This window comes from Rhizobium sp. Root1204, from assembly GCF_001424965.1.
In the GTDB taxonomy this organism is placed as follows: domain Bacteria; phylum Pseudomonadota; class Alphaproteobacteria; order Rhizobiales; family Rhizobiaceae; genus Pararhizobium.
Genome location: NZ_LMCZ01000041.1, coordinates 1 through 115343, shown reverse-complemented (window position 1 = coordinate 115343; position 115343 = coordinate 1). Strand labels below are relative to the sequence as shown.

Sequence of the window (115343 nt, the reverse complement as noted above, 5' to 3'; positions counted from 1 at the left end):
TGCTTCACCCGTTGTGGAAGGCAATCGGTTATAGCCGCGTCGAAGCACCGATCACGTTCATCGAACGCAACGTCAAGGGTCTCCTGTTTGACTGTCGCATGTGCGGCCAGTGCGCTCTGTCATCGACCGGCATGTCCTGCCCGATGAACTGCCCCAAGCAGCTGCGCAACGGCCCTTGCGGCGGCGTTCGCGCCAATGGCAATTGTGAAGTGGAGCCGGATATGCCTTGCGTCTGGGTCAAGGCCTGGGAAGGCTCCCGCAACATGGTGAAGGGCGATGCGATCCTGAACGTGCAGAAACCCGTCAACCAATCCCTGCGCGAAACCTCGTCCTGGCTGCGCGTCACCGCGCAGGCCGCCGAAGCTCGCGAAGCCGCTGCCGCCGCAAAGGACGCCTGAGCATGGCCCATTTCGACGAAAACCCGCTCGGCCGCCACCTTCCGCTCGATCCCGTGCCCGGTCATTCCTCACGTGGTCGCCTGGAACGGGTGCTGCGCCGCGGCGAATTTGCCGTTACCGCCGAACTTAACCCACCCGACAGCGCCAATCCGGAAGATGTCTACGAACGCGCCGCGATCTTCGAAGGCTGGGTCGATGGCATCAACGCCGTCGATGCGTCCGGCGCCAATTGCCATATGTCGTCGGTCGGCATCTGCGCGCTTCTGACCCGCATGGGCTACGCGCCGATCATGCAGATCGCCTGCCGCGACAAGAACCGTATCGCCATTCAGGGCGACGTGCTTGGTGCCGCCGCCATGGGCGTTGCCAACATCATGTGCCTGACCGGCGACGGCGTTCAGGCGGGCGACCAACCCGGCGCCAAGCCGGTGTTCGACCTCGACTGCATGTCGCTGCTGGAAACGGTGCGCGTCATGCGCGACAATTCGAAATTCCTCTCCGGCCGCAAGCTGACGACGCCGCCGCAAGTTTTCCTCGGCGCGGCAATCAACCCGTTCGCGCCGCCCTATGATTTCCGCCCTTACCGGCTTGGCAAGAAGATTGAGGCCGGCGCTCAGTTCGTCCAGAGCCAGTACTGTTTCGACGTGCCGATGTTCCGCGACTACATGAGCAAGGTCCGCGATCTCGGGTTTGACGAAAAATGCTTCATTCTCGTCGGCGTCGGACCGCTCGCCTCGGCCAAAACAGCCAACTGGATCCGCAACAACGTGCCGGGCATTCATATCCCTGATGCGATCATCAAGCGGCTGGAAGGCGCGCAGGACCAGAAGAAGGAAGGCAAGCAGCTCTGCATCGACATCATCAACGAGGTGAAAGAGATCAAGGGCGTGTCGGGCGTTCACGTCATGGCCTATCGGCAGGAAGAATATGTCGCCGAGATCGTCCACGAATCCGGCGTCCTCAAGGGCCGCACACCGTGGACACGCGAAGCCAATCCCGGTGACAGCCGCGTTGCCGAACGGCTTGATGCGATCCGTGACGGCAAGCAGGAAAATCAGCAGGAAATGGCCGACGTCGCAGCGCACCGCCAGCATTGAACACCAGACAATTGTGGCCCAGCCGGCAGGCCATGCCTTTGACAAACATCCCGGCGCCGATCAGATAGCGCTCACCGACCTTAAGGATCAGACATGACCCGCACCATCGTTGCTTCCGCCACCCGCGAAATCATCATCGGCTTCGACCAGCCCTTCTGTGTCATCGGTGAACGCATCAATCCGACCGGCCGCAAGAAGCTTGCCGCCGAGATGGTTGTCGGCAATTTCGAAACCGTGATAAAGGACGCGCTGGAACAGGTGGCTGCAGGCGCCACGATGCTCGACGTCAATGCCGGCGTTACCTCGGTCAATCCGAACGAAACCGAGCCGGCCCTGCTCGTCCAGACGCTCGAAATCGTCCAGGGCCTTGTCGATGTGCCGCTGTCGATCGACAGCTCGGTCTCGGCAGCCATTGAAGCCGCATTGAAGGTTGCCAAAGGCCGGCCGCTGGTAAACTCCGTGACCGGCGAGGAAGAGAAACTCGAGGCGATCCTGCCGCTCTGCAAGAAGTATGACGTTCCGGTCGTCGCCATTTCCAACGACGAGACCGGGATTTCGATGGACCCGGACGTTCGTTTCGCAGTTGCGAAGAAAATTGTCGAACGCGCCATGGATTATGGTATCAAGCCGCACGACATCGTGGTCGATCCGCTGGTCATGCCGATTGGCGCTCTCGGCGACGCGGGCCGTCAGGTCTTCGCACTCCTTCACCGTCTGCGCAACGAATTGAAAGTCAACACCACCTGCGGTCTGTCGAACATCTCGTTCGGCCTGCCGCATCGCCACGGCATCAATGCCGGCTTCATCCCCATGGTTATCGGTGCGGGCATGACGTCGGCGATCATGAACCCCTGCCGTCCGCAGGAAATGGAAGCGGTTCGCGCGGCAAACGTCTTGAACGGGACCGATCAGAATTGCGGCTCCTGGATCATGACCTATCGCGATCACAATCCGGCAGGCGGCCATGCGGCCCCCGCCGCAGCAGCTCCAGGCGCCTCCAGTGGCCGCCGCGGTGGCCGTGCTGGACGCGCTGGCCCCCGGACAGAAGAACCGGCCGAAGCAAAGGCGGAATAACCGCCAGAAAAGAGACGTGATGTTTTTCAGTGCCGATCTGCTCGACGAGTTCGCCAGCCTCTGGTTCCAGGCTCCGATGGTCATATCCTCGCGCCTGCAGGACTTTGCCCTCTCGAGCGGATCCCCCAGCGGCGCGGCGGAAGTCAGCCGGATGATCACGGAAAAACTCTCGGCCGCCACCGAAAGCATCGTGGCCGTCAACGTCGCGATGGTGAAGGAAGGCATGATTGCTGCAGCTGCACTCGCGACCGGAACCTGCGCTGGCCTTGCCGGCGCTTCCGACCGTGTTGCAGTCGCAGCACTGAAACCATATGGCAGCCGTGTCCGCGCCAATGCGCGGCGGCTCAATGAATAGGCCGAAGCGAAAAGCCCAAACTGCATAGGAATAAACTGACCGTGTCCGCCCAGGAAAACAAAAGTGATCCCCTCGTCCTCTTCATGCCATCCGGCAAGCGTGGCCGTTTCCCCGTCGGCACGCCGGTACTGGATGCGGCCCGCTCGCTCGGTGTCTACGTGGAGAGCGTCTGCGGCGGCCGGGCAACCTGCGGCCGCTGTCAGGTCTCGGTGCAGGAAGGCAATTTTGCCAAGCACAAGATCATCTCCTCGCTCGACCACATCTCGGTCAAGGGACCGAAGGAAGAGCGCTACGAGAGTATTCGCGGCCTGCCTGAGGGGCGCCGCCTGTCCTGCTCGTCGCAAATCCTCGGCGACCTCGTCGTCGATGTGCCGCAAGATACCGTCATCAACGCGCAGGTGGTGCGCAAGGCCGCGACCGACCGCGTGATCGAGCGCAATGCCGCTGTCCAGCTCTGCTATGTCGAGGTCGACGAGCCCGACATGCACAAGCCGCTCGGCGACCTCGACCGGCTGAAGGTGATGCTGGAAAAGGACTGGGGCTGGAAGGATCTTTTGATCGCGCCGCATCTGATCCCGCAAATCCAGGGCATCCTGCGCAAGGGCAACTGGGGTGTCACCGCCGCCATCCACCGCGACATGGACAGTTCCCGCCCGTTCATCGTCGGATTGTGGCCGGGCCTCAAGAACGAAGCTTATGGTGTCGCCTGCGACATCGGCTCGACGACCATTGCCATGCATCTGGTTTCACTGCTGTCTGGACGCATCGTCGCCTCTTCCGGCACATCCAACCCGCAGATCCGCTTTGGCGAAGACCTGATGAGCCGCGTCTCCTATGTGATGATGAACCCGGACGGCCGGGAAGCCATGACCAAGGCTGTTCGCGAAGCCATCAATGTCCTGATCGGCAAAGTGTGTGCCGAGGGAGAGGTTGATCGCCACGACATTCTCGACATGGTCTTTGTCGCCAATCCGATCATGCACCACCTGTTCCTTGGCATAGACCCGACCGAACTGGGCCAGGCGCCATTCGCCCTGGCAGTCTCCGGCGCGCTGCAATACTGGGCGCATGACATCGACATTGACGTCAACCGTGGCGCCCGTGTCTACATGCTGCCGTGTATCGCTGGCCATGTCGGCGCCGACGCTGCCGGCGCAACACTGGCGGAAGGCCCCTACCGTCAGGACCGCATGATGCTTCTGGTCGATGTCGGCACCAACGCCGAAATCGTGCTCGGCAACAAGGACCGTGTCGTCGCCGCCTCCTCGCCGACCGGCCCTGCCTTTGAAGGTGCCGAAATTTCCTCAGGCCAACGCGCCGCTCCCGGCGCCATCGAGCGGGTGCGGATCGATCCGGAAACGCTGGAGCCGAAATTCCGCGTCATCGGCGTTGATAAATGGTCGGATGAAGAGGGCTTTGCGGAGGCGGCTACTGCTGTCGGCGTCACCGGCATTTGCGGCTCGGCAATCATCGAGGTAGTGGCGGAGATGTATCTCAGCGGCATCATTTCCGAAGACGGCGTCGTCGATGGTGGCATGGCGGCAAAGAGCCCGCGCATCCTGCAGAACGGCCGCACCTTCTCGTATCTGCTGCATGATGGCGACCAGCGCATCACGGTAACCCAAAATGACGTGCGTGCCATCCAGCTTGCCAAGGCGGCCCTTTATGCCGGCATCAAGCTTCTGATGGAAAAGCTCGAGATCGAGCATGTCGATACGATCCGCTTTGCCGGTGCGTTCGGCTCCTTCATCGATCCGAAATACGCCATGGTTCTCGGCCTCATTCCTGACTGTGATCTCTCCGAGGTCAAGGCCGTAGGCAACGCTGCCGGGACCGGCGCGCTGATGGCGCTGCTCAACCGCGACCACCGTCGCGAAATTGAGAAAACCATCAGCAAAATCGAGAAGATAGAGACGGCACTTGAATCAAAGTTTCAGGAGCACTTCGTCTATGCGATGGCGCTTCCCAACAAGGTCGACACCTTCCCGAAACTCTCGGCGGTGGTAAAACTGCCCGAGCGGAAAGTGCTGACCGACGATGGCGCAGATGGCGGCGGCCGGCGCAGGCGCCGCAGCCGCGAATAGCCACCCCGAATCTGCTCACCGCCGCTGGAACCAAATGACCACGGTGGCGTTTTTGCGTCACTGTGGATCAGACACAATCTCGCACCCGAAAAAACGATGACGCGGAGGCGGCAATGCCGCCGGAGCTCGTCTACCTGTCCAATCTGGATGGCGGCATTACCCGCAAGCCGGGCAAACGCGCCTTTCGCTATTATGATTCCCACGGCAGGCGGATCGACGACCGGAGTGAACTGGATCGGATCGCAGCACTTGCCATTCCGCCCGCCTATACCGATGTGCTGATCTCGACCGATCCGCATTCGCATCTGCAGGCGACCGGGCGGGATGCGCGCGGGCGAAAACAATATCGCTATCATCCGGAATGGTCGGCCGAACGCGGCAAGACCAAGTTCGCCCAATTGCCGGATTTTGCCGCGCGGCTACCAAAGATACGCGAGAAGGTCGATAACGATCTACGTCTGCGCAAGCCGGGCATGGACAAGGCGCTGGCGACAATCGTCTGGCTGCTCGACAATCTCTATATCCGCGTCGGCAATGCCACCTATGCCGAGGAGAACGGCTCCTATGGCCTGACGACGCTGCGCAATCGCCATGTGAAGATTGAAGGGGCCAGCGTCCACTTCAACTTCAAGGGTAAATCCGGCAAGGAATGGCGGCTCAGCCACAACGATCGCCGCATCACAAAATCGATCCGCATGTTGCAGGAACTGCCCGGTCAGCAATTGTTTCAGTATCTTGATGAGGATGGCGAACGGCATGCGATCCGCTCACAGGACGTCAATGCCTATATCCGCGACGCCTCCGGCGCCGACTTTTCTTCACGGCAATTCCGCACCTGGGGTGCTACCCGTATGGCAGCGACTGCTCTCTCAATGATCGAACCAGGCCCGAGCCAGAGGCAAATCAAGCGCCAGATCAATGACGTGGTGGATACGGTCGCGACCCGGCTCGTCAACACCCGCGCGGTCTGCCGCTCGTCCTATATCCATCCGAAAGTTTTCGAAGATTTTGAGAATGGCTCGCTGGCGGAACTTGCAAAAATGCGCGCAAGCCGCAGCGAAACGTTGACACGATGGATGGATGAAGATGAAATCCGCGTTCAGCGCTGGCTGAAGAAGGACGGCGCATAGGCACCGCCCTTGCCTATCGTTTATTGCAATCCGACGAACGCGGTGCGCACATGCTCGGCGACGGCCAGAACCGGTGGCGAAGCATTGTCGACCACCTGCAGACCGATATTGTAGTGACCAAGCTCCGGCAGGCCTTCGGCTTCGCCAAGCGCCACGAGATCACCCTGGACAAGGTAGCGCGGCAGTGGCGCAATCGCCAGATCCGCCTGGATGGCAGCGCGCTGTCCAGTCGTATGGGCGCTTAAAAATGCCACGCGAAACTTGCGGCCGGACTGTGTCAGCTTCTCCACGGCGTCGGCACGCCAGACGCAACCATCTTCCCACATCGAGATCGGCAGCGGGTCGCGTGCATGAGCCGTTCCGCATTTCGTCCCGGCCCAGACAAGCCTTTCAGAAACGAGGATTTCGCCGCCGCCGGTGTTCTCGCCGGCCATGCTGTTGAAGATGGCGATGTCCATCCGGTGTTCATCGACACGCTTGCGCATGACGGTGCTGGTCCCGATGGTGACGTCGACCGTGACGTTCGGATAGGATTCGGAAAACCGCTTTAACACTTCAGGCAGGATGCGCTCGCCGATATCTTCCGGTGCGCCGACACGGACAACGCCGTTCATGTCAGGCAAGAGGAAACGCGACACCGCCTCGTTGTTGAGCGCCAGCATGCGCCGCGCAAACCCGAGCAGCACCTCGCCTTTCGGCGTCAGCGATACCGAACGCGCATCCCGCAGGAAGAGAACGCAGCCCAGCATTTCCTCAAGTTTCTTAATCTGCATCGAGACCGCCGATGGGGTCCGGTAGACCGTTTCGGCGGCCGTCGTAAAGTTTCCGGTCTCGGCGATGGCGACGAACGTTTTCAGGATGTCCAGTTCGAGAAGCGGAAGGACATGCCGTAGCATCATATTCATGGGAGCCTCACGGATCAGATTTTCTGAATAAGAACATCACTTCATTTCGTTTGATTGAACCTCAAAGGAGGCCGATAGTCAAGTTGCAAACATCGAAGACACGACGAAAGGAGCTTCCCATGTCCCTGCATCACGACACAACACCGGTTGACACGACCTCCGTTCGGCTTTGCTCCGGTGGCTTCACATTCTCGATGCGCCAAATGTTTGCGCCGCTGGTGGAGCAGTTGAGCCATGGCCACCAAGCCCGCAAAATCGCGGAAACGCGCAAGGCAACGCGACGCGAAATCGCCCATCTGCCCGCCAGTCTACAACAGGATCTGGCTTTTTCCGATGGTACAGTCATTGCGTTGGAACAGCGCTAAGCGCCGGCAGTCCGATAACAAGCCTTGGAAACTCCGACGTGGGCCTCTAAACTCGTAGCCGGTGGCGCATAGCCACTGGCCGGAAACGAGGGAGGAGCCTTTATTCCGTGAAAGTTCGCTTGTTCGCTGCCTTATGCCTTGCGCCGTTTGTGCTGTTTGCCGTGATCTTTCAGGGCGGAGCATGGGCAACGCGCAGCTATATGGACGAGGCGTCGCTGCAGGCAAGCTCAGCTCTGCGCCTTGCAGTCTCGGCGCTGAGCGGCCACCTCAGCCGCTATGAACCCTTACCGGCCCTGATCGCCGATCATGACGATATCAAGGAACTGATCACACACCCGGATGACAAGACGTTGCGCGATGCGGCGAATGTCTACCTCAAGGAGATCAACGGCCTGCTGGAATCCTCCGATATCTACGTCATAACCCTCGACGGAGACACCATTGCGGCCAGCAACTACGATCTGAAAACAAGCTTTGTCGGCCAGAACTTCAGCTACCGCCCCTATTTCCAGGATGCTGCCAAGGGCAAACAATCCCGCTTTTACGCGCTGGGCACCACTTCGTTTGTGCGCGGCTACTTTTTCGCCTCGCCAATCCTCGTGACCGGCAGCATTAGAGGCGTGATCGTCTTCAAGGTCGATATCAGCTCCATCGAGGCTTCGTGGCGCGGCGGCGAGTACAAGATTTTCGTCTCCGACCCCGAGGGTATCGTTTTCATGACCGGCAGCCCGGAATGGCTCTATTCCAGCACCTTGCCGCTGAACAGCGAGCGTCTGAAACGGACCGGGGCATCGCGGCGCTACGCCGAGGCGGACATCACGCCATTACCGATCACCCGCTCGACACTCGACGGCCACGAACTGATGACCATGACCACCGCGCAACACCGGGAATATCTGGTCCTGTCGCAATATATGCCGGAGGCGGACTGGACCGTGAACGTGCTGATGGACACCGCATCCGTTCGCACCCAGGCACGAACCACCATCATTGCGGTCGTGCTCTTCCTTGGCCTCGCCGGACTTGGGCTGGCCATCATCATGCAACGCCGTGCTCGCCTTGCCGAGCGCATGCGCATGCAGGCCGAGGCGCGCAACGAATTGGAACACCGGGTCGAGGAGCGCACGGCCGATCTGGCCCTCGTCAATCAGCGCATCGAGGAAGAAATCGCCGAGCGGCGGCTGACCGAACTGGAGTTGCGAAAGACGCAGGCGGACCTGATCCAGGCAGGTAAGCTCGCAGGTCTCGGCCAGATGTCGGCCGCCCTCTCCCATGAACTCAACCAGCCGCTGGCCGCTGCCAAGACCTATGCCGATAGCGCGGCGATGCTGATTGATCTGGAACGCGTACCCGAGGCCCGCGACAATATCAGGCGTATTTCCGGACTGATCGACCGCATGGCCTCGATCAGCCGCCACCTGCGCAACTTTGCCCGCAAACCGAACGAAAAGCTCGGATCCGTGGCGCTCGGTGCCGTCATCGCCGATACGCTGGAGATCGTCTCCGCCCGCCTGAAGACCGCCGATGCCGATCTGCAAGTCGAACTTGGCGAAGACACCGTCATGGTCCATGCCGGCTTCGTCCGGCTGCAACAGGTCCTCGTCAACATCATCACCAATGCAGCGGATGCGGTCGAAGGTCTAGACGACCGGCGCATCCATGTCCTGGCGGAACGTCAGGACGGGAAGATTATCCTGACGATCAGGGATCACGGACCGGGTGTACCGGGTGCGATCGTGGAGCGCATCTTCGACCCGTTTTATTCCACCAAAGGCGTCGGCAAGGGGCTGGGTCTCGGTCTCTCGATCTCCTACAATATCGTCAAGGACTTCGGCGGCAGTCTCTCCGTCACCAATCATCCGGAGGGAGGCGCCATGTTTCGCATAGAGCTTGAGGCCGCAACCGCCGCCCGGGAGGCCGCCGAGTGAGTGATGCACGCGTTCTGCTGGTTGACGACGAAGAAGATATGCGCCGCTCCACCGCGCAGGCGCTCGGCCTGTTCGGACTGGAGGTCGATACGCTTTCCAGCGCCGAGGATGTGCTGGAACTGATCGGCTACAGCTTTTCCGGCGTCGTCATCAGCGATATCCGCATGCCCGGCATGGACGGCATGACGCTGTTACAGCGCATCCGCGAGGTCGACGCAGAAATCCCGGTCATCCTGGTGACCGGCCACGGCGACGTACAGCTCGCCGTCAAGGCGATGCGCGCAGGTGTCTACGATTTCCTGGAAAAGCCATTTACGGCCCAGCATCTGGCAGCAATTGCCCGCCGCGCGCTCGACCGGCGCAGCCTCGTCCTCGAAAACCGCCGCCTTCGAGCCGTCGCCGGCAAAAGGGACGATATCGAGGCACGGCTGCCCGGCCGCACACAGGCGATGGTCGACCTGCGTTACCGGCTGCGCGCCATCGGCGCTACTGACGCAGATACGCTGATCATCGGCGAAACCGGCGCCGGCAAGGAAGTTGTTGCCCGGGCGCTTCACGATATCAGCGCCCGCGCCGACCGCCCGTTGATCGCCATCAACTGCGCGGCCCTGCCGGAAAACCTGATTGAAAGCGAGTTGTTCGGCCATGAAGCCGGGGCCTTTCCGGGGGCGATCAGGCCACGCTACGGCAAATTCGAACATGCGCGCGGCGGCACCATCCTGCTTGACGAGATCGGCTCCCTGCCCTTCGACCTGCAGGCCAAGTTTCTCAGGGTGCTGCAGGAACGGGTGATTACCCGCCTCGGCTCCAACGAGATCGTACCGCTCGACGTGCGCTTCGTCGCCACTAGCAAGGTCAATCTCGAGGCGGAAGTGGCAGCCGGGCGTTTTCGCGCCGATCTCCTATACCGGCTGAATGTCGCGACACTGCACGTTCCCTCGCTGGCGCAGCGCAAGGCCGATATCCCGCTCCTGTTCCTGCAGCTGGTCAGAGAGGCCGCCGCCCGCTATGTGCGCAGCGATATCGATGTGCCGCCGAGCCTGATCACCGAGATTGCCGAACGCACGTGGCCGGGCAATGTCCGCGAACTGCGCAACGCGGCCGACCGGCTGGTCCTCGGGCTCGACCTGAGGCCGGATGAAGGACAGGTACAGCCCGAAAAACAACGCCTCGCCGACAAGGTCGCCGATTATGAACGCGGCATCATCGCCAGCGCGCTTGCCGCCCATGGCGGCGCGTTGCGGCCCGTTTATGAGCTTCTGGGCATATCGCGAAAGACGCTTTACGAGAAAATGCAGAAATACGGTTTGGATAAAAAGCTGTCCATCGAGGACGACGACTACGCCCTTTGACGGCGCAATGGGTGGAAATCCACCCATACTTTCCGGCGTATGTCCCCAAACTTACCCATGCTGCGCCGCACTGTTTGCAAAAACCGGCTGAAGCCGGCGTGGAACAGTTGCCGCATGAGGGCTCACCTTCACAAATAAAGCATCCAGAATCGGCGCGGGAGGAGCTGCGCCGGCTGGCAACATATTTCATCCGGGAGGACTTCGATGAAAACCCTGACAGCCATCTTTGGCATGACGGCCCTTGCTGCCGTTTCCCTCATTTCCATCTCCGCACACGCACAGTCCTATCCGGACCGCACGATCACCATGGTCGTTCCCTTCTCGGCCGGTGGACCAACCGATACGGTTGCGCGCCTCGTTGCCGAATCCATGTCGAAGGATCTCGGCCAGCAGATCGTCGTTGAAAACGTCGGCGGCGCCGGCGGTTCGCTGGGTGCTGGCCGCGTCGCACAGGCCGATCCGGATGGTTACACGGTTCTGCTGCACCATATCGGCATGGCCACCAGCGCCACGCTCTACCGCAAGCTTGCTTATGACACGCTGAACGCCTTCGAATATGTTGGTCTCGTCACCGACGTGCCGATGACCATTGTCGCCCGCAAGGATTTCGAGCCGAAGGACCTCAAGGGCCTGATCGACTACGTCAAAGCCAACAAAGACACGGTCACCGTTGCCAATGCCGGCATCGGCGCTGCCTCGCATCTCTGCGGCATGATGTTCATGAGCGCCATCGAAACGCCGCTCGTCACCGTCCCCTACAAGGGAACCGGCCCGGCGATGACCGACTTGCTCGGCGGCCAGGTCGATATCATGTGCGACCAAACCACCAACACCACAAAGCAGATCGTCGGCGGCACCATCAAGGCCTATGCCGTCACCTCGCCTGCGCGTCTGCCGGTCCTGCCGGACGTCCCGACAGCTGTCGAAGGCGGTCTTGCTGACTTCCAGGTCGGCATCTGGCACGGCGTCTACGCGCCGAAGGGCACACCGGCAGAAGCCACCGAACGCCTTTCAAAGGCGCTTCAAGTCGCCCTCAAGGACCCGAACGTCGTCGCACGCTTCGCCGAACTCGGCACGGTTCCATCTTCGGAAGCCGAAGCGACACCGGCCGCCCTGAAGACCAAACTCGAGACCGAAATCGCCCGCTGGAAGCCGGTGATCGAAGCCGCCGGCCAATACGCCGACTGATCACGCCCACGATAGTCCTATGCCCTCCCGCCTCCCTCTTTCTTGAAAGGGGGAGGCATCCGCCCAATGTCATTTTGACGGCCACGCGATACGCTGGTGGGGACTGGAGGCCGGGCTGAAACACAGGAGGCATCATGAAATCCTTATCCTTCGACACCACCAATGCGCTCTGCGGTGCGCTCTTCATCGGACTTGGCGGCTTTTTCATCTATCAAAGCCTCGGGCTTGAACTCGGTACGGCGTTCAAGATGGGCCCCGGTTATTTCCCATTGTTTCTTGCAGCCATCCTGACGCTTCTCGGCATCGTCATCATTGTTCAATCAACCCGTGTGGAGGGCGAGCCGCTCGGGCCGATTGCCTGGCGCGGCATGCTGTTCATCCTGCCGGCGCCGATCTTTTTCGGATTGACTGTGCGCGGCCTCGGCTTCGTGCCGTCGCTGTTCTTCACCGCACTGATCGCCTGCTTTGCTTCGCAGCGCATGAAACCGCTGACGGCGCTTGCGCTGTCGGCAGCGTTGACGCTCTTTTCGGTCGCTGTGTTCAGCTATGCGCTCGGCCTGCCCTTCCAGCGCTTCGGCCCCTGGGTCAGATTGTAGGACATCACGATGGAACTTTTCAGCAATCTCGCCCTCGGCTTCACCACCGCCGGCTCACCCGAAAACCTCCTCTTCTGCCTGATCGGCGTGCTGCTCGGTACTTTGATCGGCGTTCTGCCCGGCATCGGCGCCACTGCTACCATCGCCATGCTTCTGCCGATCACCTTCCAGCTGGAGCCTGTCTCCTCGCTGATCATGCTCGCCGGCATCTACTACGGAGCGCAGTACGGTGGCTCGACCACCGCCATCCTGATCAACATGCCCGGCGAATCCTCATCCGCTGTCACCGCTATCGATGGCTACCAGATGGCGCGTAAAGGCCGGGCCGGTGCCGCTCTCTCGATCGCAGCGCTCGGATCGTTCTTCGCCGGAACGGTCTCGACCTTCCTGGTGGCGATCTTCGCCCTGCCATTGACGGCAATTGCCCTTCAGTTCGGCGCGGCGGAATATTTCTCGCTGATGATCGTCGGCCTCGTTTCTTCGATTGCGCTGGCGCACGGCTCGATCGTCAAGGCGCTGGCGATGGTTGCGCTCGGGCTGTTGCTCGGGCTGGTCGGGACGGACATCTACACCGGCACGCCACGCTTCACGCTTGGCATCCGTGAATATGCCGATGGGCTGAACTTCGTTGCCGTCGCCGTCGGCGTCTTCGGCGTTGCCGAGATCCTGCGCAATCTTGAGGGTGAGAAAACCCGCACCGTGCTGATGGCCAAGGTCAGCGGCCTTTTGCCGACCCGGGACGATTTCAAGCGGATGTTTGCGCCGGTCGTGCGCGGTACGGTCATCGGTTCGGCGCTCGGCATCCTGCCCGGCGGTGGCGCCATTCTTGCTGCCTTCGCCTCCTACACGGTCGAAAAACGCATATCGAAGACACCGGAGGAGTTCGGCCACGGCGCGATCGCTGGTGTCGCCGGCCCGGAATCGGCCAACAATGCCGGCGCCCAGACATCGTTCATCCCGCTTCTGACGCTTGGCATTCCGGCAAACCCGGTAATGGCGCTGATGGTTGGCGCGATGATCATCCAGGGCATCGTCCCCGGCCCGAACGTCGCGGTCGAGCAACCCGCCTTGTTCTGGGGCATCATCGCCTCGATGTGGATCGGCAACCTGATGCTGGTCGTGCTGAACCTGCCGCTCATCGGCCTGTGGGTAAAGCTGCTGACGATCCCCTACTACGTGCTTTTCCCGATCATCATGGCTTTCTGCTCGATCGGGGTCTACAGCGTCAACTCCAACGTCTACGACCTTTATGCCGTCGCGTTCTTCGGTCTGGCCGGCTATGCGCTGGTCAAGCTGCGCTGCGAACCGGCACCTCTGTTGCTCGGCTTCGTTCTTGGACCGCTGCTGGAGGAAAACCTGCGCCGCGCCATGATCCTGTCGCGCGGCGACGCAACGACCTTCGTTACACGGCCGATCAGCGCCATCCTGCTGTTGATCGCCCTTGCCGTGCTGGTCGTCGTCTTCCTGCCCGCCGTCAAGGCCAAGCGTGAGGCGGTGTTCCAGGAAGAGGATTGATCCAGCTACGCAGCACGGCGTGCTGACGTGCTGCAACCATCGCCGGCAGGCAGCAACTGCCGGCGATCCTGCGGCAAAACTGCTGCAAACGAACAAAGGCCAGTCTCGCGACCAGCCCTTCAAAAGTCCCGATGGTATCAGCCATCGGCTATTGGTGTTTAATGGCCACCTGATTGTTGTCGGTATTGAGCAGCTTCAGGCTGCGTCAACGCCAGTCTTTCCGTCTTCGTTCTTCCTGATGCCAGCGCCAGTCGAAGCTTCGATCATCGCCATATTGATGATGTAGCTCAACAGGGTGTTGGACTGGTTATCCGCCATCAATTTAGCAGCATTGAGAAGATCAACGATATGAGACTGTGGTTTCATTATACGGCTCCAGCCTTGTCACAATTGACACTTTAACGTTGTCTATTTTAGTGCTTATTTTCAACTACGGATAATCATCAATGAAAAATACCAGTTGAAGCAACAAAACGCCCGTAGAATCTCACAGCAAAAGCACATGGTTTGACAGTGTAAAAAACATGAGCATGATTCTCTTCTATTCGATTCAGAGACCCACAAATGACATCCGGTCCAATTTTCAGCGATACACAGTTAAAACTCTGGCTGCGGCGCGTTAAGACCGAAATGTCGAAGGGAACACCGCCGGAGGCGGCTCTCGATCTGGTCAAGACGGCCATGGCTGCACAGACTGCCGGTCAAAGTAGGTTATTACCGGCTGACGATCCCCCGCAAAAAACGATGAAAAATCCTAGAAAAATCACCGCAAGCGGGCGTTTCTTCCAGGATTCTCAACCAGGCCGCACGGGCATTCCAGCAATCTCCATACATCATGATATTTGATGTAAGAGATCAATTATATTCGATTGAATGATGAGTGGCTATCCGGCATTACTCTCTCATGGTCGCGACCTTTTGATACCTCCCAGTCAAAAGGAACCAGAACAATGGCATTCTTCAGTTTAGAACACAGCGCAAAGGCAAGACATTCGTCCTTCGCCTCGCCTCTCTTCAGCCTGCGTGCGCGCGCCGTCGCCTCGTGGAAGCGTTATCGCACCGAGCGGGCCCTGGCAGGCCTCTCTTACGATACGCTGAAGGACATCGGCTTCCCCTCCGCCGACAGGACCAATGGTACTGCATCGAAGACATGATGCCGGCAAAAACAGCCTGTGGCGGTCAGCCAGGTCGAACAACCGTCAATCCTATGTAGCAAGGGGCATTTCGGCCAGAACGGCGGAATGCCCTTTTTGCCTGTTGCGAACAACGCAAATCGCATGGCCTATTTCCGACACCTCTCACAGCCGCCGATGCGGGTCGCAAACGGTCTACTCCACATCCGCAAATGCGCCAAACACCAGAGGTACAACTCCGAGAGGCAAGACCAGAATGCGACATTTCCGTCATGGATAACGAAGCTTTTGGTAGTTTTCTGACCATTTCGCCGCTTTCTGCGGCACATGACGTGAAAGACGCGGTATTTATTTCTTCCCAGTCGCTGGCGTCCATGCCAATGTCGCATTCAGGAAAGCTCGCTCAGGCTTTTCCACGTGACAAATGCGACATCTGCGGCGCATGGGACCTTCGATGAACAAGCCACTGACCAAAAAGCGATCTCTCGTCTTCTTTCTCGTGCCCAACTTCTCGATGCTGCCATTTTCTGCGGCGATCGAGACGCTACGCATCGCCAACCGTATGCTCGGCTACGAGGCTTATACGTGGCGCCTTTCCTCGACGGACGGCACCCAGGTGCTGTCATCGAGCGGCATTGGCCTGGAGGTCAATACCTCGCTTGCCGACGAACGGAAATTTCTCGGCGGTGAAAACCGCCCATCAATGGTACTGGTCTGTTCCGGCATCTATGTCGAGGACTTCAACAACAAGTCCGTCAATGCCTGGCTACGCGAAGTCTACAATCGCGGCGTCTCGGTCGGAAGCCTCTGTACGGGCGCTCATGTGCTGGCCTCGGCGGGCCTCTTGACGGGCAAGCGCTGCGCCATTCACTGGGAAAACCTGCCCGGCTTTGCAGAAACTTTCCCGCAGGTCGATGTGTATGCCGATCTTTATGAAATCGACAGCAACATCTACACCTGCGCCGGTGGTACCGCCTCGCTGGACATGATGCTGAACCTGATCGACCAGGATTTCGGCGAGAACCTCGTCAACCGCGTCTGCGAACAGGCTCTGACGGACCGCGTGCGCGGACCGCATGACCGCCAGCGGCTTCCGCTTCGCGCCCGCCTCGGCGTCCAGAACGCCAAGGTCCTGTCGATCATCGAACTGATGGAGGGCAACCTCTCTGAACCGTTGTCGCTTCTGGAGATCGCCGACGGCGCGGGCCTGTCGCGCCGTCAGATCGAGCGCCTGTTCCGCCAGGAAATGGGCCGTTCCCCTGCCCGCTACTATCTGGAGATCCGCCTCGATCGCGCCCGCCACCTGCTGGTGCAATCTGCCATGCCGGTGGTCGAAGTGGCGGTCGCCTGCGGCTTCGTTTCGGCCTCGCACTTTTCCAAGTGTTATCGCGAACTCTACAACCGCTCGCCGCAGCAAGAGCGCGCCGAGCGCAAGCTGACCCTACAGGCCGCGCGGTAGCCAATCGCAATTTCAGGACAGGGAACGGTGCCGGTATCTTGCCGGTGCCGTTTCAGCTTATGACGCCATGGATTTGAGCAGGGTCAGCTCGGAGACAATCCGGTTCCGTCCATCATATTTCGCCATGTAAAGAAACTGGTCGGCGGCGTTCAGGTAGTTGTCGAAGGTTTCAAGCCCTTCGATCGTCGCAAGGCCAATCGACACGGTAACGGACAGTTCCTCGTCGTCGGCAATCACCTTTGCCTGCGCCAGATCGAGCCGCAACATCTCGCAGAAATCGCTGGCAGCCGCGACATCAAGCCCGTTGAACAGAACTCCGAACTCCTCGCCGCCAAGACGGGCCAGCAGATGATCCTCTCCGACTAGGCCACGCAGCCGTTTGGCGACAGCCTTCAGCACCAGGTCACCAACTTCGTGGCCATAGGTATCGTTCAGGCGCTTGAAATGATCGATGTCAAGAACTGCAATCGAGGTCGTCTCGCCGCGGCGCAAACACTGCTCGACCAGCCGCGGCCCATGCTGGAAAAAATAGCGCCTGTTGTAGATATCGGTGAGATAGTCGCGCGCAGCGATGCCATGCAGAGCCTGGATACGCTTTTGAATGCTGGCAACCTGAAATACCCGGCTATTGAACTCATCGGTCAGGAACGGCTTCTGGATGAATTCGGTACCGCCTCGTTGAAGGAACCGTGCCGCATGCTGACGGTCATCCGCGCCAGCAAGTGCTATAACGCTGAGCGTATCCTCGCCATATCGCTGACGGACTTCGCCAAGCAGCGTATAGGCGGACATGTCCGACAGAGAAAAATCGGTGACGACCAGATCGAAACAATCGCTGGTATCAAGCAGATGCAACGCTTCGGTTCCGCCGCTCGCCGGCGTCACGCAAAACTGCTGTTGCCGCAGCTGCCCCAAAAGCTCCGCACGCGACGCGGGATCGGAATCGACCAGCAGCACGTTCGTTTTGACATTGGTCAGAGCCCGATCGACGACTGCGATCACATGGCTGATCGAATCCGGCTGGCTCTTGATGACGCAGTCGACAACCCTGCGGCAGAGGATATCCTCGCGCGTGCTGCTGTTGAACGACCCGGTAAAAACGATCGCGGCGATGTTCTGGGAAATTACATATTCGAGCGCTTCGCAGTTGGGCGCATCCGGCAGATTAAGATCTAGAACGGCGACCGAATAGTCACAGTCGCCCGCTTCAACAGCTTGGCGAAGCGCTTCCAGGGAGGCGCAATGCGTGACCTCGACGCCGTGCGCGGCTTCCAGGCCGTGTTTGAGAACCGTCGCGAACATACGAGAATCCTCGACCAGAAGCATTCGTTTACCCGAATGCTTCTGGATATGGTTCCCCCGCGCCGGCGCCTTGCGAAAGCTCACGTTTCGTCAATCCCATAGTGAGCCGCAGGCGTTCCTGTCACCAAACGCTGGCTCTCATAATATTATCGTTATGCGGATAGTCGCCCTGTTCGAAGCAGAGCGAGACCCCTTGTCCCTCCACTCCATTCAACTGGCATGCACTTGCGATTTGGTTAAATCATCAGGTCGAATGATTACGTTTTGCTGCCGGAAACACAAAAATGTCACATTTCCGGCAGTCTAAAATTCTAATTTAGCAATAAGATAGTATGCTCAGGCTTTCTTTGCGATCTTTGCACCCAAAGTCTGGATTTTGGTCAGCGTATCAAGGTTCTGGTTCACGCGGCAGTAAAACTCTTCATTGACGAACGGACGCAGCATGAAATCGTTACCGCCCGCCTTCAGGAAGCGTGCAGACAAGAGCCGGTTTACGGAAGAAGACACGCCGATAATGCGCAGCTGGTGCGGACCATAGGCGCCACGAATGCGGCGGGTCAGTTCGAATCCGTCAATATCGGGCATGTTGTAATCGGTGATCACCAGGCCAATATCCGGGTGCTTTTTCAGCAATTCAAGCGCTGCAGCTCCGCTCTCAGCCGAACTGGTGCGGAAATTGTAGCGCTTCAACTGTGTCGTCAAGAGCGCGCGTGCCGTCGGGCTGTCGTCAACAATCAACACATGGTGCTTGTGATTGGTCAGGAAGCGGCAGACGGATTCCGCCAGCATATCAACCGCGAAAACACTGTCCTTGATGACATAATCGACGATATCCTTGGCAAGGATGGTCTCGCGGGTGCTTTCCTGGAAAGTACCGGTAAAGACGATCGTCGGCACACTCATATCGATCAGATAGGACAGCGCCTCGCCGTTCTCGGCACCCGGCAGATTGATGTTGGAAATGGCGAGCGTCGCCGGAAAGGAGGCATTCTCGATCGAAAACTGCAGGTCGTCATAGTCGCGGCAGACGATCACATCGATGTCGAGAAGTTCCTTCAGTCTCTTGGAGACCATGGCGGAGAAGAGGTTGGAATCCTCGGCGAGCACGATGCGGTGCTGCTGCAAGGATTCACCCGAATAGTACATTCCGGACACGCCAAAAAATGACATTGATTGCCTATCTGAAAAGATTGTCCCCGAGGCCAAGCTACGCAGAAAGGTTTTCTCAGTCGTTAATCGGCGCTGAATTAGCAGACTGCATTCCTGCAAAACAAGACGGGCAAAACCGCACCTCTACGCACCCAAACAGGCGTGCGCACCAACAGCCGAACCAATCAGGAGCGATGTTATTTGACGACGGCGGAGCCGTTTTGGATCTCGATGTTTTCATCGCCCTGCAGGCCGATGCGGTCGCCGCTCGGCGTCGTGATAAAACAGCCGCTCGGGCAGATCGATTCCGTGCCGCCCGCGCTGATGGCGACTTCCATTCGGCTTTCGCCCTCGACGACGACAAGCACCGCAGCCTCGGCATCCTTGTTGGTCACGGTGGCTGACCATGCCGGAAGCGTCATCATGACAGTCAGAACCCATGCACTTACGAATGTTTTCATTGCCAATCAGCGCCTTGGCGCCGCCCCTTTTTTGGGCACCCTGCAATTCCGGGCGATAGTCCCGGAAAAGACAAGACGCCTTTTTCACCCCGCATTAGACTAACGCACACGAGTGAAATTGCATGATAAATATTGCAGGGCGGCTGAATAGGGGCTGAATAGCCTGGATAACCAGCGTTCATCGCAAGCTACACTTTGAATGCAACGGCAATGCGCACCAAAACGCCGGCATGAAAAATGGCGCATCCGTTCAAATGAATAGATGCGCCATATCCAAGTCTTGAAAGCCGACGAAGATCAGCTCTTCGGCTTCAGGTTTTCCGGATCGTAAAGCGGTTTGTAGCCGATCCCGACGACCTCGACCGGATAGGTCTCGGCAAAATACTCGATGTTGAGCTTGCGGCCTTCCTGGCAATAGGCGTGCGGCAGATAGGCGAGTGCGATGTTCTTGCCGATGGTCGGGCCAAACGCGATGGAGGTCGTGTAGGATCGACGGCCGAGTTCATCGATGAGGACTTCGCCGGTTTCCGGATCCATGACCGGCAGATTGCCGAGCGGGTAGCGCTTCACCCCGGCCTTGTCGGTATTTTCGGTCATGACCAGCGTGCAGAGCATGGCGGGCTGATGCGCGCGCGCCTTGTATTCCAGATGCTTCGCCTTGCCACGGAAATCCGCTTCCTTGACCTTGGGGCGGGCAAGGTCCGATTCAATCAGGTTGTATTGGGTGAGAAGGTCGGCGTTCTGCAGACGCAGGCTCTTTTCCATGCGGCGCGAGTTGGCATAGGTCTCGACACCGAAGGCCATGACGCCGGTCGCGCGCAGCGCATCCCAGACCGCAAGGCCGTCCTCATACTTCATATGCAGTTCCCAGCCCTGCTCGCCGACATACGAGATGCGGAAGGCGGTAACCGGCTTGCCGCCGATTTCGATCTGCTTGATCGCGGCAAAGGCGAAGTTTTCCGGATCGAGGCCGGCGGGATCCGCCACGACCTTCTTCAGCGTATCGCGTGCGTTCGGCCCCCAGATGCCGATGGTGATGAATTTCTCGGTCACATCGGTGATCGTAACGTTGAGGCCACGATCTTGCGCAATACGGCGCATATAGTGGAAGTCGCGGGGGCCTGCATCGGCACCGTTGATCAGGCGGCAACGGTCGGCCATGCGGATGACGGTGAAGTCGGCCCGCACCATGCCCTCGTCATCGAGGAAGTGGGTGTAGATGCCCTTGCCGATATTGCCGTCGCCGCCGATTTTCGCAGCGCACAGCCACTCCAGCAGCTCGACATGATCCGGGCCCTCGATATCCACCATGTGGAAATGCGAAAGATTGACGATGCCGCAATCCTCGCTCATCGCCAGATGCTCGGCATTCGAGACTCGCCAAAAGTGGCGGTTGTCCCACTCGTTTTCCCGCACGGGGACCTTGTCGCCATACTTTGCCAAGAGATGCTCATTGGCGGCATAACCGTGGGCACGCTCCCAGCCACCCAGTTCCATGAAGTAGCCACCGAGCTGCTTTTCACGTTCGTAGAACGGCGAGCGCTTGATATTGCGGCCGGTGGCATAGGGCTCGCGATTGTGCACGGCCGGGAAGTAGATCTTTTGCGCGGCTTCGTAAGTGCGGCCCTCAATGAATTTTTCTTCGAGCTGATGCGGGTAGAAGCGAGCATAGTCGATCGAGTTGTGGTCGATCTCGGTGCGTCCGTCCGTCATCCAGTCGGCGATCAACTTGCCGTAACCAGGGCCGTCCTTGACCCAGATGGCGACACAGTACCAGAGCCCCCGCACCTTCTGGCTCTCACCGCAGGATGCGCCACCACCGGCGGACACCTGCAACAGACCATTGAAGGAGTGGCTTTCATTGTAGCCGAGTTCACCGAGGATAGGCGTCAGCTCCATGGCACGCTCGAGCGGCTCAAGAATCTGCTCCATGTCGAGATCGCGCTGCGATGGTGACAGACGCGCCTCATGCTTTTCGAGAATGTCGCGCGGGTGGCAAAGGCGCGGATTGGTGGTTTCGTAATACCCCCATTCGATCTGGCCGCCTTCGGTGGTCTTCGGGTCACCGGTGTCGCGCATATAGGCCGAGTTGCCCTGGTCGCGCAAAAGCGGGAAGCCGATTTCCTTACCTGTACCTTCGAATTCGTTGTAGGGGCCGAAGAAAGTCAGCGGATGGTCGACCGGCATGACCGGCAGGTCTTCGCCAACCATTTCGGCAATGAGGCGTCCCCAGATGCCGGCGCAGACGATGACATGATCTGCCATGATCGTGCCGCGGTGGGTGACGACGCCCTTGATGCGGCCGCCCTCGACGATCAACGACTTGGCCGGCGTGTTGCCATAGACCTGCAGCTTGTCGGATTTTTCGGCAGCATCGACGAGCTTGCCCGCAACCGTCTGTGAGCGCGGCACGACAAGGCCGGCATCCGGATCAAACATGCCGCCCATGACCTGATCTTCCTCGATCAGCGGGAACATTGCCTTGATTTCGGATGGCGAGACATAATGCGCGCGGGTGCCAAAAGCCTTGGCGGAGGAAAGCTTGCGCTTGATCTCTTCCATCCAGGTGTCGTCGCCTGTACGCGCAACTTCGAGGCCGCCGATGCGCGCGTAGTGGCCCATCTTCTCGTAGAAATCGATCGAATATTGGGTCGTCCAGACCGAAAGGAAGTCGTGGCTCGTCGTGTAGCAAAAATCCGACGCATGCGCCGTCGAGCCGATGTCGGTCGGGATGCCCGACTTGTCGATACCCACGATATCGTCCCATCCGCGCTCGATGAGATGGTGGGCGATCGACGCGCCCACGATGCCACCCAAACCGATGATGACGACCTTCGCCTTTTGCGGAAATTCTGCCATTGCCCACGACCCTGATTGAATACTGAAAACGGATTTTAGAGTTTGCGCCGCTGACACTAGAGCCTGTCTACGACATAATCATCATGCTGCACGACCAGAGGCGTCTTGGGCGCAAATCGTAGAGATCCGCGAGCAGGCAGGCTTCACGACGGAGAAGCCCACATCACCGGCACAGTTGCGATGGCTGACACTTGTCAACCATCGCTCTTGTTTCTCTGCAGGTGGGATTTCAATCCTTTTCAGCAGCCCCGTCGATGGTAACCCGCCGGGGCCGCCGCTGCGTTCCACTGCGCTTGAAGGCTTCCACAGGTAGCGGCGTTATCGTGGCAGGGCCAGCATTCTCCGCCTGCAGGGCCGCAGCGTCGGATTCCGGACCTGGCGGCAATGACTCCGGCTCCAGTTCCTCCTTGGGAAAGGGTGCGCCGAGACCTTCCTCTTTGAACCGTTCATAGATCGCCAGCCGGAGATCGTTGCGGACACCGTTGCCGTTGACGATATCCGCCAGGTAGACCCGTAATTCGAAGGTCATGGTCGAATCGCCGAAGGCGGCGAAGACAGCCTGTGGGGCCGGGTTTTTCAACACCAGTTGATGATCGCCGGCAATTTGCAGCAGCGTGTCCATCACCTGCCGCGGCGCGCTGTTATAGCTGACGGTCACCGGGATATCCGACCGGCCAAGCTTGTTCTTGTGCGTCCAGTTGCCAACCGAGGCGTTGATGAACAGCGAGTTCGGCACCATGATCGTCTGACGCTGGAATGTCTCGATCTCGGTTGCGCGAACCGAGATGCGCTTGACGAAACCTTCGGTGGTTCCTGTCACCACCCAGTCTCCCACCTTGAATGGCCGCTCGACAAGAAGGATGAGCCCTGAGACGAAATTGGAAACAATGTTCTGCAGGCCGAAACCAACGCCGAGAGACAGGGCACCGGCGACAAGCGCAAGGTTCGACAGGTCAAACCCTGCCGCTGAAACGCCGATGAGCCCGGCTAGGCCGATTCCGAGATAGCCGATGCCGGTCTTGACGGAGTTTCGCACCCCCGTATCGACGCGGCTGCGCGCCATCACATTGCCGTCGAGCCAACGCTGGAACCAGCGTGTGACGACATATCCACCAGCAAACAGCAGTATCCCGGCCAGGATGCCAACGATCGAGATCTTGATGCTGCCAATGTTGATGTCAGTGAAAATGCGGTACGCCCACGCCTCGATATCGGCGATCTGGAAACCCCATTGCAACATGATCAGCGGAATGAAGAACAGGACCACCAGCATGTAGATGCCTAGTCCAGCGGCCAAACCGGTCTGGTCGAGCGCAACCTGTTCCAGTCCAAACCGCTTTTCGAGATAGCGGCCAACGACCGTATCGGCGAGCGCGTTTTGCTTGGCAACGGCCTTGCCGGTCAGGATGCCAATATACATCGTCACCAGGATGGCGCCGGTGATGACAATCTGGGTGGCGATGAAGCGAGCGAGACCGACGTAGCCCGCCAGTGTCGCGAGGATCAGCGCTATACCGGTCAGAACGAACAGCAGCTTGACCGCTCGTGGCCATGGCCTGCCCTGACCGTCCAGCGTTTCACCTGCCGGAACGATCGGCTTGATCAGCGACATCGCCATGAGGATCAGGCCGATGATGATCGTAGCAATCAGGCTCTTGACGACAGTGAAGACGACGGGCGAACCCATAACCTCGCTGATCGTCCCCGCCACATAGTCCAGCACGTTGACGAGTGCCATGGCAAAGATCGACAAGACCAGCAGGCGGGCCCCATGATCGGAAACCCGCACCAGCCGCCAGGTATTTTGCTTTGGCGCCAGAACCGCGTTTGACAGCGTCGAGACAAACACCAGCACGACGGAAATTGCCAATATAGCCGAGATGATCGGCGCAATATCCGGCCGCAGCACCTTGAAAACCTGAAGGAAAAAATAACTGGTCGCGGCAAAAGCGCCCATTGCCAATGTGGGAATCATCGTCGACCAGAACGCCACCGACAGCCGGGTAATGTAGCCCGGCTCTTCGCTGAGAAGTTCACGATGGATCAATGGAAAAAACAGCTTCCGCATGCCGGCAAGCAGGACAAGTGCTGCACAGAGCGAGAGAAACAAGGCCGACAGCAATTGTAAGCGTTTGAAATTCCAGGCGAACGTCAACCAACTCCCAACTGTCCGGGTAAAGGCTTGCCGCTCCAGCGAGAGGGAGGCGATCGCATCCATCACCATCGGCCCATTGATGTCGGTGTGCTTAAGAAGGGTATTACTGAACAGCGCGCGCCTGGTGGCCGTAATGCCGTTGGACAGTTTGGTTGCCTGAACCGACAGGTCCTCAGCCGTTCCCGTCAGGGCGTTGATTTCGCCGCGCTCTGCAAGAAGACGCTTGCGCTCCTGCGTAACGACATCCGTCTCCGGCGGCGCGCCTTCCGCTGGCGGATCGCCCAATTCGGCAAGCCGCGCCTTGATTTCGTCTAAGCGCGGACGGGTGGCGACCGATATCGCTATGATCTGCTTGGTCGCCGCATCAACCTCGACCTTCAACTCGGCGAGACGACTATCGTCATCGGCGGCATTTTTTATCTGATCGGCAAGCCTTGCGAGGTTCTTGCGCGCCACTTCCAACTGCTCGGCAGCCTGCGCCTGTGGGCTCGCCACCGCAGCGGCCGGTTGCGGCGCGGGCTTGGCGGCCTGCTCCTGTGCCATGACGGCACCCGATGCGGTAAACATCCACAAACATAGAAAGGCGGCAAAGAGTTTCGACATCATCGGCAATTACATATCCCTTTTCCGGCAGACGCACCCTGAAACAGAATCAGGACGCGGCGCGGACAGTTTGGCGCTCCATAAGCCGGCCCGCGGCCAGATGCAAAATCGGCTTTCCCCGAGAAGTTAAAAACTTGACCCGGGTTGAGAGAGAAACGTCACTTCCGCCGGCGTAGACACACGTCCCAAAATCGCGTTGCGGTGTGGGAACCGGCCAAACTGGCGGATAACCTCGCGGTGACGAATGGCATAATCCAGATAATTGGCATCACCCAGATCGGTGAAAAGCGCCACCGATCGCGTCTGATCGACAAGGTTTTCAGAATGTTCGAACGGAAGATAGAGAAAGACGCACTGATCAACGGAGAGGCCCCGATCCGCTCCCGCCTCGAGCGCGAGTGATGCCTCCCGCAAGGCCAGACCGTCGGTCGCGAAGGCCAGCGGTGTTCCTCTATACATGTTGCGCGGCATCTGATCGAACAGAACGATGGTGGCAAGCCGGGCCATCGGCGTGGCACGCCATTCCGGCGGTACCCCGCGCGCCAATTCCCGATGCGTCAACCGGAAACGCTGTTCGCATTGGCTATCGAGTGCCGGATGTGGCTTGAACCAGTCCTGCGGTTGCAACTCGCCGAACCAGAACGACAGGACATCTTCCGGTGCGCATATATCGACGGCGTCCGCCATAGTTTCTTTCCTTATTCAATCCCGCACCAGCGCTGCGAGACGTTATCGCTCGGCTATCGTGCTGGCGGCCTGTTTCACATGCAATTTCGGCGTTACCACGGCGAATAACACCTTCGCGCGCATTTGCCATGACATCTCTCCTGAGAACCCACTGTTCGATGTTGCCAATTTACGAGCATTCATTTGCGGGCATTCAGGGAGCCTCGCCTGTCACCCGTGAGATCCGGTGTACCGGTCTCGCAGTAAATAGGCAGCCTGAATGCACTGGCTGGAAAATCAGTACAGAAACGTTATGTCAAAGACGGAAGGGATCCGGTGATCCCGGTTGGGAGTTCGACAATGAAAAAAATGATCGTTGCGGCCCTTGCCGCCCTGTTTCTTGCATCCTGCGTCGAGACGCAATCCTATGATGGATCCTATCGCGGGCCGGAGCCGATCCCCGGCAGCATTACCTATGGCGGCCAACCTCGTACCAAGCTGAGGAAAGCACCGATTGGAAGCACCCTGCACAATAACTTCTACGGCCCCTATGGCGAGCGGATCGAAGAGACCTACGTGGTCATGCCCGACCGGTCGCTCAAGCTGGTCGCGCGGCGCCGAGGCTTCATCGGATTCCCGTATGATTGACGTTCCTAGATCGGCGCTGGCGTGGTAACGTCGTTTCGCGAAGGCGCTCATCATGGCCATTTTGAGGCAAATGATTTCGATATTGGCCCCTGCCGAGGGCAGGACTTTCTCCGGCTGATCTAGGAAAAGGAAAGTTCTGCGTTATAATATTCCACCTAATGAATAGAGTATACCTGCTAACAACGGAGGTAGGCATGCGAGCGAAACAACTCACGAGATTCATTACGGTGGCACTTCTCGCCTCCAGCATCCAGATCGGCGGGCTCGGCGTTGCTTTTGCCGATACGACCATTCTCAATGTCTCCTACGACCCAACGCGCGAACTCTACAAGGATTTCAATGCGGCTTTCGCTGAAAAGTGGAAGACGGATACGGGCGAAACGGTGACGATTCAGGCGTCACATGGCGGATCGGGCAAGCAGGCTCGCGCGGTGATCGACGGACTGGAAGCTGACGTGGTGACGTTGGCGCTCGAAGCCGATATCGATGCCATCGCCAAGGAAACCGGCAAGATTCCGGCGGACTGGAAGACCAAATTCGGCAACAACAGCGCGCCTTATACGTCGACCATCGTCTTCCTCGTGCGCAAGGGCAACCCGAAGGGCATCAAGGACTGGGGTGATCTGGTCAAGGATGACATCCAGGTTATCACGCCGAATCCGAAGACTTCGGGTGGTGCCCGCTGGAACTTCTTGGCGGCCTGGGCCTGGGCGCGTGCCGCCAATGGTGGCGACGATGCCAAGGCGCAGGAATATGTGACGCAACTCTTCAAACATGTCCCGGTCCTCGACACCGGCGCACGTGGCTCGACCACGACCTTCGTACAGCGTGGCCTTGGCGACGTTCTGCTTGCCTGGGAAAATGAGGCCTATCTCTCTCTCGAAGAGCTCGGCCCGGACAATTTCGACATCATTACGCCATCCATCTCGATCAAGGCTGAACCGCCGGTGGCGCTGGTCGATGGCAATGTCGATGCCAAGGGCACGCGCAAAGTGGCGGAAGCCTATCTGCAGTACCTCTATTCGGATGTCGGCCAGAAGATTGCGGCAAAACATTACTATCGCCCCTTCAAGCCGGAAGTCGCCGATCCGAATGACATCAAGCGATTTGCCGATGTGAAGCTCGTCACTATTGACGAATTCGGCGGATGGAAGGAAGCTCAGCCAAAATATTTTGGGGACGGTGGACTGTTTGACCAGATCTACAAGCCGGGGCAATAAAACTACATGACCGCACGCACAGCTCCGCTGTGGCAATTCAGGCAGCCGAGCGTCATTCCGGGATTCGGATTGGCGCTCGGCGTTACTTTGTCATGGCTCATACTCATCATTCTCATTCCTCTATCCGGCCTTGCCTGGCGCTCCAGCGCATTGGGCTGGGGTACATTCTGGACACTCGCCACGGACCAGCGCACGATCAACGCGCTACGCATAAGTTTCGGCACCGCTTTTGTCGCGGCCCTTATCAATGTCGTCTTCGGTGTCATCCTTGCCTGGGTGCTGGTGCGCTACCGGTTTCCGGGCAAGCGTGTCATCGACGCCATGGTCGACCTGCCCTTCGCATTGCCCACCGCCGTTGCCGGTATCGCGCTGACAACACTTTACGCTCCGAACGGCTGGATCGGCAGTCTTCTGACACCGCTCGGCATCAAGATCGCTTTCACGCCCATCGGCATTGTCTTCGCGCTCGTCTTCGTCGGCTTACCCTTCGTCGTCAGAACCGTGCAGCCGATCATGGAAGAAATCGACAAGGAAGTGGAAGAGGCCGCAGCAACGCTGGGCGCCAATCGCTTCCAGACCATCAGCCGCGTGCTTCTGCCGGGCCTTGCGCCAGCGGTGTTGACCGGATTTGCGTTGGCTTTTGCCCGTGGCGTCGGTGAATACGGCTCGGTCATCTTCATCGCGGGCAACCTGCCCTACGTTTCGGAAATCGCCCCTCTCTTGATCGTCATTCGCTTGGAAGAATTCAACTATCCGGCCGCAACCGCCATCGCCGCCGTCATGCTGATCATCTCATTTGCCATGCTGCTGATCATCAACATGATCCAGGCCTGGAGCAGAAAGAGGTACGGCTATGGCGCATGATGCTACAACCACCGGCACCGGAAACACTGAACTGGTCCGGGTCGCCACCTCCGAAAGCCGGTTTGCGCGTTACGGCCTGATCGGCATTGCGCTCTGTTTCGTCGCGCTGTTTCTCGTTTTGCCGCTCGCAGCGGTGTTTACGGAAGCCATGCGCAACGGCCCCGGCGAATTTTTCACCGTATTGTCGGACCCGGAAACCTTTGCAGCGATCGAGTTGACGCTGCTCGTAGCCGTCATCGCCGTGCCGCTCAATCTGGTTTTCGGCGTTGCCGCAGCCTGGGCGATTGCCAAATTCGAATTCAAGGGCAAGGCGTTCCTCACCACCCTGATCGACCTGCCCTTCTCGGTTTCGCCGGTCATCTCCGGTCTGGTCTTCGTCCTCCTGTTCGGCTCCCACAGCCTGCTTGGACCATGGCTGCAAAGCCACGGCATACAGATCCTGTTTGCTGTTCCCGGCATTGTGCTTGCGACAGTGTTCGTCACCTTCCCCTTCGTTGCCCGAGAGCTGATCCCGCTGATGCAGGAACAGGGAACCAGCGACGAGGAAGCAGCCCTGTCACTCGGTGCAAGCGGCTGGCAGACCTTCTGGTATGTCACGCTACCCAACATCAAATGGGGCCTGCTTTATGGTGTCCTGCTGTGCAATGCCCGGGCGATGGGCGAGTTCGGCGCAGTCTCCGTCGTTTCCGGACATATCCGCGGACTGACCAATACCATGCCGCTGCAGGTGGAAATTCTCTACAATGAATATAATTTCGTTGCTGCCTTTGCCGTTGCAACGCTTCTCGCCCTGCTGGCGCTCCTCACCCTCGTTCTGAAGTCGCTGCTTGAAATGAAGTACAGCGCCCAGATCGCGGCGAGCCGTCGGCACTGAAAGGTCAAGTCCATATGGAAGTTCGCGTTCAAAACATACGCAAGGAATTCAGCCGCTTTCCGGCGCTGAACGACGTCTCGCTCGATATCCGTTCGGGCGAATTGATTGCCCTGCTTGGGCCCTCCGGCTCCGGTAAGACGACGCTGCTGCGGCTGATTGCAGGCCTGGAAAGCCCGACCGAAGGCACCGTCTATTTCGGCAACGAAGATGCGTCTCGCAAGACTGTCCAGCAGCGCAATATCGGTTTCGTGTTCCAGCACTATGCCCTGTTCCGCCACATGACTGTGCTCGACAATGTCTCCTTCGGCCTGACGATCCGCCCGGCCGGCCGCCGGCCCTCCAAAGATGAGATCCGCAAGCGCGCGCTCGAACTGCTCGACCTCGTTCAACTCAGCGGCCTTGAAAAACGCTATCCGGCTCAGCTATCAGGCGGCCAGCGCCAGCGCGTAGCACTCGCCCGTGCGATGGCGGTGGAACCCAATGTCCTTTTGCTTGACGAGCCCTTTGGTGCACTCGACGCGCAGGTGCGCAAGGAGTTGCGCCGCTGGCTGCGCGAAATCCATGACCGCACCGGCCATACGACGGTTTTCGTCACCCATGATCAAGATGAGGCATTGGAACTCGCCGACCGCGTCGTCGTGATGAGCAAGGGCAAGATTGAACAGATCGGCACACCGGATGAAATCTACGACACACCGAATTCACCCTTCGTCTTCGGCTTTATCGGCGAGTCCAACATCCTGCGCGTGCGGGTCGAAAACGGCCAACTCTGGATCAAGGAGCATTCGATCGGCGTCAGTGCACTGGGTGAGGCTGACGGTCCGGCCCAGCTCTATTTCCGCCCGCATGATATCGAGCTTCTCGATGGTAACGGTGGCTGCATCGCGGGTCTCGTCGCCATGACCCGCCGCGTTGCCGGAACACGTCATGTCGAACTCGACATCGGCGCCGCCAACAGCAAGGTCGAGATCGAACTGCCGCCAGAAAAAGTCACATCCGACCATTCGCGCATCGCTTTCCGGCCGACACGCTGGAAACTGTTCCGCGACTGAAGACGACAAATCTGGCGGGGCCTGCAGCAGCAAAGTCCCGCCAGTTTTAGCAGCAACTGCTCTTAGGCACCTGCCGCAGGGATTTAACGCCACAGCGAGAGGCACCCAGCGGCGCCTAGTGCTGCCTAAAAGCCTCTCCTGCTAACATATGTTCTTGGTTTTTCATTCTTTTTCGAAAGACGGACTTGATCCTTGCCATCAAGCAGTCGCATCCTGCGAAACCATCCAGCATTTGGATCTCGCCGGGGCCAGCCATGAACTATCGCCGCGAAATCGACGGGCTCAGATCCGTCGCTGTTATACCTGTGGTGCTATTTCATGCCGGTTTTCAACAGTTCAGTGGCGGCTTTGTCGGCGTCGATATTTTCTTCGTCATCAGCGGGTATCTGATCACTTCGATCATCATCGCAGAACGCGACAAGGGACATTTCTCGCTGCTCAAATTCTACGAGCGCCGCGCTCGCCGCATCCTGCCCGTGCTGTTTTTCGTACTTTTATGCTGCCTGCCGTTCGCCTGGGTGTGGATGCTGCCAGAGCAGATGGCAAGCTTTGCCCGCAGCATCATCGCCGTCTGCCTGTTCGCCTCCAATTTCTTTTTCTGGCACCAAAGCGGCGGCTATTTCGCGGCCGCATCGGAAGAACAGCCGCTGCTGCACACCTGGAGCCTTGCCGTTGAGGAGCAGTATTACATGCTGTTCCCGCTGTTTGTCATGGCGCTGTGGCGTTTCGGACGGCGGGCACTGATCATCGCCATCAGCGCCGTGGCCCTGGCCAGCCTCCTGCTTGCCCAATACGGCTCGATCAATTTCGAGACGGCCAATTTCTACCTGCCGAACACGCGCGCCTGGGAACTACTGGCGGGCTCGCTCTGCGCCTTCCTGCTGACTGGCGGCAAACAGTACAGGAGCAACACCCTGTCGCTCGCCGGACTGGCCATCATCATCTTCTCCATCTTCGATTATGATCAGACGACGCCTTTTCCCTCACTCTATGCACTCGTCCCCGTTATGGGTGCGGTCCTGATCATCCTCTTTGGCGCGCAAGGCACCCTGACCGCGCGGCTGCTCTCGACCCGCCCGATGGTGGGCATCGGGTTGATCAGCTACAGCCTCTATCTCTGGCACCAGCCGGTTTTTGCTTTCGCGCGTATCCGCAGCATCACGGAACCATCGCTGGTTCTGATGAGTTTCCTCGCCCTTGCTTCCATTGGCCTCGCCTACCTGTCCTGGCGGTTTGTCGAAACGCCGTTCCGCGCCACAGGAACGGCGCGGCTTCTGCCGACACCCGCCCGCATTCTCACTACCAGCGGTATCGCGGCATTGCTTTTCATAAGCATCGGTTTCTACGGCACATCAAGCAACGGCCTGCAGTTTCGCCTGCCGCAAGCCGCGCTGACAGCCCTTGCCGAGCAGGAACATCACGATCCCGTCATGGATACCTGCCTGTTCGATAAGGGCGAAGCCTCCCTGCCCCATCCTGTCCGGCAATGCCTGACCAAACACTCGGCCAGCAGCAAGACGATCCTGATCGGCGATTCGCATGCCGGCGCCCTTGGCGGCGAAGCTCTGCGCAGCTTTGATGCGGCCAATATCGATCTCTATGTGATGGCGCATTCAGCCTGTGTCGGCTTTTCCGGGTTCTACGTATCCAATCCGAAATACAAGTTTCGCTGCAACCCGTTTTTCACTGGCATCGAGGATTACATCCGCACGAGCGGCATGCAAACCATCATCATGGCCAGCCGCTGGAGCCTCTATGTCGAGGGAACGCCCTTTGACAATGGTGAAGGTGGCATCGAATCGCTACAACCCACTTATGTCGATCTGTTCGACCGGCTTGATGAACAGGCCAAGCAGGATGACCCGGCGCGCAAGGCGCGGGTGCTGAAGCAATATGTGGCAGACATCCAAGCCTATCTCGCCACCGGCCATAACGTCGTGCTCGTCTACCCCCTCCCGGAGGCCGGATGGAACGTTCCGGACGTCGTTGCAAAAAGCGCGATGTCCGGTGTCAGCAATCTCGAATTCAGCACAAGCTACGATCGCTACCAGCAACGAAACGGTGCAGTCATCGCAGCCTTCGATGCGCTCTCCCATCCCAACCTGTTCCGCGTGCGCCCCGCCGATACCTTCTGCAACAGCTTCATCAAGGATCGCTGCATCAACAGCCTGAGTGCGGAGAAGGTATTTTATATCGACGATGATCACCCGTCCGCTTCAGGGGCGCAGCTCGTTGTTCCGGCGATACTGAAAGCCGTACAGGCAATCGAAGCAGAAAATACCGGAACCGCGGCGTTCACCCGGTAGACCACAGGATTTGCAATTCCAGCTTCATCCTGACGACTGGCCTGTGATCGGCATTGAGCACCTCGATCTCCAGAGCCTTGACCGGATCCTCCGGCAATCCGTCGAGAGCCATTTCAGCCAGTACGATCTTGGCCTGGCGGATCGCTGCGGTGAGATCCGGAAAATCGAAAGCATCATCGGCCGGAATTGTGCCGTCATTGTCGATTACCTTGAAGTAGAACGCGGCCATAGCATTTTCCCTTGTCTGGGGAAAAAGCATGAAAACGCAAAAGGTTGCCTGACGAAAAAAACTATCGGGGCGGCGGCACACATGTCTTAGTGAATAGCGCCAAACTCAAATCGCGCTACACTGCAGGCATCACGGCCACGCTTTCAGCAATGACCGTACCCGGACAGCAGGTCCATCCTCAAAGGAGGAACAACAATGGCATATTTCAATCCGCAGGCCGATGCGCTTTGCAGTGAGGATATCGACGCGCTGCGGCAGGTTTTCGAGCAGTTTTGCAAAACGCATCAGACCACGGGCTCAGACGCGGACATGCAAATCTGTGCCGCTGCCATTGTCCGGCTCTATCAGAGTGGAGAACGCGACCCCGCGGCTTTGACCAGAGCGTGTGAGGCAGCCCTGCGGCGGGATTTTGCAATCGGGGCATAAGGCTGGGCGAGCCCTCAATAATGCTAGGCTTCCGACCTATTTCGTCTCCTCGGCAGCATTTTCCGGTGCGACCGTCAGTGGGTCGGGTGGCACGGTGCTATTGGCACCTTCGTTTGGCGAGAAATACTGAACGGCGAGGATACTCAGGATCGAACCGACAATCAGTGCAATGACAGCAATCATAAGCGTGCGCGAGGTCATGACGATCCCCGCGCCGGAACAATATTGTACCGGGCCGCGTTTTCCGCGGCCCGTTCTGCGCTCTGGTTACTCGTAGACATAAACGATCCGGCGGCTCTGCGGATCGACCAGCATCGGCCGATCGTTGATGCGCACATAGCTGTATTGGTAATTCGGCACCTGCGTGATCACCATGTCACCGGGGAGCGTGGCTCCGACGACGATGTCACCGTCATACGTAACTGTTTCCGTCGGCGCGCCATCGATATAGGTCCGCACTTCCGGCGGCGGGATAATTGCGCCGCTGCTATCGACGGTGCCCAACAGTTCATCGCCAGGTGCCGGCGAAGCAGGGCCATCGACGACCACGGTCTTTTCATAGCTCACCACCGGAACACCAAGATCGGCACGGCGTTCCTGGACAACAACGGGCGCACCGTCATAATCGACCGTCAATTCCTGTGCGTAAACCCAACCGCGCAAACCGTTGACGTCGATACGGCACCAGCTTTCGCCTTCAAGGCATCCGTCAAGGGCAGCAGAGCTGCCGCGCGTGGCGATACCAACGGAGGGATAGTCCGCGCCCGGTCCGGAATAGACCGTCAGGTCCGTCGCCGTCGTTGCCATCATACCGGCCGAAGCGAAGCCGGCTCCCGTCAGAAGCATCGCCCCCGCGAGTAAAGGCTTTGAAATCCACCGCATGTTCTTCTCCTTGTTGAACAGTGGACACAACGCCCGACCGCCGCCAAGGTTCCCGTGCGCGGCGCGTCCTACCCGGCCTGCATCTGGCTGAGGCGGCCATAAAGCCCGTTCATGCTCAGGAGTTCAGCATGGCTTCCGTCTTCAACGATCGCCCCCTCGTTGACGACGAGAATGCGGTCAGCCTGGGTAATCGTTGCCAGCCGATGGGCGATCACCAACGTGGTTCGTCCCTTCGACAACTCTGCCAAGGATTGCTGGATGGCACGTTCGGTTTCGGTGTCGAGCGCCGATGTCGCTTCGTCGAGAATGAGGATCGGCGGGTTCTTCAGGAAAATGCGAGCGATCGCTAAGCGCTGCTTCTGGCCGCCTGACAGTTTCACACCGCGTTCGCCGACAACCGTGTCGAGCCCCTGTGGCAGGTCGGCAATGACGCCTTCAAGCCGCGCCTTGCGGGCCGCCTCGACAATATCCGCCTCGGTGGCATCCAGCCGGCCATAAGCGATGTTTTCACGCAGGGAGCCTGCAAACAGGAAAACATCCTGGCTGACGATGCCGATATGATTGCGAAGCGACCGCAGGCTCATATCGCGAATGTCGATATCATCGATGGTGATGGAACCACCGGTCACCTCATAGAAACGCGGCAGCAAGGCACAGATCGTCGTCTTACCGGCACCCGAGGGGCCGACGAAAGCCACCGTTTGGCCGGCACGGATGTCGATACTCAAATCCTTGACGATCGCCTTCGATTCCCGATAACCGAAACTCGCCTTGTTATAGCGGATATTGCCCTTCAGCCCGGCGACATCGCGGGCACCCGGCCTGTCGGCGATATCCGGACGCGTATCGAGAAAATCGACATAGCGGCGAAAACCGGCAATACCCTTTGGGTAGGTCTCGATGACCGAATTGATCTTGTCGACCGGACGGAAGAACACACCGACCAGCAGCAGGAACCCGACGAAGCCACCGGCCGTCAGCTCGCCATTCAGAACGAAGTAGCTGCCGGCCACCAGCACGACCATCTGGACGAGACGCATGGAGAGATAGCTTAGCGTCGTCGAGACGGCCATGATCCGGTAGGCATCAAGCTTGGTCTTGCGGTAACGCTGGTTGTCCTTCTCGAACAGCCCGCGCTCATGGTCTTCATTGGCAAACGCCTGCACCACGCGGATGCCGCCGACATTTTCTTCGATGCGGGCATTGAAATCACCGACACGATTGTAGAGCGCCTGCCAGTTGCGGGTCATCCGGCCACCGTATCGTGTCGTCAGCCACGCCGTCAGCGGCAGCACGAGGGCGGTGATCAACGCCAGCTTCGGATTGACCGAGAACATCAGGAGAAACGCCCCGATCAGCGTCATGATGGCGATGAACACGTCTTCCGGCCCGTGATGGGCAACCTCGCCGATTTCCTCGAGATCCTTGGTCAGCCGCGCGACAAGATGGCCGGTCTTCTGGTTGTCGAAATAGCCGAAGGACAGTTTCTGCAAGTGGTCGAACGCCTTGCGGCGCATCTCGGTCTCGATATTGATACCGAGCATATGGCCCCAATAGGTGACAACAGCCATCAACCCGCCATTGACGAGATAGATCAGCATCAGGCCAGCCGAAGCCGCCGCGACATAACCCCACTGCCCGGTCGGCAACAGCACATCGATGAACAGCTTGACGGCGATGGGGAAACCCAGCTCCAGCAAGCCGGACGTCACCGCGCAGGAGAAATCCAGCAGGAACAGGCGCCGGTGCGGCCGGTAATAGGAAAAGAAGCGGGCGACGAGATCGCGCATGATGTCGGGTCCCTGGTCGGCGTTCAACCGCGAAGCGAACAGCCGGATACGGAAAGTGGCGCCATCGTCTCTCAAGACAAGTGCGCTTGGTTGATCCCGCTCCTTTTAGCCAGTTCGGCGTGAACAACAAGCTTCCTGGCGAAAACTTGTCTAGAAAACGAAGGTTTATCTGATCCGCTCGTAAAGTTCAGCGAGCTTACGCCGCCACGCCGACGCGGGGGATGAGGAAACGCAGCCGCCCGCGCAATTGCGGATGAGGTCCGATCTTTGCTTGGCATACGGCCGTTGCCGCTCAGCTGTCCCGCGTTTCGTTGGCGGCGATCCGGGAGGCGTCAGCCGATCCGAATTCTCATGCGGCTAAGGTCTGTCGCCAGCGACATGGCGCTCCAGAAACGGCAGGTTGTCCTGCCCCCAGTAAATCTCACTGTCGTAAAGGAATGTCGGGAAACCGAACACGCCACTTTCCAGCGCATGTACGCGGTCAGCGGCCCATTTCGCCCGCACGTCTTCATCCGCCTGCCGTTGCAGGAGGCCCGCGCCGTCAAATCCTGCCGCATTTGCGATTGCTTCGCGGACTTGCGGCTGTCCGATATCCTTTGCCTCCCCCCAAAAGGCATGCTGCAGCGTGCGGGTCAGGCTGATCCAGTCCTTGCCATCGAGATAGGCAGCGATGATGATCAGCGAAGCGGGTGCCGGATCGCTCAACTCCGGACGGTTCTCAAGGATCAGCGTCTTACCCCGCACGCCCGCCCAGCGCTTCAGATCACGCATCCAGTAGGTGCGCCGCACTTGCGGACGGTTGCGTGAAAAGATCCCGCCATTCTCTTCCACGACGGTCGTCAGATAGGGTTTGATCTCGACACCGTTCTTTTCCGCAAGGTCAACAAATGCGTCAAAGCCAATATAAGACCATGGCGAGCCGATGGAGAAGAAGTACTCAATTGTTTTGGTCAATGCCTGCTATTCCTGTGTATCGAGATGGGAAAAAACCTGTGCCTTGATCAGGCCGTCCGCCTCTGCCGGTCAACGCCGTTGATCCAGCCGAGCCGGGGCGCAATAAGGCTGACAAAGTCGTGGATAATCTGGCAGTACTCCGCGTCTTCGAATTCATAGGGAAGCTCAAGCCTGAGTTCGCTGACATGCGGCAGGATCGGGTCGGCAAACAGCCGCTCCAGAATGTCTTCAGACGTACCAACAATGTCGCGGGCATAGAGTGTGCGGCGCTCGCCTTGCGGGGTCAGCGTCCGTTCGTTTCGCCCCGCCGCATAGTCGAGATAACGCTTGCGGGTCTGCGCATCGGCGCTGTCAGTGGGAATGATGACACGCCCGAGCCCGACACGCCTGCCGAGCCCGCCGGTCTCCCAGTAGGCCGCCAGCTGCCGCGACTGCGCGACGAAGAAATCATCGGTCTCCTCACCGGTCGTGACATTGCCGATCAGAAGATTAAAACCGTTACGCCCGGCCCAGGCGGCCGAGCGTAGCGAACCGCCGCCATACCAGAGGCGGTCGGTCAGCCCCCTGGCATGAGGTTGCAGGCGGGGCCGCTGCGGTCCGAAGGGCGTCTTGATGACGGTTGTTTCGTCACCGACAGGATTACTCTTCAGGTTATCGGCGAAGCGCAGCACCCGTTCGTGGGAGAAGTCGAACTTTTCCCAATCACCGTCGAACACCAGCGGCGCGATCAGGTCGGCATGCAGCGGTCGGCCGGCACTCAATCCGACATTCAGCCGTCCGCGCGAGAGAACATCGACCGTCGAAAGATCCTCTGCAAGCCGGTACGGACTTTCATAACCAATCGGAATAACCGCCGTCCCGAGCTGGATGCGGCTGGTGCGCTGGCTTGCCGCCGCCAGAAACGCGGTCGCCGACGAAATGCCAGGCTCCAGATGCCGCTGGCGCACCCAGGCGCTCTGAAAACCGATCTCCTCGCCATATTCGAGAAGCTTCAGCGTCTTTTCCAATCCGGACAACGGATCACCGGCGGGATAATTGCCCGGCGTCAGAAAGCCGATATGGTTGATGGCGATGCTGCTCATCGTGTCTTCCTTCGATTTTTTGGCTTCACGATTTCGGCAGACCGGGCGGATTGGTTTGCGATTTTGGCAGGGCTTCCTCAGCGAGGTGCCAATGATCAAGAATCCCGGCGTAAACACCCTTCTCAATCAGCCCGTTGGTGGCGACCGTTAAGGCGTCCGCCAGCCCACTGCCCTTTTTCGTGGTGATAGCCACGTCGGAACGATCCGGCCAGCCGGCGCTCAGGGTGCCAACGCGCTTGATGTTGTGATCGCGTGCAGCAATGTAAACGAGCTGCGCATGCGGCTGGACGATGACCTCGGCCCGGCCCGACGATACCGCCAGGAGGCTCGCCGCCTCGTCGTCATAATATTGCAACTCCAGCAGCTTCAACCCAGCAGCGACGTTCTCGTCATTCCATCTGAGCAGGATGCGCTCCTGGTTGGTGCCGGCACCGACGATGATCCGCAGACCCGCGACATCCTTCGGCTCCTTGATCGCACTGATCGGGCTATCGGATTTGACGAAGAAACCGTGCAGGCCCTGGCGATAGGTAGAGAAATCGAACTTCTCCTTGCGCTGCTCGGTGACGCCAACATTGGAGATCACGGCATCGTATTTGCCGGATGCCAGGCCAAGCGGCCAGTCGATCCAGGCAACTGGAACGAGTTCCAGTTCAAGTCCCAGACTATCGGCAATGGCGGAGGCATAATCCGGGTCTGCCCCGACAACGGTCTTTGCATCGGTCGCATAGGTCGCGAGCGGCGGCCCGCCGGGACTGACCGCGACCGTGAACTTGCCGGGCGAGACAAAGGCAAAATCCTTCGAGATCGCGGCGATGGCGGCATCATTCTTTTCCGCCCGGATGCGGGCCGGTTGTTCGGGGCTGAGGTCGAATACCTCGTCCGCTTGAGCCACGCCGAAAAATGTCAGCGTCGAGGCAAGTGCGCTGATCAGGAACGTCCGGAAAGCGGGTCTATCACTCATTGTCATTGTCTCCATGGATTGTCCGGCCCGGCGCCACAGGTAGCACCGGGCCGCCTCGTACCGTTTTACGAACCGCTCTTCGGCAAGCCGGCTGGGTTGGTGTAGGACTGATCGACACCTTCGGCTTCGAGGCTCCAGTGCTTCAGCACTTCGCCATACTTGCCGCTCTTGATCAGGTCGTTGATCGCCACCGTCACCGCATCGGCAAGACCGGCGCCCTTGCGGGTCGTGACCGCGATGTCGGCCGCCAGTGGCCAGCCACCGCTGACGATGCCAACGAGCTTGGTCTGGCTCTTGATCGAGGCGCTATAGGCCTGCGTTGCGTTCGGATTGAACTCGACATCGGCGCGGCCGGACTGCAGCGCCAGTTCGGCGGCCGCACGGTCGTCGTAATATTGCACCTCGATCGGCGCGAGACCCGCTGCAACGTTCTGGCGGTCCCATTCAAGAATGATCTTTTCCTGATTGGTGCCCGCCCCTGTGATCACCTTCAGCCCGGCGACATCCTTCGGCTCCTTGATCTCGGTGACCTTGCTGTCGGCCTTGACGTAAAAGCCCAGCACATCCTTGCGATAGGTGGAGAAATCGAACTTCTCCTTGCGCTCTTCGGTCACCGTGACATTGCTGATGACCGCGTCATATTTGCCGGAGGCAACACCGAGCGGCCAGTCTGCCCAGGCAACGGAGACCAGTTCGAGCTCAAGACCCAACGAATCCGCCAGAAGCGAAGCGAGGTCCGGATCGGCACCAACAACCGTCTTGGCGTCCGAAGCATAGGTGGCGATCGGCGGATCCCAGGCATTGATGGCAACGGTGAGCTTGCCCGGCGTGACGAATTTGAAGTCGCTTGCGATCGCCTTGATCGCCGCTTCGTCTTTTTCGGCACGAACCCGCTTGGAAATATCCGGGCTCAGGTCGAACTTCTCGGCCGCATGTGCGGAGCCCAGCCCAAGGGCCGCGATCGTAACGGCGCCTGCCATCAGAAGTTTAGCATTGTGTAAGAATGTCATGTGTCCCGTCTCCATTTTCATCTTATGGTTGCAGTTGATGTCAGTCCCATCCCGTACGCTTAGGCGGCCGGAAATCTGCTAGAGAACTTTTGCGAGGAATTCGCGGGTACGCGGATGGTTCGGCTGATTGAAGATCCGGGCCGGTGGGCCGACCTCCAGAATGTGGCCGCCCTCCATGAACACCACCGTATCGGCCACTTCGCGGGCAAACCCAACTTCGTGGGTGACGATCACCAGTGTCGTTCCGGTACGGGCCAATTCCTTGATCACATCAAGCACTTCGCCGACCAGCTCCGGGTCAAGCGCCGATGTCGGCTCGTCGAACAGTAGCACCTTCGGCTTCAGCGCCAAGGCGCGAGCGATGGCAACACGCTGCTGCTGGCCGCCGGAAAGCTGGCGGGGATAGGCATCGATCTTGTCCGTCAGGCCGACGCGGGAAAGAAGCTCCCGCGCCAGCTCGACGGCCTCGGCGCGATCCGTCCCCCGGACCTGCATGGGCGCTTCAACCAGGTTTTCCAGCACGGTCAGATGCGGGAAGAGATTGAAGTTCTGGAACACCATGCCGATGTCGGCACGGCTTTTCAGAATATCCTTTTCCTTCAGTTCGTAGAGCGTTTCGCCGTTCTGGCGATAGCCGACAAGATCACCGTCGACGGAGATGAAGCCGCTATCGACACGTTCCAGATGGTTGATAGCGCGCAACAGGGTCGACTTGCCGGAGCCGGACGGTCCGAGAATAGCGGTGACGCTTCCTGCCGGAAGTGTCAGGTCGATCGCATCCAGCACCTTCAAGGCACCGAAACTTTTCGAAATGCCATGGATGCGGACGGTAGCACCGGCTCTCAATAAAGGCGCATCGCGAAAACCGGTTTTGCGGACGGTCGGGGCGCTTGCACCGGCGACCTGCCGCGGCAGTGGCTGGCGAAAGCGAGTGAAGAACGCCTGGAAAGGCAGAGGCACCGGATTGCGCACCGCGCCTTTGGAAAAGTACCGCTCGATATAGTGCTGGGCGATTGACAGCACGGTCATGATCACCAGATACCAGGCCGTCGCCACCATCAAGAGCGGGATGACTTCAAGGTTGCGGCGGTAGATAACCTGCACCGTGTAGAACAGCTCCGGCAGAGCAAGCACGTAGACCATCGACGTGCTTTTCGCCAGACCGATGATCTCGTTGAAGCCGGTCGGCAGGATCGAGCGCATCGCCTGCGGAAGGACGATGCGGAACACCTGGCGGCGGCGCGGCAGGCCAAGGGCGGCGGCGGCTTCAAGTTGGCCCTGATCGACGGACAGGATGCCACCCCGGACGATTTCCGAAAAGAACGCAGACTGGTTCAGCGTAAGCCCGAGGAAGGCGGCGGCAAACGGCGTCAGCAACTGCACGGTCGGATAATTGAACAGGACCGCATCGGTGAATGGTACGCCGATTTTGATCGTCTCGTAGAGGTAGCCGAGATTGTTGAGAACCAGCAGCAGCACGATCAGCGGGATCGAGCGCAGCAGCCAGACATAGCCCCATGAGAGGCCGGACAACAACGGCGATTTCGACACCCGGGCAAGCGCCAGTGCCGTCCCCAGCACCGAGCCGGACACGGTTGCCAGCGCCGTCAGCAACAACGTCCGGCCGAGACCCGCCAGAACCGGTTCGGCAAAGAACCATTCGGCAAAGACATTCCAGCCCCAGCGCGGGTTGGTGAAGGTCGAATAGAGAATTGCAGCAATGACGAGGCCGGCGAATACGGTACCCACCAGCCTTCCGGGATGGCGCGCGGGAATAATCCGGTAGCGCGAATAGTCCTGGCTGTGCCCGGCCGCTCTACGGCCTGGCTCGATGCCTGCGAAATCTGACGTGAGCGCCATCTGCTGCCCCCTAGTAAGTGGTGAAATTTCTGATTGCTCAGCGCTGTCCGGCTGCACGCGGGAACGGTTGCTCCGCTGCCACGGCCCCCGGCAGCCCCGCGACCGCGAGATGGCCGATCTCTTTCTCAAAGGGCAGAGACTTGTAGATTTCCGGGTCGGCATCGACGTCGAACAGCGCCGTGTAACCGTATTTCAGATAGAGGCCGACGGCCTCCGGCTGGCGAAAGCCGGTGGTCAGGTAGATGCGGGAAAATCCCTGACGCGCCGCCTGTTCCTCCAGTTCGATCAAAACCTTGACGGCAAGGCCCTGACGGCGCAGGTCGGAGCGTGTCCAGATGCGTTTGAACTCGACGGTGCGCTCGTCATAATATTTGAAGGCACCGCCGCCGATCGTCTCCCCGTTGCGCTGAAGCAGCAGAAAATTCCCATGCGGCGGCGCAAAAGCTTCGGCCGGATAGCGGTTCATCTCTTCGACTGCACCGGCGGCGCTGAAATACGATCCGTAACGGCTGTCGTACTCGTAGGTCAGTTCATCGATCAGCGGTTTTGCGCGGGGATCAAGCGGCGTGGTGTAGACAAACGTATCGCTCATTTTCGCCATTCCTGTTCAAACTGTGGCTGTTGAGATCTAGTTGAGAAAAGCTTCCGCCAGGCGCACCCAGTAGCGGGCGGCGGGCGCGATGATCGCGTCGTTGAAATCGTAATGGGCGCTGTGCAGGGGCGCTGTGTCGCCATTGCCGACGAACAGGTAACTGCCGGGCTTTTCCTGCAGCATGAAGGCGAAATCCTCACTCGCCGTGCGCGGCTTGAACCCCTCCTCCACCCTTGCCGGGCCGAAAGTGGCGAGTGCGACACTGCGTGCAAAATCGGTCTCTTCGCGGTGGTTGATCAGCGCCGGGAAACCCAGCCTGTAATCCACATCAGCGACGGCGCCAAAACTCTCCGCCTGCGCCCGCGCCAGCGCCGGAATGCGTTCCTGCAACTGCTGGCGAACGGTTTCGGTAAAGGCGCGCATGGTGAGTTTCAGCTCGACGCTCTCCGGAATGACATTGGAGGCCGAGCCCGCGTGGATAGAGCCGACTGTCGCCACTGCCATTTCCTGCGGATCGACATTGCGCGAGACCACGCTCTGCAGCGCCGTGATGAAGGATGCGGAGGCCAGCACCGGATCGATAGCGCGGTGCGGCTCTGCCCCATGACCGCCCTTGCCGACAATGCGGATCTTCGCCTGATCGACGGATGCCATCGCCGGCCCGGCGACAAAGCCGAACTGACCCAGCGGCACACCGGGCCAATTGTGCAGCCCGAAGATCGCATCGACCGGAAAGCGCTCGAACAGTCCTTCCGAAATCATCTTGCGGGCACCGGCGCCGATTTCCTCGGCCGGCTGGAAGATCAGGTGAAGCGTTCCGTCGAACGTTGAGCTTTCAGCAAGATAACGGGCGGCGGCTAGGAGAATGGACGTATGGCCATCGTGGCCGCAGGCGTGCATGACACCCGGATTGCTGCTGGCATAGGCAAGCCCAGTTGCCTCCTCGATCGGCAGGGCATCCATATCGGCCCGGATGCCGATCCGGCGTTCGCCAGCGCCACGCTTCAACGTTGCGACAACACCTGTTCCGGCGATGCCGGTGGTGACATCGTATCCCCAGGAGGACAGATGCGAAGTGATCAGCTTGCTGGTCCGCCGCTCCTGGAAGGCAAGCTCCGGATACTGATGGAGGTCGTGGCGAAGCGCGATGATCTCGTCGAGATAGGCGGCGATGCCTTGCTCTACCGGATCGTTCAGGCGTTGGGTCTGTGCGATGATGTTCATGGCCGCTCCCGGCGCCTCAGGCGCCGACCGCCTTTCCACGTTCGACGTTTTCCGTGGGGGCTGCATAGCGGCTTTCGCGGTATTCGAGTCCCAGATGATCCCGCAGTGTCGCGCCCTCGAGCGCCGGATTGAAATAGCCACGCTGTTCCAGGATCGGCAGGACATGGGTGGCGAAATCGTCGAGCCCTTCGGCAATCACCGGGAACCCGAGAATGAAACCGTCGGCAGCCCCCTCCTCGACCCAGCGGATGATCTCGTCGGCGATATGCTCGGCAGTGCCGATGAAAGTCGTCCGCGGCGTGGCCGCATCAAGGGCAATTTCGCGCAGGGTGAGGTTTTTCTCACGCGCCGTCTTCTTGATCCGGTCGGTGGTGGCGCGAAAACTGTTCTTGCCGATATCGCCGATATCCGGAAAGGCCTCGTCCAGTGGGTACACGCTGAAATCATGATGATCGAAAAACCGGCCGAGATAGAGCAACGCTTCCTCGATGGTGACGAGATTGCGGATCGCCTGGTATTTCCGTTCCGTCTCCTCCGTCGTTGCGCCGACTATCGGCCCGATGCCCGGATAGAGGCCGATCTCGGCCGCACGCCGCCCCTGCGCGATCGTGCTCTGCTTGACCTGCTTGTAAAAAACCTTGGCGTCCTCGATCGGCCCGCCATTGGTGAAGACGGCATCGGCATGTTTACCGGCGAGCCTGATGCCAGAATCGGACGCACCCGCCTGGAAAATAACCGGCTGGCCCTGTTTCGAGCGGCCGATATTCAGTGGACCTTCGACGCGGAAAAAGCGACCCTTGTGACCAAGCGTGTGCAGTTTCGCCGTATCGGCATAGACACCGGTCTCCCGATTACGGACAAAGGCGTCGTCATCCCAGGAATCCCACAGCCCCTTGGCAACATCGAGATATTCGTCGGCGATCTCGTAGCGCAACTCGTGTTCGGGATGCTCGCGGCTGTAGTTGCGGCCCGATCCTTCGAGCGGCGTCGTCACCGCATTCCAGCCTGCTCTACCGCCGCTGATCAAATCGAGCGTGGCAAACTGACGGGCGACGGTGAAAGGGTCGCTATAGGAGGTGGAGACGGTGCCGACGAGGCCGATTTTCGAGGTTGAAGCAGCCAGAGCAGAGAGGACGGAGATCGGTTCGAACCGGTTGAGGAAATGCGGGATGGACTGTGCGTTGATGTAGAGCCCATCGGCAACGAAGGCAAAAGCAATGCCTGCGGCCTCTGCCCGGCGGGCGGTGTTGACGAAGAACTCGAAGTTGACGCTGGCATCGGCTGGCCCGCTCGGGTGTTTCCAGGCGTTCATATGGCCACCGGGACCTTGCAGCATGATGCCGAACGGAATGTGTTTCTGAACCATCGGAGAAATCCTTTTTGTCGATATCAAGCGGCGAGAGACAGCCGTTCCTTGGCGAGACGTTCGATCGAGGCGAGGCGCTCGGCAGCGGCAAGCGCCGGCGTTTCGATGATAAATTCGGAAATGCCGTAGCGGCTGTGCAGGTCATCGAGTTGCGCCCGCACCTCGGCGGCGGTGCCGTGCAGTACGCTCGGTGCCTTGGATTCGAGCCTGTCGATGGCGACGCCGGCCTGCCGCGCATATTCAGCGGCCTGCTCCTCGGTGCCGACATTAACGCTTCTGCCGTCCACGAGGAAAACCTTGACGATGCGCAGATCGCTTACAGCCTTGCGCGCCACATCAGCGTCTTCTGCGGCATAGGCGGCAAGCGCCAGGATCGGCGTCTTGCCGCTGGCGCGTGTATAGGCGTCAAAGGTCTTGCGGAGATTTTCCGGATCGCCGTTCAACTGCCCCGCAAAAACCAGCCGCCAGCCCTTGGCTGCGGCAAGCTCGGCACTGTCAACACTGGCGCCAAGCAGGAAGCGCTCCGGCGGCGCGGGCGGAAACGGGGTCGCATGTGGACCTTCGGAAGCGGGATCGGCGGCAAGATAGGTATTGATGCCGGACAATTGCTCGGCAAAGTCCGGCTTTCCGGATGGATCAACACCGGCCTGAAGCGCACGGGTCGAGAGCGGAAAGCCGCCCGGCGCCTTGCCGACGCCGAGATCGACACGGCCCGGGGCAAGCGAGGCCAGAAGGTTGAAGGTCTCGGCAACCTTGTAGGCGCTGTAGTGCTGAAGCATGACCCCGCCTGACCCAACACGGATCCTCGCCGTCTTGGCCAGCAGATACGCAATCAGCGTTTCCGGGGCTGAACTTGCGAGATTGGCCATGCTATGATGCTCGGCGACCCAGAAACGGTGGTAACCAAGCTCTTCGGCCCTTTGAGCGAGCCTGACCGTGGTGCGCAAGGCATCCGCAGCAGTACCGCCCTCTTCGATTGGGCTCTTGTCCAGAAGACTGAGGAGGTAGGGCATGGGCCACTGATCCCTTCGCTAAGTTGGAAAACTTAGTCTATAAAATCAGTAGACAAAATGATTTATAAGAAACGCCATTCTTTTTGGCGTGAGGTATGGAGAAAAAGTCACCTCGCCTGAAACGCCGGAGGCGGTACGATCAAGATCCGCTAACCAATTGAAACAAACATTTTATATTCGAAGAAGTGAGGATAGACCAATGTCCGACCAGTTCACCTCTACCCGCATCGTCCTTGCGTCGCGGCCGTCCGGCAAGCCGGAATCGGGAAATTTCCGGCTGGAGAAAAAGGTGATTGCCGATCCCGCAGAAGGCGAAGTGCTTCTGCAAATCCTCTATCTTTCCCTTGATCCTTATATGCGCGGGCGCATGGACGACGCCAAATCCTATGCCAAGCCGGTCGAGATCGGTGGGGTCATAGAGGGCGGTACGGTGGCAAGGGTGCTGCGGTCGCGCAACGCTGCTTACAATCCGGGCGATATCGTCCTGTCCCATTCCGGCTGGCAGAGCCATGCGATCTCGAATGGCAGCGACCTGCGAAAACTCGACCCGCAGCAGGCTCCGGTGACAACGGCGCTCGGCATTCTCGGCATGCCCGGCTTCACCGCCTATGCCGGATTGCGCAATATCGGCAAACCGAAGGCCGGAGAAACCGTCGTGGTCGCTGCCGCAAGCGGTGCCGTCGGGTCAGCCGTCGGCCAGATCGCCCGGATTTTTGGCGCCCGCGCTGTCGGTATCGCCGGTGGAAGTGAGAAATGCGACTATGTGCGCGGCGAGCTTGGTTTTGACGCGGCGATTGACCACCGTTCGAGCAATTTCGCCGATGAACTCGCAGCCGCCTGCCCTGATGGTATAGACGTCTACTTCGAAAATGTCGGCGGCCACGTCTGGAGCGCGGTGTTTCCCCTCCTCAACGATTTCGCCCGCATCCCGGTCTGCGGCCTGATCGCGCATTACAACGAAGCAGGTTCGGCCGCCGGTACACAGGACCAACTCCCGGCCGTCATGCGGGCCATCTTGCGCAAGAGCCTGACCATCAGAGGCTTCATCCAGCGCGAATTCGCAGATCAACGCCCCGATTTTTACCGGGAAGCCTCAGCCTGGATTTCCGATGGCCGGCTGAAATACCGGGAAGACATCGTTGAAGGGCTGGAAAACGCGCCAAACGCCTTCATCGGTCTTCTCGACAGAAAGAATTTTGGCAAACTGATCGTGCGCGTCGCCGTCTGAGGCGGCATCAAGGTCTTCGATCGGCCGCTGGCTGAAAACCAGCGGCCCGATGTATGGCGCGCCAACAAACAAATCGCGGCGGACCGCAGAAAGTCGCACTTTCCTGGGTAATTGCGAGCGCGGTCTCTTGTGAGCGCTGCATCCAGAATAGCCAACCTTACCGGACAGCAAGGATGCAACCTTACCCCTAAGAGCATCGCTCGCGAGCGAGATTGATCGTATCCGAAAGCCAGATCGCCCTTGATATAGCTGCCGCAGGGTTTCAGTCGCAGCTACATAATCAGTGATTGTCTTGAGTTGCTCATTCTTTCGAAGGTGACACACAGTCTCAATGGACGAAATGACTTCGGTCACATCATGGCATATCTTGTGTTTACGACAATTCCGATGGGAGGATCGGTCCTGTGTGCGACGATTGGCACATTCCGTGTGTCGAACTGCTCTGGTTAAGACGTCCAGAGGACGGGCAATCGCGGCTTTCCGTCACCGGCGACGAGAGGATCATCCTTGGATACATGAACCGCTTCGGCTTTGTTCCCGCGAACTACCGAAACCAAAAGAAACTCGTCCGGCCAGACGGCACTGGAGGATGGGACGTTCTTGATCCTTCCGCGTGTCCCAAAATTGCGAGGCCTGCTGTTCCGATAATTGACGATGAGAAAGCACGCCTTCAGGTGTTAGCTTGTGACTGGCAGCTCGTTGGCTACACCTTCACCAGGACATTGGTTCGCCTCCTATTCGACCCGAGTGGCGAAGGTTACTGGAGTTTTGCTTCATGGGGTTTTCGCGACATCGCTCCGAATTTTACTCAAGGTTATTTCCTGTATTCGATTCAGGAACACCAACTGGCGATTGAATGGGAAGACGGGACATCTGCGTCGATACCATTCAGGGTTTTCGACGAACTTCATGTCTGCATCGACAGCAGGGGTGACCTTATTTTCTACGATTATTCACTTGAGGTAGGCAGTCACGTTGTCCCTTCCGAAGTGAAGGAACTGGACGGCTGGCCCCTCTCTTACTGGGGTAACCTACGGGAGGTAAATGGCAATGAGCGGATTTGAAATTGGAGCGTTGTTTGAGGGTATCAAGCTGGTTCTCAGTGCGGTTGGAATACCACAGGCACGACGACAAGCGTTCTTCAAAGATCATGTCACCCCATCCTACGAGCTACTGGGGAGGATTCACCGGGATTATATTGCCAAGTTTCAGGAAGCGGCAGCACTGCTGGAAGAGCGTGGCGACGTCCGGAAGGTTGTAGAATTGCTCCGGATAGAGCGGCCGCGGAACCTGATGGACCGGACTGAGGCTGCGACGCTGATCAAGGGTCTCAGAGACCACGTAATGCCTCAAAATCCTTTCCCGAAGAGTTCGAAAAAACCGTCCGAATTCAAGCAATTGTTCTCGATGTACGTTTTCGCGTATGAGCATTACCTGAATTCCGCCAGTCCCCTTGACCCCGTTAAATCTGAGACGTGGTATAGTTACTTCATTCGGACTTTTGAAAAAGCCGTCAATGATGGAAAAGACCCTTACAAGGAAACCTACAGCGGAAGAGCCGGCGGCGACCGCATCATTGATGACGCTGCGGAAATTCTCTTTCGGGCGGTGAACGATGTCATGCCAGACTCGTTCAAGAAGGTCCAAAAGTGCTACAGCGACCTGCGCAGCCATCTTGCGCCGAAGCTTGGCCTTTAACGATCGCAAAGACCCCAGCTACATCCCGCCTCCACACGGAGCGGCGGTTCGAATTCGCGCGCCACATCGTTACCCACAAATCTGTTGACGTGGAAAGAAAACAGTAGGGAGAAACAGAGACTTACCATTCGTGCTCTAATGAGCATTAGGCGGTGTATACGCGACTTATCTTATGATAAAGGAAATCAACGTAATTCATTGATCTCAAAAGAGAGATGGTGGGTGATGTAGGGTTCGAACCTACGACCCGCTGATTAAGAGTCAGCTGCTCTACCAACTGAGCTAATCACCCGCCAGAACCGCTTCGTCTGCGGCCTCTAGAACCACATTGCTGTGGTGTGATGCGGCGTATAATGGGGTTCGCAGGGCTTGTCTAGTTCCTCGGGCGATTTTCTTTCGGATTTCTCAAAAAAATCTGTGTGAGCTGTTTAGAGGCTGTTTTTCAAAGATAAAGTTCACCAGCCGCAATCTTCACCGCCTGCCCGCCGATCCGGGCCGTGCCGATTTCCCCGCCGGAGACGTCGATGTGAAGGTGCAGCAGCGATGGACGCCCCATCTCCACGCCCTGTTCGATCAGGAACGGGTGATGCCCGTCGATCAGCCTGTCAAAACAGTGGATGGCACCGGAAAAGGCGGCAACGGCGGCACCCGTCGCCGGGTCCTCGACAATGCCCATGGCCGGCGCGAACATCCGCGTATGGAAGCGAGCGACATGATTGACGCCGCCACGGCAATAGATGTAGGCGGCAGCGAGCCGGCCCTCGGCAATCGGGGTGATCTGCTCCCACAAGGCTGGATCGAACTCCACAGCACCTGCCGCGCTGACATCGTGAACAGGAATCATCACGAATGGAACACCAGCGCTCCAGAACGAAGGCACGTGGTTTTCAAACCCGATCTGCGTTGCCTTCAGGCTGAATGCATCGGCAATCGCCTGCCGGTCGAACTTGGCGTCGAGCTGCACCGATTTGCGCGGCACGTCGAATTCGGCGAAAGTAGCCTCTCCTGGCCTGCCACGCACGGCGCAACGCACCGGACCGACATTTTCCTCAAGCATCTGCACGAGGTCATAGTCTTCGTTTTCAGAAGAGCGCCCGGCTTCGGCCAGCGCGATGGCAGCACCCACTGTCGGATGACCGGCAAAGGGCAATTCATAGCCGGGCGTGAAAATCCGCAGCTTTGCAGCATGCCCGGCTTTCTGCGGTTGCAGCAGAAACACCGTCTCCGACAGATTGAATTCGCCGGCAATTGCCTGCATCGCCGCATCGCTCAGGCCATCGCCGTCAAAGACAACGGCGAGCGGATTTCCCTCCAGCCTGTTGGCGGTGAAAACGTCGTAGATTGCATAGCGACGCGCCACGAGGATCTCCTTTGCTGTTTTCAGCCATCAGACCTTGCATGGCAGATAGCTGGCGGCAAGCGCAAAAGCATCACCGTATCGTGTTGAAAACCCATTTCAGGACCGGTGGCATGAAGGCAGGATAGGCATGTTGCCCCGGATCGGCGGTGCGGATAGCAAGAGCGGCGTCGATTTCCGGCTCCGGGTCGGCAACGATATGGGCATCGATAAGCTCGATCAGTTCCGCCGCAGTCTCGGAAAAATGATAGACGCGAAAAACCGTGACGACGCCCTGGCTGTGCAATCCGTGAAATTCGGATACACGCGTGGCGTCCAACAGTGACAGCCCAGTCTCCTCCAGCACCTCGCGCGCCATGTTGCCGTCAATATCGCAATATCCATCCCGGACATCATCCGGATCGAGCGACCCCGCAGCACAATAGACACGGCCGGGATTGGCCGTGTGCTGCCCCATGCGGATGGCGATGACGGCACCGTCGGAGGACACGATCACCGGCAAGCCGAACAGATGGAGGGCCGCCCCGGCCGGCTTAGTTTTGCGCCACAGCAAAAACGCAGAGAAGGGAACGATGTGGCACTCGCCCGACAACGCGCCGTTCGTCACCTCAACCTTTCGCATCAGCAACATACGGCCGTCAAACAAGGCGGGATTTGCAGCAACCTCCCGTTCCCAATTGGCAGCGACCTCTGTCTGATGGGAAAGGCAATAGGGATGCGGCGCGCCGCTGACGCGCACATTGATGCTGGTCACGGGAAAAATCACGCCTTCATCGGGCCATTCAGAGGTTGTGCTGGTCAGTTGCGGCATAAAATCGTGCCTCGGAAATTTCACACATTGAGGGAGATGACGACAGGGCAATGGTCGGAGGCTTTCGGCCGGTCCCAGCCGGTTCTGGGATAGCGCTCGACCTCCTGCCCTTGCGGAAAGATCGTCCGGAAAGGCTGGCCGCCCCGGATGATCTCCGGCACGCTGGCTGGGTTACGCTGGGCGAGAGCCTGCGACAGCCAGATATAGTCGAGCTGGCAAAGATGCCGTTCCTCCGGCCCGCGGCTGTGAAACAGCGTCCAGCGGTCGAGTTCCGGGCGCCGGCGCATGACATTTTCGACAAAGCCGTCATGGCTCAGCACATCAAGCGCGCTTTGCGTCTCCTGCCGTGGCACGAAACTATAGCCGTTGCGCCGGTCGCCGAGCACATCGACGCGTTCCTGATAATCATTCATGTCGCCGCAGATGGCGAACATCTTGTTATCCAGATTATCCGCTCCGAACCGGTTTTCGACGATGCGGCGGACAGCAGCGGCTTCGGCCGCCCGCACCGGCATCGTCGCCGAGCGCCCATCCAGCCCGTCGCGCGCCGGCCCCATCGACTTGAAATGAACGACGAACAGCGTGAACGGCCGGCCGCCGATCCGGAAATCCAGTTCCAGGCAATCGCGCTTGAAAATTCGATCGCCGGGCACGTTGGTCGACGCCAAAGCATCATTGAAAAGATCGAAATCGGCATAGGTGACGCCGGCGTGCGATTTGACATCGACGCATTCGATCTTCTGGCCATCGCGGGTTTCCTCCCGCACCAGAACGGCAACATCGATGCCACGGCTGTCATTACCCTCGATCAGGTATTTTTGCCGGTAGCCATTGCCGACCATACGAAAGAGATAGCCGTATTCGAACGCCTGCAGCGCCACCATGTTGTCGGCCTCCTGCAGGCAGAGGATATCGGCATCGCAATCGGCAATGGCGAGCGCCGACATCTGCCGCGTGTCATCGGTATAGGCGATGGTGCGGGCTTCCTCGAGCCGCTGATATTCTGCCTCGTTCTTGACGTCGAAGAGCCTGAGAACGCGATCCTGCTTGAGGTGGTTGCGAAAGCCGGAGAAATCGAACCTGCTCATCAGGTTTTCGACATTGAAGGTGGCAAGGCGAAGGGTCATCAACAATTTCCGTATGCAATTGAGGCGACTTTAGCCAATCGGTGACAAAAGTCGAATGCCTTTCTCCCCAAAGCAATCCGCTGCCCCCTGGGCGCCAACCGAAACCTCAGAGCATCCAACCCTGGCGAATGACGAACGGCTGCAGCACACCGCAGTCGAGGGCATGCGGGGAGTAGGCGCGGAGATGCTGCCCGCCTGCCGTGCGTAGCGACAGAGAAAATCGTTCGCCCTCGAACACACAGGATGTCACCTGCAGCATGACGCCCTCGGGATCGGCCACGACGTGTTCGGGGCGCACGAGGACCGGACGGCTCGGCCCTGCTGTCTGGTGGAAGGCGACCTCGATCACCGACCAGGACAGCAGGCGCGGGCCATGATCCGGCAGCGCCAGATCAAGAATGGCCCCCTGCCCGACTTGGCCGCCGACGACCCTTCCTTCCGGCCGGGCATAAATGTCCTGCGGCGACGCGACCTGCATCAACCGCCCCTCCGACATCACGGCAATGTCGGTCGCCAGCGCCATCGCCTCACCCTGATCGTGGGTGACGTAGATCATCGTCGCCCCGGAACGGGCATGGAATTCGCGGAAGGTCTCCTCCATCGCCGCCTTCAGGTGACGATCGAGATTGGCCAGCGGCTCGTCCAGCAACACCACGTCCGGCGAGGTGACGAGGCAGCGGGCCAGCGCCACGCGCTGTCTCTGGCCGCCGGAAAGATCAGCCGGACGCCGATCGGCAAACTCTTCAAGCCGGACGACCGACAGGGCATCCTTGACGCGGGATTGCCAGGTGGCGGCGGTGATGCCACGAACTTTCAACGGATAACCGACATTCTGCGCCACAGTCATGTGCGGCCAGAGCGCATAGGATTGAAACACCATCGCCATGTTGCGCTTTTCCGGAGGCAACGCCCCACTGGCATCCGCCAGCGTGCGTTCACCCAGCACGATCGAACCATCGGTCGGTTGTTCGAAACCGGCGATCATGCGAAGCACCGTCGTCTTACCGCAGCCGGATGGTCCGAGCAGCGCCAGGAAACCGCCGTCGCGCACGGTCAGGGACACATCGGAGACCGCCGCCCGGCCTGTGCCAAAATCCTTGCTGAGGTGATTGAGGATCAATTGCGCCATGGCAGCACGCCCTTCGGAAGGTGTTTCGCCAGCAGTTCCAGAAGCAGCATCAGGATGACCACCATGGTGACGACCAGTACCGACAGGGCCGAGGCCAGATCGGAGCTGCCACTGTCGTCGAGATTGAAGATTGCCACCCCGAGCGTCTGCGTGCCCGCCGACCAGAGCAGTGCCGAAACTGTCAATTCGCTGCAGGCAATCAGGAAGACGAGAATAACGGAAGCGCCCGCCGCCGGTGCAATCAGCGGAACGAGAATGTCGCGCAGGCGGCGGAAAAAGCCTGCGCCGAAAAGCCGGGCCGCCTCTTCCAGCGACGGATCGAGTTGCAGGAAGGCACTGGCCACCGGCTTCAAGCTGACGGCAAAGAAGCTGGAAAAATAAGCGATCAGGATGATCCAGATCGTTCCGTAGATCGACACGTTCACCAAAGGCAGCGGAGCTGCAAACAACAGGATGAAGGCGACGGCGAGAACGATGCCCGGAAGGGCATAGGGAATTTCGATCAGGCCGGTGATGATATCGGCCAGTTTTCCCGGACGGCGGGTCAGCAGATAGGCGGTTAAAACAGTAAACAGCAGCAGCCCGCACGCCGTCGTCCCGGCCAGGAACAGCGAATTGGCAAACGCTGTCAGCGTAACCGACTGACGAAACAGGATTTCGCTATAGGCATGGAGCGACATGGTCTGAAAATTCAACGGCACGCCATAGGCAGGCACCAGCGAACTGGCGACCAGTGCTGCGACCGGCGCCACGAGAACAACGAACAGGACGACCGAAAATCCGGCTTCAGCAACAACGCGCCAGAGGCCGAACGAAAAGGCAGCGTTCTCGCCGGAAAGACCGATGATGCGGTAATCCCTGCCCCTCAGCGCCCGTTGCTGGACAACGAGGCCAAGCCCGGCGATGACGGCGATCACCATGGAGAGTTGCGACATTTCGGCAAACGTGCCTGCCCCGAAACTCGAAAGGCGGCTATAGATCAACGTCGGCAGGACGAAAATCGATGCGGGAATTCCAAGAATGGCCGGAATGCCGAAATTGCCGACGCCGGAAACGAAGGCAATCGCCGCACCCGCAATCAAGCCGGGTACCGCCAGTGGAAAGATGATGTCGTGAAACACCCGCATCGGCGAGGCACCGGCCAGGCGTGCCGCCTCGACGCCATCGCGCGGCAAGGCAGCAAGTCCCGCCTTCAAAGCGAGAAACACCAGCGGCGCATGCTGGACACCCAAAAGCAGCGCGATACCACCAAGCGAGTAAAGCGGTTGCGGGCTGCCGAGCGGCGGCGCAATGCCGAGTGTCTTCAAGAGCGGACTGGCCGGACCTGACATCTGCACCCAGGCGAGCGCCGTTACCTGCGGCGGGATCATCATCGGCAGCACGAAGGCAAAGCTGAAGAAACCCTTTGCGCGGATATCGGTAAGTGTGACGATAAACGCAAAAGTGGCGCCGAGCAGAACGGCAATCAGCATGCCCCCGGTCGCGGTCGTTAGCGTGTTGCGAATGGCAAACCAGGTCGAAGGCTCGGAAAAGAGGCCGGTGGCCTTCCCCTCGATCGAAAACCGCAAACCGGCATAAAGCAGCCGTGCAAGCGGCAGCCCGCTCAACAGGCAGACGGCAATGATGACGAAAGGAAGCAGCCAGGCTGGCTGGCTGCTTCGATTGGCGGACGATCTGGGCATGAGAATTGATCAGTTGGTCCCGAAGATACCGGAGAACGTCTTCAGATCGCCGTCGGAATTCTTGACGGCGGCAGCCGCATCGATCGGCAGTACCTTGATGCTGTCACGGGCCGGAAAGCCTTCCGGGAGCGCTACACCGTTGCGGGCCGGGATGTAGCCGAGCTTGACGGAAACCTGCTGGCCGGGTTCAGACAGGAGGAAATCGACGAATTTCTTGGCCGTATCGGCATTCTTGGCGGTCTTCAGGATCGCGACCGGTTCGGTCACGGCACTGACGCCCTCAGCCGGGAAGACGAACTCGACCGGTGCGCCCTTGGCCTTTTCGCGGATGGCCATGAAATCGACAACCATGCCATAGGCCTTCTCGCCGGTGGCGACGGCCTTCAGCACACCGCCATTGCCGCCCGAAGCGGTGGCGCCGTTTTCGGCAAGAGACTTGTAATAGTCCCAGCCGAAACCATCGATACCCGTCAGCGTCTGCGCATGGATCAGGGCAGCCCCCGAGGTCAGCGGGCTCGGCATCGTCATCAGGCCCTTGGCCTCTGGCTTGGTAAGATCCTTCCAGCCGGCCGGCTTCATCGATGCCGACGTGTTATAGATGATACCGGTGGTGATCATCTTGGTCGAGTAATAGGCGCCATCGGCATCGTAGAGCGCCGTGTCATAATTGGCAGCTTCCGGTGACTTGTAGTTCAGGAGCTGGCCGGCTTCCTTCATCCGCTGCAGCGTCACGGTGTCGGCAATCAGAAGCACGTCGGCAACAGGATTGCCGGCTTCGATCTCGGCCATCAGCTTGGCCATGATCTTGGTCGTGCCATCGCGCACCCACTCGACGTCAACGCCAGGATTGGCGGCCTTGAAGGCATCGACTGTCGCCTGGGCGTCTTCGTTCGGCTGGCTGGTGTAGAGCACCAGATTTTCGGCATGGGCCGAAACGGCAATCAGGCTGGCGGCAACAAGTGCAGTGAACGCACCGAGCAACGTCTTCATCGTCTTAATCCCAAGTGAACAGATGGGGTGATGGATAGTTGCGGCAATTGACAGCCATATGACACTTCCGGCGCAGCGGGCGGAGAATAAACAGCCGACCCCAAGCGTGATGTCGATAGATAGCCGGATTGCCAGATGAACATTACTGGGTGCATTGGCACCCGGCCGTCTAAAGCTGTTGAATATATTAGAAATATCTGCGATCCGCTCGAAGCGCATATGGCGGGGCTAAGGGGAAATTATGAGCAAGACAACGTCATGGGGCGCGCGGCTGCGCTATGAGTTCGATAAGAGCATGGCCGGCGGGTCGATCGCGCTGATCGGCTGGCTGGCAATCATATCGCTGGTCGTCATCATCATCGCCGGTGCGTTCCTGGCGCTCACCCAGATTGCCCCGGAGGGCGGTCAGCCAGTCAGTTTCATCGAAGGCGCCTGGGAATCGCTGATGCGCACCATGGATGCCGGCACGATGGGCGGCGATCTCGGCTGGAGCTTTCGCGGCGTCTCGCTTTTCGTCACCATCGCCGGCATTTTCGTGTTCTCGGCCTTGATCGGCGTTTTGAGTTCGGGCCTTGAAAACAAGCTGGACGACCTACGCAAGGGCCGCTCGCAGGTGCTGGAAAACGATCACACGATCATTCTGAACTGGTCGCCATCGATCTTCGACGTGATTTCCGAATTGGTCATCGCCAATACCAGTCGAAAGAAGCCGCGCATCGTCATCATGGCCCACAAGGACAAGGTGGAGATGGAGGACGAGATCGCCACCAAAGTGGCCAACCTCAAGAACACCAAGATCATCTGCCGTAGCGGCGACCCGACTGATCTCTACGACCTGAACATCGTCAATCCGGAAACCTCGCGTTCCGTGATCGTCCTGTCGCCCGAAGGCGACGATCCGGACTCGCAAGTGATCAAGAGCGTGCTGGCACTGGTGAACGCCCCCAATCGCCGTGCCAAGCCCTACCAGATCGCGGCGGAAATCCGCGACAGCAAGAACGCCGAAGTTGCCCGCATCGTCGGTGGCAACGAGCTGCAGCTCATTCTGGCCGATGATCTGATTTCCCGCATTGTCGTGCATTCCAGCCGCCAGTCGGGCTTGAGCGCGGTCTATTCCGAGCTTCTCGATTTCGACGGCTGCGAGATCTATACGCTGGAACAACCGGATATCACCGGCAAGAGTTTTGCTGCCGCTGTCATGGCCTACGAGACATCGTCGCTGATCGGTCTGTGCGACGAGGACGGCAAGGTGCATCTCAACCCGCCGCCCGGCCGTATCTTCAAGCCCGGCGAAAGCGCCGTCATCATCGCCGAGGACGATGCCGCGATCAAATTCGGGGGCAGCGAAATCCATATCGAAAAAGATGCCATCCTTCCGGCGGAAATGCGCGAACAAGGCCCGGAACGAACCCTGCTTCTCGGCTGGAATCGTCGCGGCCCGATCATCTCGTTCGAACTTTCGCGCTACGTCGCGCCCGACTCACTATTGACGATTGCAGCGGACACGCCGGAGCTTGAGAAGGAAATCGCCGCACTTCGGGTAGCAAACGGCAACATGTCGGTCGACTACCGCGTCATCGACACCAGCAACCGCACCGAACTCGATGCGCTGGATATTCCAAGCTACGATCACGTCCTCGTTCTCGGTTACAGCGATCACATGGCGCCGCAGCCGGCCGATACCCGCACTTTGGTGACGCTGCTGCAGTTGCGCAAGATCGCCGAACACGCCGGCCGCCACATCAGCGTCGTCAGCGAGATGACTGACGTGCGCAACCGGGAACTGGCCGAAGTCACCCGCGCCGACGATTTCGTCGTCAGCAACAAGCTGGTCAGCCTGATGCTGGCGCAGGCTTCCGAAAACGAACGCATGGCTGCGATTTTCGACGAGCTTCTTGATGAGGACGGGTCGGAAATCTACATGCGCCCGGTCAGCGACTATGTCGCCATCGGCGAACCCATCACCTTTTACACCATTTGCCTTGCCGCCCTGCGGCGCGGCGAGATCGCGATCGGCTATCGCCGCCAGCGGGAAGGTGATGCCGATCAGCGCCGTTTGGGCGGTGTGACCGTCAATCCGCCCAAATCGGAAAAGCTGCTCTATACCGCCGCCGACCGCATCATCGTGCTAGCAAGGGATTGAACCAAGTCCGCAAAATCAAGGGGTGGCCGTCCGGCCGCCCCTTTCTTTTTGATGGCCAGCCGCTAGCTTAGCTGACGCTCCGCACGCCAAACAAATCGGGAAATCATCATGGAATATCGTCTTCTTGGCCGATCCGGCCTCAAGGTCTCGACGCTGACCGTCGGCACCATGACCTTCGGCGGCAAGGGCTGGGCCAAGACCGTCGGTGATCTTGGTGTCAATGAGGCCAGGAAACTTGTCGATATGTCTCTGGATGCCGGCGTCAATCTGATCGATACCGCCGACGTCTATTCGCAAGGTGTTTCGGAGGAAATCATTGGCGAGATTCTGGGCGCAAATCGCAAGGACGGTGTGCTGATCGCAACCAAGGCCCGTTTCCCGATGGGCGACGGCCCGAACGATGCGGGCTCTTCGCGCCATCATCTCGTTCGCGCCTGCGAAGCGAGCTTGAAGCGCCTGAAGACCGATGTGATCGACCTTTACCAGCTGCATGAATGGGATGGTCAGACCCCGTTGGAAGAAACCATGGACGCGCTCGATATGCTCGTGCGCCAGGGCAAGGTCCGCTATATCGGCTGCTCGAATTTCTCGGGCTGGCATATCATGAAGGCGCTTGGCGTCAGTGCGGCAGACCACCGCCAGCGTTTCGTCAGTCAGCAGATCCACTACACGCTGGAATCGCGCGACGCCGAATATGAGCTTTTGCCGATCTCGATCGATCAAGGCCTTGGGGTGCTTGTCTGGAGCCCGCTGGCTGGCGGCCTGCTCTCCGGCAAGCACCGGCGCGACAAGACAGCGGAAGGCTCGCGCCAACTGGCCGGCTGGGACGAACCGCCGATCCGTGACGAGGACCGCCTGTGGAATATCGTCGATGTTCTCGTCGATATAGCCGAAAGCCGCAATGTCTCGGGTGCTCAGGTGGCGCTCGCCTGGCTGATTGGCCGCAAGGGCGTTACCTCCGTCATCATCGGTGGCCGGACTGAAGCACAGTTCAAGGATAATCTTGCCAGCGCCGAACTTGTCCTGACCGCCGAGGAGCGCGAACGTCTCGACAAGGTCAGCGCGCCGCCGGTTCTCTATCCCTACTGGCATCAAGTCCGCACCGCCAAGGACAGATTGGGAGAAGCCGACCTGTCGCTGCTGGGGCCATACGCATAGGAGGGCCCAGCCTCAAATCGTTGTCAGCAACAGGCTGGTTTCCGACTTGGACACCCCCTCCAGCGCCCGGACATGGCGCAGGACGCGATCGAATTCGGCAAGGTTCTCCGTTTCGATTTCGGCAACCAGATCCCAGGCACCGTTGGTCGTATGCAAGGCACGAATTTCCGCGATACCGCGCAACGTCTTGACCACCGAAACGGTTTTCTGGCCGGTGATCTCGATCAGCATGACGGCGCGGACCGCGTGCGGGTCCTCGGCTGCGGCGATCCGCACGGTGAAGCCGGCGATGACGCCCTCGGCAGTCAACCGGTCGATGCGGTTCTGCACCGTGCCGCGTGATATTTTCAACAGCTCGGCCAGTTTCGAGATCGAGGCCCGGCCGTCGGTTCTGAGGATCGCCAGCAAACGGCGGTCGGTACTGTCCATGACATCAATCCATTGATCATTATGCCAACATATCCTGTCATTTCGTCAAAAATATCAAGCAAATTTCCATAATCTTGCCATTTCGCTTCATCGAGCCGCCCGCTAGAGTTCGTCAACCTCTTCGCCGGGGTCTATTCGAATCGCTAGAGGATCGCCCGAAATGCCGTCTGCCGACCGCTCACCTCTCCGCAACAGCCTGTCACGGACCGGCGAGCTTTCCATCGAAATGACCCGGTGGCCGAGCGTCACGGAAAGCGATGGCGAAGCCGCGTTCTCGGGCCGCTTGATGGCGCTGTTTGGCGCTACACCCTATTTCCGCCAGAACCCGGAAAACCTGCTGGCGCTCGACAGCCACGGCACTCCCGCCCGGCAAAACGTGCTGGCGCTGGTGCGTGGCAAGGGCCGGCGCTGCCTGGTTCTCGCAGGCCATTTCGATACCGTATCGATTGCCAACTACAGTTCGCTGGTATCGCTTGCCTGTGAGCCAGAGGCGCTGACAAAGGCATTGATCGACGAACTGACGGCCAAAACCCGCAATCCGGCTGAAGACAAGGCATTGACCGATCTCGTGAGCGGCGACTTCCTGGCTGGCCGTGGCTTGCTCGACATGAAGAGCGGCCTTGCCGCCGGCATCGCCGCATTGGAGCGTTTTGCCGAACTGGCTGACGCGCCCGGCAATCTGCTGTTCGTTGCGACGCCGGATGAAGAGAACCGTTCGCGCGGCATGCGGGCCTTGCGTGACGCCCTGCCCGCGATCGCGGAAAAATTCGACATCGACATTATCGGCGGCATCAATCTGGATGCCAGCGGCGATGACGGTGATGGCGAAGAAGGCCGCGCCGTCTATCTCGGCTCGGTCGGTAAATTCTCGCCTTTTGCCTTCGTCGCCGGCCGCCCCACCCATGCCGGTTATGCCTTCGATGGCGTCAGCGCCCATCTGATCAGCGCCGAGATCATGCGAGCCATGGAAACCAACAGCACCCTTTGTGACGAGGCGCATGGCGAAATTTCACCGGCGCCGGTTTGCCTCGAGGCAAAGGACGTGCGCCACGGTTATGAAGTGACGACACCGGCCCATGTCTGGCTGTCGTTCAACTGGCTGACACACCGACGCACACCGGAAGATGTTCTGTCCGAATTCCAAGTGCTTGCCGCATCCGCCATGCGCACAGCGCTCGATGCTCAGGAAAGGAATGCTAAGGCCTTCTTCGAGCGTCAAGGCTCAGGCCGCGCGGAAAGACATGAGGGACAGATCCTTACTTACGCCGAGCTATACGAACTCGCGGTCTCCCACGGCGGAGAGGCTGCCGCCAGCCGTCTGAAGGCGCTCGATCAATCCCTGGCGAGTGGTGAAGACCCGCTCTCGATCACCCGTCAGATCGTCGCAGCGACGCTGACGGAAGCCGGTCTCGAAGGACCGCTGGTTATTGTCGGGTTCTCGACTCTGCACTATCCGCGCGTGCATCTGGACAGTGCCGGGGATCAGGGAACAATCTTCGAACGAAACATCATGGCCGCCGCCGAAACCTGCGCGAACCGGCATGGGACAAGCATCAAAGCCAAACAGTTCTTCGCCGGCATCTCGGACATGAGCTTCTTCGGCCACCGTCCGGCGGCTGGACAGACTGAGCTTCTGTCTGGCAACACCCCCTGCTCGGCGTTCACCGACAAGGCACCGGACGGGCTTCTGTCCTACCCGGTGGTCAATATCGGGCCATGGGGACGCGACTACCATCAGAAATGGGAGCGCGTCCACATGCCCTATACATTCGAAGTTTTGCCGGACGTGATCTACGAGGCGGCGATCGCCTGCCTCGCAGATGGAGACTAAGTATCGGCGGACTAGCGACGAAAGGACTGGTATATCGACGGCTTTCTCATCCAGTGTGGGCTTATCAGCATCAGGAGAAACCGGGCCGACTCCAATGCGGCGTTAGGGCAGGCCGAACATCACGCCTGCCGTATCCTGCGCCAGAGCAGCCTGGGCTGTTACATTCTACCACCTCTCCGCTCAACGAAATATTTCCGGTTGAAATTTCAACCTATCGTTAGTAATCACCACATACATTCCCGCAACATAAAGACCATCTGAGATTGCGGAAAATTTCATAATGCTCAAGCTGTGGGGATCAGATCGATCCGAGCCTACCCGTTCCTATTGGATGATCTGGGCGGCAATTTTTACAATTGCCGTCTTGAACATCGCCTTGAAGGTTGTTGATGAAGACCCGAATCTTATCTTTTACGGGTTCCCACCTCATTTCTGATCCTGCTAGCGCTGGGCTTTGGCCGCCGATTTGCAAACGGACATCCGACCATAGGATGGTGGCTTCCACTTATCCCGGTGGCGATGCTGATGATCTGGTGCGTTTTCATCCAGATTTTCGGCCACTTCTCCCCCGCACCCATTCTGTTTCACTTTCAATATGAGATGGAATCAAAAGGCGTCATGATTTCGGTCGCTTTCCAGATTCTGCTAGAAATGCTCCCGTTCGCCCTGATTTATGTTTGCTGGCGGCAGGCCGCGCGTGGTCATCGTCGAATGCAGATGTTTGGTGGTCTGATTGCTGTTCCGCTTCTTGTATTCAATCCCTTTACCTTTGGCATTGGCAACTATCTGATGCGCGCGTACGCGTCAGATCAGTTGAGCCTGATACACCATTTCAGCGAACCATCAATGGCAATCAAGCCGCAAGGCCGGCAACCAAATCTCATCCATATTTATCTTGAAAGTACTGAAAGAACCCTTTGGGATGAAAGCCTTTTTGGAAAGACGTCGACGCCTTTGAAACGTTTGGAAGCCCTTGGGTTCTCCGCCACCGGTATCACTGAATCGGAAAAAACAAACTGGACGCTAGCCGGTCATGTCGCCAGTTACTGCGGCACGCCTCTGCTTGGTCTGGGCACGATCGACCGCAATGACTTTGGTCATGTCAACGCCCTGCTTCCAGAGGCCGTGTGCCTCAGCGATATTCTAGCGCGCGATGGCTACGCGCTGACGTTCATGAAAGGCGCAATGCTGGAGTTCGCAGGCACCGATGGATTTGTGGCTGCACACAATTATCACAAGGGTCTTGGATATGGAGAAATTGGCGCACATTACCCAACACCAGTCACCACGTTCGGAATGCGAATCAATCCTTGGGGAATCGACGACGAGGATTTGTTCGATGCCGCATTCAAGGAAATCACGACTCTTTCCAGCGGAAAAAAACCCTTTGGTTTAACGGTGACGACAATTGGAGGGCATAGCCCCAAAGGCTACATCTCGCGCAGTTGCCTCGCCGATGCTGACGTCATGTCGCTTCCAAATCAAACACTGCAGGCGTTCTACTGCACAAACAAGCTCACCGAAGCTTTTATCGACAAAGCGGCCAAGGCTGGCCTGCTTGAGAACACCGTTGTCGTTGTCCAGAGCGACCACCTTGCCATGCGCAACGAAATCTTCCGTCAATTGAAGAGTAAGGAGCGCCGAAACACCTTCATCATCCTCAAGGATGGGATCACCCCGAGTTTGAATGCAACTGCTGCGACAATGGTCGATGCTTACCCGACCCTCCTGGAGGCTCTCGGCTACACACTGCCGAATGGAAGTGCGGGGCTCGGTGTCTCGCTTTTGTCAGGCCGTAAAACACTTGTCGGCCAAGTGGGTCTCGACCGGTTGAACGACGCAATTTTGTCCGATCGTGACTTGCGCGACAAATTGTGGGGTATCCAACCCGGCATTTAGAACAGCCACGCAGCTTAAAACAGCCACGCAACTGCTCTTTATCGCACGATCTCTATCTCTGCCTCAAACCCGCAGCAGAGCTTCTCATAATTAGGCGGCAAGCACTGCGGCTTCTTCGCCGATCAGGCTACCGAGGCGGGAAATCCCCTCCTTGATCATCGCCTCGTCGGCGCAGGAGAAGCTGACGCGAAGGGTGTTGGCGCCAGAGCCATCGGCAAAAAACGCCTTACCGGGCACGAAGGCGACCTTTGCCGAAACCAGCGATTTTGCCAGAAGATCGGCTCCATCCATGCCGGTGGGCAAGGTCAGCCAGACGAACATGCCGCCTTCCGGGACCGTCCAGCTGACGCCCTTCGGCATGTATTTTGCGAGTGCTGCCAGCATCGCGTCGCGTCGCTTGCTGTAAACGGCACGGATCTTGTTGACCTGTGCATCGAAACCGCGTTCGGCAACGTGGCAGATGGCCATCTGGTTGATGGTCGAGGAATGCAGGTCGGCAGCCTGCTTCATCAGCACCAGCTTGCGGATGATCGGCATGGCCGCAACCACGAAACCGACGCGCAGGCCGGGTGCCAACGTCTTGGAGAAGCTGCCGCAATAGATCGTCCGGGTCTCGTTGATCGAACCCTTGCGGGCGATTTCCAACGCCAGCATCGGCGGAACAGCTTCGCCATCGTAACGCAGCGACTGATAGGCAGCGTCCTCGATCACGGCAATGTCGAGTTCCTCAGCGAGATCGAGAACCTTTTCACGTGCAGCCAGATCGAGCGTTTCTCCGGTCGGATTGGCAAATTCGGCAGACATATAGGCGAATTTTACCCGTCCACCCGCTTGCGCGGCGACATCGCGGTAGGCCTGCGGCGTACGGTTGCCGGCTGGCGACAGTTGGTCGTAGGACGGCTCATAGGCATTGAATGCCTGCAACGCGCCAAGATAGGTCGGCCAGGTAACCAGCGCCGTATCGTTGGGCGACAGGAACAGCTTTCCGAGATAATCGAGCGCCTGCTGTGAGCCCGAGGTGATCAGGATGTTTTCCGGCTCGCAGGGAATGCCGATGGCGGCCATGCGGCCCGCGAGCCATTGACGCAGCGGCAGATAACCTTCGCTGACCGAATATTGCAACGCTGCACTGACCGTCGGTCCGCCGAAGATTTCGGCATAGGCGGCCTTGAATTCTTCATCCGGAAACAGCGCCGGATCCGGGATACCACCGGCAAAGGAGATGATGTCCGGCCGGTCCAGCAGTTTCAACAGTTCGCGGATTTCCGAGGCGCGCATCCGTGAAGACCGCGTCGCGAAGATATTTTCCCAATCGAGCATGGAAGTTTCCTCAGATTATGCTTTTTACGGAGCACATCATGCCAAGCTTATTAAGTCAATAATGCTGACCTATACTTTGATGAGAAGATGCACTTTCTGCTCAAAAGCGCTGACTTGGAAAGACGTTGAAAAACCGCGAAAATGCGGCGAATGTCCCCATTGAAGGTGGCGCAACCCAAAGCACATCGCACTCTGATCGTCTGGCGCGTTTGTTGCCGCGATCGATTCTACCGCTATCAATGTGCCCATCCGGACCAAAGCGTTTCCGGGTGAAGCCGTCAGGCTTCGTGATGTCCAAACATGCTCAAGCCGACGAGCAGCACGATGGCCCCGACGATGAAAGCATCAAAAATGGCAAAATGGTAGAAGAACGTTGTCATCGCAGTATCCTCCTCATAGATAGAATACTCCAAAAGCGATAATGTTCCAAATATTACTTGCGGACACGAAAAAGGCCGGGAGAAATGTCCCGGCCTCTTCAGTATTACGCAAGTGCAATGCGCTAATTTTGCTCTGCAGCAAATATTAGTTCTTGGCCTTGTCGACCAGCTTGTTCTTGCCGATCCATGGCATCATGCCGCGCAGCTTGGCGCCGACTTCTTCGATCTGGTGGTTGTCGTTCATGCGGCGGATGCCCTTGAACCGGGCTGCTCCCGAACGGTATTCCTGCATCCAGTCGGAGGTGAACTTGCCGGTCTGGATGTCGGTGAGAACGCGCTTCATTTCAGCCTTCGTTTCAGCTGTGATGATGCGCGGACCCGAGACGTATTCGCCCCACTCGGCCGTGTTGGAGATCGAGTAGTTCATGTTGGCGATGCCGCCTTCATAAATCAGGTCGACGATCAGCTTCACTTCGTGCAGGCACTCGAAGTAAGCCATTTCCGGCGCATAGCCGCCTTCGACCAGCGTTTCGAAACCGGCGCGGATCAGCTCAACGAGACCGCCGCAGAGAACGACCTGTTCGCCGAAGAGGTCGGTTTCGCACTCTTCCTTGAAGTTGGTCTCGATGATGCCCGAACGGCCGCCGCCAACGCCGCAGGCGTAGGAGAGAGCGAGGTCAAGCGCGTTACCGGATGCGTTCTTCTCAACGGCAACCAGGCAAGGAACGCCGCCGCCCTTCTGGTATTCGCCGCGAACCGTGTGGCCAGGGCCCTTCGGTGCGATCATGACGACGTCGAGCGTATCCTTCGGCTCGATCAGGCCGAAATGAACGTTGAGGCCGTGGGCAAAAGCGATGGCTGCGCCGTCACGGATGTTGCCGGCGATGTCGGCCTTGTAGATGTCGGCCTGGAGTTCGTCAGGCGTCGCCATCATCAACAGGTCGCCCCACTTGGCGGCTTCGGCAACGGTCATGACCTTGAAACCATCGGCTTCGGCCTTCTTGATCGTCGGCGAACCGGCCTTCAGAGCGATGACGACGTTGTTGGCGCCCGAATCCTTCAGGTTCAGCGCGTGAGCGCGGCCTTGGCTACCGTAACCGACGATAACGACGTTCTTGGACTTGATGAGGTTGAGATCAGCATCACGATCGTAATAGACGCGCATTGTAATTTCCTTCCCTTTGCTTGTCTTCTAAAACTCTTCCGGCTGCCCTTGAGGCTACGCCGAACTCTTTTCACTGCCGTAGAGGCGAAGGAAGGCAGACACTGCCTTCTCTGCCCTGCGGCCGAAATCCTTGGCCATGCGGCCGCTGTCTTCACCGAGCAGCATGCGCAGATGCAGATCGGAGACGATCAGGCCGTACAGCGTATCATAGGCGTCGTCGCGGTCTTCGAACACCAGAAGCCCAGCGTAACGCCCTGCTTCCAAAAGCGCGCCGGCCCGTTTGCCGATCTGGCGGCGGCCGCGCTCCTGCAGCATGGAGCCAAGCTTGGAGCCATCGCGGCTCGCCTGCCCGATCGCCAGACGGTTCAGCGCCAGCGACACATCGCCAGCCAGAACCTCCAGCAGATCACGGGCAAACAGCACCAGATGCTCCTGCAACGTCTCGGCCGTCAGTGTTTCGGCGGTATCATCAAATGTGCGGACCTTGCTCGCCTGAAAGCCGATCATTGCCGACAAAAGCCCATCGCGATCGCCGAACCATTTGTACAGGCTTTCCTTCGAGCAGTTGGCGGCGCGTGCCACGCCCGCCGTCGTCAGCGCCTTTTCGCCACCATCGACCAGCAGACGCAACGCGCTGTCCAGAACGTCGTTCTGGCGCGGCGAATAATCCGGCTGATGTGGGTGGGCGGCAAGCTGCACGAAATCGTCTCCAATAACAGTACCGTACGGTACGGTTCGCCGCTTATGCCGCAAAGCCGGGAGCCGGTCAAGCCCACAGGAAAGAGATTTCGACACTCGGAGATACCCGAAAACAAACCTTGCACCTCGCGAATATCGATGCCCCATCAAACGTTGAGATAATAACGGATACCAGCACCAAAAATGGACACCTCCACGCAATCCGATCCCGTTCCGTTTCAACATATGGTCGGTTAGTGTGCGGCTTCAGACACCCTATATCCCGGAGTTTTCATGCCCCGCCTGCATATTGCCGCCCTGCTCCTGTCGTCCGCCCTTGCCTTGTTCCCAATCACTGCCGCCGCTCAGTCCGATGAAGACGTCTACAACAGGATTGAATCCCTGCATGGCAATGCCGGAGATCTGAACGAGCCGTTGCTCAGCCTCGTGGAAGCGATGGGCAACAGCGACGCAGCAACGATCGCCGGGCTTGCCGAATATCCGCTGCGAGTGGCGGCGAATGGCGAAAGCTATGAAATCCAGAGCGCCGATGATTTTATCGAGAATTTCGACACGCTGGTAACGCAAGATACGCGCGACGCCGTTGCAGGCCAGACCTACAGCCAGCTCTTCGTCAACAGCGACGGCGTCATGCTGGCGGATGGCGCGGTCTGGATGAGCAATGTCTGTGAAAACAGCGATTGCAGTTCATCCCACTGGGCGGTGATCAGCATCAACAATTGATCGGCGGCAGAAGATGACACCATGCGCTTTGACGTCATCGCAACGGCCGCCGCGATTGCCCTCTCGACCGTAGCGCCCGGGGTTGCAAGCGACGGCGTTGCCTAAAACTCAGCCCACACGGCACCGCTCGGCGAGGAAATCGAGAAATACCCGCACCCGCGCCGGCATATGGCCACCCTGGCCGAGAAAGATCGCGTGAACCTCCTCGCTGTCTGAGGACGTGTAACTCTCCAGCACCGGAACCAGCGTGCCGCGGCTGAAATCGTCCCGTACCTGAAAACCGGCGAGCCGTGCCAATCCTGCACCGGCCAGCGCCAATTCCCGCAACGCTTCACCGTCGCTTGCCTGAATGCTGCCGGCCGGCTTGACCGTCAGATCGGCACCGTCAACGGAAAATGGCCAGCCGCCGCTGGCGCGGACATATTTGGGGCCAAGCAGGTTGTGCCCTGCCAGATCGTCCGGATGTTTGGGCAGCCCCTTGCGCGCGAGATAGGCAGGTGCCGCGGCGATATGCATTTTCACCGTACCCAATTTTCGCGCCATCAGCGCCGAACTCTTCAGCGGCCCTGCCCGGATGGCGATATCGGTGCGATCCTCCATGAGATCGACGACATGATCGGTCAGCACCAGGTCGAATGACACATCCGGAAACTGCGCCAAAAAATCAGGCAGAACCGGCAACAGCAGATGGCGGCCAAACGGGACATTGGTGCTGACACGAATGCGGCCACTTGGGCTGTCGTCATTAGCAGCCGCGCGCTCGGCTTCATCCAGTTTGGCCAGCACTCGCACACCGTGTTCGTAATAGCGGCAACCTTCTGGCGTCAGTTGCAGCTTGCGGGTCGAGCGGTTGACCAGCCGCGCGTTCAGCCGGTTTTCCAGCCGGGTCACCAACTTGCTCACCGCCGAAGGCGTCATGGCGAAATCGCGGGCGGCAGCCGAAAAGCCACCGAGATCGACCACCCGGACAAATACTTCCATCTCGCCGGAGCGATTGATATCCAGCCGCGCCATTGTGCCCTCACCTCACAAATCCTGTGCCTTATCGTTGTCTAGTTCTCAAATCGGTGCGCGTCCATATCTGATGCACATACACATCAGGAGACTGTCATGAACCAGCACAAAACAGCCCTTATCGTCGGCGCCCAGGGCGTCATCGGCGGCAATCTCGCCCGCCATCTGGAAACATTGGAAGACTGGTCCGTCATCGGCCTCTCTCGGCGCGGCGGCATATCGACCGGTAAGATCCGGCACATTTCCGTCGACCTGCTCGACCCGGCAGATTGCTTCAACAAACTCGCCGATCTCTCAGAAGTGACTCACATTTTCTACGCCGCCTATCAGGACCGCCCGACCTGGGCCGAACTGGTCGAGCCTAATCTCGCCATGCTGGTCAACGTCGTCACGGCTGTCGAGAAGGTGGCGCCAAACCTTGCCCATGTCAGCCTGATGCAGGGCTACAAGGTCTATGGCGCCCATCTCGGCCCCTTCAAGACGCCAGCGCGCGAAGACGAAGACAATCACATGCCGCCCGAATTCAACATGGACCAGCAGGCCTTTCTGCAGAAGCAACAGCAGGGAAAATCCTGGACCTGGTCAGCGCTGCGGCCTTCCGTCGTCATCGGCGTTGCCACCGGCAATCCGATGAACTTGGCGATGGTCATCGGTCTCTATGCGTCGATGTCGAAGGAACTCGGGCTTCCCTTGCGCTTTCCCGGCAAACCCGGCGCTTACGATACGCTGCTGGAAATGACCGACGCCGGCCTTCTGGCGAGGGCAACGGTCTGGGCCGCCACCAATCCGCAATGCGCCAATCAGGCCTTCAACATCACCAATGGCGACCTGTTCCGCTGGAACGAGATGTGGCCAAAGATCGCCCGGTTCTTCGAGATGGAGACGGCAGCGCCACTGCCGATGTCTCTCAACGTGGTGATGGCGGACAAGGCAGCGCTCTGGTCCAGGATGAAGGAGAAATACGGGCTCGCCGATCATCCCTATGAGGCCGTCTCCTCCTGGGGGTTCGGCGATGCGGTGTTCAGCTGGAACTATGATTTCTTTGCCGACGGCACCAAGGCACGGCGGCTGGGGTTTCATGACTATGTGCAAACCGACGAGATGTTCCTGTCGGTGTTTCGCGAGATGCGGGCCCAGCGGATCATTCCGTAATGGCCGATTGCTTGCGGCCGTCCATCACCGGATGGCCGCAAGTAGCACGGTTACATATCCGGATCAGGTTTATCCGGCTTTGCCACCATTCGGCGAAGCAAGCTGCAGCGTTTCCTTCTGTGTGATCAACCGCGCCGTGTGCTGACCGCTCAGATAGATCCACAGCCAGCTCCAGGCGACGACGAAGCGGCTGCGCGTACCGATGAGGAAGTAGATATGGGCGATCCCCCAGATCCACCATGCCAAGGCACCCTTCAGCTTGAACCGGCCGAAATCGATGATCGCCGACCGGCGCCCGATGGTCGCAAGGCTGCCCTGATGACGATAACGGAAAGGTGGCAGCGCCGGTTTTTGCGCCAACCGCCCCTTGATGACCTTTGCCACATAGGCGCCCTGCTGCTTGGCTGCGGGCGCGATGCCCGGCACCGGTCTGCCATCATCCTGAACGACGGAGGCGGTGTCGCCAACGACAAAGACATCAGGAAAGCCCGGTGCGCTCAAATCTTTCCCGACAATGACGCGGCCCGCCCTGTCTGCAGTAACGCCGAGCCATTCAGCGGCCGGCGAAGCCTGAACACCGGCCGCCCAGACAATCGTGCGGCTGCCGATAAAACGTTCGCCGATCATGACGCCGCGTGCCGTGCAGTCCGTTACCCGCTCACCGAGATGAACCTCGACACCAAGCTTTTCGAGCGCAGTCTGCGCATAGGCCGATAGCTCCTCGGCAAAACCCGCCAGCACCCGCGGCCCCGCCTCGACGAGAATCACCCGGGTCTTGCGCGTATCGATGTTGCGGAATTCCTGCGGCAGGGTGACATGCGCCAGCTCGGCAATGATACCCGCGAGCTCGACGCCGGTCGGTCCTGCACCAACGATGGTGAAGGTCAAAAGGGCGGCCCGTGCGTCAGGATCGGTTTCCATCTCGGCCTGCTCGAAAGCCAAAAGCAGGCGGCGGCGAATGGTGGTGGCGTCTTCCAGTGTTTTCAGACCCGGCGCGACCGGTTCCCACTCGTCCCGGCCGAAATAGGCATGCGTCGCCCCGGTTGCCAACACCAGCGTATCGTAGCCAATGCTCTCGCCGCCCCTCAGCGCCAGCGTCTTCGCCGCCGGATCAACACTGTCCACCTCGGCCAGAAGCGTGGTGACCTCCGGCCGGTCGCGAAACACCCGGCGGATCGGCCAGGCAATTTCGGAGGTCGCCAGAAGGGTGGTTGCCACTTGATAGAGCAGCGGCTGGAAGAGATGATGATTGCGCCGGTCGATCAGGGTGATCCTGACGGGCGCGCCCTTGAGATCCTTGGCCAGCTGCAGGCCACCGAACCCGCCACCGACGACAACGACATGGTGCAGGTTTTCGTGCGGCATGATCGTATCTCCTGTTTCGGGTACAATTTCTACGCTGCCGCAGCCGATACACAACTGCGCTTTCGGCATGGCACCTCTGCGCTAGGTGACGGCGCATTCACCGCCTTCACCTAGCGCGCATACTCCACCGGCAAGGCCATGCCACTCTTGAGGATTTCCATCGAGATCGAAGCCGAGACGTCCAACAGCTCGACCTTGCGGGCGATCTGCTTGTAGATCACGTCATAGTGCTCGACACGCGGCAGCAGCACCTTGAGAATATAATCGCAATTGCCGGTCAGCCAGTGCGCCACGACAATCTCGGGAATATCGGTAATCACCTTGCGGAAGGTGCCGATCCAGTCGTCGGCATGATGGGCCATCTTGATCAGGGCATAGACCGTGGTCGGCACACCCATTTTGGCGCGATCGAGAACAGCGATCCGGGGAGCGACACAACCGGTCTCATCCAGGCGCTGGATAGGGTGCGAACAGGCGGAAATCGACAGGCCGGCGTCTTCCTGCAGCAAAGACAGAATCTTCCGGTCCCTTTCGTCCAGCACGCCCTATTCTCCTCATCTCAACGGAACACTCAGGAAATATTTGCGTCAAGAATATAACGCGTGCAAAAAATACGCGCAAAATATCGGGGTATCATCCAACAAAGCGAACTCTTTCGGCGCCGCTTCGGCGACAATCACGGCATCAACAAACACAGGGAACGGCATCATGCGCAAGATCGGCCTCATCGGTGGAATGAGCTTTGAAAGCTCGGCAATCTATTACCGGATGATCAACGAGGCCGTGCGCGAACGGCTGGGCGGCATGCATTCTGCCGAAGTCCTGCTGCATTCTGTCGATTTTCAGACCATCGTCGACATGCAGAAGTCCGGCCGCTGGGACGACGCCGCCAAGTGTCTGTCCGAAGTGGCCCAGGGCCTGGAAGCGGCGGGCGCGTCTTGCGTAGTGATCTGCACCAACACGATGCACCTGATCGCCGATGAGGTTCAGGCGTCAATTACCGTGCCGCTGATCAACATTATCGACGAAACGGCCGCCTTGATGAAGGCCGCCGGCATCAAACGGCCGCTGCTGCTTGCCACGCGCTACACGATGGAACACGGCTTCTATACCAGCCGTATGGCCGCAGACGGTCTGGATATCATGGTTCCGAATGCTGAAGATCGGATGCTCGTCCACGACATCATCTTCAACGAACTGTGCGCAGGCTCGGTTCTCGACAGTTCGCGGCAGGCACTGATGGCCGTGATCGAACGGGCAAAAAGCGATGGCGCCGATGCCATCATTCTTGGTTGTACCGAAATATGCCTGATCCTCGATCCGAAGAACCTGCCACTGCCGGGCTTCGATTCCACTGCGATCCATGCCGAAGCGGCCGTCGAATTCGCACTTGAAGGCGTTTCGCAAAGCGGCAAACGGGCCGCCTGAGGTCCACTCGAAAATACTTGACTCAGTCAATTAAATTGCGATCATGGCATCCCAAGGAGAATGCCATGTCACACCTCACACCATCATACCAAGCCTTTGCCGATATCGGCGATGACGAGATCGAGCAGATCCGCGCCTTCAACCGGTTTTATACCAACCGAATCGGCGTTCTCGACCGCGCCTTCATGGAGACGCCCTATACGCTCACCGAGGCACGCGTCATCTATGAACTCGCGGCCCACGGTACCACCTCGGCGTCCCGGCTGACGGAGGAGCTTTCGCTAGATCCGGCCTATCTCAGCCGCATGCTAAAATCCTTCAGCGATGCCGGCCTTCTCGAAACGATGCGAGATCCGGCTGACGGCCGTGGCCGCCTGCTGCAATTGACCCTGCGCGGCCGGGGTGTTGCCACCGATCTGGCACAGCGCTCGCGCCAGCGCATCGTCGCCCTTCTGGAACCGATTACCGAAAATGGCCGCCGGGACCTGGGCGCAGCCATGGCGTCTGTACAGACCCTGCTGTCCGGCGACACTCCTGCCCCCGTCACCATTCGGCCGCATCAGATCGGCGACATGGGCATGGTGATCTCCAGCCAGGCAAAGGCCTATGCCGAAACCTATGGGTGGAACGGTGAGTATGAGGCGCTGGTCGCGGAAATCTGCGCCGCCTTCATCCGCAATTTCGACCCCGCCCGCGAACGCTGCTGGATTGCCGAACGCAACGGTACGTTCCTGGGCAGCATTTTTCTCGTCAAAGGCAGCACCGAAGACACGGCTAAGCTTCGCCTTCTGCACGTCGATGCGGCAGCGCGTGGACATGGTCTCGGTTCAAAGCTGGTCAACGAATGCATCGGTTTTGCCAGAGACTGTGGTTACCGGCGTCTTGAACTCTGGACCAACGATATCCTGAGCGCTGCGCGTCGCATCTATGTCGCTGCCGGGTTCACACTCGAAAAGGAAGAGGCGCACCATTCGTTCGGCAAGGATTTGAACGGTCAGACCTGGGCGCTGGATCTGACGGCGGCAACTGCCGGCGTGACACCGCCAGCGTGATACGGCAGGGAAAGCCAGCCGTACTCCGTCAAACCGGCGGATTTGAACGGATCGATCACGGTGCCCGCAACGATCGCGGCCAAAAGCCCGGGCATCGGCGGCAGCTTGGCAATGGTCGAGACGAGCCGGTCGCGCACCCAGGCAATCGCGGCTGAATCCGACTGGTAGAATGGCGTGAAGGCGAGCGACAGCATCTGGAACAGCCGCACATGATTACGCCGGGCGCGTGCATAGGCCGTCAGTGCAGAGGGGATATCGGCGGAGTTGGCCAGCGCATGGTTGAGCGCTGCCGCATCAAGTAGAGCCATGTTTGCGCCCTGTCCCAGTTGCGGGCTGGTCGAATGAGCACTGTCACCAATGAAGACGACATTGCCGCTATAGGGCGGCAGTGCGGTCCGATGAGCATAACGTGCCAGAGTCAGTTGGTCCCAATCATGGATCTGGTCGAGAAACGGCTGGCATTCCGGCCAATAGTCGCCAATTACCGTCTTCCAGCGATTGAGCCCGCCTGCCTTGACCGCCTCGACATCGGCGATCTTCAGGCTCCAGAAGAACGCCACCTTATCCGGATCACCGACCGTCGCGCGGCCTGCCGGCAATAGACCGATCATCACCCTGGCCTGGTCGTAACGTTGCGACAGCGCGGTGCGGTCATAGACCGCACCCGCTCCATCCAGCGTCGCCCAGAAGGCGCCATAGGTGAGGTCGCGAATGGCTGGCGCCGAGGTCGAACCGGCAGCCAGCATCGAACGTGCGCCGCTGGCATCGATGACCAGATCGTAATCGCCCGCCGCCCGTCGCGTCGCATCCTGCAATATCACGCGATCAGCACGCTGTTCGGTCGCGGTGATATGGGTTGCCGTGCGCGTGATGATGCCATCGGCCACCACCGCATCATGCAACGTATTGAACAGAGCCGCCCGCTGCACCGCAAGGCCATAGCGCCCTCCCGGTGTCGCATCATAGCGCACGTCCAGAACCGTCCGCCCGCTGATCGCGTCGGCGCCGTGCAGCCGGTCGATCCGGTTACCGAGTGACTGGATGGTATCAAACAGGCCAAGAGTGGCGAGAACAGTCAGTCCTGTCGGCTGCATCAAAAGGCCGGAACCGACGGGGGCGGCGGTCTCAAAGCGTTCGAGAATTTCAACTCGATGACCGGCCCGCGAAAGAAACAACGCCGCGGCCAATCCTGCCGGCCCGGCCCCGACCACGCCAATATCGAGCTGTTTCATCCATGCCTATCCGGGTATAGTCTCAGACGGCATCTCTACCAGCGGGCGCAACGGACAGTCCAGCGGATAAAGCTGCCGTGCCGTTATGCCACCGCGTCATATTCGGCGCGGGCGGCCCGGATCGCCTGATGATGCTGCATCGACCAGTCGACCAACCCCTTGACCAGCACCAGAAACGACTGACCAAGCGGGGTCAGGCTGTATTCGACGCTGGGCGGCTGGGTCGGAAACACTTCCCGGCTGATATAACCGTCGCGCTGCAAATCCCGCAGCGTCTGGGTCAGCATGCGCTGCGAAATATCCGGAATGGTCCGGCGCAATGCGGAAAACCGCATCGGCCCCTCGCCCAACGCCTGAATCATCAGCGTATTCCATTTGCCACCGATGTTGTCGATGACATCACGCACCGGACAGTCGGCTTGTGAAAACGCCATGCCCATCACGACGATGACGCGCTCGCCCTCAGTCTTGCCGGTCATCTTGTTCATGGAACCCGGTATCCTTTTTGTAACCACCGCATAAAAAACTGCCTCCTTTACATCGATCCGCCGATGACGAATTAAGAGAAGGTCTCATTTAGGAACCATATCTCAAACGGGATGCTTCGGCAACAAACCGACGTCATTTGACAAGCAAAGGAATCAACATGTCCGAAACTCTTCTCGTCACCGGCGCGACCGGCAATCTCGGCCGCCTCGTGCTCGACGATTTGCTCGCCTCCGGCAAGGTCGCACCGGCCGATATCATCGCCACCAGCCGCGATACCGGAAAACTCGCGGACTATGCAGCAAAAGGCGTCCAGGCCCGTGCCGCAAACTTCGATGATGCAGCCTCGCTCGATGCAGCCTTCAAGGGCGCCGACCGCATCCTGATCATTTCCACCGATGCCCTCGACGAGCCGGGCAAGCGCCTGCGCCAGCACCTCGCAGCCGTCGCCGCCGCCAAGCGCGCCGGGGTCAAGCATATCCTCTATACCTCGATGCCAAATCCGGAAGCCTCGGTCATCCCCTTCGCGCCGGACCATCTCGGCACGGAGAATGCGATCAAGGCGACCGGCATAGCCTACACGATCCTGCGCAATGGCTGGTACATGGAGAACCTGTTCATGGCTCTGCCGCATGCACTTTCCGAAGGCAAATGGTACAGCGCATCCGGCAAGGGAGAGCTCGCCCATATCGCCCGCGGCGACATCGCCAAGGCGACGGCAAACGCGCTCGCGTCAGGCTCGGCCGAAAGCAAGACCTATACGCTGACCGGTGAAACGAAGCATACGGTTGATGAAATCGCCGCCCTCGTCTCGAAAGTTACCGGCAAGCCGCTGGAAGTCGTCCATGTGACCGACGACCAGCTGGCGGGCGGCCTCAAAGCAGCAGGCCTTCCGGGCTTCATCATCCCCGTCGTCGTGTCGTTCGACACCAACACGCGCGAAGGGCACATCGCCATGGTGACAGACGATGCAGGCAAGCTCTCGGGCCAGAAACTGATCACGCTCGAAGATTTCCTGACCGCCAGCAAAGCGGCATTGCTCGGTTAAAGAACAGAGGGCTCCGCCTTTCGGAGCCCTTTTTGCCACTTCAAATGGCGATCAAACGTCCTGGCCACAGGCGCGGCAGAAGCGGCGGACGGTTTCCGCCATGCCGTATTCCAGCGCATCTGCGGTCAGGCCATGGCCGATCGAAACTTCGGCCAGATTGGAAATCCGTGCCGCCAGCGCCGGCAGGTTGGCTACCGTCAGGTCATGGCCGGCGTTGACCCCGAGGCCTAAGGTCGCAGCGAGGTCGGCGGTGTTGCCCAGTTCCTCCAAAAGAACCGCACCACGCTCGGGATCGTCGTAGCACCCGCCATAAGGTCCGGTGTAAAGCTCGATCCGGTCGGCGCCGGTTTCCCGGGCGATCGTCAGCGCTTCAAGGTCCGGATCACCATCGGCAAACAGCGAGACGCGAAAACCGCCCTTCTTCAAACGTCCGACGACATTGCCGAGCAGATTGTGGTTCTTGCGGAAATCCCAACCATGGTCCGACGTCGCCTGCGCCGGATCGTCGGGTACCAGCGTTACCTGCTCCGGTTGATGACGCTCGACGAGCTGCAAAAACTCCTCGTTCGGAAAACCTTCCATGTTGAATTCGGTCTGAGGATAGAGATCGTCGATCAGCGCGCGGATGGGCGCCAGATCGGAAAAACGGATATGCCGCTGGTCGGGCCGCGGATGCACCGTCAGACCACTTGCACCCGCCTCTAGCGCAATCTGCCCAAGTCCGGTAACGGACGGCCACGGAAGATCGCGGCGGTTTCGCAGCATCGCGATCGCATTCAGGTTCACGGAGAGTTTCGCAGCCATTTCAGCACCTTCCAAGGATACCGTCGTCGTTACGGCGCCCTTTTCTAGCGGTTCATCCGCCCCCCCGCAACAAATCTGCACCAGAGAAAGCGTCTCCGTTACAATATTCGTCTGGAGACTGTTCAACGCCTTTATTTCAGACAAAACTCACGTTAAATGAGTGCAGTACCTGACAAACTGATAAAACTTCGATCTAATAGAGACTCACAGTACAGGCCATACTCCCGAATGGTGAGCGGCAGTACTGAAAACCCATCGAATCATCCAAGCCGGAACCAATGAACCCTCGTTTTTGCCTCGACATAATCCAATCGCCACTCGCTCCTGATAGGAAAGCGCTGCTCTCGATGGTATTTTCGGGGAGAACACGATGATGACGCAGCACGCGAGACCGGACGATCAAGCAATCCGCCAAGCCCTTGACGGCGTGCTTTCGAGCGTTCTTTTTTCCCGCTCCGAGCGTCTGCGTGCCTTTCTCAAATATGTCGTCGACAAGGAGATGGAAGGTACGGGCCATCAGTTGAAGGGCTACACGATCGGTATTGACGTCTTCGATCGGCCGCAGGCCTTCAATGCCGATAGCGACCCTCTGGTGCGTGTCCATGCCGGCAAGCTGCGAAAATTGCTGTCAGCCTATTATACCGGTGAAGGCACTCAGGATCCCTGGCGCATCGATATTCCGAAGGGGACCTATGTCCCCGAATACAGGCGCCAGCGGACGTCAGAGACCCAGCAGTCAGATTCAGGGCGCGCCGCAACGCCGCCACGCCGGGCGGCGAACAGACGCTTTTCCTGGTTGCCTGCTCCCTTGTCCTCACCACTGGCCGTCTTGTCGGTACTGCCACTTCTGATTTTCGTGCCGTTGTCATCACCGGCCATGAGCGTCAACATCCCGGCGCAATCGAGCCTGCACGGCGCGGTGCTTGAACGCAAGTTCGCCGATGATCTGCCGAAAATAACGGTTCGCTCACAATGGCCGCGTAGCGGAACGGCCGGCCGCTTTGCCGATGCGTTTCGCAATGCCGCCTCGCATTATCGCACGATCGCAGCAGTGCCAGGTGCCGTGCTGTGGCAGCGGCCGAAGCGTCCGGTTTCCGATCCACTCGCTTTCACCGTATCCATTCTACCGCAGAAATCACCGGCAGGACTTCGTGTCCTGATCAAGAACGACGCGTCTTCGGACATTCTCTACGACCAGGTCATCGATGGCGCGCGGTTGAGCAGCGAAGCCGATATTCTTTATGAAAGCCTTGCGCTCGCGGCCAAGGTTCTGGCCTCGGACGGCAATATTTTCCGCTATGCCAGTGCAGCGCAAATCGACAGCCCGCTGATGGAATGCATGGCGCTGACTGACGCGTACCGCCACCAGCAGACCCGCGAGGCTTTCCAGGAAGCCAAGTCCTGCCAGGAAAAACTGTCGATCAATCATCAGCGCAAGCTGAAGTTCGTGATCAACGCCGGCGCCCTGCCCCTGACTCTTATCCGGTAATTTGGGCGCCCTGTAGTCGCCTGAACAAAAGCCGTCATGAATTGCGCCGAAAAACAGTATTCCTCAATGCGAAACGCCAGAGGCCGTTGAGAAATATTAGATTCCATCCCTAAAGTTACTAGCTGTTCATCTTCGCGCCGCACGTGTATTCTATCTGTGCAAGTGGGAGAAAGCCTGGTCGCTCATCAGGCAAGCACGATGGTTGCGAGTATCCTTCCCGCCGGGATGGCGTGCATGACATCGAGGAGCAGCCGAGGGGACACGCGGCGTATCGTGATGCGCCACAGGCGAAGTGCCGTCTTCAGGAGATGTCTCCCGCAGGTTAACCAGCGGGGTTATGTCAAAGCATGCGAGAACAGGGAAAGACACATCCTTCTCCATCCGGTAGCCGGCAGCCGTCCGGTTTCCTTCCCCACCTTCCGTTGCCGGGAACCATAGCGGATAGCCATGTCGGTATCGCTGACATGGCGGATGCCTTCGGCGTCACCCACCGGACTCTGCATTTCTATGAGGAAAAGGGCCTGCTATCGGCGGATAGAATGGGGCCGATGCGTGTCTACGGGCTGGACGACATCCGGCGCATGACCGTCATCAATGCCTGCCGCGAAATAGACATGCCGATCGTAACCATCCAGGATTTGATGGCAGCCCTCAATGCCGCAGCCAGTCAGCAGGATGCGGCTCGGATTTTTGAGGACGCATTGCACGCGCGAAAACGGGAACTCGCTGCTCAGCAGTCTATCCTTCGACGCCAGATGCAGCGGATCAGCGAACTTCTGGAATCAGCCGCCGACGGCGACAATCCAGAGCGCACCGCCCTGCCCCCCATCCATCTTTCACCAATCGAGACAAAGTGCCTTGTGTTCATGGCTGAAGGTTATCCGGCAAACCGGATCGCCACGATGATGGATATGGACCTGACTGCCGTCCTGACGCTTGAATCGGATATCATCCGCAAATTCAACGGTCATAACCGCTTTCAGGCCGTCGCCAAGGCTGTGCTGATGGGATTTGTTTCCGCCGAATAGGTGTCAGCGGACAATTGTCAGTGTCTCGGCCGCGCGCGTGATCGCGGTGTAGAGCCAGCGCTCGCGGGTGTCGCGAAAAGCCCAGCTTTCATCGAACAGGACCACATTGTTCCACTGTGAGCCCTGTGCCTTGTGCACCGTCAGCGCATAGCCATAATCGAACTCGTCGTAACGCTTGCGCGTCGACCACGGAATCTCCCCTTCGATATCCTCAAAGGCGGTTTTCAAGAGCTTGATCTTGGCCGCCCCCCGATCCATGTCGTCGTCTTCCGGGCGGATCATCAGGTTGATGCCGGGCTTCACTGTTTCCTTGGACGAGGTCATCACCTGCCACAGCGAGCCGTTGAGCAGGCCCTTGGCGGGGTCGTTGCGCAGGCAGACGAGTTTGTCACCCGATTGCGGATATTCGGTGGTAAAGCCCTTCAATTCACGCAGCCGTGTATTGTAGCGGCGGCGGGTCTTGTTGGTCCCCACCAAGACCTGATCGGCGCCAAGCACCAGCTCCTGCGTCACCTCGTTCTTGGAGATGATCCTCGCCGTCGAGCCGTAGTCGCCGTGCATGATCTCCTTGCCTTCGCGCACATGCATGGCAAGCTGGATAATCGGGTTGTCACGCGCCTGCCGGTGAATGTCGGTCAGCAGATAATCCGGTTCCTCATTGGTGAAATAACCGCCACCCGAGACCGGTGGCAGCTGGCCGGGATCGCCAAGCACCAGGATAGGCGTGCCAAAACTCATCAGGTCGCGGCCGAGCGCCTCATCGACCATTGAGCATTCATCGATGATGATCAGCGCCGCCTTGGCGACAGGAGACTGCCGGTTGATCGAGAACATCGGCGCGATCGAGGTCTTGCCGGTCTCTTCGTCCGACACTTCCTCCTCGCCGCGCGGACGGTAGATCAGCGAATGGATGGTCTTGGCGTTCTTTGCGCCCTTGGAGCGCAGCACCTGCGCCGCCTTGCCGGTAAAGGCCGCGAAGAGAACATCACCATCGACATGCTCGGCGAAATGCCGGGCAAGCGTCGTCTTTCCGGTTCCGGCATAGCCAAAAAGCCGGAACAGCGGCGAGCGCCCTTCCTTCAACCAGCGTGAAACGGCCTTGAGGGCCTCATCCTGTTGCGGTGCGAATTCCATGTTTGTTCTATTGCCCGATTCGGGGCCGCCTGTCGCGCCCCGCCGCGTTGATCGGCGGTTCAGCTTGCCGCCACCCGGATCAAAATTTCCCTTTGAAGTGCAGGATACCGCAAGAAAATGCCACACCCTACGCATATCGCGGCGCGATAACCCGTGATAATAGTTGCTCCGCCCGCCTCTCCCCGGCGCGCTGCCTCCTCTGCAATTCGAAAGTGCCCAACGTGACGCCTGAACCTTCCGAAGACCCGTCCGCTTCCGTGGCCGCGGGCATCGGCCGATGGACGACCCCGATGCAATGGGGCTTTCTGCTTCTTCTCTCCGCAATCCTCGCAGCCGCGCTCGAACTGACCGGCATTCCGGCAGCCCTGTTGATGGGACCGATGGTAGCGGGTGCCATCGTCGGCATGAATGGCGGCACCATAAGGCTGCCGCGCCCGGCCTTTCTCTGCGCGCAGGCGCTGATCGGCACGATGATCGCCGAAACCATCCGTCCCGGCATTCTGGCGACCTTCTTTTCAAACTGGCCGCTCTTCCTCGCCGTTGTTCTCTCGGTCATTGCCATGAGTACGCTCAGCGGCTTCGTCATCAGCAAGCTCAACATCCTGCCCGGCACCACGGCAATCTGGGGTTCGTCGGCGGGCGCTGCCACCTCGATGCTGGTCATGGCCGACGCCTATGGCGCCGATGTCCGGCTGGTCGCCTTCATGCAATATCTGCGCGTCGTTTTCGTGGCCGCTGCAGCCTCGATCGTGGCGCGCTACTGGGCTGGGATAGATGGCCCGGGACCCGAAATCGTCTGGTTCGGGCCGATCCACCTCGTACCGTTTCTTGAGACCCTGGCGCTTGCGCTTGTGGGTGGCTGTCTCGGTAAATGGCTGCGCATCCCCGCCGGTGTGTTTCTGGTGCCGTTTCTGCTCGGCTCGGCGCTTAGCGTCAGCGGTTTGCTGGTGATCGAAATCCCCGAATGGCTGCTGGCATTGAGCTATGCCATGCTCGGCTGGAACATCGGGCTCGGCTTTACCCGTCCGATCCTTGCCCATGCCCGCCGCGCGCTGGTACCGACGGTCATCTCAATCCTCGTCCTGATCGGGTTTTCCGGCCTGTTGGCCTATATTCTCGTGCACGCTGCAGGCATTGATCCGCTGACGGCCTATCTTGCCAGCAGTCCCGGCGGCATGGACTCGATCGCCATCATCGCCGCCTCCAGCAATGTCGACGTGCCTTTCGTCATGGCACTGCAGACAGCCCGGTTGCTGATGATCATGGCAATTGGCCCCTCGCTTGCCCGCTTCGTCGCTTCAAAAGCAATACGGCCGCGATAATTTTTGCGCCTGAAGCGGGAATAAGAAGTGGCCCTCATGTGTCTTATGTTCGAACCGGCTGAACGGCGGTTCGAACGGGAACTCCAGAGAGGACACATCCAATGAGATTTTTGCCGCTTGCAACCGCGTTTTGCCTGATGTCCGCCGCCTCAGCCTTTGCCGCCCCACCGGTCCAGACCGTCGAGACCGACAAGGGCAAGGTCGTTGCAGCTGAAAACGGCATGACGCTCTACACCTACAAGAAGGATGAAAAGGGCGAATCCTACTGCTATGATAAATGCGCCACCAACTGGCCGCCGTACCTGGCGGAAGGTTCCGCTGCAGCCGATGGCGACTATACGCTGGTCGAGCGCAAGGATGGCAAGAAACAATGGGCTCTCAAGGGCATGCCGCTCTACTTCTGGGTCAAGGACGCGAAAAAGGGCGACGCCACCGGTGACGGCGTAGGAAAGGTCTGGGATGCCGCACGCCCCTGATCAGGACGCCCGTGCGAAGGGGGTAAATCCCCCTTCCACAGAGACTTTCGAAAACCAGATCCTGTCGCTGGTGCCGTCGCTGCGGCGCTATTCCCGCAGTCTGGCCAAATCCGACAGCGACGGCGAGGACCTCCTGCAGGATTGCGTTGAAAAGGTGCTGGTCCGCCGCGGCCAATGGCGCGGCGTCAACCTTCGTGCATGGGCATTTACCATCATGACCAATCTCTACCGCGACCGGCACCGCCACGTCAGCCAGCATCCGTCGGTCGAGTTTGACGAAACGCTGGGACTGACGGCCGACGACGTTTCGGGCGATCCCCTGGAAAAGACACGCTTGCAGAAGGCACTGAATGCGCTGAGCCCTGACCATCGTTCAGTGTTGATGCTCGTGGTCGTCGAGGGCTACGGCTATCAGGACGTCGCCGACATGCTGGCGATCCCGATCGGCACCGTCATGTCCCGCCTGTCGCGTGCACGCCGTCAGATGGCCGCGCATCTGGCCGAGAACAACATCGTGACACTCCGGAGACCGAAATGACAGACGATCACAAACCGGTCACCGAAGCTGATCTGCACGCCTATGTCGACGGCCTTCTCGACGAAGGGCGCCGGCGCGAGATTGAACTCTGGCTGAACCGTCATCCGGAAGACGAAGCCGAGGTCCGCCAATGGCAGACACAGGCGGCCGAATTAAAGGCCGCATTCTCAGGCTATGCCCAAGTGACGGAAAGCGATCGCACGCTGCTGAACACCCCAACAGCGGTTGTTGCAACATCATCGCCGTCTTTGTGGCGCAGGGCCGCCCTCGTTGCCGCTTCGTTGACGCTCTTCCTGTCGGGCGCCGCGGCGGGTGTCTATGGCGAGAAATTGCTGGGGACGGCAGTGACGGTCGAAACTGCTGCTGCGATCGACAGCCTGCCTGATCAATCCAAGACGGCGTTCCTTGTCTATGCCAGCGAAAAACGCCACCCCGTCGAAGTCGGAGCCGATCAGGAGGATCATCTGGTTACCTGGCTCGGCAAGCGCCTGGATTACAAGCTGGTTGCCCCGGACCTCAAGGGACTCGGATTTTCCCTTGTCGGCGGCAGGCTATTGCCGGTCAACGGCAAGGCAGGCGCGATGCTGATGTATCAGGACACTGCCGGCCAGCGGCTGACGGTTCTACTCGGCAAAAACCCGGAAAATGCCGAAACCAGCTTCCGTTTCGAATCCGCAGGCTCTCTGGAAACCTTCTACTGGATCGACGGCAGTATCGGATACGCCGTCACCGGCGAAGTCAACCGCAGCAAGCTGCAACAAATCGCCGAGGAATGTTACCGGCAGTTCGAGACCTGACGGCGCTCTCGAAACAGGGCAGGATGTGAAAACAACCTGCCCTGATCAAGCCGTTGAAGTCCCTACTCAGCGCTTCGGATCGTTTTCCAGAAGAATAGGTTTGCCGTGCGGCGTTGCCTCCGCGGCCCTATGCCAGCTTTCCGTCAGGTCATCGAGCTGTTCCCTTGAGGTGATCGACAGTTCGGTGACGAGGCGTGACAGAGCCGCGACCCAGCAATCGAAATAATCGCTCGCATCCGCCCGCCGGCCCGGCTTGTAGAGCTCATGCGACAAGGCCTCGGCCCATTCGCTCCAGGAAAATACGCCCTTCTCATGCAGACGCACCGTCATGGCAAAAGCTTCCGCCTGCCAGGGCTCCGAAAAAACCGGATCGCCTTCGTTCGATTTCGGGAGCTCCGGGGATCCGCTGAGGGTCAGTTCAAACGCGTTCAAGATAGCTCTCCCAGGCATCGATCGATACTGTCAGCTCCGGGTCTGCACCCTCGCCCCAGATTTCCTCCCCGTCGAAAACCACGGTATAGACCCATTGCGGGTTCTCGCCCTTGCCATGGGCGTTGTCGTCCGGAAAAACGAACGAGCCCTGCACCACCTCGACAATGCCATGTTTGGCGCGGGCATAGCGCGGCAGCCTTGTATGGGTCTCGGGATTGAAGTTTTTCGTCCGCACCCGGTCTCCGGCGGCAAATCGCGGGCCGTCCGGCACCGGGCGATCACACGGTCCGCCTTTGGCAAGCACGCCAGGCACCATGTCTGCCGTCAGAATTCGCTTCGGTTCCCTGCCCTTTTCCAGCATCTGCCCGGCAGCCAGTTCGGCGGCGGAAACGAACCCGTGCCGTTTCAACAGGGTTTCCAGGCCACGGGTCCAGATTTCGTAATAGCTGGCCGAAAGATAGGTGGCTGGTGGCAGACTTTCCCGGGCATGCCGGCTCTCATCGATATTCCAGGCGCCAAAGGCACCGCAAGACAGTGTCAGGCCGAGTGCCCGCTTTTCCCATTCGGCATGGAAATACGGCTCGTCCTTCTCCGACGCCACCGGCCCCATACCATGCTGCCCGCCAAGGTCCTGTGCGCCGTTCATAGCGCCTCTCCAGCCGGTTTGGCCAAGCCAGTGCCGATCATTGAATCGCGCGTGACGAGATCGGCGAGCGCATCCTGATCGAGACCTTCGGTACCGGCCGGACGTTGCGGGATGACGATGTAGCGAAGCTCAGCCGTCGAATCCCAAACCCGGATTTTCTGCCCTTCGGGCAGCGCCACGCCGAATTCATCCAGCACACCACGTGGATCGATCACTGCCCGCGAGCGGTAGGGCGGCGCTTTGTACCAGACCGGTGGCAGGCCGAGCACCGACCACGGGTAGCAGGAACACAGGGTGCAGACGACAAGGTTATGGGTTTCCGGCGTGTTGAACACCGCGCGCATATGCTCGCCCTGGCGCCCGGTATAGCCGAGGCTGGCAATCGCGGCTGTCGCGTCCCTGCGCAGCCAGTCGGCAAAATCCGGCTCGCTCCAGGCCTTTGCCACGACGCGGGCGCCGTTGCGCGGGCCGATCTTCGTCTCATAGGTCTCAACGATCGCATCGATCGCCGCCGGATCGATCAGCCCCTTCTGCGTCAGCACGGTTTCAAGCGCCTTCACCCGGGCCTGCATTTCGGAGAAATGATTGTCGTGGTCATGATCATGATCATGGTCGTGCATGTCGTTCTCAGGTGTCATGGCGTGAGTTCTCCGGTCAGTGCAGCGGGCGGCAGGCTCTTTCCAACGTCACCGCGCAACAGGTTTTCAAATGCCACGGGGTCCAACTTTCCAGGCTGCTCGAACGGATTCGAAAAGGCAAAAATGAAGAAGAGGACGACACCGGAATAGGCGCCAAAAATCGACAGCAGAAATACATGTGTTCGGGTCGGACGGTAGACGTAGAAGGGGATGGACAGCAGGCAAAGGCCGATCAACGCGGGCGCCCAGAACATCCCGCCAAATCCGCCCGCCGCCGTCTCTTCGCGAATTTGGCGGAAGCGCGCAATCGACGTGGCGCGGTCACGCATCCGGTTGACCAGATAGCGCTGGCGGTCCGTTTCCGGCACCAGGTCGAGCAGCCGGTCATAAACACCATTCCATTCGATCCACGCCTTGGGAGATAGCCCTTGACGATGCCCGAGCATATCCCACTCTTCGCCGACAACAGTCGCCACATAGCTGGATAGACCGCGTTGAATGGGTGCGACCACCGGCCCGCCATATCGCCCTGCGTCGTTGTATACATCCGATATCGCCACAGCCTCTTCCATCAGATTGTTACGGATACCTTTGTAGTCGTCGAGTTCCTGCGCGTAGACTAGGGCAAGGATGAGACCGTGCAAGGCAGCGATGCGCACCGCGACGGTCGCTGCCGCATCGTGGGTCCTATCCCCTTCCAGGCCGGGATTGAGCAAGTTGCGCGCCGCGAAATAACAACCGAAGACGATAGCAAGTGCGCCGGCAATGAAGGCGGTGCCGATAGTGATCGAGGCAACAACATCCGACATGCCCGCATCCTCATCCGGCCTGGAAATAGGCCATGCTTCACCCGCTATCGCAGCATCGGCCAAAGACTGAGAACGAGCAAGACCGCCATAGTGATATTGAACCATTTCAACCGGGCCGGTTCGGACAGCCATTGCCGAAGCGCCGAACCGAAACCGGCCCAAGTCGAAACGCTGGGAACATTGACGATCGCGAAGATGACGCCGACGATCAGGACGCTCGCCAGATAAGCCTGCTCGCTCGTGTAGGTCGCCATCGCAGTCACGGCCATCACCCAGGCCTTTGGATTGATCCACTGGAACGCCGCTGCCTGCAGGAAGGTCATCGGCGCCGCCCCCGCCTTGCCTTCCGACAGCGTCCGCGACGTGCCGATCTTCCAGGCGATCCAGACCAGATACGCGCCGCCGGCAAACTTCAACCCTGTATAGAGCATCGGGACGGAATGCAGCAAAGCGCCGAGCCCCAGACCGACCGCGATCAACAGTGACAGGAAGCCGGCGCCGATGCCCAGCATATGCGGAATGGTACGGGAGAACCCGAAATTGACGCCTGACGCAAACAGCATCATGTTGTTCGGGCCTGGCGTGATTGATGTCGTGAACGCAAAAAGAAACAGCGCCAGCAGCGTGTCGGCCTGCATGAAGTCCTCCCGATATTTAGGTCAGGTTAATTGACCTATTAGCAAACACCATCTGAAACTTGTCACGGTGACAAGAAGCAGACCCTCATTCTTTCTTTTCCCCCAAGGCCTTTGCCATTCCGGTACGCGCCATAAATGAGACATTGAGCCTTCCTAACAATGGCAAGAAAGCACTGCCGAACGAGGAATGTCATGCAAGACGCAATACCGACCACATCTTTCCCCTCCGGCAAGGCCGTCCCTGTGATCGGTCAGGGCACCTGGCATATCGGCGAACGCAAGGCGAGCGCCGCCGAGGAAGCGAAATGCCTGCGCCATGGCCTTGATCTCGGCATGACGCTGATCGATACCGCCGAAATGTATGCCGATGGCGGCGCCGAACGGATTGTCGGGGAAGCGGTCAAGGGCCGCCGCAGCGATGCCTTCATCGTCAGCAAGGTGCTGCCCACCAATGCCAGCCGCGACGGCACGATCAAGGCCTGCGAAGCCAGCCTCAAACGGCTCGGTACCGACCATATCGATCTCTACCTCCTCCATTGGCGCGGCCGCTACCGCCTGGCGGAAACTGTCGAAGCTTTCGAGACCTTGCGCCAATCCGGCAAGATCGGCGCCTGGGGGGTCTCCAATTTCGATGCCGACGATATGGAGGAGCTTCTCGGTGTACCCGATGGCGGCAATGTCGCGGCCAATCAGGTTCTCTATAATCTGGCCCGCCGCGGCATCGAATACGATCTCCTGCGGGACAATCAGGCCCGAGGGGTGCCGGTCATGGCCTATTCGCCGCTCGACGAAGGCCGGCTGATACGCCATCCCGATCTCATCCACATTGCCAAGGCGCATCAGGCAACCGTAGCACAGGTCGCACTTGCCTTCCTGATCCGCAACCCCGGGGTGATTGTCATTCCCAAGACCGCAATGCCGGAACGGGTGCGCGAAAACCGCGCAACCGTTGAAGTTCAACTGACTGCTGAGGATCTTGCTATCCTCGACAAAGCGTTCCCGCCACCAGGCAAAAAAATACCGCTGGAAATGATCTGAGTGGCTGGTTGGCTGAATTGAAAAAGGGCGCTCGCGGCGCCCTTTTTCAATCATATTCGTAGCCCGTTACATGCCTTGCGGACCGCGGTTCATCGCCGCGATACCGGTGCGGCAGACTTCAAGCACGCCGAGCGGCTTCAGGATCGCCACGAACTGGTCGATCTTGGAGGATTTGCCGGTGATTTCGAGGATGAAGTGCTCGAGCGTCGCGTCGATCACCTTGGCGTGGAAGGCGTCGGCAAGGCGCAGCGTTTCCGCCCGGGTCTCACCCTCGCCCGAAACCTTGACCAAAGCCACTTCGCGCTCGATCGGCCGGTCATGGCCGAGTTCGGCGGCGCGAACCGTCAGATCGACGACGCGGTGGACCGGAACGATGCGCTCCAGCTGCGCCTTGATCTGCTCCAGAACGTGCGGCGTGCCGCGCGTCACGATGGTGATGCGCGACAGGTGCGACTGGTGCTCGGTCTCGGAAACCGTCAGGCTTTCGATATTGTAGCCACGGCCGGAAAACAGCCCGATGACGCGGGCAAGGACGCCCGGTTCGTTGTCGACGAGGACCGAAAGCGTATGGTTTTCCGCCTTCTCTGTTTCCTTGGCGATGAAATAGGCGGAGCCGGTCGGCTGAAGATGTGCGTTCATGATCGTATCCTTTTCCTATTCCATCAAACCAGAGCGCGGCCCTTGGCGTCGATCGCATTGGCGACCGCTTCGTCCGTGGCTTCGTCCGGCAGCAACATCTCGTTATGCGCCTTGCCCGACGGGATCATCGGGAAGCAGTTGGCAAGATTGGCAACGCGGCAATCGAAGATCACCGGCGCCGGACTGTCGATCATCTGCTGAATGGCAGCATCGAGATCAGCCGGCTTGTCGCAACGGATGCCGACGCCGCCATAAGCTTCGGCGAGCTTGACGAAATCGGGCATGGCTTCGGTATAGGAATTGGACAGGCGGTTACCGTGCAGCAATTGCTGCCACTGGCGGACCATGCCCATGTATTGATTGTTGAGAATGAAGATCTTCACCGGCAGGTTATGCTGTACGGCGCAAGACATTTCCTGGATGCACATCTGGATCGAGGCATCGCCGGCAATGTCAATGACGAGCGCATCGGGATGGGCGACCTGGACGCCGATCGCCGCCGGGAAGCCGTAGCCCATGGTGCCGAGGCCGCCCGAGGTCATCCAGCGGTTCGGGTGCTCGAAGCCGAAGAACTGCGCCGCCCACATCTGGTGCTGGCCAACTTCCGTTGTGATATAGGTGTCGCGATGCTTGGTCAGCTCGTACAGACGCTGAATGGCATATTGCGGCATGATGACGTCGTCGTTCATCTTATAGGCGAGCGAGTTGCGGCCACGCCAGCGGACAATGCCTTCCCACCATTCGGTCAGACGCGCCTTGTCGGCATCCTTGGCCGAAGCCCGCCAGACGCGAACCATGTCTTCCAGAACATTGCCGACATCGCCGATGATTGGAACGTCGACGCGCACCGTCTTGTTGATCGACGACGGATCGATATCGATATGGATCTTCTTGGAGTTCGGCGAAAAGGCATTGAGACGGCCGGTGATACGGTCGTCGAAACGGGCACCGATGCAGACCATGACGTCACAATCGTGCATCGCCATATTGGCTTCGAACGTCCCATGCATGCCGAGCATGCCCAGCCAGTTCTTGCCGGAAGCCGGATAGGCGCCCAATCCCATCAGTGTCGAGGTGATCGGGAAGTTGGTCAGTTCGACCAGTTCGCGCAGCAGTTTCGAAGCTTCCGGGCCGGAATTGATGACGCCGCCGCCGGAATAGATGACCGGGCGGCGCGCGCCCTTCATCATCTCGATTGCCTGCTCGATCTGGCGCATGTCGCCCTGAAGCTTCGGCTGGTAGCTTTTCTGGACCTTCGACGCCGACGGCGGCGTGTAGGTGCCGGTAGCGAACTGAACATCCTTCGGAATATCGACAACGACCGGGCCGGGACGGCCGGACTGGGCGATGCGGAACGCTTCATGGATGATACTGGCCAATTCGTTGACGTCCTTGACCAGCCAGTTGTGCTTGGTGCACGGCCGCGTGATGCCGACAGTGTCGCATTCCTGGAAAGCGTCGGAGCCGATCAGCGATGTCGGAACCTGGCCGGTCAGGCAGACCAGCGGGATCGAGTCCATCAGCGCATCTTGCAGCGGCGTAACAGCATTGGTGGCGCCGGGGCCGGAGGTGACCAGCAAAACGCCAACCTTGCCTGTCGAGCGGGCATAACCTTCGGCCATGTGGCCGGCGCCCTGCTCGTGGCGAACGAGGATGTGCTGAATATCGTCCTGCTGGAAGATTTCGTCATAGATCGGCAGGACAGCACCGCCCGGATAACCGAAAATATGCTCCACACCATTGTCCTTCAGTGCCTGAAGAACAATTTCCGCCCCTGTCATCTGGTTCGCTTGCGTCTGGTTGTCTGTACCGCTCATTGGCCTGTTTCCGTCCATGTTCGCGTTTTGGCTGTGAGTATCGTGTTTGAAGGCATAAAAAAAGGCCCCTTGAGGGCCTCGTGTTTTGCGCATGGGTGGCTATCGCCGGATGGTTACACCATCCTGCCCATGCGCCGTCCCACCACAAGAATAACTGCGATATTGATCATGGGCGGGATAAATAAACAGAAATATCTGCTCCGTCAACGTCTTTCCCGAAAACAACCATGACGTGCCAACACCGACGAAAACACGCACAAACCCAAGAAACAACTTGTTAAATCCCTTCCTATAATATGGCACACTCGTCACCAGAGGTTTCCTATTGCGAAACATTGAGCTTCAATCTTCGATTAGCGCCGGAGAGCAGGATCGACGCGATGCCTTGAAACGGGGCAACCGTTTCCTCGGCCGCGTTGTTGCGTGCAGCGGCTCGCGGGCGACGATTTCAGCCATTGCCGAAAACGGCGAAACTTCACTCACCGAATTATGGTCCGTCGGCCGGCTGATCTCCATCACGGTCGGCGAAAACCGCGTGGTCGCTCTCGTCTATTCAATGCAGACAGCCACCAACGAATGGGGCGAAGAACTCGACAATACGTTCCGCATCGAAGTGGAACTGATGGGCGAAGTCCATCTCAGTGCAAACGGCCGCGAAGAGTTCTCCGCCGGCATCACCCAATACCCCTATCTCGGCGCTATTGCCCACCGCATCCGCTCGGCCGACCTTGCCCGTATCTATGACACCGGCAAGAATGATACCTGCGTCATCGGCAAGCTGACTCAGGACGAAAGTCTCGACGCCTCCATCCATGTTCCTTCGATGCTGTCGAAGCACTTTGCCATTGTCGGGACGACCGGCGTCGGCAAATCCACGGCCGTCAGCCTGCTGTTGCACAAGGCCATAGCGTCGGATCCAAAGTTGCGCGTGCTGATCCTCGATCCGCACAACGAATTCGCCGCTGCCTTTCCCGATATTGCCGTGGTCATCGATACCGACAATCTCGACCTGCCCTTCTGGCTGATGAAGCTCGAAGAAGTCGCCGAGGTGATTTTTCGCGGACGTCCGCCCGTTCCCGAAGAACTCGATATCCTGCGCGATGTCATTCCGGAAGCCAAAAGAGCCTTCAAAGGTTCGACGGATTCCGGTCTGGCGCGCCGCACCAGCGAAAAAAGCTCGATCACTGCCGATACGCCGGTTCCCTACCGCATGGCCGATCTGCTGGCGATGATCGACGAGCGTATCGGACGCCTCGAAGGCCGCAACGACAAGCCGTATCTGCGGTCGTTGAAAGTGAAAGTGATCGGCGCGATCAATGATCCGCGCTACAATTTCATGTTTTCCTCGAACACGATCACCGACACGATCCTTGAAACGATCGCCAAGATATTCCGGATTCCAGGCGAAGGACGGCCGGTCACGACATTTCAGCTCGCAGGCATACCGTCGGAGGTCGTCAACTCGGTCGCCTCCGTGCTCTGCCGCATGGCGTTTGAAATCGCGCTCTGGAGCAATGGCGGCGTTCATATGCTGGTCGTCTGCGAAGAAGCGCACCGCTATGTCCCGGCCGATGCCAGCCTGGGTTTCGTTCCAACCCGTCAGGCCATCGCCCGCATTGCCAAGGAGGGCCGGAAATACGGCGTCTCTCTGGGGATCATCACCCAGCGTCCGGGCGAGCTTGACCCAACCATCTTGTCGCAGTGTTCGACGGTCTTTGCCATGCGGCTTTCCAACGACCGCGACCAGGAAATCATCCGTTCGGCGATCCCCAATTCGTCAATTTCGACCACCAGCTTCATCTCTTCGATCGGCAATGGCGAAGCGATCGCCTTCGGTGAGGCCGTCGCCGTGCCGATGCGCATGCGCTTTACCCGCGTCGATGAAAAGAGCCTGCCGAAAACCAACGGTGTCGCCGTCAAGGTTACGGACGAAACCCCCGACACCGTCGACCTGCGCAACGTCGTCTCACGCATGCGCGCCATGAATGGGCCGGATATTTCGAGCTTCCAGAACGCCTATACGGCAAGCCTCGCCGGACAGGAACAGGATGCTGCCCCGGTGGATGACGATCTTCGCGACATCCGTGCCTTTGACGCTGACCTTGCAGCAGACCAGGAAGCGGCGGCGTCGCAACCTTACAACCCTGCCATGCTGCCGCGCAATGAACCACCCAATCCGCAACTTGAACGGTTCAACCAGATCCGCAGCCAACTCCTGTCGGAGGAACCGGCAACGCCGCCACGTTCTGATCCCTATCGAGCGCCACCCCGCCCTGCCCCGAGCTTCGCGCAACCGCACCCGGACACACCACGTCCATCGCTGCGCGAGAGCCTGCTGAAAAAACCGCTGAGCAGCATCATCCGCAAGTAACACCAATACCCTGCGGGGCTCAGGCGCCCGCCGGGTCCCAGCGTTGCCAGCTCTCGTCCAGCTGATTGCGAAACCAAGTCATTTGCCGTTTGGCATATTGCCGTGTTGCGGCCGATGATGTTTCGATCACCTCCGCCTTGCTCATCGTGCCAGACAAAAATGCGGCAATCTGCGGCACGCCGATGGCCTTCATCGCCGGCATTTCCGGCTTCAGGTCGAGCGACAGAAGAGCCTCGACTTCCTCGACCGCACCACTCTTCAGCATGCCAGCGAAGCGCCGGTCGATCCGCTGCCGCAGCAATGCCCGCTCCGGCAGCACGACAATTTTCATGGCGCGTTCGAGATCAATGGCCACAGGCCCCTGGCGCGCTTGGAAAACCCGGATGGACTGGCTGGTCGCCTCGAATATTTCCAGCGCACGTGCGATGCGCTGCCCATCGCCCGGTCGCAGAATTGCAGCGGTTTCCGGATCCCTCTCCGTTAATATCGCATGGAGAGCCTCCGGCCCCTCTGTCAGCAGGCGGCGGCGCACATCGTCGCGTATCGTTTCAGGTACCGGCGGCATATCTGACAGTCCACCGGTGAGCGCCTTGAAATAAAGCCCGGTTCCGCCGACGAAAACAGGAATTTTCCCCGCGCTACGAACAGCTTGCAACACCTCCACGGCATCGCGAAACCATTCACCGGTCGAATAGTGCTGCGATACCGGAACATGCCCATAGAGATGATGCACAACGCCTTGCATGTCGGTTTCGAACGGACGTGCGGTGAGCACGTGCAAGGTGTCGTAGACCTGCATGCTGTCGGCATTCACAACCACACCATTATGCTGTTTCGCCAGCGCAACGGCGAGAGCGGACTTGCCGCTGGCAGTCGGCCCGGTTATCAGGATTGCATCCTGTCCAATCTCAAGGTTTTTCATCATGGCCTTCGTTGCCACGCTTGTTGCCAATCCGTCAAATCCCGTTCTGACCACAGCGCTCGCCGAAGAGGCCGCAGCCGCCGTTGATGCATCCGGCCTCTACTGGCTGGCCGATGGCGTTGCCTGCGATATCGCACTGAAGGACGGCGCCAATCCGGACTGGCAGGAAGCGCTGCTGCGTGGCGTGGTCGGCGACGCTCCCATTGATGTCATCGTCCAGAACGCCGAGACGCGCCGCAAGAAATTGCTGATCGCCGACATGGATTCCACCATGATCGGCCAGGAATGCATAGACGAACTTGCAGCAGAGGCCGGCCTGAAGGACAAGGTCGCAGCGATCACCGCTCGGGCGATGAACGGCGAGATTGCCTTCAAGCCTGCTCTGATCGAGCGCGTCGCCCTGCTCAAGGGCCTGCCGCTCACCGTCGTCGGCGATGTCATTGAAAAGCGCATCACACTGACCCCCGGCGGTCTTGAACTGGTGGCGACCATGAAAGCCAAGGGCTACTACACCGCCCTGGTCTCCGGCGGCTTTACTGTCTTTACCGGCCCGATTGCCGCAACGCTTGGCTTTAACGAAAATCGCGCCAACATCCTGATGGAAAAAGACGGACACCTTACCGGTGCCGTCGCAGAGCCGATCCTCGGCAAGCAGGCCAAGGTGGATGCGCTGGTCGACATCACCGCTAAGCTCGGCATTTCCACAGCTGACGCTCTTGCCGTCGGTGATGGCGCCAACGATCTCGGCATGCTGCATCTGGCTGGCGCGGGCGTTGCCCTGCATGCCAAGCCGGTCGTTTCTTCCCAGGTCAAGATCCGCATCGACCACAGCGATCTGACAGCCCTCCTCTATATCCAGGGTTATCGCAAGACGGATTTCATTCGATGATTATCCTGGAAACAGATCGCCTACGCATCCGCAACTGGCTGGAAAGCGACCGTCCCCTGTTTGCCGAAATCAATGCCGCCCCGAAGGTGATGGAATTCTTTCCACGCCAGCGCCCGCGGGAAGAATCCGATGCTCTGATGGACGAAGCGCGGCAGCGGATCAGCGAGACCGGACTGGGCTTTTTCGCACTGGCACTGAAGGACACCGATGAGCCGATCGGCTTTCTCGGTTTGGCCCGCACTGACCTCGCCCCCTTCCTGCCACAGGGCACGGTCGAGATCGGCTGGCGGCTGGCCGTGCGTTTCTGGCGCCAGGGCTTTGTCACCGAAGCCGGAAGAGCGATACTCCGGCATGGCTTCGATGAACACGGCCTTGCCGAAATCGTCTCCTTTGCGGTGAAGAACAATGCGCGCTCGACGGCGGTGATGACACGCATCGGCCTGCACCGCGATCCCGCCCGCGATTTCGAGCATCCGCGCGTGCCCGATACCGCACCGCATCTCAAACAGCACGTGGTCTACGCGCTGAGCCGTGAGCAGTGGCTGACACAATAAAGGCGGACCTTTCGGCCCGCCTCCAAATTCATCATCCCTTGCGGGGGACGGCCTACTCCATCCGCACCGTGACAAACCGCAGTTCACCGGTCTTGTTGGCGATCATCAGCAGGGCATTGCGCCGGCCATCCGCCTTCAGTTCCTCGACCCTTGACGATACATCCTCCGGTGTCTTCATCGCTTCCTGGCCGATCTCGACGATCACGTCACCGGATGCGATGCGCCGTTCGGCGGCGGCCGATTGCGGCTGAACCTCGGCGATGACGACGCCTTCGACGTCCTCGGAAATTCCGTAGGTCTTGCGGCTATCGGCATCGAGTACGGCAAGTTTCATGCCGAGAACCACGTCCGACGCGGGAAGTTCGGCCGCAGGCGGTTCGCTCTGATCCGTGCTTTCCCCGGTCTCCGAAGGTTTGGCCGCTTCGGCTTCGGCCAGGTTCTCGCCGTCTTCCAGGCGGCCGAGCGTCACCTTGACCGTCATCTCCTTGCCATCGCGCACGATCACCACATCGACAGCCTTGCCGACCGGGCTTTCGGCGACGACACGCGGCAGATCACGCATCTCGACGACATCGCGGCCATCGAACTTCAGGATCACGTCGCCCGTCTTGATCGCACCACCATCGACCGGGCCGCCCTTGATGATCCCGGCGACGAGTGCACCCTTTGGCGTGTCCATCTTCAGGCTTTCGGCGATATCGCCTGTCACCGGCTGAATGCGCACACCAAGCCACCCGCGATGGGTCTCGCCAAACTCCCTGAGTTGGGAAATGACGTTGCTGGCAAGTTCCGTCGGAACCGAGAAGCCGATGCCGATCGAGCCGCCGGTGGGCGAAATGATCGCTGTATTGATGCCGATGACCTCACCCTTCATGTTGAAGAGCGGACCGCCGGAATTCCCCTTGTTGATCGCCGCATCTGTCTGGATGAAATTGTCGTAAGGGCCGGCATTGATGTTGCGGCCGCGCGCCGAAATGATGCCGACCGTCACTGTACCGCCAAGACCGAACGGATTACCGATCGCCATCACCCAGTCGCCAATCCGCATTTGCCGGGAATCACCGATCGGCACGGCCGTCAGAGGCTTCTTCGGCTCGACCTTCAAGACAGCAAGGTCGGTCTTGGTATCGGTTCCGATCAGCTTGGCCTTGAGTTTGGAGCCATTGGCGAAATTGATTTCGATATCGTCGGCGCCCTCGATCACGTGATTGTTGGTGACGATGATGCCCGATGGGTCGATGACGAAGCCGGAACCAAGAGAATCGACGGTGCGCTGCCGGCCACCGCCCTCGCCGCTCTGCCCCTTGAAGAACTCGTCGAAGAAATCCTGGAATGGAGACCCTTCCGGCACCTGCGGCATCGGCGCCTCGTCATCGTTCTTCACCTTCTGCGAAGTCGAGATATTGACGACCGCATCAAGCAGGCCCGCTGCAAGATCGGCAACGGATTCCGGGCCCTGCTGCGTCGCTGCCGGCGCCTTGGTCTGAGCATGCGCCACGGACAGGACCGGTACGGAATTCATCAGCAGAGCAGCGCTTGCAGCGAGCGTCACGGACCGGAAGAAGGAAGCGCGGATGGACAAGCCCATGGGGTCCTCTCGATTTGGGAAGGCGAGCCGCTGCAAAACGGCCGTCAAAAAATGTTCGTCATGCGGACGGTCACCGCTGCGAGGTTGGCTTTTCGTCAACCTCTATGCCGTGCAAGTTGGCGCAGAATCTGTTCGAAGATAAGGCGGATTTGGGACGCGTCCAGTCATCTTTTCGTTAGCGTTTCAATGCTAAGCCCCAAGCCGTCAATTCATCAGTTCGTGACCATGTGCCTTCAACGCTGCGACAGCCTTGTCGAGATCGGAACCGATGATGAAAATGTAATCGGTGCTGAAGGTGGAATTGGCGAAGATGCCAACGCCGGCTTCTGAAAGCGGGTTCAGCACGGAAGCAAGAATGCCCGGGACATCGAAGGTGAAGTGTTGTTCGATGCGGAAGCAGCGCCAGCCGCCGGATGACTGAACATTGGAAGGAATGCGCGCTGCCCGGCAAACAAGCGTCATCTCCTCACGTGAACTTGAGACGGCCCAGAAACCGGCTCCCGGCAGCCAATCCGGCAGCGGCGTTCCGATGTTAAGCCTTGTGATCGCATACTCTGCGTCCACCAATCGAATGAGCAATTTCTGTGTCATGTCTTATCCTCGCACCATCCAGACAAGTGCGACGCCGATAACGACGGATACGAGCCCGAACAGCCGCAACTGTTGCTCTGGTATATGGGGCAAACGCTTTGCCATTTCCACCAAAACCAAAGGGGCCAGTGCGTACACTAGCCCCTCGATGATCAGGAAAAAAGCAATTCCCGTCAGAAAGTCACTCATTTCGCAGATCAGTTTCCTGCAGCGGGCTGAGTGGCAGATGGAGCGGATGCACCATCTGAACTATTGAAATAACGGAAGAATTCCGAGTCCGGGGACAGAACCAGCGTCGTATCAGGGCTGCCAATTGCCTGATCGTAAGCCGTCATCGACCGATAGAACTCGAAGAACTTCGGATCACGGGCGAAGGCATCGGCAAACACCGAGGTCCGTTCGGCTTCGCCTTCACCGCGCAGGATTTCCGAATCACGCTGCGCTTCGGCAACGAACTCGACAACCTGACGGTCAGCAACGGCGCGACGGGTCTGGCCCTTTTCGTTACCACGGGCGCGGATCAGTTCGGCTTCCGCCAGACGTTCCGCCTTCATCCGCTCGAAGGTCTGCTGCGAGACTTCCTGCGTCAGATCCGTGCGCTGGATGCGAACATCCTCGATATTGAGGCCGAGCGATTCGGCATCACTCTTCAGATCGGCCCGAACTTCACGCATCATCGATGCACGCTCTTCGGAAAGTGCCGATTCAAAGCCACGCAGACCGTAGACCCGGCGCAACGAAGCGTCGAGACGGGTGCGAAGGCGCGATTCGGCCGATGCACGATCACCGGACACGGTTTCGCGGAAGCGGCGGGCATCGGCGATCTTGTAGATCACGAAGGCATCGACTTCATAGAACTTGCCGCCGGAGACCTGAACGCGGATGTTGTCGAGGTCGAAGCGCAGGGCCTGCTTTTCGACATACTGAACGCGGTCGGCATCCATGAAGGCGAACGGCAGCTTGAAGTAAAGACCGGGTTCGGTCTTGACGTCCTTGATCTGACCGAAACGCACGACGATTGCCTGCTGACGCTGGTTGACGATGAACACGGACGAATAGACGGCCATCAGCACGAGTGCCAAGCCAATGAGGATATAAGGAAGACGATTGGTCATTACTGAGCCCCTCCCGACTGCGCGGGCTTGACGATTTCATTGAGCGGCAGATAGGGCAACACGCCCTGGCCGTTCTTCTCGTCGAGAATGACCTTCTTGGACTTGCCGAGAACGCTCTGCATTGTTTCGAGATAGAGCCGCTTGCGCGTTACATCGGGAGCCTTGGCATAGGCGTCGTAGACCGAGATGAAGCGCTGCGCCTCACCCTGTGCTTCCTTGACGACACGGTCCTTGTAGGCTGCCGCTTCTTCACGCAACTGGGCTGCCTGACCGCGGGCCTTACCGAGCACCTGGTTAGCATACTGGTTGGCTTCTTCGACGAACCGGTCTTCGTCCTGTTCGGCGCGCTGCACTTCGTCGAACGCATCGGCCACTTCGCGCGGCGGTGCTGCGTCTTCGATGGCGACCGTGTTGACGGAAACGCCAGCGCCGTAGGTGTCCATCGTCGCCTGGATCGTCGTCTTGACGTCGGCTGCGATTGCCTGACGGTTATCGCGGAAAATGTCCTGTGCCGGACGGCGGCCGACGACCTCGCGCATGGCGCTTTCGGCAACCTGCTGCAACGTATCGGACGGATCCTCGACGTTGAAAAGATAGGCCTTCGGATCGGTCACGGAAAACAGGACGGAGAACTGAACGTTGACGATATTCTGGTCGCCGGTCAGCATCAGGCCCGAACCTGACTGGTCGCCAGCACCTGAACGGCTGCCGATATTCTGCTGCTGCTCGGTGATCTTGACCATTTCGACCGTTTCAAGCGGCCAGAAATGATAGTGCAGGCCCGGCATGGAAATCTCTTCCTTGGGCTTGCCGAACCGCATTTCGACGCCACGCTCGTCCGGCTGGACCGTATAGATCGAATTCATCAGCACGAAGCCGACGATCAGCAGGCCGATGATAGCGACGACACCGCCGTTAAAACCACCCGGAACCACGCCCTTCAGCTGGTCCTGTCCCCGGCGAAAAATTTCCTCGAGATCCGGAGGGCCACCATTGCCACGGCCACCGCCGCCGCCACGCGGCCGGTTCGGCCCCTGGCCCCAAGGGCCCTTGTTTCCACCGCCGCCGCTGCCGCCGCCCCAAGGACCACCGCCGCCGCCGTTCTGATTGCTCCAGGGCATTCATACCTCTTCTATAGAAAAATTCCGAGATCAATGCCCCGCGGACATGCCGCGGGCCATGACGTAAATCCGTTATAGGTATGTCCAGAACGGCTTTCAACGCAACGCATCCAACTTCACCGTAAATCCGGCAAAATAGTTAGCAATGCTCAGCTTTTCCGCCGCCAGGTGGAGAAATGCATGGCGTGGCTATCCTTCTCGCCCTGCGGCAAGGGTTCATCGACGATCTTTTCGAAAACAGAGGGGTCGATCGCGGGAAACCGGGTATCGCCCTCGACCTCGGCGGCGACCGTGGTCACATGCAGGAGATCGGCGCGATCAATCGCTTGACGGTAAATCTCCCCGCCGCCGATCACGCAGACCTCATCGATGCCAAGATCGACTGCCAGCCGGCGCGCTTCACCAAGCGCCGCCTCAAGCGATTGAACGACGACAGCCCCCGCGGCCGCGAAATGCGCGTCCCGGCTGATGACGATATTGGGGCGCCCAGGAAGCGGCCGTCCGATCGAGGCCCACGTCTTTCGCCCCATGATCACCGGCTTTCCAAGTGTCAGAGCCTTGAAACGCTTGAGGTCGCTGGGCAGATGCCACGGCAACCCACCGTCCCTGCCGATCACGCCATTGGCGGACACTGCGACAACAATGCTAACTTTCGGCTCAGTCATGAAATCCATCCGGCTTGACGTCAACGGCACGGGCGCGCGCAAGCGCCGGCCGTCCTACCATCGACTGAATATATTGATCGACCACCGCACTGTCCGGCAGTAACTTGCGCATCCAGGTCAGCGCGCTGACCAGCAACAGATCAACGGCGCTCGCGTTGTTGCCCAGTAGAAAAGGCTGCTTCGTCAGTGTCTCGATGACATGCAGGCACATGCCCTCGTAAACCTTCAAAAGCGGCGGATGACCGGCGGCAACACCGGAGAGAAACGCGCTGCCCGACGGCTCTATCACGCCCGCATAATAGGCAAGCCAGGACAGATAGGCACCGCGCTCCGGATGGCCGGGCGCGCGGCCGAGTTCCGACTGCGGGTAGAGTTCAGTCAGATACTGGACGACCGCCGTCGATTCGGTGATCAGCGCGCCGTTATAAAGAAGCGCCGGAACCTGTTTGTGCGGATGCGGATTGTTCTCGTCCGGCCCGCCCGAACCATCCCAGCGGCGAATGGAGACATAGCGGATCTCGTAGTCCGCCCCCAGTTCCTCAAGCAGCCAGATGATGCGCGATGAACGCGACCGGGGCGCATGGATCAACGTCAGCATGGGGTCCTCCTCGACCGTTCAACCTCAAGTCATCCTGTGCCGTGACAGTGTCATCATTGCGGTTACACCGCAACCGGTGCCTTGATATGTGAATCCGGTTCGTAGCCGACCAGCTCAAAGTCTTCAAAACGAAAGGAAAACAGGTCCTTCACATCCGGATTGATGACCATCTTCGGCAATGCCTTCGGCGTCCGCGACAGCTGTTCGCGAACCTGGTCGAAATGGTTGTGATAGATATGCGTGTCGCCGAACGTATGGACGAAATCGCCCGGCTGGAGATCGCAGACCTGCGCCACCATCAAGGTCAGAAGCGCATAGGAAGCGATATTGAAGGGTACACCGAGGAACACGTCGCCCGAGCGCTGGTAGAGCTGGCAGGACAGCTTGCCGTCGGACACATAGAACTGGAACAGGCAATGGCACGGCGGCAGCGCCATTTCTTCGATCAGCGCCGGGTTCCAGGCCGAGACGATATGGCGGCGCGAATTCGGGTTTTTCTTCAGGCCTTCGACGAGGGCAACGATCTGATCGAGATGCCGGCCGTCATGGGTTGGCCAGGAGCGCCACTGGTAACCGTAGACCGGTCCGAGATCGCCGTTCGCATCGGCCCATTCATCCCAGATGTGGACGCCGTTTTGCTTGAGATAGGCGATATTGGTATCGCCCTTCAGGAACCACAGCAGCTCATGGATAATCGACTTGAGATGCAGCTTCTTGGTCGTCAGGACTGGAAAACCGTCAGCCAGATTGAAACGCATCTGATGGCCAAAGATGGAGCGCGTGCCTGTGCCCGTGCGGTCGCCGCGGTCCGAGCCGGTCTCCATCACGTGACGCAAGAGGTCGAGATACTGTTTCATAGGGTCCGCCGCCGATTCGTTTTGCGGTAAAATAGGCGCAAGGCGGCGGCGAACCAATCGGTAAATCCCGGGTTTCCCCAGGCACGGCTCATCAAAAAGCGCGAACGATCAAAGCGTCGCGAGCTTGCCGAGGTGTTTTGCCACCAGGTAGTAGAAGGTCACACGCGACTTCGAACGATCCCCGGCCATCGTCTTGGCCACGGCATCAACAGCTGCGTCGGCGTCCGGACCGGTAACGCCAAGTTTCTTGCCGCACCATTTTTCCTTGACCCGGTCGAGTTCAGTCGGATCGGAAGCAGAAACAAGCGAGGAATCCTTGTTGCGCAATGCGATACCCAGATGCTTGACGATCTTGTTCACGGCGGCTTCGTCGGCGGCGCTGTCGTATTTTTTCACATCTGCGAGATAATCCGTCATGGTGTCTCCTCACACGGTTTGGCTTCAGGCCGCGTCCTTTTCTTGATTAAAGGGACGCTACACGAGTTTTTTCACGCTTGGCGAGCATGTCAAGGATCATCTGGCCCCGATGCGTGCAAAGGCCGATTGTATTTTCGAAAAGGCCCTTTTCTTGGCGCAGTTTAAGACCTATATGACAGTTGCCGTCTTCGGGCGGCTATGGCGATAAACAGGCGATGAAATAAACCTATTGGACCCGGGGGCGTTATACGACAAAGCAAGTTCGCTTAGTCGACGGTTGACTGCTCAATGTGCGTCGTGGTCGTACACCCACTCCCCTGCAATAGCTCGGCCTTAGCCAATCAATCCTCTCTGATCTCTTGGACTGCTTGCGTAGCAAGCTCACAAATATAAGCATCCGCCACTAGGCGGATACCGCTTCATTAGAGACACTGACCGGCATGGCTACTTCTAGGCCGATCAGTTTCTCTAATGCAATTTCTGATGAAACAATGTGACGGCCATAAGCCGTCTCCATTTCGGCCATTAGCCGCATCGGCTTTAGCTTTGACAGCCCGCCCCCAGACACCAATCATCGACTGTTGCTGTCGTCCTCATCCAATTCGTGGGGGGTTACCTTGCCTGCAGGATCGATGAATCGTACGCCCGCGCCTCGGTCTTCGGTCGCATCGATGAACTCGACCCCTCTTTTTTCCAGGGCGACAATCACCTTTTTCACAGTGTCGACTGTGACGTTCTCACCGTCTTCAATGCGCATGAGTGTCTGCCGCGAAATCTTCGCAGCTGTCGCCAATTGGCTCTGCTTCCAACCGACTAAAAGTCGAGCAGCGCGGAAAATTTCCTTTGAATATGCGAACGCCATAAGGCGAGAAATGCGCGTTCCCAAAAAATGTCAACATATGGCACTTTGAGTCTAACATAGTTGACATTATGTAATATTTAATATCCATAGAGTATCAGCCACCGCGCAACGCGCGCCTTTCGATAGAATCACGGGAGATTTCCATGCCAAGCTCAGAGGCTGATCCAGCGTTTTCCACACCAAAGGAATTGATTGAAACCTACCGGCGTCTGGCGGACGACCTTGAACGATATGCCTCATTAGGCCCGGGATCAGTCCAATCAGACACATCTATTTCCGCTTGGGTCCTGGCAAAAAGGACTGTGCCGGTTCTGATGGGAACGATGGCTGGGCATCCCAACATTAAGACAGGCAACGTCGGTTTCACGACCGAAGTCGTTTATGTGGACGAAAACCTGCACCTAGCTCGTACCGTAAACAGATGGTACCGGCTCGGTCGCCCTCTCGTCGGAGGGCCATCTCAGTGAAATCCGATCCTGACCAGGAATTACTCGATGAAGCGATCCAACACCTTATGGACGCAACATCTAATCTCCGGGCTGTAATTTCCCGGACCCCGGCGCAGCTCAGCCGTCGGTCCGCCCCAACCGCACTCGCAGCGAGCCCGCGTAAGTTTTTAGCGTTCTGCGCCTTTGTGAAACTGATGAGACGGCAGAAGGAATTTTTCGCCGAAGCGACATCGGTCCTCGTCATCACCGTGCCGCCTAATTGGCCCATCGACGATTTCGATTACGTGGCCGATGTATGCTTGAAGTCGGGTGACCGTGGCCATTCTAAGCTGAAAACCTTTTGTCACCCTCCTCGGACGAAACGAGGAGCGTGGGACTTCAACCCAAGTAGTTATCTCGACGCTCAGAAAGTCATTGTCTTTCTCCCGAGAGGTGCAGAACTTCATTCCGAATTTGAGATCAGTGCCGATGCGATTACCGATCTCGAAATCCTTGGTAATCGGCATCTGGACAGTTTAACCCGGCAACTTGATACCGGTCGGCTTTCGGAGGACGAAAAGGAACGTCTCAGGCAACAAGACCCGGCATTCATCAATTCCATTTTCCGAAAAGGCCGATCAGCCGCTGCTGCGCTGGGCAAGCTTTCGCGCCTTCTGGCCAAACCGGTAAAGGGCCAACGATTGGTCCCGCTGGCGTCGTACGGTGAAGCCGGTCAATGGGGCGAGAAGTTCAAGCGCGATATTGGGTTATGGCGAGCGGGTAAGTTGGATTGGTCTGATCTCGATAGGGGTATCCTTTTGTATGGCCCGCCGGGAACAGGTAAGACATCTTTTGCGGCATCACTCGCCTCTGAATGTGGTGCCCATTTGGTGGCGTCGTCGCTTTCCAAATGGCAAAGTCACGGCCACCTGGGTGACCTCCTTAAGGCAATGAGGCAGGATTTCGCCGAGGCTCGCGACAGAGCCCCTTCAATATTGCTGATAGACGAAATCGACAGTGTCGGGGATCGCCGTTCGTTCTCTGGCGATAACAAAAACTATTGCGTTGAGGTCGTGAACGGCCTTCTAGAAGCCTTGGACGGCGTGGCCGGTCGCGAGGGCGTCGTCGTTGTCGCATCGACGAATTTTCCTGAAGCCCTTGACCCAGCTCTCCTGAGGTCAGGGCGGTTGGAAACTCACGTCGAAATGAGGCGACCAGGTACACTTGAGCGTGCGCAAATCCTTCAGTTTTACCTGCCCGCGCTCGATGCCCCCAGGGAACTCTTTGAGGTCGCCCGGCAACTAAACGGTCAAACAGGAGCCGATCTGGAGCGCCTGGTTCGTAAAGCAAATCAGCGGGCGCGCACTGAGAACCGAAAGCTGATGATCGAGGACATCTGGGCTGTTGTACCAAGACAGCCATCGCTCAGCGACGAAGACCGGTGGCGCATTTGCATTCACGAAGCCGCACATGCGGTGGTGACCGAACTCTCTAATCTAGGAAGCGTGACCTCTGTCGAGGTGTTCGATGACACGCATGACTTTGTTGAAGCACACGATGCACTCGGTCGGACTTCGTCAGATTGCCCGATCCCTGCTCTGAGGACCGAGCAGTGGTTCCGTTGGGACATTGCAATCAGTTTAGCCGGGATGGCCGGTGAAGAGATTGTCTTTGCAAATCGCTCCACCACGGCTGGTGGCTCGCGGGGAAGCGACATTACAACTGCGACAGATGCCGCAGCTCTCATGGTTGCTCGGTTTGGGCTCGGGAAGCGGCTCTCGGTATTCCCTGACGATGTCGACCGTCCCGTTTATAAGGTTTTCGAAGGCTCACCCAAACTCCGAGCGGACGTCGACTTCGTCCTGGCTATCGAATATTCGCGCGCAAAGAGGCTGCTGGAGGCAAATCTCCACGCGTTGATCGCTGTCGCCCAAGCGCTTAAAAAGGAAGGACGCCTGGAAGGGGGACGTCTGAAAACCCTTTTAGCCGGTCTTTCCGCTCCCGACAGCTCAAAGGAACGTCTGGAAATTACCGGCTGACCCACTGCGATTAGTCGCGGACCTGTCGATGTCGATTGGATTTTCCGCCGAACCCCTTCCCTAGTCACCTTTTTACTTTGAGGCGAAACCATGAAGGCTTGGATCGTCAGCGATATGCATGTCAACAATTCCGAACTTGCTCGACACGACATCGAAATTCCCGAGGCAGATATTTGCATCTGCGCGGGAGATGTTTCCGGCATCGTAGAAATGTCGATGCAATTTGTTCTTCGTAACATCAGCCCCCGAATGCCGGTCGTAATGGTTCTGGGTAACCACGAGTTTTACGGCGCGACGATCCATGCAGGTCTTCAAACCGCAAAACGGATGACTAGGCGTACTAACGTCACTGTACTTGAGAATGAGACTCTCGTGCTCGGCAAAACGAGGATAATTGGCGCGACCCTCTGGACCGATTTTGAAATCGAGCACGGCGTCCAGAACGAGCTGCCACTTCCAGAACGGAAGTCATACGCGATCAACGTCTGCAAGCGTTACATGATGGACTTTCACGCCATTTTTCGTTCGGATTGGCCGGAAACGGGGATGCCTGGCCTTCTCACTGCCAAGGAGCTTATTGCGCGACATATGGAAAGCCGTGACTTCGTCACCAGCGAGCTGGAAGTTCAATTCGATGGCAGCACCGTGGTTCTGTCACATCACGCGCCACTGCCCCGATCTCTCCATCCTGCCTTCAAAGGCCATCCAAGTAATGCCGCGTTTGCTTCCGACCTGTCCACGCTCATCGCTCAAGCCAAGCCCGATCTGTGGGTGCACGGCCACGTCCATCACTTTCGCGATTATCGCGAAAGGACAACTCGCGTCATCTGCAATCCGAGAGGGTATGAGCGTGAACGCGATCAAACCGGCTTTGTGTCTGGCTTAGTCGTCGACATCTGATTTTTGGAAACCGGCGACGTACTAGCGTAAAGATATTCCCGGAGAACCAAGGCGATTTCTCGGGCGTCGTCCATCGTCATGCGCGAGAAGCCGTACTCAACAGGTCCGACGGCTTTTAGAATTTGCATCGCGGCGGATTCGACGCTGCCTGCCACAACCTGCGTCCACTCCTGCTTTGTGGCAATACGTTCACTCATCTTGGTCGATATCATCACCCACGCTCGTAACAGGATCGAAGCGATCTCTAACGGCGTCAAGGCAGGTCGTGAGTTCGATGACGGCGGAAACGCAGTAGCCAGGGATTGTGCCGCGTTGATTTTAAATAACCTCGAACGCTGACGAAAACACGGTGTCTAGTAAACGAGAAAGCGCCGCCGCCCCGCCTTGCCGCCCCTGCGCATAGGAAATAAATGCCACCGACATTCTTTCTTGCGGAGGTTACGTGCGAACCATTTCTGACATTCCGGCGGTGGGCCGGGCAATCGGTGATCTTCGGGAAGCGGGTACGACTGTCGGATTTGTCCCAACGATGGGCTACCTTCACGCTGGGCATGTTGAGGTATTGAAGCGCGCGGGAGAGGAAAACGATTGTGTGGTCGCCTCGATCTTTGTAAATCCCTTGCAGTTCGGTCCCACCGAGGACCTTGGCCAATACCCACGTGATCTGAAGCGGGATACATCCCTCCTGGAAAAGGAAGGCGCGGACATACTTTTCGCACCGTCCGTAGAGGAAATGTATCCACGACCAATGAAAGCTGTGGTCGATGTCCCGGAAATCAGCAAGCAACTGATCGGTGAGGATCGTCCGGGGCATTTCGCCGGTGTGGCAACTGTCGTTTGCAAGCTCTTGAATATTGTACAGCCAAACGCCGCCTACTTCGGCGAAAAAGACTACCAGCAGCTCGTTGTCATTCGACGGATAGTCGATGATTTGGCTATTCCGACCGCGATTTGTTCGGTACCTACAGTTCGCGACGGTGACGGGCTGGCGCTTTCCTCGCGCAATGTCTTCTTGAACGCTGCCGAGAGAGAAGCAGCTCTGGTTATTCCAAAGGCGCTCGACGAAGCGGCACGTCTTATTGCCACTGGCACGACTCACCCCTATGTGGTTGAAAATACCCTGCGACACTTCATCAATAGGCGGCCGCTTGCCACGCCAGAAATGATCGCTGTTCGGGACGCGACTACCCTGCGCAAGGTGGAAACGATAACTTCGCCGGTCGTCGTCTCGTGTTCGTTCGAGTTGGTGCGACGCGGCTCCTCGACAACCGCGTCGTTTAAACGAAACGACAGCTATCAGGAGCCTGGTGCGAAACCGAACTGTGTCAGTGTTTCAGCTGGGCAAGGTTTGACAGCGCTCGCCTCGGAGCCGAGTGCTTCGGTGCCCTGGACCTCTGTTCCCTTTACTCCGTCGCAGATGTAGCCCCCGTTGTCCGGTAACGCACAAATCGCATCGCTTCCCCGTAGCATTCGCAGGGAGCCAGTGATGTAATTCAAGCAACCTGGAAAATCCTTCGCCAGCGCTCTCGGAGCATCGACGAGCGTCGTGTTGATCAATCTATCAGCGCAGATAAACAAGGAGTCCGCACCGCGCTCAAGCTTGAGAGAGGTGTCTGGAATCCTTTTCCCGATGTCAGCGAGACTTCCGCCCGGGCACCCAAGTTTTGACTGCAGATCAATCTTAAGCGCAGACGCACCACCAGTCCCGTGAACGACCCACGTGATCAGCGCGCTGACTCCGAACCCGACCGTTTCGGTAAAAACGATAGTGCAGAAAAATAGAAGCGCTCCAAATATTTTTAATCTCATATCGCTGGCGCTACCATGTAGACGATACGAGCGCCCTCAACCGGGATTTCGAGCCTCAGCCAGCCGCTGACATCACTTATCCGGCACACGACGCCGCCATCACCGTCCTGCACGAACCCCCGCTTTTGTTCGGAGAGCGCAGTGACACAGTTGGCGATGAGAGCGGCATTCTCCTTCAATCGGCCGATGACAATGTTCGCTGCCCGGTTGAGATCAACGAGGCTGCCCTCGACCGCCGAAACCTGGAGGAAGTTGTCGAACCGACCTTGCAAGACATCTATCAACGCTGACGGGTTGGTGGCGCTCCCAAGGAGTTCAGTCGATGTAGGTTGCGCCGCCTGAGGCCCCTGCAGGCTTTCCACGACAATGTCGCACCAATTCAGGTCCTTGATCTCGGTAGACCAGCACGCAGCCGCGTTTTTTACCCATGCGCCATCAGCAGGTGGATCATCAGGATTGAGGTTGCAGGTGCATTTCTCACGGGTCGGGTTTTCCGCCCTTAACTCGCCCGGCGGACCCGTAAGGAGCACAATCGATAGCACAAGGCAAAGTAACCGCATGTCATCCCCCGCAACCCGAGGGCAATCCTACAATGAACGCGAGCAAGCGCAACGGGCTAGGCCGGAATACGTCCTTTTTCGAAGCAAAAAACGGTGGGACTTGGCCGCCATTTTCATCCCTCCGGGTGCTCGGACTACAGGCTTACAGAGGACATCGCTTATGCGAAGTTCGTTGGCGATCTCGCAAATATGAGATGCGGTTGCACCTCCCCCGACAACCAACTGGCTTTCGCGTGGATTGATGCCTTCCTTGACCGTCATATCTTCGATCAATCCGACCATGACGTTGTTGCTCGTCGTATAGATCGAATAGGCGGCATCCTCGATGGAGAGACCAAGCTCCGAAGCCAGCGGTGCAAGCGACGCCTCGGCAGCGGCACGGTCGAGCTTCATTTTCCCGCCCAGGAAGTTATACGGGTCAAGTATGCCCAAAACCAGATTGGCGTCCGTGACCGTGGGTTTAGTTCCCCCTCGCCCATAGCAGGCTGGACCAGGTTACGGCTCAGAAAGCGGCATCAAAGGCCTCGAAGCCTTTATGCGGGTGAAATTCGTCAGCGAGGCGCAGGTGTAATTCCCGCGAGAAGTTAGTCGACTTCCGGCAACCGGCGTAAGTAGCTGGTTGCCGTTTCTCCCTGTCTTTAAACTTATCCGGTACCGCTAAGAAGCGCGACTTTGCGCAGGAAACCGGCGGCTCCAGGCAGATCGACGTAACTTGAAGCGAGACGCTACTTACCCTTCTGGTAGTAATATTCGTCCATTGCCATGTCTTCATCGTACTGAGAACGTTTTATGTCTTCAATTGTTTGCTTTGTATCTGCAACGCATTCAGGACAACAAACTTCCTCCATCCCGAAATTCTCGACAGTGACGCGCCCTTCATCTATCGCCCAGTCGAAGGCATTTGAAATATCGATCAGATCATGTTCGAAATTCTCTGCTCCACATGTTGGACAATCAACAATCGCCTCTTTTCGGTGACAAAAACAGCATTGTTGCTCGGATACAATGAAGGTGACTTCGCTGCACTCAGGACATATCCAAACAGTTTCGTTTTCAAGAGTGGCGACATGTTGCTGCGCGCGTTCAAGAAGTTCCTTCCGCGCATTTACCAGTTGGATCACATTATTATGCTGGTTCTCGTCAATGAACTCGGACGTCTCTAGCTCCAACTGACTTCGGTAGAAGAAAATCATGAAGCTAAATATTTCTGCGAATTTCAGTTCGATATGTTCGTGAGAATGATCAAATTCGAAATGCGTGAGTTGGCTTCTGAGGTCATAAGCCTTTTCGATTTTTATTTTGTCACTATCAGTAATGGTAATGTTGCCAATCGCGGGGTTACGAAGTCTTGTGATTGCCACTCTTAGCGAAACGGTTTTGTCTGATTTGTCTATCGATTCATATATGAAGACAGGGTGGACCCTCCTCAACCGCTCTTTAAATGCAAGCTCCATCGCCTGAACTACATGCAGGATAGCAAACTTCCATTGGCTGGTTTCCGCTGTGTCCTGCTGTGCATATGAGACAGCTTCTCTGAAATAAGAAATGCTGTTCTTGAGGAGGTCCAGGCGATGAGTTTTCGTCACTATGTGCATCCTCGCCGCGTCTGAGCACGGAATTACTGCTGAAAATACAGCGCGCTAGAATAGTCCGACCATGAAGCGCTTTTGGCCGGTCGAACGTGCGGTACCTGTCGAACTGATTTGACTGGCCGGACCGAGCGAACGGATTTCACAGGCGCAATTTTCCGTACGGGTTTCGCAGGGCCTCCAGCGGAATCTGGCGAGAAAAGCGCTGGCTTGTTCTTCCTGTCCATCAGCCAACCGTTCGAGAACCACCCAAGTAATCTACCCTTGAACGAGTAGACTTTATCGTCAGCAATGTAGCCCACAGGTTTCCCATTCCAAAGATACAAGTGCTCGCCGTCCGGGCAGTAACACGTGGCGGCTCCGTTGCGATCAAAAAATTCCATCTCTCCCCCAATCGGCACTTCAACCGACTTGTCGTGCTACGAAGAAGATACACATTTTTGAGTCGAGAACGCTAGTGGATGGCAACTTTGCCGGGCACAAATTTTATTCTACGTCCGGCAAAGCGAGGAGGCATGCACGTCGAAAGAAACGTGGAAGACTTTAAATAACGCCTCTCAGACACAACAAACGCCTGTAATGAAGTGGCTCTTCCTTTTTATGGAGCGAGCATTGTCAAAAAAGCGAAAAAACCAACCGACAAAAAAGCGTATTGAGCATCTCTATGGGACTACCGTGGGAAACATCGACTCGCTGATCATTCGGGTGAATCCCGCTACTGGCTCCGTCGAGTTTGGCCATCCGATGTCGAATGTCTATTCCGAGATGAGCTATGAGCGAGCCAAAGGCCCTAAGGTACTCACTCGCATTCCGCAAACCGCCCGCAGCGTCAGCTTCGAAGCAGAGTTTGCTCTCGAAACGCACTACGATTTAGTCTTCGGCGTCGACACAAACACGCGAACTGTCAACGGGAGAAACGTCTCCGTAACGGGCGTCATCTCTTACAAAAAGGCAACCCCGCCTCCGGGGAAAGATATTTTTTGGAAGCCGGATGTCGCTTTCGCCTGGGAGTTTATCGATCTCAGGACTGATCAGAAGGAAAATTTTGGCTGGCTTTCAGCGTTCGAGGAACTCATCCGTCGCGGGGTTATTCGTGACAATCATCGGGTCGGGCTGATCGTTGATTCCGATCTTGGCAACATTCCGGCATACAATGCACGTACCAAGCCAGTTTTTGCGGATACGAGCCTGCCGCAGGGAGTCCAACTTATCTATGCGAGTGCAGACGCGGGAAGCGAGAACTTCGCGAATCGAGTGCTCCAAGCAGCGGACAAGGCTTCCAACCAGGTCCTGGACATGATTGCGCATGGGGAGGTCAAATTCAATGAATGCGACAAGCCAAGTGAGTGGTACGAAGGACGCCGCATCGTTTACATCGACGTGGAAGAAGGAGAGGCCATCCCGTACTGACCTCCCCCGCGAAGAAGGCTATAATCCTAGTTCGACTTTCGCCAGCGGTGCCACGATGCGTGTTCCTCGTTTATTTGGACAGAGTTGGATTCGCTGTTTGTCGGATGATACAGCGAATGCTGCGGGGGTATTAGCGTGACCAAGATATTCTTCGATGAAAGCGGCCAAACCGGCGCGCATCTCTTTGACCAAGACCAGCGCTATTTCACATTAGGGAGCACCGACATTCCAGAGCTGGAAGCGGCTGGGATCATCAAAGACTGCTTCCCCCGAGTGAACGGGCCTGAACTGAAGTCCAGATCGCTGTTCAGACGCAAGAGCGGCCGCCAGGCATTCATGGCATTTGCCGAAATAGTCGGGCACCGATCTTCCAATTTTTGCGGCGCGAAAATCGACAAGCGGTTTTCGATAGTTTGCAAAATGGTGGATAACCTTGTCGAGCCGATGTTCGAAGACATGGGCCACGACTTTTACGCTGACGATTACGCCGCCCGCTTCGCCAACATGGCGTACTATGCTTTCTCGAATATCTTGGACGAACAAACGGCAACAGCCCTCTTGGCGTCGTATAATACATTCGCCCGAGCACCAAGCGTACAGACACTGGCACCCCTTCAGTCAGAGTTGAAAGCCGCACTGGCGTTTGCTCCCAGGGGTTCCGAGAACTTTTTGAGCTTGATGGCGACCGGCGCGCAAAACTTCGAGCGGTTTCAAACCCTGGCCAAATTCCGGGACACAAACGACCTTCATGTAACGGCCGCCATTCGCTGCATGGGATTTTGGCAGACCCGTCATCCGGGCTCGTTCGATGTCATACACGACGAGAGTACGCACTTTTTCAAACGGTCTCGTATGTGGGAAATGATGACGAATCCGCATACAGAGCCAACTACACTACAAGTCGGCGACAAAATACTCAGCCTTCCCATAAGTGTTCATTCCACGACAGCATCTAAAAGCCATGAGTGCGCCTCCCTCCAACTTTGCGACCTTATTGCGGGCTTTATCAATTTCGTTTCGAGTTCTGTTGCTCAGGATGACCTCGCTTTCGCGAGAAGAGCCCTCGAAAGCGGAATGGACCAGTTATCGATCATTCCAGTCGAGCCTGGCTACGACTTTGTGGACGGCCCTCCAAAGGCGGCAACGGGGCCGGATGTGATTGATCGGCTAATCGAAGCAGTTCACCCTAACCGCTCGCGAGACCGGTGACGCTGATGAAGCGAAAACATGGTGTCTCGCTCAAAGACTGAGATAATCGAACCGCTTCTTCCAGCGTTCGTTTAACTTTAAACTTGAATGAACCAGCGACTACATCTGATTCAAGGACGCAACGTGGGTTCGGTAGACAAAGGCAATAAACTCGAAGACGCATTCTACGAATACCTTCTTTATCAAAAGAAGCTTGGCCACCTCTTGTTCGGCGTTTATCCTCCCGAAAACTGCAAAGTTTTCAAAAAGAAATCATACTATTGCAAGGAACGTGAGGCAGACGTCGAGTTTGACGTTGTAATAGAGCTATATGCTCAAGGCCGCAGAGAACCCCATCTTCACGTAATATTCGAGTGCAAGAACCATAGCGGCAACGTGTCTGAGACACACGTAAACGATTTTTCCTCGAAGATCGGTCGGATGTTTCCACATGCAGTGAAAGGGATACTCGTCGTCTCTTCCCGCCTACAATCTGGGGCGGACAAAGTCGCTAGAAACAGAAAGATGTGAACCGCACCGGGTTTGCCGGAGGCCATTTCGTTTAAGTTATGCGGCCATGGCTGGCTCGTCCAGCATGGCGTAGTATCGCTCTTCGGCTTCGGCTGGNTGAACCGCACCGGGTTTGCCGGAGGCCATTTCGTTTAAGTTATGCGGCCATGGCTGGCTCGTCCAGCATGGCGTAGTATCGCTCTTCGGCTTCGGCTGGCGGTATGTTTCCGATGGGCTCCAGGAGGCGTCGGTGGTTGAACCAATCGACCCATTCCAAAGTGGCGAATTCCACCGCTTCGAAGTTCCTCCATGGCCCGCGCCGGTGGATGACCTCGGCCTTGTAGAGACCGTTGATGGTTTCTGCGAGGGCGTTATCGTAACTGTCGCCGACGCTTCCGACAGAAGGCTCGATGCCAGCTTCTGCCAACCGCTCGGAGTAGCGAATAGACACATATTGGACGCCGCGATCCGAGTGATGCACAAGGCCGCCACCATGAACGGGACGCCGATCATGAAGTGCCTGCTCAAGGGCATCGAGGACGAAGCTTGCATGTGCTGTCCTGCTCGCCCGCCAGCCAACGATGCGACGAGCGAAGACGTCGATCACGAAGGCCACGTAGACGAAACCCTGCCAGGTGGCGACATAGGTAAAGTCAGAAACCCACAGCCTGTTGGGTGCAGGGGCTTTGAACTGGCGGTTAACCCGGTCAAGCGGGCTCGGAGCCGACTTGTCCGAGAATGTCGTGCGGATCGGCTTTCCTCGAATGATCCCCTGCAGGCTCATCGATCTCATAAGCCGGGCAACAGTGCAGCGGGCGACGTCAAAGCCTTCACGCTTCAACTGCCGCCAGACCTTGCGAACGCCATAGACACGAAAGTTCTGCTCGAAGACACGGCGTATCTCGATCTTCAGGCTGACATCGCTGCGGGCGCGGATCGACAGGCGATCCACATCCAGGCGCTTGGCGACATTCTCGTGATAGGTTGACGGGGCAATCGGCAATAGTTTGCAGATCGGCTCGACCCCGAACACGCCACGATGTTCGTCGATGAACGAGATCATCGTCTGAAGGGGCGGTCGAGCTCCGCCTGGGCGAAATATGCAGACGCCTTGCGCAATATCTCGTTGGCTTGACGAAGCTCGCGGTTCTCACGCTCCAGAGCCTTCATCTTCTCGGCCATGTCGCTCGGCAGGCCTGCTCGTTTGCCGGTGTCGACCTCGGTCTTCTTCACCCATTCATGCAGCGTGGCTGGCGAGCAGCCGATCTTGGCCGCAATAGATGAAACGGCAGCCCACCGCGACGGGTGTTCTGCTTCGTGATCCAGCACCATACGAATGGCACGTTGACGGACTTCAGGTGAAAACTTGTTCGTTGTCTTGCTCATGATAGCTCCACTTTCTCAGAAGTTGGAGCCTCCGGCAAACCCGGCGCGGTTCA

The 115343-nt window shown here is 58.5% G+C and carries 108 protein-coding genes, 1 tRNA gene, 3 pseudogenes and 1 other annotated feature (1 of these 113 running past the window's edge); of the genes and pseudogenes, 50 read left to right on the top strand and 62 right to left on the bottom strand.

Going from position 1 to position 115343, the window contains the following annotated elements; genetic code table 11:
• From ASC96_RS27195 to ASC96_RS27170, 6 genes are all read left to right on the top strand, one after another.
• Positions 1-398: the 3' portion of a methylenetetrahydrofolate reductase C-terminal domain-containing protein gene (locus tag ASC96_RS27195; RefSeq protein ID WP_060506197.1), read on the top strand. It extends 181 nt beyond the left edge of the window; 398 of the gene's 579 nt are visible here — the last part of the coding sequence; its start codon lies off the left edge, out of view; its stop codon occupies positions 396-398.
• A gap of 2 nt (positions 399-400) precedes the next feature.
• A complete protein-coding gene (locus ASC96_RS27190; RefSeq protein WP_060506196.1) occupies positions 401-1495 on the top strand; it encodes a methylenetetrahydrofolate reductase in 1095 nt (364 codons plus the stop codon).
• Between the two features lie 93 nt (positions 1496-1588).
• Complete coding sequence (locus tag ASC96_RS27185; protein WP_060506195.1) at positions 1589-2569, top strand: methyltetrahydrofolate cobalamin methyltransferase; 981 nt, start codon at positions 1589-1591, stop codon at positions 2567-2569.
• Positions 2570-2588: 19 nt separating this feature from the next.
• A complete protein-coding gene (locus tag ASC96_RS27180) occupies positions 2589-2924 on the top strand; it encodes a hypothetical protein (RefSeq protein WP_060506194.1) in 336 nt (111 codons plus the stop codon).
• Between the two features lie 83 nt (positions 2925-3007).
• A complete protein-coding gene (locus ASC96_RS27175) occupies positions 3008-5008 on the top strand; it encodes an ASKHA domain-containing protein (protein WP_060506193.1) in 2001 nt (666 codons plus the stop codon).
• A gap of 113 nt (positions 5009-5121) precedes the next feature.
• Positions 5122-6138: a DNA topoisomerase IB gene (locus tag ASC96_RS27170; protein WP_060506192.1), complete on the top strand. Its 1017-nt coding sequence runs from the start codon at positions 5122-5124 to the stop codon at positions 6136-6138.
• 20 nt (positions 6139-6158) lie between these two features.
• On the opposite strand, the gene ASC96_RS27165 is transcribed toward ASC96_RS27170, so the two are convergent.
• The gene (locus tag ASC96_RS27165) at positions 6159-7043 is read right to left on the bottom strand and encodes a LysR substrate-binding domain-containing protein (RefSeq protein ID WP_060506191.1); all 885 of its coding nucleotides are present in this window, start codon (positions 7041-7043) and stop codon (positions 6159-6161) included.
• Between the two features lie 119 nt (positions 7044-7162).
• On the opposite strand from ASC96_RS27165, the gene ASC96_RS27160 reads away from it, so the two are divergent.
• The 6 genes from ASC96_RS27160 to ASC96_RS27135 all read left to right on the top strand — a co-directional run bounded on the left by ASC96_RS27160 (position 7163) and on the right by ASC96_RS27135 (position 13987).
• On the top strand, positions 7163-7408 hold the full coding sequence (locus ASC96_RS27160; protein WP_060506190.1) for a hypothetical protein: 246 nt from the start codon (positions 7163-7165) through the stop codon (positions 7406-7408).
• A 107-nt stretch (positions 7409-7515) separates the two neighbouring features.
• Positions 7516-9336, top strand: a complete 1821-nt coding sequence (locus ASC96_RS27155; protein WP_060506189.1) for a sensor histidine kinase — start codon at positions 7516-7518, stop codon at positions 9334-9336.
• The gene (locus tag ASC96_RS27150) at positions 9333-10688 is read left to right on the top strand and encodes a sigma-54 dependent transcriptional regulator (protein ID WP_060506188.1); all 1356 of its coding nucleotides are present in this window, start codon (positions 9333-9335) and stop codon (positions 10686-10688) included. The genes ASC96_RS27155 and ASC96_RS27150 overlap by 4 nt, the downstream gene beginning before the upstream one ends.
• Positions 10689-10892: 204 nt before the next feature.
• Positions 10893-11876, top strand: coding sequence for a tripartite tricarboxylate transporter substrate-binding protein (locus ASC96_RS27145; RefSeq protein ID WP_060506187.1), 984 nt, complete (start codon positions 10893-10895; stop codon positions 11874-11876).
• Positions 11877-12010: 134 nt separating this feature from the next.
• Entirely contained in the window at positions 12011-12472 is a 462-nt protein-coding gene (locus tag ASC96_RS27140) for a tripartite tricarboxylate transporter TctB family protein (protein ID WP_060506186.1), read from the top strand.
• Positions 12473-12481: 9 nt separating this feature from the next.
• Complete coding sequence (locus ASC96_RS27135) at positions 12482-13987, top strand: tripartite tricarboxylate transporter permease (protein ID WP_060506185.1); 1506 nt, start codon at positions 12482-12484, stop codon at positions 13985-13987.
• Between the two features lie 195 nt (positions 13988-14182).
• On the opposite strand, the gene ASC96_RS33060 is transcribed toward ASC96_RS27135, so the two are convergent.
• Positions 14183-14353 (bottom strand): hypothetical protein, encoded by a 171-nt coding sequence (locus ASC96_RS33060; RefSeq protein ID WP_156393897.1) that lies wholly within the window; start codon positions 14351-14353, stop codon positions 14183-14185.
• Positions 14354-14551: 198 nt separating this feature from the next.
• Here ASC96_RS33060 and ASC96_RS33055 point away from each other — a divergent pair, with 198 nt between their 5' ends.
• The 4 genes from ASC96_RS33055 to ASC96_RS34475 all read left to right on the top strand — a co-directional run bounded on the left by ASC96_RS33055 (position 14552) and on the right by ASC96_RS34475 (position 16579).
• A complete protein-coding gene (locus ASC96_RS33055; protein WP_156393896.1) occupies positions 14552-14833 on the top strand; it encodes a hypothetical protein in 282 nt (93 codons plus the stop codon).
• 104 nt (positions 14834-14937) lie between these two features.
• Entirely contained in the window at positions 14938-15141 is a 204-nt protein-coding gene (locus ASC96_RS27125; RefSeq protein ID WP_060506183.1) for a DUF1127 domain-containing protein, read from the top strand.
• A gap of 251 nt (positions 15142-15392) precedes the next feature.
• A complete protein-coding gene (locus tag ASC96_RS33050; RefSeq protein WP_156393895.1) occupies positions 15393-15578 on the top strand; it encodes a hypothetical protein in 186 nt (61 codons plus the stop codon).
• The gene (locus tag ASC96_RS34475) at positions 15575-16579 is read left to right on the top strand and encodes a GlxA family transcriptional regulator (protein WP_060506316.1); all 1005 of its coding nucleotides are present in this window, start codon (positions 15575-15577) and stop codon (positions 16577-16579) included. The genes ASC96_RS33050 and ASC96_RS34475 overlap by 4 nt, the downstream gene beginning before the upstream one ends.
• Positions 16580-16636: 57 nt before the next feature.
• Here the strand turns inward: ASC96_RS34475 and ASC96_RS27110 are convergent, their stop codons facing one another.
• The 6 genes from ASC96_RS27110 to ASC96_RS27085 all read right to left on the bottom strand — a co-directional run bounded on the left by ASC96_RS27110 (position 16637) and on the right by ASC96_RS27085 (position 25795).
• A complete protein-coding gene (locus tag ASC96_RS27110; protein WP_162246397.1) occupies positions 16637-17881 on the bottom strand; it encodes a diguanylate cyclase in 1245 nt (414 codons plus the stop codon).
• A 336-nt stretch (positions 17882-18217) separates the two neighbouring features.
• Positions 18218-19051: a response regulator gene (locus tag ASC96_RS27105; RefSeq protein ID WP_060506180.1), complete on the bottom strand. Its 834-nt coding sequence runs from the start codon at positions 19049-19051 to the stop codon at positions 18218-18220.
• A gap of 176 nt (positions 19052-19227) precedes the next feature.
• Positions 19228-19491, bottom strand: a complete 264-nt coding sequence (locus tag ASC96_RS27100; protein ID WP_060506179.1) for a hypothetical protein — start codon at positions 19489-19491, stop codon at positions 19228-19230.
• Between the two features lie 297 nt (positions 19492-19788).
• A complete protein-coding gene (locus tag ASC96_RS27095) occupies positions 19789-22350 on the bottom strand; it encodes an FAD-dependent oxidoreductase (RefSeq protein ID WP_060506178.1) in 2562 nt (853 codons plus the stop codon).
• Between the two features lie 229 nt (positions 22351-22579).
• A complete protein-coding gene (locus ASC96_RS27090; protein WP_060506177.1) occupies positions 22580-25111 on the bottom strand; it encodes a mechanosensitive ion channel family protein in 2532 nt (843 codons plus the stop codon).
• Between the two features lie 123 nt (positions 25112-25234).
• Positions 25235-25795 carry a DUF924 family protein gene (locus ASC96_RS27085; RefSeq protein ID WP_060506176.1) on the bottom strand — a complete coding sequence of 187 codons (561 nt, stop codon included), beginning with the start codon at positions 25793-25795 and terminating at the stop codon, positions 25235-25237.
• A gap of 339 nt (positions 25796-26134) precedes the next feature.
• Here ASC96_RS27085 and ASC96_RS27080 point away from each other — a divergent pair, with 339 nt between their 5' ends.
• From ASC96_RS27080 to ASC96_RS27055, 6 genes are all read left to right on the top strand, one after another.
• Complete coding sequence (locus tag ASC96_RS27080) at positions 26135-26422, top strand: hypothetical protein (protein WP_060506175.1); 288 nt, start codon at positions 26135-26137, stop codon at positions 26420-26422.
• Between the two features lie 194 nt (positions 26423-26616).
• Entirely contained in the window at positions 26617-27642 is a 1026-nt protein-coding gene (locus ASC96_RS27075; protein ID WP_060506174.1) for a sulfate ABC transporter substrate-binding protein, read from the top strand.
• A 6-nt stretch (positions 27643-27648) separates the two neighbouring features.
• Entirely contained in the window at positions 27649-28506 is an 858-nt protein-coding gene (cysT, locus tag ASC96_RS27070; protein WP_060506173.1) for a sulfate ABC transporter permease subunit CysT, read from the top strand.
• The gene (cysW, locus tag ASC96_RS27065) at positions 28496-29380 is read left to right on the top strand and encodes a sulfate ABC transporter permease subunit CysW (protein ID WP_060506172.1); all 885 of its coding nucleotides are present in this window, start codon (positions 28496-28498) and stop codon (positions 29378-29380) included. Before cysT ends, cysW begins: the two co-directional genes overlap by 11 nt.
• A 14-nt stretch (positions 29381-29394) precedes the next feature.
• Positions 29395-30432: a sulfate/molybdate ABC transporter ATP-binding protein gene (locus ASC96_RS27060; RefSeq protein ID WP_060506171.1), complete on the top strand. Its 1038-nt coding sequence runs from the start codon at positions 29395-29397 to the stop codon at positions 30430-30432.
• 254 nt (positions 30433-30686) lie between these two features.
• Positions 30687-32738 (top strand): acyltransferase family protein, encoded by a 2052-nt coding sequence (locus ASC96_RS27055; protein WP_156393894.1) that lies wholly within the window; start codon positions 30687-30689, stop codon positions 32736-32738.
• On the opposite strand, the gene ASC96_RS27050 is transcribed toward ASC96_RS27055, so the two are convergent.
• From ASC96_RS27050 to ASC96_RS26985, 13 genes are all read right to left on the bottom strand, one after another.
• Positions 32728-32967, bottom strand: a complete 240-nt coding sequence (locus ASC96_RS27050; protein ID WP_060506169.1) for a hypothetical protein — start codon at positions 32965-32967, stop codon at positions 32728-32730. The genes ASC96_RS27055 and ASC96_RS27050 overlap by 11 nt on opposite strands.
• 462 nt (positions 32968-33429) lie before the next feature.
• Positions 33430-33594: a hypothetical protein gene (locus ASC96_RS33045; RefSeq protein ID WP_156393893.1), complete on the bottom strand. Its 165-nt coding sequence runs from the start codon at positions 33592-33594 to the stop codon at positions 33430-33432.
• Positions 33595-33660: 66 nt separating this feature from the next.
• A complete protein-coding gene (locus tag ASC96_RS27040) occupies positions 33661-34275 on the bottom strand; it encodes a DUF1236 domain-containing protein (RefSeq protein WP_060506167.1) in 615 nt (204 codons plus the stop codon).
• A 68-nt stretch (positions 34276-34343) separates the two neighbouring features.
• Positions 34344-36065 carry an ABC transporter ATP-binding protein gene (locus tag ASC96_RS27035; RefSeq protein WP_060506315.1) on the bottom strand — a complete coding sequence of 574 codons (1722 nt, stop codon included), beginning with the start codon at positions 36063-36065 and terminating at the stop codon, positions 34344-34346.
• Positions 36066-36422: 357 nt separating this feature from the next.
• The gene (locus ASC96_RS27030; RefSeq protein WP_060506166.1) at positions 36423-37019 is read right to left on the bottom strand and encodes a DsbA family protein; all 597 of its coding nucleotides are present in this window, start codon (positions 37017-37019) and stop codon (positions 36423-36425) included.
• A 47-nt stretch (positions 37020-37066) separates the two neighbouring features.
• A complete protein-coding gene (locus tag ASC96_RS27025) occupies positions 37067-38101 on the bottom strand; it encodes an LLM class flavin-dependent oxidoreductase (RefSeq protein ID WP_060506165.1) in 1035 nt (344 codons plus the stop codon).
• 25 nt (positions 38102-38126) lie between these two features.
• Entirely contained in the window at positions 38127-39065 is a 939-nt protein-coding gene (locus ASC96_RS27020) for an ABC transporter substrate-binding protein (protein WP_060506164.1), read from the bottom strand.
• Positions 39066-39130: 65 nt separating this feature from the next.
• Complete coding sequence (locus ASC96_RS27015) at positions 39131-40075, bottom strand: ABC transporter substrate-binding protein (RefSeq protein ID WP_060506163.1); 945 nt, start codon at positions 40073-40075, stop codon at positions 39131-39133.
• A gap of 78 nt (positions 40076-40153) precedes the next feature.
• Positions 40154-41935: an amino acid ABC transporter permease/ATP-binding protein gene (locus tag ASC96_RS34325; RefSeq protein WP_082512281.1), complete on the bottom strand. Its 1782-nt coding sequence runs from the start codon at positions 41933-41935 to the stop codon at positions 40154-40156.
• A 37-nt stretch (positions 41936-41972) separates the two neighbouring features.
• The gene (locus ASC96_RS27000) at positions 41973-42527 is read right to left on the bottom strand and encodes a GNAT family N-acetyltransferase (protein ID WP_060506313.1); all 555 of its coding nucleotides are present in this window, start codon (positions 42525-42527) and stop codon (positions 41973-41975) included.
• 36 nt (positions 42528-42563) lie between these two features.
• Positions 42564-43751, bottom strand: a complete 1188-nt coding sequence (locus tag ASC96_RS26995) for a M20 aminoacylase family protein (RefSeq protein ID WP_060506312.1) — start codon at positions 43749-43751, stop codon at positions 42564-42566.
• A gap of 16 nt (positions 43752-43767) precedes the next feature.
• Positions 43768-45117 carry an LLM class flavin-dependent oxidoreductase gene (locus tag ASC96_RS26990; protein WP_060506162.1) on the bottom strand — a complete coding sequence of 450 codons (1350 nt, stop codon included), beginning with the start codon at positions 45115-45117 and terminating at the stop codon, positions 43768-43770.
• A gap of 23 nt (positions 45118-45140) precedes the next feature.
• Positions 45141-46130 (bottom strand): MsnO8 family LLM class oxidoreductase, encoded by a 990-nt coding sequence (locus ASC96_RS26985; protein WP_060506161.1) that lies wholly within the window; start codon positions 46128-46130, stop codon positions 45141-45143.
• 199 nt (positions 46131-46329) lie between these two features.
• Here ASC96_RS26985 and ASC96_RS26980 point away from each other — a divergent pair, with 199 nt between their 5' ends.
• The 3 genes from ASC96_RS26980 (at position 46330) to ASC96_RS26970 (ending at position 49056) form a co-directional block, all read left to right on the top strand.
• A complete protein-coding gene (locus tag ASC96_RS26980) occupies positions 46330-47358 on the top strand; it encodes an NADP-dependent oxidoreductase (RefSeq protein WP_060506160.1) in 1029 nt (342 codons plus the stop codon).
• A 404-nt stretch (positions 47359-47762) separates the two neighbouring features.
• Positions 47763-48422 (top strand): hypothetical protein, encoded by a 660-nt coding sequence (locus tag ASC96_RS26975; RefSeq protein WP_060506159.1) that lies wholly within the window; start codon positions 47763-47765, stop codon positions 48420-48422.
• Complete coding sequence (locus ASC96_RS26970; protein WP_060506158.1) at positions 48409-49056, top strand: hypothetical protein; 648 nt, start codon at positions 48409-48411, stop codon at positions 49054-49056. Before ASC96_RS26975 ends, ASC96_RS26970 begins: the two co-directional genes overlap by 14 nt.
• 216 nt (positions 49057-49272) lie before the next feature.
• Here the strand turns inward: ASC96_RS26970 and ASC96_RS26965 are convergent.
• The 7 genes from ASC96_RS26965 to ASC96_RS26935 all read right to left on the bottom strand — a co-directional run bounded on the left by ASC96_RS26965 (position 49273) and on the right by ASC96_RS26935 (position 56152).
• A tRNA-Lys gene (locus ASC96_RS26965) sits at positions 49273-49348 on the bottom strand.
• A gap of 150 nt (positions 49349-49498) precedes the next feature.
• A complete protein-coding gene (locus ASC96_RS26960; protein WP_060506157.1) occupies positions 49499-50416 on the bottom strand; it encodes a PhzF family phenazine biosynthesis protein in 918 nt (305 codons plus the stop codon).
• A gap of 70 nt (positions 50417-50486) precedes the next feature.
• Entirely contained in the window at positions 50487-51224 is a 738-nt protein-coding gene (locus tag ASC96_RS26955; protein ID WP_060506156.1) for a hypothetical protein, read from the bottom strand.
• Between the two features lie 20 nt (positions 51225-51244).
• Positions 51245-52351, bottom strand: a complete 1107-nt coding sequence (locus ASC96_RS26950; protein ID WP_060506155.1) for an endonuclease/exonuclease/phosphatase family protein — start codon at positions 52349-52351, stop codon at positions 51245-51247.
• 106 nt (positions 52352-52457) lie between these two features.
• On the bottom strand, positions 52458-53480 hold the full coding sequence (locus tag ASC96_RS26945; RefSeq protein WP_060506154.1) for an ABC transporter ATP-binding protein: 1023 nt from the start codon (positions 53478-53480) through the stop codon (positions 52458-52460).
• The gene (locus ASC96_RS26940; RefSeq protein WP_060506153.1) at positions 53468-55162 is read right to left on the bottom strand and encodes an iron ABC transporter permease; all 1695 of its coding nucleotides are present in this window, start codon (positions 55160-55162) and stop codon (positions 53468-53470) included. Before ASC96_RS26940 ends, ASC96_RS26945 begins: the two co-directional genes overlap by 13 nt.
• A 9-nt stretch (positions 55163-55171) precedes the next feature.
• Entirely contained in the window at positions 55172-56152 is a 981-nt protein-coding gene (locus tag ASC96_RS26935) for an ABC transporter substrate-binding protein (RefSeq protein ID WP_060506152.1), read from the bottom strand.
• A 241-nt stretch (positions 56153-56393) separates the two neighbouring features.
• Between ASC96_RS26935 and ASC96_RS26930 the strand changes: the two genes are divergently transcribed.
• Both ASC96_RS26930 and ASC96_RS26925 read left to right on the top strand, forming a co-directional pair.
• Entirely contained in the window at positions 56394-58295 is a 1902-nt protein-coding gene (locus tag ASC96_RS26930) for a hypothetical protein (RefSeq protein WP_060506151.1), read from the top strand.
• Positions 58296-58403: 108 nt separating this feature from the next.
• Complete coding sequence (locus ASC96_RS26925) at positions 58404-59453, top strand: aldo/keto reductase (RefSeq protein WP_060506150.1); 1050 nt, start codon at positions 58404-58406, stop codon at positions 59451-59453.
• 12 nt (positions 59454-59465) lie between these two features.
• Here ASC96_RS26925 and ASC96_RS26920 read toward each other — a convergent pair whose 3' ends face one another.
• Complete coding sequence (locus ASC96_RS26920; RefSeq protein WP_060506149.1) at positions 59466-59882, bottom strand: Lrp/AsnC family transcriptional regulator; 417 nt, start codon at positions 59880-59882, stop codon at positions 59466-59468.
• A 160-nt stretch (positions 59883-60042) separates the two neighbouring features.
• On the opposite strand from ASC96_RS26920, the gene ASC96_RS26915 reads away from it, so the two are divergent.
• Positions 60043-61713 carry a M20/M25/M40 family metallo-hydrolase gene (locus ASC96_RS26915; protein ID WP_060506148.1) on the top strand — a complete coding sequence of 557 codons (1671 nt, stop codon included), beginning with the start codon at positions 60043-60045 and terminating at the stop codon, positions 61711-61713.
• A gap of 525 nt (positions 61714-62238) precedes the next feature.
• Entirely contained in the window at positions 62239-63612 is a 1374-nt protein-coding gene (locus ASC96_RS26910) for a sulfatase-like hydrolase/transferase (protein ID WP_210171878.1), read from the top strand.
• Positions 63613-63702: 90 nt separating this feature from the next.
• Here the strand turns inward: ASC96_RS26910 and ASC96_RS26905 are convergent, their stop codons facing one another.
• The 3 genes from ASC96_RS26905 to ASC96_RS26895 form a co-directional block, all read right to left on the bottom strand.
• On the bottom strand, positions 63703-64932 hold the full coding sequence (locus tag ASC96_RS26905) for a PLP-dependent aminotransferase family protein (protein ID WP_060506146.1): 1230 nt from the start codon (positions 64930-64932) through the stop codon (positions 63703-63705).
• Positions 64933-65457: 525 nt separating this feature from the next.
• The gene (ilvC, locus tag ASC96_RS26900) at positions 65458-66477 is read right to left on the bottom strand and encodes a ketol-acid reductoisomerase (RefSeq protein WP_060506145.1); all 1020 of its coding nucleotides are present in this window, start codon (positions 66475-66477) and stop codon (positions 65458-65460) included.
• Positions 66478-66531: 54 nt separating this feature from the next.
• Positions 66532-67176 carry a TetR/AcrR family transcriptional regulator gene (locus ASC96_RS26895; RefSeq protein ID WP_060506144.1) on the bottom strand — a complete coding sequence of 215 codons (645 nt, stop codon included), beginning with the start codon at positions 67174-67176 and terminating at the stop codon, positions 66532-66534.
• A gap of 273 nt (positions 67177-67449) precedes the next feature.
• Between ASC96_RS26895 and ASC96_RS26890 the strand changes: the two genes are divergently transcribed.
• On the top strand, positions 67450-67899 hold the full coding sequence (locus tag ASC96_RS26890) for a hypothetical protein (protein WP_060506143.1): 450 nt from the start codon (positions 67450-67452) through the stop codon (positions 67897-67899).
• 108 nt (positions 67900-68007) lie between these two features.
• Here ASC96_RS26890 and ASC96_RS26885 read toward each other — a convergent pair whose 3' ends face one another.
• Positions 68008-68913, bottom strand: a complete 906-nt coding sequence (locus ASC96_RS26885) for a LysR family transcriptional regulator (protein WP_060506142.1) — start codon at positions 68911-68913, stop codon at positions 68008-68010.
• A gap of 96 nt (positions 68914-69009) precedes the next feature.
• On the opposite strand from ASC96_RS26885, the gene ASC96_RS26880 reads away from it, so the two are divergent.
• Positions 69010-70065, top strand: coding sequence for an SDR family oxidoreductase (locus tag ASC96_RS26880; RefSeq protein WP_060506141.1), 1056 nt, complete (start codon positions 69010-69012; stop codon positions 70063-70065).
• Positions 70066-70134: 69 nt separating this feature from the next.
• Here the strand turns inward: ASC96_RS26880 and ASC96_RS26875 are convergent, their stop codons facing one another.
• Both ASC96_RS26875 and ASC96_RS26870 read right to left on the bottom strand, forming a co-directional pair.
• Entirely contained in the window at positions 70135-71430 is a 1296-nt protein-coding gene (locus tag ASC96_RS26875; protein ID WP_060506140.1) for an NAD(P)/FAD-dependent oxidoreductase, read from the bottom strand.
• 110 nt (positions 71431-71540) lie between these two features.
• On the bottom strand, positions 71541-71972 hold the full coding sequence (locus ASC96_RS26870; RefSeq protein ID WP_060506139.1) for an Lrp/AsnC family transcriptional regulator: 432 nt from the start codon (positions 71970-71972) through the stop codon (positions 71541-71543).
• A gap of 166 nt (positions 71973-72138) precedes the next feature.
• Here ASC96_RS26870 and ASC96_RS26865 point away from each other — a divergent pair, with 166 nt between their 5' ends.
• Both ASC96_RS26865 and ASC96_RS26860 read left to right on the top strand, forming a co-directional pair.
• Positions 72139-72858 carry an aspartate/glutamate racemase family protein gene (locus tag ASC96_RS26865; RefSeq protein ID WP_060506138.1) on the top strand — a complete coding sequence of 240 codons (720 nt, stop codon included), beginning with the start codon at positions 72139-72141 and terminating at the stop codon, positions 72856-72858.
• A gap of 65 nt (positions 72859-72923) precedes the next feature.
• Positions 72924-73910: a helix-turn-helix domain-containing GNAT family N-acetyltransferase gene (locus tag ASC96_RS26860; protein ID WP_060506137.1), complete on the top strand. Its 987-nt coding sequence runs from the start codon at positions 72924-72926 to the stop codon at positions 73908-73910.
• On the opposite strand, the gene ASC96_RS26855 is transcribed toward ASC96_RS26860, so the two are convergent.
• Positions 73853-75142, bottom strand: a complete 1290-nt coding sequence (locus ASC96_RS26855; RefSeq protein WP_082512280.1) for an NAD(P)/FAD-dependent oxidoreductase — start codon at positions 75140-75142, stop codon at positions 73853-73855. The genes ASC96_RS26860 and ASC96_RS26855 overlap by 58 nt on opposite strands.
• Before the next feature lie 83 nt (positions 75143-75225).
• On the bottom strand, positions 75226-75630 hold the full coding sequence (locus tag ASC96_RS26850) for a helix-turn-helix domain-containing protein (protein ID WP_060506136.1): 405 nt from the start codon (positions 75628-75630) through the stop codon (positions 75226-75228).
• Between the two features lie 158 nt (positions 75631-75788).
• Between ASC96_RS26850 and ASC96_RS26845 the strand changes: the two genes are divergently transcribed.
• Positions 75789-76676, top strand: coding sequence for an SDR family oxidoreductase (locus ASC96_RS26845; protein ID WP_060506135.1), 888 nt, complete (start codon positions 75789-75791; stop codon positions 76674-76676).
• A gap of 51 nt (positions 76677-76727) precedes the next feature.
• On the opposite strand, the gene ASC96_RS26840 is transcribed toward ASC96_RS26845, so the two are convergent.
• Complete coding sequence (locus ASC96_RS26840) at positions 76728-77480, bottom strand: pyridoxine 5'-phosphate synthase (protein WP_060506134.1); 753 nt, start codon at positions 77478-77480, stop codon at positions 76728-76730.
• A 370-nt stretch (positions 77481-77850) separates the two neighbouring features.
• On the opposite strand from ASC96_RS26840, the gene ASC96_RS26835 reads away from it, so the two are divergent.
• Positions 77851-78969, top strand: coding sequence for a hypothetical protein (locus ASC96_RS26835; RefSeq protein ID WP_060506133.1), 1119 nt, complete (start codon positions 77851-77853; stop codon positions 78967-78969).
• Between the two features lie 464 nt (positions 78970-79433).
• On the top strand, positions 79434-79997 hold the full coding sequence (locus ASC96_RS26830; RefSeq protein WP_244482343.1) for a MerR family transcriptional regulator: 564 nt from the start codon (positions 79434-79436) through the stop codon (positions 79995-79997).
• A 3-nt stretch (positions 79998-80000) separates the two neighbouring features.
• Here the strand turns inward: ASC96_RS26830 and ASC96_RS26825 are convergent, their stop codons facing one another.
• Entirely contained in the window at positions 80001-81131 is a 1131-nt protein-coding gene (locus tag ASC96_RS26825) for an ATP-dependent RecD-like DNA helicase (protein WP_060506131.1), read from the bottom strand.
• A 290-nt stretch (positions 81132-81421) separates the two neighbouring features.
• Between ASC96_RS26825 and ASC96_RS26820 the strand changes: the two genes are divergently transcribed.
• The 4 genes from ASC96_RS26820 (at position 81422) to ASC96_RS26805 (ending at position 84264) form a co-directional block, all read left to right on the top strand.
• Positions 81422-82453, top strand: coding sequence for an AbrB family transcriptional regulator (locus tag ASC96_RS26820; RefSeq protein ID WP_082512291.1), 1032 nt, complete (start codon positions 81422-81424; stop codon positions 82451-82453).
• Between the two features lie 101 nt (positions 82454-82554).
• Positions 82555-82929 carry a hypothetical protein gene (locus ASC96_RS26815; protein ID WP_060506130.1) on the top strand — a complete coding sequence of 125 codons (375 nt, stop codon included), beginning with the start codon at positions 82555-82557 and terminating at the stop codon, positions 82927-82929.
• Positions 82913-83467, top strand: coding sequence for an RNA polymerase sigma factor (locus tag ASC96_RS26810; RefSeq protein WP_060506129.1), 555 nt, complete (start codon positions 82913-82915; stop codon positions 83465-83467). The genes ASC96_RS26815 and ASC96_RS26810 overlap by 17 nt, the downstream gene beginning before the upstream one ends.
• Complete coding sequence (locus ASC96_RS26805) at positions 83464-84264, top strand: anti-sigma factor (RefSeq protein ID WP_060506128.1); 801 nt, start codon at positions 83464-83466, stop codon at positions 84262-84264. The genes ASC96_RS26810 and ASC96_RS26805 overlap by 4 nt, the downstream gene beginning before the upstream one ends.
• Before the next feature lie 66 nt (positions 84265-84330).
• On the opposite strand, the gene ASC96_RS26800 is transcribed toward ASC96_RS26805, so the two are convergent.
• The 5 genes from ASC96_RS26800 to ASC96_RS26780 are packed head-to-tail and all read right to left on the bottom strand — an operon-like array spanning position 84331 to position 87427.
• The gene (locus ASC96_RS26800; protein ID WP_060506310.1) at positions 84331-84714 is read right to left on the bottom strand and encodes a nitrile hydratase accessory protein; all 384 of its coding nucleotides are present in this window, start codon (positions 84712-84714) and stop codon (positions 84331-84333) included.
• The gene (gene nthB / locus ASC96_RS26795; RefSeq protein ID WP_060506127.1) at positions 84683-85342 is read right to left on the bottom strand and encodes a nitrile hydratase subunit beta; all 660 of its coding nucleotides are present in this window, start codon (positions 85340-85342) and stop codon (positions 84683-84685) included. Before nthB ends, ASC96_RS26800 begins: the two co-directional genes overlap by 32 nt.
• On the bottom strand, positions 85339-85980 hold the full coding sequence (nthA, locus tag ASC96_RS26790) for a nitrile hydratase subunit alpha (protein WP_060506126.1): 642 nt from the start codon (positions 85978-85980) through the stop codon (positions 85339-85341). Before nthA ends, nthB begins: the two co-directional genes overlap by 4 nt.
• The gene (locus tag ASC96_RS26785; RefSeq protein ID WP_060506125.1) at positions 85977-86789 is read right to left on the bottom strand and encodes a DUF4239 domain-containing protein; all 813 of its coding nucleotides are present in this window, start codon (positions 86787-86789) and stop codon (positions 85977-85979) included. Before ASC96_RS26785 ends, nthA begins: the two co-directional genes overlap by 4 nt.
• Positions 86790-86833: 44 nt before the next feature.
• A complete protein-coding gene (locus ASC96_RS26780) occupies positions 86834-87427 on the bottom strand; it encodes a LysE family translocator (RefSeq protein ID WP_060506124.1) in 594 nt (197 codons plus the stop codon).
• 192 nt (positions 87428-87619) lie between these two features.
• Here ASC96_RS26780 and ASC96_RS26775 point away from each other — a divergent pair, with 192 nt between their 5' ends.
• Entirely contained in the window at positions 87620-88465 is an 846-nt protein-coding gene (locus ASC96_RS26775) for an aldo/keto reductase (protein WP_060506123.1), read from the top strand.
• 66 nt (positions 88466-88531) lie between these two features.
• Here ASC96_RS26775 and ilvN read toward each other — a convergent pair whose 3' ends face one another.
• Both ilvN and ASC96_RS26765 read right to left on the bottom strand, forming a co-directional pair.
• Positions 88532-89104: an acetolactate synthase small subunit gene (gene ilvN / locus ASC96_RS26770; RefSeq protein WP_037096209.1), complete on the bottom strand. Its 573-nt coding sequence runs from the start codon at positions 89102-89104 to the stop codon at positions 88532-88534.
• A 23-nt stretch (positions 89105-89127) separates the two neighbouring features.
• The gene (locus tag ASC96_RS26765; protein ID WP_060506122.1) at positions 89128-90921 is read right to left on the bottom strand and encodes an acetolactate synthase 3 large subunit; all 1794 of its coding nucleotides are present in this window, start codon (positions 90919-90921) and stop codon (positions 89128-89130) included.
• A 325-nt stretch (positions 90922-91246) separates the two neighbouring features.
• Between ASC96_RS26765 and ASC96_RS26760 the strand changes: the two genes are divergently transcribed.
• Positions 91247-93292: an ATP-binding protein gene (locus tag ASC96_RS26760; RefSeq protein ID WP_060506121.1), complete on the top strand. Its 2046-nt coding sequence runs from the start codon at positions 91247-91249 to the stop codon at positions 93290-93292.
• Between the two features lie 19 nt (positions 93293-93311).
• Here ASC96_RS26760 and miaA read toward each other — a convergent pair whose 3' ends face one another.
• Positions 93312-94217, bottom strand: a complete 906-nt coding sequence (miaA, locus tag ASC96_RS26755) for a tRNA (adenosine(37)-N6)-dimethylallyltransferase MiaA (RefSeq protein WP_060506120.1) — start codon at positions 94215-94217, stop codon at positions 93312-93314.
• Between miaA and serB the strand changes: the two genes are divergently transcribed.
• Together serB and ASC96_RS26745 are read left to right on the top strand one after the other, a co-directional pair.
• The gene (gene serB / locus ASC96_RS26750) at positions 94216-95103 is read left to right on the top strand and encodes a phosphoserine phosphatase SerB (RefSeq protein ID WP_060506119.1); all 888 of its coding nucleotides are present in this window, start codon (positions 94216-94218) and stop codon (positions 95101-95103) included. The genes miaA and serB overlap by 2 nt on opposite strands.
• On the top strand, positions 95100-95657 hold the full coding sequence (locus tag ASC96_RS26745; protein ID WP_060506118.1) for a GNAT family N-acetyltransferase: 558 nt from the start codon (positions 95100-95102) through the stop codon (positions 95655-95657). The genes serB and ASC96_RS26745 overlap by 4 nt, the downstream gene beginning before the upstream one ends.
• Positions 95658-95709: 52 nt before the next feature.
• On the opposite strand, the gene ASC96_RS26740 is transcribed toward ASC96_RS26745, so the two are convergent.
• The 10 genes from ASC96_RS26740 to ASC96_RS26695 form a co-directional block, all read right to left on the bottom strand.
• On the bottom strand, positions 95710-97239 hold the full coding sequence (locus tag ASC96_RS26740) for a DegQ family serine endoprotease (protein WP_060506309.1): 1530 nt from the start codon (positions 97237-97239) through the stop codon (positions 95710-95712).
• A 210-nt stretch (positions 97240-97449) separates the two neighbouring features.
• Positions 97450-97836: an ACT domain-containing protein gene (locus ASC96_RS26735; RefSeq protein ID WP_060506117.1), complete on the bottom strand. Its 387-nt coding sequence runs from the start codon at positions 97834-97836 to the stop codon at positions 97450-97452.
• 3 nt (positions 97837-97839) lie between these two features.
• On the bottom strand, positions 97840-98025 hold the full coding sequence (locus ASC96_RS26730; RefSeq protein ID WP_037096230.1) for a DUF2065 domain-containing protein: 186 nt from the start codon (positions 98023-98025) through the stop codon (positions 97840-97842).
• 8 nt (positions 98026-98033) lie between these two features.
• On the bottom strand, positions 98034-98951 hold the full coding sequence (locus tag ASC96_RS26725; protein WP_060506116.1) for a protease modulator HflC: 918 nt from the start codon (positions 98949-98951) through the stop codon (positions 98034-98036).
• Complete coding sequence (gene hflK, locus ASC96_RS26720) at positions 98951-100072, bottom strand: FtsH protease activity modulator HflK (RefSeq protein WP_060506115.1); 1122 nt, start codon at positions 100070-100072, stop codon at positions 98951-98953. Before hflK ends, ASC96_RS26725 begins: the two co-directional genes overlap by 1 nt.
• A 149-nt stretch (positions 100073-100221) precedes the next feature.
• A complete protein-coding gene (locus ASC96_RS26715) occupies positions 100222-100737 on the bottom strand; it encodes a dihydrofolate reductase (RefSeq protein WP_060506308.1) in 516 nt (171 codons plus the stop codon).
• Positions 100730-101335: a glutathione S-transferase gene (locus ASC96_RS26710; protein WP_060506114.1), complete on the bottom strand. Its 606-nt coding sequence runs from the start codon at positions 101333-101335 to the stop codon at positions 100730-100732. The genes ASC96_RS26715 and ASC96_RS26710 overlap by 8 nt, the downstream gene beginning before the upstream one ends.
• Before the next feature lie 62 nt (positions 101336-101397).
• Positions 101398-102192, bottom strand: coding sequence for a thymidylate synthase (locus ASC96_RS26705; RefSeq protein ID WP_060506113.1), 795 nt, complete (start codon positions 102190-102192; stop codon positions 101398-101400).
• Positions 102193-102300: 108 nt separating this feature from the next.
• A complete protein-coding gene (locus ASC96_RS26700) occupies positions 102301-102609 on the bottom strand; it encodes a DUF2853 family protein (protein WP_060506112.1) in 309 nt (102 codons plus the stop codon).
• A 571-nt stretch (positions 102610-103180) separates the two neighbouring features.
• Entirely contained in the window at positions 103181-103471 is a 291-nt protein-coding gene (locus ASC96_RS26695; RefSeq protein WP_082512278.1) for a helix-turn-helix transcriptional regulator, read from the bottom strand.
• Between the two features lie 463 nt (positions 103472-103934).
• Between ASC96_RS26695 and ASC96_RS26690 the strand changes: the two genes are divergently transcribed.
• Complete coding sequence (locus ASC96_RS26690) at positions 103935-105938, top strand: AAA family ATPase (RefSeq protein ID WP_060506111.1); 2004 nt, start codon at positions 103935-103937, stop codon at positions 105936-105938.
• A gap of 90 nt (positions 105939-106028) precedes the next feature.
• Positions 106029-106838, top strand: a complete 810-nt coding sequence (locus ASC96_RS26685) for a metallophosphoesterase (RefSeq protein ID WP_060506110.1) — start codon at positions 106029-106031, stop codon at positions 106836-106838.
• On the opposite strand, the gene ASC96_RS33040 is transcribed toward ASC96_RS26685, so the two are convergent.
• The gene (locus ASC96_RS33040) at positions 106799-107035 is read right to left on the bottom strand and encodes a hypothetical protein (RefSeq protein ID WP_156397730.1); all 237 of its coding nucleotides are present in this window, start codon (positions 107033-107035) and stop codon (positions 106799-106801) included. The two genes, ASC96_RS26685 and ASC96_RS33040, sit on opposite strands and share 40 nt — an antisense overlap.
• A 245-nt stretch (positions 107036-107280) precedes the next feature.
• Between ASC96_RS33040 and panC the strand changes: the two are divergent.
• Positions 107281-108119, top strand: a pseudogene (panC, locus tag ASC96_RS26675) (pantoate--beta-alanine ligase).
• Between the two features lie 524 nt (positions 108120-108643).
• Here the strand turns inward: panC and ASC96_RS26665 are convergent.
• The 3 genes and pseudogenes from ASC96_RS26665 to ASC96_RS26655 form a co-directional block, all read right to left on the bottom strand.
• The gene (locus ASC96_RS26665; RefSeq protein WP_060506107.1) at positions 108644-109207 is read right to left on the bottom strand and encodes a hypothetical protein; all 564 of its coding nucleotides are present in this window, start codon (positions 109205-109207) and stop codon (positions 108644-108646) included.
• A 27-nt stretch (positions 109208-109234) separates the two neighbouring features.
• A pseudogene (locus tag ASC96_RS26660) lies at positions 109235-109690 on the bottom strand (hydantoinase/oxoprolinase family protein); the annotation flags it as partial.
• Positions 109691-109932: 242 nt separating this feature from the next.
• Positions 109933-110793: a hypothetical protein gene (locus ASC96_RS26655; RefSeq protein WP_156397729.1), complete on the bottom strand. Its 861-nt coding sequence runs from the start codon at positions 110791-110793 to the stop codon at positions 109933-109935.
• A gap of 615 nt (positions 110794-111408) precedes the next feature.
• On the opposite strand from ASC96_RS26655, the gene ASC96_RS26650 reads away from it, so the two are divergent.
• From ASC96_RS26650 to ASC96_RS26640, 3 genes and pseudogenes are all read left to right on the top strand, one after another.
• Positions 111409-112206 carry a hypothetical protein gene (locus ASC96_RS26650; RefSeq protein WP_156397728.1) on the top strand — a complete coding sequence of 266 codons (798 nt, stop codon included), beginning with the start codon at positions 111409-111411 and terminating at the stop codon, positions 112204-112206.
• 135 nt (positions 112207-112341) lie between these two features.
• Positions 112342-113415, top strand: coding sequence for a DUF3800 domain-containing protein (locus ASC96_RS26645; RefSeq protein ID WP_060506103.1), 1074 nt, complete (start codon positions 112342-112344; stop codon positions 113413-113415).
• A 123-nt stretch (positions 113416-113538) separates the two neighbouring features.
• Positions 113539-113922, top strand: a pseudogene (locus ASC96_RS26640) (restriction endonuclease); the annotation flags it as partial.
• A 139-nt stretch (positions 113923-114061) separates the two neighbouring features.
• On the opposite strand, the gene ASC96_RS26635 reads toward ASC96_RS26640, so the two are convergent.
• A protein-coding gene (locus ASC96_RS26635; protein ID WP_156397727.1) for an IS3 family transposase occupies positions 114062-115290 on the bottom strand; the annotation gives its coding sequence in 2 pieces (ribosomal slippage) (positions 114062-114999 and positions 114999-115290; 1230 coding nt in all).
• Positions 114893-115009, bottom strand: a sequence feature (AL1L pseudoknot). (Overlaps the previous gene by 117 nt.)
• Positions 115291-115343: the final 53 nt, after the last annotated feature.

Bases quoted from the DNA above. Each gene is read 5' to 3' on its own strand.
- ASC96_RS27190 (WP_060506196.1), top strand. From the start codon at position 401: ATGGCCCATTTCGACGAAAACCCGCTCGGCCGCCACCTTCCGCTCGAT.
- ASC96_RS27185 (WP_060506195.1), top strand. From the start codon at position 1,589: ATGACCCGCACCATCGTTGCTTCCGCCACCCGCGAAATCATCATCGGC.
- ASC96_RS27180 (WP_060506194.1), top strand. From the start codon at position 2,589: ATGTTTTTCAGTGCCGATCTGCTCGACGAGTTCGCCAGCCTCTGGTTC.
- ASC96_RS27175 (WP_060506193.1), top strand. From the start codon at position 3,008: ATGCCATCCGGCAAGCGTGGCCGTTTCCCCGTCGGCACGCCGGTACTG.
- ASC96_RS27170 (WP_060506192.1), top strand. From the start codon at position 5,122: ATGCCGCCGGAGCTCGTCTACCTGTCCAATCTGGATGGCGGCATTACC.
- ASC96_RS27165 (WP_060506191.1), bottom strand. From the start codon at position 7,043: ATGAATATGATGCTACGGCATGTCCTTCCGCTTCTCGAACTGGACATC.
- ASC96_RS27160 (WP_060506190.1), top strand. From the start codon at position 7,163: ATGTCCCTGCATCACGACACAACACCGGTTGACACGACCTCCGTTCGG.
- ASC96_RS27145 (WP_060506187.1), top strand. From the start codon at position 10,893: ATGAAAACCCTGACAGCCATCTTTGGCATGACGGCCCTTGCTGCCGTT.
- ASC96_RS27140 (WP_060506186.1), top strand. From the start codon at position 12,011: ATGAAATCCTTATCCTTCGACACCACCAATGCGCTCTGCGGTGCGCTC.
- ASC96_RS27135 (WP_060506185.1), top strand. From the start codon at position 12,482: ATGGAACTTTTCAGCAATCTCGCCCTCGGCTTCACCACCGCCGGCTCA.
- ASC96_RS33060 (WP_156393897.1), bottom strand. From the start codon at position 14,353: ATGAAACCACAGTCTCATATCGTTGATCTTCTCAATGCTGCTAAATTG.
- ASC96_RS33055 (WP_156393896.1), top strand. From the start codon at position 14,552: ATGACATCCGGTCCAATTTTCAGCGATACACAGTTAAAACTCTGGCTG.
- ASC96_RS27125 (WP_060506183.1), top strand. From the start codon at position 14,938: ATGGCATTCTTCAGTTTAGAACACAGCGCAAAGGCAAGACATTCGTCC.
- ASC96_RS33050 (WP_156393895.1), top strand. From the start codon at position 15,393: ATGGATAACGAAGCTTTTGGTAGTTTTCTGACCATTTCGCCGCTTTCT.
- ASC96_RS34475 (WP_060506316.1), top strand. From the start codon at position 15,575: ATGAACAAGCCACTGACCAAAAAGCGATCTCTCGTCTTCTTTCTCGTG.
- ASC96_RS27110 (WP_162246397.1), bottom strand. From the start codon at position 17,881: ATGTTCGCGACGGTTCTCAAACACGGCCTGGAAGCCGCGCACGGCGTC.
- ASC96_RS27105 (WP_060506180.1), bottom strand. From the start codon at position 19,051: ATGTCATTTTTTGGCGTGTCCGGAATGTACTATTCGGGTGAATCCTTG.
- ASC96_RS27100 (WP_060506179.1), bottom strand. From the start codon at position 19,491: ATGAAAACATTCGTAAGTGCATGGGTTCTGACTGTCATGATGACGCTT.
- ASC96_RS27095 (WP_060506178.1), bottom strand. From the start codon at position 22,350: ATGGCAGAATTTCCGCAAAAGGCGAAGGTCGTCATCATCGGTTTGGGT.
- ASC96_RS27090 (WP_060506177.1), bottom strand. From the start codon at position 25,111: ATGATGTCGAAACTCTTTGCCGCCTTTCTATGTTTGTGGATGTTTACC.
- ASC96_RS27085 (WP_060506176.1), bottom strand. From the start codon at position 25,795: ATGGCGGACGCCGTCGATATATGCGCACCGGAAGATGTCCTGTCGTTC.
- ASC96_RS27080 (WP_060506175.1), top strand. From the start codon at position 26,135: ATGAAAAAAATGATCGTTGCGGCCCTTGCCGCCCTGTTTCTTGCATCC.
- ASC96_RS27075 (WP_060506174.1), top strand. From the start codon at position 26,617: ATGCGAGCGAAACAACTCACGAGATTCATTACGGTGGCACTTCTCGCC.
- cysT (WP_060506173.1), top strand. From the start codon at position 27,649: ATGACCGCACGCACAGCTCCGCTGTGGCAATTCAGGCAGCCGAGCGTC.
- cysW (WP_060506172.1), top strand. From the start codon at position 28,496: ATGGCGCATGATGCTACAACCACCGGCACCGGAAACACTGAACTGGTC.
- ASC96_RS27060 (WP_060506171.1), top strand. From the start codon at position 29,395: ATGGAAGTTCGCGTTCAAAACATACGCAAGGAATTCAGCCGCTTTCCG.
- ASC96_RS27055 (WP_156393894.1), top strand. From the start codon at position 30,687: ATGAACTATCGCCGCGAAATCGACGGGCTCAGATCCGTCGCTGTTATA.
- ASC96_RS27050 (WP_060506169.1), bottom strand. From the start codon at position 32,967: ATGGCCGCGTTCTACTTCAAGGTAATCGACAATGACGGCACAATTCCG.
- ASC96_RS33045 (WP_156393893.1), bottom strand. From the start codon at position 33,594: ATGACCTCGCGCACGCTTATGATTGCTGTCATTGCACTGATTGTCGGT.
- ASC96_RS27040 (WP_060506167.1), bottom strand. From the start codon at position 34,275: ATGCGGTGGATTTCAAAGCCTTTACTCGCGGGGGCGATGCTTCTGACG.
- ASC96_RS27035 (WP_060506315.1), bottom strand. From the start codon at position 36,065: ATGCGCGATCTCGTCGCCCGCTTCTTTTCCTATTACCGGCCGCACCGG.
- ASC96_RS27025 (WP_060506165.1), bottom strand. From the start codon at position 38,101: ATGAGCAGCATCGCCATCAACCATATCGGCTTTCTGACGCCGGGCAAT.
- ASC96_RS27020 (WP_060506164.1), bottom strand. From the start codon at position 39,065: ATGAGTGATAGACCCGCTTTCCGGACGTTCCTGATCAGCGCACTTGCC.
- ASC96_RS27015 (WP_060506163.1), bottom strand. From the start codon at position 40,075: ATGACATTCTTACACAATGCTAAACTTCTGATGGCAGGCGCCGTTACG.
- ASC96_RS34325 (WP_082512281.1), bottom strand. From the start codon at position 41,935: ATGGCGCTCACGTCAGATTTCGCAGGCATCGAGCCAGGCCGTAGAGCG.
- ASC96_RS27000 (WP_060506313.1), bottom strand. From the start codon at position 42,527: ATGAGCGATACGTTTGTCTACACCACGCCGCTTGATCCCCGCGCAAAA.
- ASC96_RS26995 (WP_060506312.1), bottom strand. From the start codon at position 43,751: ATGAACATCATCGCACAGACCCAACGCCTGAACGATCCGGTAGAGCAA.
- ASC96_RS26990 (WP_060506162.1), bottom strand. From the start codon at position 45,117: ATGGTTCAGAAACACATTCCGTTCGGCATCATGCTGCAAGGTCCCGGT.
- ASC96_RS26985 (WP_060506161.1), bottom strand. From the start codon at position 46,130: ATGCCCTACCTCCTCAGTCTTCTGGACAAGAGCCCAATCGAAGAGGGC.
- ASC96_RS26980 (WP_060506160.1), top strand. From the start codon at position 46,330: ATGTCCGACCAGTTCACCTCTACCCGCATCGTCCTTGCGTCGCGGCCG.
- ASC96_RS26970 (WP_060506158.1), top strand. From the start codon at position 48,409: ATGAGCGGATTTGAAATTGGAGCGTTGTTTGAGGGTATCAAGCTGGTT.
- ASC96_RS26955 (WP_060506156.1), bottom strand. From the start codon at position 51,224: ATGCCGCAACTGACCAGCACAACCTCTGAATGGCCCGATGAAGGCGTG.
- ASC96_RS26950 (WP_060506155.1), bottom strand. From the start codon at position 52,351: ATGACCCTTCGCCTTGCCACCTTCAATGTCGAAAACCTGATGAGCAGG.
- ASC96_RS26945 (WP_060506154.1), bottom strand. From the start codon at position 53,480: ATGGCGCAATTGATCCTCAATCACCTCAGCAAGGATTTTGGCACAGGC.
- ASC96_RS26940 (WP_060506153.1), bottom strand. From the start codon at position 55,162: ATGCCCAGATCGTCCGCCAATCGAAGCAGCCAGCCAGCCTGGCTGCTT.
- ASC96_RS26935 (WP_060506152.1), bottom strand. From the start codon at position 56,152: ATGAAGACGTTGCTCGGTGCGTTCACTGCACTTGTTGCCGCCAGCCTG.
- ASC96_RS26930 (WP_060506151.1), top strand. From the start codon at position 56,394: ATGAGCAAGACAACGTCATGGGGCGCGCGGCTGCGCTATGAGTTCGAT.
- ASC96_RS26925 (WP_060506150.1), top strand. From the start codon at position 58,404: ATGGAATATCGTCTTCTTGGCCGATCCGGCCTCAAGGTCTCGACGCTG.
- ASC96_RS26920 (WP_060506149.1), bottom strand. From the start codon at position 59,882: ATGGACAGTACCGACCGCCGTTTGCTGGCGATCCTCAGAACCGACGGC.
- ASC96_RS26915 (WP_060506148.1), top strand. From the start codon at position 60,043: ATGCCGTCTGCCGACCGCTCACCTCTCCGCAACAGCCTGTCACGGACC.
- ASC96_RS26910 (WP_210171878.1), top strand. From the start codon at position 62,239: ATGATCTGGTGCGTTTTCATCCAGATTTTCGGCCACTTCTCCCCCGCA.
- ASC96_RS26905 (WP_060506146.1), bottom strand. From the start codon at position 64,932: ATGCTCGATTGGGAAAATATCTTCGCGACGCGGTCTTCACGGATGCGC.
- ilvC (WP_060506145.1), bottom strand. From the start codon at position 66,477: ATGCGCGTCTATTACGATCGTGATGCTGATCTCAACCTCATCAAGTCC.
- ASC96_RS26890 (WP_060506143.1), top strand. From the start codon at position 67,450: ATGCCCCGCCTGCATATTGCCGCCCTGCTCCTGTCGTCCGCCCTTGCC.
- ASC96_RS26885 (WP_060506142.1), bottom strand. From the start codon at position 68,913: ATGGCGCGGCTGGATATCAATCGCTCCGGCGAGATGGAAGTATTTGTC.
- ASC96_RS26880 (WP_060506141.1), top strand. From the start codon at position 69,010: ATGAACCAGCACAAAACAGCCCTTATCGTCGGCGCCCAGGGCGTCATC.
- ASC96_RS26875 (WP_060506140.1), bottom strand. From the start codon at position 71,430: ATGCCGCACGAAAACCTGCACCATGTCGTTGTCGTCGGTGGCGGGTTC.
- ASC96_RS26865 (WP_060506138.1), top strand. From the start codon at position 72,139: ATGCGCAAGATCGGCCTCATCGGTGGAATGAGCTTTGAAAGCTCGGCA.
- ASC96_RS26860 (WP_060506137.1), top strand. From the start codon at position 72,924: ATGTCACACCTCACACCATCATACCAAGCCTTTGCCGATATCGGCGAT.
- ASC96_RS26855 (WP_082512280.1), bottom strand. From the start codon at position 75,142: ATGAAACAGCTCGATATTGGCGTGGTCGGGGCCGGGCCGGCAGGATTG.
- ASC96_RS26850 (WP_060506136.1), bottom strand. From the start codon at position 75,630: ATGAACAAGATGACCGGCAAGACTGAGGGCGAGCGCGTCATCGTCGTG.
- ASC96_RS26845 (WP_060506135.1), top strand. From the start codon at position 75,789: ATGTCCGAAACTCTTCTCGTCACCGGCGCGACCGGCAATCTCGGCCGC.
- ASC96_RS26840 (WP_060506134.1), bottom strand. From the start codon at position 77,480: ATGGCTGCGAAACTCTCCGTGAACCTGAATGCGATCGCGATGCTGCGA.
- ASC96_RS26835 (WP_060506133.1), top strand. From the start codon at position 77,851: ATGATGACGCAGCACGCGAGACCGGACGATCAAGCAATCCGCCAAGCC.
- ASC96_RS26830 (WP_244482343.1), top strand. From the start codon at position 79,434: ATGGCGGATGCCTTCGGCGTCACCCACCGGACTCTGCATTTCTATGAG.
- ASC96_RS26825 (WP_060506131.1), bottom strand. From the start codon at position 81,131: ATGGAATTCGCACCGCAACAGGATGAGGCCCTCAAGGCCGTTTCACGC.
- ASC96_RS26820 (WP_082512291.1), top strand. From the start codon at position 81,422: ATGCAATGGGGCTTTCTGCTTCTTCTCTCCGCAATCCTCGCAGCCGCG.
- ASC96_RS26815 (WP_060506130.1), top strand. From the start codon at position 82,555: ATGAGATTTTTGCCGCTTGCAACCGCGTTTTGCCTGATGTCCGCCGCC.
- ASC96_RS26810 (WP_060506129.1), top strand. From the start codon at position 82,913: ATGCCGCACGCCCCTGATCAGGACGCCCGTGCGAAGGGGGTAAATCCC.
- ASC96_RS26805 (WP_060506128.1), top strand. From the start codon at position 83,464: ATGACAGACGATCACAAACCGGTCACCGAAGCTGATCTGCACGCCTAT.
- ASC96_RS26800 (WP_060506310.1), bottom strand. From the start codon at position 84,714: ATGCCTGGGAGAGCTATCTTGAACGCGTTTGAACTGACCCTCAGCGGA.
- nthB (WP_060506127.1), bottom strand. From the start codon at position 85,342: ATGAACGGCGCACAGGACCTTGGCGGGCAGCATGGTATGGGGCCGGTG.
- nthA (WP_060506126.1), bottom strand. From the start codon at position 85,980: ATGACACCTGAGAACGACATGCACGACCATGATCATGATCATGACCAC.
- ASC96_RS26785 (WP_060506125.1), bottom strand. From the start codon at position 86,789: ATGTCGGATGTTGTTGCCTCGATCACTATCGGCACCGCCTTCATTGCC.
- ASC96_RS26780 (WP_060506124.1), bottom strand. From the start codon at position 87,427: ATGCAGGCCGACACGCTGCTGGCGCTGTTTCTTTTTGCGTTCACGACA.
- ASC96_RS26775 (WP_060506123.1), top strand. From the start codon at position 87,620: ATGCAAGACGCAATACCGACCACATCTTTCCCCTCCGGCAAGGCCGTC.
- ilvN (WP_037096209.1), bottom strand. From the start codon at position 89,104: ATGAACGCACATCTTCAGCCGACCGGCTCCGCCTATTTCATCGCCAAG.
- ASC96_RS26765 (WP_060506122.1), bottom strand. From the start codon at position 90,921: ATGAGCGGTACAGACAACCAGACGCAAGCGAACCAGATGACAGGGGCG.
- serB (WP_060506119.1), top strand. From the start codon at position 94,216: ATGGCCTTCGTTGCCACGCTTGTTGCCAATCCGTCAAATCCCGTTCTG.
- miaA (WP_060506120.1), bottom strand. From the start codon at position 94,217: ATGATGAAAAACCTTGAGATTGGACAGGATGCAATCCTGATAACCGGG.
- ASC96_RS26745 (WP_060506118.1), top strand. From the start codon at position 95,100: ATGATTATCCTGGAAACAGATCGCCTACGCATCCGCAACTGGCTGGAA.
- ASC96_RS26735 (WP_060506117.1), bottom strand. From the start codon at position 97,836: ATGACACAGAAATTGCTCATTCGATTGGTGGACGCAGAGTATGCGATC.
- ASC96_RS26730 (WP_037096230.1), bottom strand. From the start codon at position 98,025: ATGAGTGACTTTCTGACGGGAATTGCTTTTTTCCTGATCATCGAGGGG.
- ASC96_RS26725 (WP_060506116.1), bottom strand. From the start codon at position 98,951: ATGACCAATCGTCTTCCTTATATCCTCATTGGCTTGGCACTCGTGCTG.
- hflK (WP_060506115.1), bottom strand. From the start codon at position 100,072: ATGCCCTGGAGCAATCAGAACGGCGGCGGCGGTGGTCCTTGGGGCGGC.
- ASC96_RS26715 (WP_060506308.1), bottom strand. From the start codon at position 100,737: ATGACTGAGCCGAAAGTTAGCATTGTTGTCGCAGTGTCCGCCAATGGC.
- ASC96_RS26710 (WP_060506114.1), bottom strand. From the start codon at position 101,335: ATGCTGACGTTGATCCATGCGCCCCGGTCGCGTTCATCGCGCATCATC.
- ASC96_RS26705 (WP_060506113.1), bottom strand. From the start codon at position 102,192: ATGAAACAGTATCTCGACCTCTTGCGTCACGTGATGGAGACCGGCTCG.
- ASC96_RS26700 (WP_060506112.1), bottom strand. From the start codon at position 102,609: ATGACGGATTATCTCGCAGATGTGAAAAAATACGACAGCGCCGCCGAC.
- ASC96_RS26695 (WP_082512278.1), bottom strand. From the start codon at position 103,471: ATGGCGTTCGCATATTCAAAGGAAATTTTCCGCGCTGCTCGACTTTTA.
- ASC96_RS26685 (WP_060506110.1), top strand. From the start codon at position 106,029: ATGAAGGCTTGGATCGTCAGCGATATGCATGTCAACAATTCCGAACTT.
- ASC96_RS33040 (WP_156397730.1), bottom strand. From the start codon at position 107,035: ATGAGTGAACGTATTGCCACAAAGCAGGAGTGGACGCAGGTTGTGGCA.
- ASC96_RS26665 (WP_060506107.1), bottom strand. From the start codon at position 109,207: ATGCGGTTACTTTGCCTTGTGCTATCGATTGTGCTCCTTACGGGTCCG.